This is a genomic window from Streptomyces sp. NPDC029159 (assembly GCF_055564055.1).
In genome coordinates, this window is record NZ_JBVHWT010000002.1 from 315,709 (window position 1) to 431,051 (window position 115,343).

95 protein-coding genes and 2 pseudogenes (2 of these 97 only partly in view) are annotated in these 115,343 nt (G+C 73.3%); 45 read left to right on the forward strand and 52 right to left on the reverse strand.

The features are described 5' to 3' along the window. Positions 1-279, forward strand: the 3' portion of a protein-coding gene (locus ACZ4U4_RS05610; protein ID WP_467869235.1) for a GntR family transcriptional regulator. The gene continues 81 nt to the left of window position 1, outside the view; only the last 279 of its 360 coding nucleotides appear in the window; its start codon lies off the left edge, out of view; it ends in the stop codon at positions 277-279. A 28-nt stretch (positions 280-307) separates the two neighbouring features. On the opposite strand, the gene ACZ4U4_RS05615 is transcribed toward ACZ4U4_RS05610, so the two are convergent. Beyond that, a complete protein-coding gene (locus ACZ4U4_RS05615; protein ID WP_467869237.1) occupies positions 308-814 on the reverse strand; it encodes a DinB family protein in 507 nt (168 codons plus the stop codon). 405 nt (positions 815-1,219) lie between these two features. On the opposite strand from ACZ4U4_RS05615, the gene acnA reads away from it, so the two are divergent. Continuing rightward, entirely contained in the window at positions 1,220-3,937 is a 2,718-nt protein-coding gene (gene acnA, locus ACZ4U4_RS05620) for an aconitate hydratase AcnA (protein ID WP_467869239.1), read from the forward strand. A gap of 88 nt (positions 3,938-4,025) precedes the next feature. On the opposite strand, the gene ACZ4U4_RS05625 is transcribed toward acnA, so the two are convergent. Continuing rightward, complete coding sequence (locus tag ACZ4U4_RS05625; protein WP_467869241.1) at positions 4,026-7,430, reverse strand: GH92 family glycosyl hydrolase; 3,405 nt, start codon at positions 7,428-7,430, stop codon at positions 4,026-4,028. Positions 7,431-7,852: 422 nt separating this feature from the next. On the opposite strand from ACZ4U4_RS05625, the gene ngcE reads away from it, so the two are divergent. The 9 genes from ngcE to ACZ4U4_RS05670 all read left to right on the forward strand — a co-directional run bounded on the left by ngcE (position 7,853) and on the right by ACZ4U4_RS05670 (position 20,334). Beyond that, on the forward strand, positions 7,853-9,292 hold the full coding sequence (ngcE, locus tag ACZ4U4_RS05630; protein ID WP_467869243.1) for an N-acetylglucosamine/diacetylchitobiose ABC transporter substrate-binding protein: 1,440 nt from the start codon (positions 7,853-7,855) through the stop codon (positions 9,290-9,292). A gap of 58 nt (positions 9,293-9,350) precedes the next feature. Beyond that, positions 9,351-10,274, forward strand: coding sequence for a carbohydrate ABC transporter permease (locus ACZ4U4_RS05635; RefSeq protein ID WP_467869245.1), 924 nt, complete (start codon positions 9,351-9,353; stop codon positions 10,272-10,274). Then, the gene (locus ACZ4U4_RS05640) at positions 10,274-11,179 is read left to right on the forward strand and encodes a carbohydrate ABC transporter permease (RefSeq protein WP_467869247.1); all 906 of its coding nucleotides are present in this window, start codon (positions 10,274-10,276) and stop codon (positions 11,177-11,179) included. The genes ACZ4U4_RS05635 and ACZ4U4_RS05640 overlap by 1 nt, the downstream gene beginning before the upstream one ends. Before the next feature lie 296 nt (positions 11,180-11,475). Further along, positions 11,476-12,675: an ROK family transcriptional regulator gene (locus tag ACZ4U4_RS05645; protein WP_467869249.1), complete on the forward strand. Its 1,200-nt coding sequence runs from the start codon at positions 11,476-11,478 to the stop codon at positions 12,673-12,675. A 171-nt stretch (positions 12,676-12,846) separates the two neighbouring features. Beyond that, positions 12,847-13,941 (forward strand): substrate-binding domain-containing protein, encoded by a 1,095-nt coding sequence (locus tag ACZ4U4_RS05650; RefSeq protein WP_467869251.1) that lies wholly within the window; start codon positions 12,847-12,849, stop codon positions 13,939-13,941. Between the two features lie 204 nt (positions 13,942-14,145). Then, positions 14,146-14,946 (forward strand): ATP-binding cassette domain-containing protein, encoded by an 801-nt coding sequence (locus ACZ4U4_RS05655; protein ID WP_467869253.1) that lies wholly within the window; start codon positions 14,146-14,148, stop codon positions 14,944-14,946. Further along, positions 14,943-16,235: a sugar ABC transporter permease gene (locus tag ACZ4U4_RS05660; protein WP_467869255.1), complete on the forward strand. Its 1,293-nt coding sequence runs from the start codon at positions 14,943-14,945 to the stop codon at positions 16,233-16,235. The genes ACZ4U4_RS05655 and ACZ4U4_RS05660 overlap by 4 nt, the downstream gene beginning before the upstream one ends. Positions 16,236-16,437: 202 nt before the next feature. Beyond that, positions 16,438-18,438, forward strand: a complete 2,001-nt coding sequence (dxs, locus tag ACZ4U4_RS05665) for a 1-deoxy-D-xylulose-5-phosphate synthase (protein WP_467869257.1) — start codon at positions 16,438-16,440, stop codon at positions 18,436-18,438. A gap of 357 nt (positions 18,439-18,795) precedes the next feature. Then, positions 18,796-20,334 carry an amino acid permease gene (locus ACZ4U4_RS05670; protein WP_467869259.1) on the forward strand — a complete coding sequence of 513 codons (1,539 nt, stop codon included), beginning with the start codon at positions 18,796-18,798 and terminating at the stop codon, positions 20,332-20,334. 49 nt (positions 20,335-20,383) lie between these two features. Here ACZ4U4_RS05670 and ACZ4U4_RS05675 read toward each other — a convergent pair whose 3' ends face one another. The 3 genes from ACZ4U4_RS05675 to ACZ4U4_RS05685 form a co-directional block, all read right to left on the reverse strand. After that, positions 20,384-20,800 (reverse strand): PIN domain-containing protein, encoded by a 417-nt coding sequence (locus tag ACZ4U4_RS05675; RefSeq protein ID WP_467869261.1) that lies wholly within the window; start codon positions 20,798-20,800, stop codon positions 20,384-20,386. Positions 20,801-20,892: 92 nt separating this feature from the next. Next, the gene (locus tag ACZ4U4_RS05680) at positions 20,893-23,031 is read right to left on the reverse strand and encodes a 3-hydroxyacyl-CoA dehydrogenase NAD-binding domain-containing protein (protein WP_467869263.1); all 2,139 of its coding nucleotides are present in this window, start codon (positions 23,029-23,031) and stop codon (positions 20,893-20,895) included. Continuing rightward, entirely contained in the window at positions 23,028-24,269 is a 1,242-nt protein-coding gene (locus tag ACZ4U4_RS05685) for a thiolase family protein (protein ID WP_391641245.1), read from the reverse strand. The genes ACZ4U4_RS05680 and ACZ4U4_RS05685 overlap by 4 nt, the downstream gene beginning before the upstream one ends. Before the next feature lie 187 nt (positions 24,270-24,456). Between ACZ4U4_RS05685 and ACZ4U4_RS05690 the strand changes: the two genes are divergently transcribed. Beyond that, on the forward strand, positions 24,457-25,167 hold the full coding sequence (locus tag ACZ4U4_RS05690) for a PepSY domain-containing protein (protein WP_467869265.1): 711 nt from the start codon (positions 24,457-24,459) through the stop codon (positions 25,165-25,167). Positions 25,168-25,249: 82 nt separating this feature from the next. Here the strand turns inward: ACZ4U4_RS05690 and ACZ4U4_RS05695 are convergent, their stop codons facing one another. From ACZ4U4_RS05695 to ACZ4U4_RS05705, 3 genes are all read right to left on the reverse strand, one after another. Next, entirely contained in the window at positions 25,250-26,524 is a 1,275-nt protein-coding gene (locus tag ACZ4U4_RS05695) for an HRDC domain-containing protein (protein WP_467869267.1), read from the reverse strand. Between the two features lie 77 nt (positions 26,525-26,601). Continuing rightward, complete coding sequence (locus ACZ4U4_RS05700; RefSeq protein WP_030279967.1) at positions 26,602-27,264, reverse strand: response regulator transcription factor; 663 nt, start codon at positions 27,262-27,264, stop codon at positions 26,602-26,604. Between the two features lie 313 nt (positions 27,265-27,577). Further along, positions 27,578-28,225, reverse strand: a complete 648-nt coding sequence (locus tag ACZ4U4_RS05705) for a DUF3000 domain-containing protein (RefSeq protein WP_467869269.1) — start codon at positions 28,223-28,225, stop codon at positions 27,578-27,580. A gap of 102 nt (positions 28,226-28,327) precedes the next feature. Between ACZ4U4_RS05705 and hemE the strand changes: the two genes are divergently transcribed. Then, positions 28,328-29,395, forward strand: coding sequence for a uroporphyrinogen decarboxylase (hemE, locus tag ACZ4U4_RS05710; RefSeq protein ID WP_467869271.1), 1,068 nt, complete (start codon positions 28,328-28,330; stop codon positions 29,393-29,395). Positions 29,396-29,420: 25 nt separating this feature from the next. Here hemE and ACZ4U4_RS05715 read toward each other — a convergent pair whose 3' ends face one another. Together ACZ4U4_RS05715 and ACZ4U4_RS05720 are read right to left on the reverse strand one after the other, a co-directional pair. Beyond that, entirely contained in the window at positions 29,421-30,800 is a 1,380-nt protein-coding gene (locus tag ACZ4U4_RS05715; RefSeq protein WP_467869273.1) for an FAD-dependent oxidoreductase, read from the reverse strand. Positions 30,801-30,946: 146 nt separating this feature from the next. Next, positions 30,947-32,143 carry a thiolase family protein gene (locus ACZ4U4_RS05720; RefSeq protein ID WP_467869275.1) on the reverse strand — a complete coding sequence of 399 codons (1,197 nt, stop codon included), beginning with the start codon at positions 32,141-32,143 and terminating at the stop codon, positions 30,947-30,949. Positions 32,144-32,332: 189 nt separating this feature from the next. On the opposite strand from ACZ4U4_RS05720, the gene hemG reads away from it, so the two are divergent. Both hemG and hemQ read left to right on the forward strand, forming a co-directional pair. Beyond that, a complete protein-coding gene (gene hemG, locus ACZ4U4_RS05725) occupies positions 32,333-33,790 on the forward strand; it encodes a protoporphyrinogen oxidase (protein WP_467869277.1) in 1,458 nt (485 codons plus the stop codon). 11 nt (positions 33,791-33,801) lie between these two features. Next, positions 33,802-34,530 carry a hydrogen peroxide-dependent heme synthase gene (gene hemQ, locus ACZ4U4_RS05730; RefSeq protein ID WP_467869279.1) on the forward strand — a complete coding sequence of 243 codons (729 nt, stop codon included), beginning with the start codon at positions 33,802-33,804 and terminating at the stop codon, positions 34,528-34,530. An 82-nt stretch (positions 34,531-34,612) separates the two neighbouring features. Here the strand turns inward: hemQ and ACZ4U4_RS05735 are convergent, their stop codons facing one another. The 6 genes and pseudogenes from ACZ4U4_RS05735 to ACZ4U4_RS05760 form a co-directional block, all read right to left on the reverse strand. Continuing rightward, positions 34,613-36,319, reverse strand: coding sequence for an alpha/beta hydrolase (locus ACZ4U4_RS05735; RefSeq protein ID WP_467869281.1), 1,707 nt, complete (start codon positions 36,317-36,319; stop codon positions 34,613-34,615). 121 nt (positions 36,320-36,440) lie between these two features. Then, complete coding sequence (locus tag ACZ4U4_RS05740; RefSeq protein WP_467869283.1) at positions 36,441-37,211, reverse strand: TIGR04222 domain-containing membrane protein; 771 nt, start codon at positions 37,209-37,211, stop codon at positions 36,441-36,443. A gap of 129 nt (positions 37,212-37,340) precedes the next feature. After that, the gene (locus ACZ4U4_RS05745; RefSeq protein WP_467869285.1) at positions 37,341-38,378 is read right to left on the reverse strand and encodes a TIGR04222 domain-containing membrane protein; all 1,038 of its coding nucleotides are present in this window, start codon (positions 38,376-38,378) and stop codon (positions 37,341-37,343) included. Between the two features lie 5 nt (positions 38,379-38,383). Continuing rightward, positions 38,384-39,788: pseudogene (locus tag ACZ4U4_RS05750) on the reverse strand (MbnB/TglH/ChrH family RiPP precursor modification enzyme). A 146-nt stretch (positions 39,789-39,934) separates the two neighbouring features. After that, positions 39,935-40,597, reverse strand: a complete 663-nt coding sequence (locus ACZ4U4_RS05755) for a LysE family translocator (RefSeq protein WP_467869287.1) — start codon at positions 40,595-40,597, stop codon at positions 39,935-39,937. 95 nt (positions 40,598-40,692) lie between these two features. Beyond that, positions 40,693-41,448, reverse strand: a complete 756-nt coding sequence (locus ACZ4U4_RS05760) for a peptidyl-tRNA hydrolase (protein ID WP_467869289.1) — start codon at positions 41,446-41,448, stop codon at positions 40,693-40,695. A gap of 150 nt (positions 41,449-41,598) precedes the next feature. Here ACZ4U4_RS05760 and ACZ4U4_RS05765 point away from each other — a divergent pair, with 150 nt between their 5' ends. Then, positions 41,599-42,618, forward strand: a complete 1,020-nt coding sequence (locus ACZ4U4_RS05765) for an ABC transporter ATP-binding protein (protein WP_467869291.1) — start codon at positions 41,599-41,601, stop codon at positions 42,616-42,618. Then, a complete protein-coding gene (locus tag ACZ4U4_RS05770; RefSeq protein WP_467869293.1) occupies positions 42,615-43,283 on the forward strand; it encodes an ABC transporter in 669 nt (222 codons plus the stop codon). The genes ACZ4U4_RS05765 and ACZ4U4_RS05770 overlap by 4 nt, the downstream gene beginning before the upstream one ends. Before the next feature lie 49 nt (positions 43,284-43,332). Here the strand turns inward: ACZ4U4_RS05770 and zapE are convergent, their stop codons facing one another. Continuing rightward, on the reverse strand, positions 43,333-44,448 hold the full coding sequence (zapE, locus tag ACZ4U4_RS05775; protein ID WP_467869295.1) for a cell division protein ZapE: 1,116 nt from the start codon (positions 44,446-44,448) through the stop codon (positions 43,333-43,335). Positions 44,449-44,516: 68 nt separating this feature from the next. On the opposite strand from zapE, the gene ACZ4U4_RS05780 reads away from it, so the two are divergent. Beyond that, complete coding sequence (locus ACZ4U4_RS05780) at positions 44,517-45,341, forward strand: dihydrofolate reductase family protein (protein WP_467869297.1); 825 nt, start codon at positions 44,517-44,519, stop codon at positions 45,339-45,341. A 164-nt stretch (positions 45,342-45,505) separates the two neighbouring features. Further along, on the forward strand, positions 45,506-45,979 hold the full coding sequence (locus ACZ4U4_RS05785; RefSeq protein WP_467869299.1) for an indole-3-glycerol phosphate synthase: 474 nt from the start codon (positions 45,506-45,508) through the stop codon (positions 45,977-45,979). Here ACZ4U4_RS05785 and ACZ4U4_RS05790 read toward each other — a convergent pair. Both ACZ4U4_RS05790 and ACZ4U4_RS05795 read right to left on the reverse strand, forming a co-directional pair. Further along, positions 45,930-46,637 carry an ABC transporter ATP-binding protein gene (locus ACZ4U4_RS05790; protein ID WP_467869301.1) on the reverse strand — a complete coding sequence of 236 codons (708 nt, stop codon included), beginning with the start codon at positions 46,635-46,637 and terminating at the stop codon, positions 45,930-45,932. The genes ACZ4U4_RS05785 and ACZ4U4_RS05790 overlap by 50 nt on opposite strands. Beyond that, positions 46,634-47,698, reverse strand: a complete 1,065-nt coding sequence (locus tag ACZ4U4_RS05795; protein WP_467869303.1) for an ABC transporter permease — start codon at positions 47,696-47,698, stop codon at positions 46,634-46,636. The genes ACZ4U4_RS05790 and ACZ4U4_RS05795 overlap by 4 nt, the downstream gene beginning before the upstream one ends. A gap of 240 nt (positions 47,699-47,938) precedes the next feature. On the opposite strand from ACZ4U4_RS05795, the gene ACZ4U4_RS05800 reads away from it, so the two are divergent. The 5 genes from ACZ4U4_RS05800 (at position 47,939) to ACZ4U4_RS05820 (ending at position 55,454) form a co-directional block, all read left to right on the forward strand. Further along, positions 47,939-49,084 carry a sensor histidine kinase gene (locus ACZ4U4_RS05800; protein ID WP_467869785.1) on the forward strand — a complete coding sequence of 382 codons (1,146 nt, stop codon included), beginning with the start codon at positions 47,939-47,941 and terminating at the stop codon, positions 49,082-49,084. Beyond that, positions 49,081-49,719 carry a response regulator gene (locus ACZ4U4_RS05805; protein ID WP_467869305.1) on the forward strand — a complete coding sequence of 213 codons (639 nt, stop codon included), beginning with the start codon at positions 49,081-49,083 and terminating at the stop codon, positions 49,717-49,719. Before ACZ4U4_RS05800 ends, ACZ4U4_RS05805 begins: the two co-directional genes overlap by 4 nt. A 102-nt stretch (positions 49,720-49,821) precedes the next feature. Then, positions 49,822-51,222 carry a UDP-N-acetylmuramate--L-alanine ligase gene (gene murC, locus ACZ4U4_RS05810; protein ID WP_467869307.1) on the forward strand — a complete coding sequence of 467 codons (1,401 nt, stop codon included), beginning with the start codon at positions 49,822-49,824 and terminating at the stop codon, positions 51,220-51,222. A 14-nt stretch (positions 51,223-51,236) separates the two neighbouring features. Next, positions 51,237-51,644 carry a peptide-methionine (R)-S-oxide reductase MsrB gene (gene msrB, locus ACZ4U4_RS05815; RefSeq protein WP_467869309.1) on the forward strand — a complete coding sequence of 136 codons (408 nt, stop codon included), beginning with the start codon at positions 51,237-51,239 and terminating at the stop codon, positions 51,642-51,644. A 384-nt stretch (positions 51,645-52,028) separates the two neighbouring features. Beyond that, complete coding sequence (locus tag ACZ4U4_RS05820; RefSeq protein WP_467869311.1) at positions 52,029-55,454, forward strand: DEAD/DEAH box helicase; 3,426 nt, start codon at positions 52,029-52,031, stop codon at positions 55,452-55,454. A gap of 56 nt (positions 55,455-55,510) precedes the next feature. On the opposite strand, the gene ACZ4U4_RS05825 is transcribed toward ACZ4U4_RS05820, so the two are convergent. The 3 genes from ACZ4U4_RS05825 to ACZ4U4_RS05835 all read right to left on the reverse strand — a co-directional run bounded on the left by ACZ4U4_RS05825 (position 55,511) and on the right by ACZ4U4_RS05835 (position 58,804). Continuing rightward, on the reverse strand, positions 55,511-56,170 hold the full coding sequence (locus ACZ4U4_RS05825) for a 4'-phosphopantetheinyl transferase family protein (protein ID WP_467869313.1): 660 nt from the start codon (positions 56,168-56,170) through the stop codon (positions 55,511-55,513). Further along, positions 56,167-57,102 (reverse strand): metallophosphoesterase family protein, encoded by a 936-nt coding sequence (locus tag ACZ4U4_RS05830; RefSeq protein WP_467869315.1) that lies wholly within the window; start codon positions 57,100-57,102, stop codon positions 56,167-56,169. The genes ACZ4U4_RS05825 and ACZ4U4_RS05830 overlap by 4 nt, the downstream gene beginning before the upstream one ends. 172 nt (positions 57,103-57,274) lie before the next feature. After that, positions 57,275-58,804, reverse strand: coding sequence for a PucR family transcriptional regulator (locus tag ACZ4U4_RS05835; protein WP_467869317.1), 1,530 nt, complete (start codon positions 58,802-58,804; stop codon positions 57,275-57,277). 285 nt (positions 58,805-59,089) lie between these two features. On the opposite strand from ACZ4U4_RS05835, the gene ACZ4U4_RS05840 reads away from it, so the two are divergent. Beyond that, entirely contained in the window at positions 59,090-59,635 is a 546-nt protein-coding gene (locus ACZ4U4_RS05840; protein WP_467869319.1) for an FHA domain-containing protein, read from the forward strand. A 226-nt stretch (positions 59,636-59,861) separates the two neighbouring features. Here ACZ4U4_RS05840 and glgX read toward each other — a convergent pair whose 3' ends face one another. After that, positions 59,862-62,015, reverse strand: coding sequence for a glycogen debranching protein GlgX (glgX, locus tag ACZ4U4_RS05845; RefSeq protein WP_467869321.1), 2,154 nt, complete (start codon positions 62,013-62,015; stop codon positions 59,862-59,864). A 618-nt stretch (positions 62,016-62,633) separates the two neighbouring features. Here glgX and ACZ4U4_RS05850 point away from each other — a divergent pair. Together ACZ4U4_RS05850 and ACZ4U4_RS05855 are read left to right on the forward strand one after the other, a co-directional pair. Then, positions 62,634-63,881: an SAV2148 family HEPN domain-containing protein gene (locus ACZ4U4_RS05850; RefSeq protein WP_467869323.1), complete on the forward strand. Its 1,248-nt coding sequence runs from the start codon at positions 62,634-62,636 to the stop codon at positions 63,879-63,881. 173 nt (positions 63,882-64,054) lie between these two features. Continuing rightward, on the forward strand, positions 64,055-64,777 hold the full coding sequence (locus ACZ4U4_RS05855) for an exonuclease domain-containing protein (RefSeq protein WP_467869325.1): 723 nt from the start codon (positions 64,055-64,057) through the stop codon (positions 64,775-64,777). 27 nt (positions 64,778-64,804) lie between these two features. Here ACZ4U4_RS05855 and ACZ4U4_RS05860 read toward each other — a convergent pair whose 3' ends face one another. Beyond that, on the reverse strand, positions 64,805-65,695 hold the full coding sequence (locus ACZ4U4_RS05860) for an aminoglycoside phosphotransferase family protein (RefSeq protein WP_467869327.1): 891 nt from the start codon (positions 65,693-65,695) through the stop codon (positions 64,805-64,807). A 629-nt stretch (positions 65,696-66,324) separates the two neighbouring features. On the opposite strand from ACZ4U4_RS05860, the gene ACZ4U4_RS05865 reads away from it, so the two are divergent. Together ACZ4U4_RS05865 and ACZ4U4_RS05870 are read left to right on the forward strand one after the other, a co-directional pair. Next, positions 66,325-67,542, forward strand: coding sequence for a S8 family peptidase (locus tag ACZ4U4_RS05865; RefSeq protein WP_467869329.1), 1,218 nt, complete (start codon positions 66,325-66,327; stop codon positions 67,540-67,542). Between the two features lie 265 nt (positions 67,543-67,807). Beyond that, positions 67,808-68,593: pseudogene (locus ACZ4U4_RS05870) on the forward strand (glycosyltransferase family 2 protein); the annotation flags it as partial. Positions 68,594-68,885: 292 nt separating this feature from the next. Here ACZ4U4_RS05870 and ACZ4U4_RS05875 read toward each other — a convergent pair. From ACZ4U4_RS05875 to ACZ4U4_RS05935, 13 genes are all read right to left on the reverse strand, one after another. Next, positions 68,886-69,659 carry a sirohydrochlorin chelatase gene (locus ACZ4U4_RS05875; RefSeq protein ID WP_467869331.1) on the reverse strand — a complete coding sequence of 258 codons (774 nt, stop codon included), beginning with the start codon at positions 69,657-69,659 and terminating at the stop codon, positions 68,886-68,888. Positions 69,660-69,662: 3 nt separating this feature from the next. Beyond that, positions 69,663-70,658: an ABC transporter permease gene (locus tag ACZ4U4_RS05880; RefSeq protein ID WP_467869333.1), complete on the reverse strand. Its 996-nt coding sequence runs from the start codon at positions 70,656-70,658 to the stop codon at positions 69,663-69,665. Then, on the reverse strand, positions 70,645-71,475 hold the full coding sequence (locus tag ACZ4U4_RS05885; protein WP_467869335.1) for an ABC transporter ATP-binding protein: 831 nt from the start codon (positions 71,473-71,475) through the stop codon (positions 70,645-70,647). The genes ACZ4U4_RS05880 and ACZ4U4_RS05885 overlap by 14 nt, the downstream gene beginning before the upstream one ends. 34 nt (positions 71,476-71,509) lie before the next feature. Continuing rightward, entirely contained in the window at positions 71,510-72,619 is a 1,110-nt protein-coding gene (locus ACZ4U4_RS05890; RefSeq protein ID WP_467869337.1) for an aliphatic sulfonate ABC transporter substrate-binding protein, read from the reverse strand. A 214-nt stretch (positions 72,620-72,833) separates the two neighbouring features. Next, on the reverse strand, positions 72,834-74,162 hold the full coding sequence (locus ACZ4U4_RS05895; protein ID WP_467869339.1) for a sulfate adenylyltransferase subunit 1: 1,329 nt from the start codon (positions 74,160-74,162) through the stop codon (positions 72,834-72,836). A 2-nt stretch (positions 74,163-74,164) separates the two neighbouring features. Next, positions 74,165-75,109, reverse strand: coding sequence for a sulfate adenylyltransferase subunit CysD (gene cysD, locus ACZ4U4_RS05900; RefSeq protein WP_467869341.1), 945 nt, complete (start codon positions 75,107-75,109; stop codon positions 74,165-74,167). 77 nt (positions 75,110-75,186) lie between these two features. After that, the gene (gene cysC, locus ACZ4U4_RS05905) at positions 75,187-75,720 is read right to left on the reverse strand and encodes an adenylyl-sulfate kinase (RefSeq protein WP_467869343.1); all 534 of its coding nucleotides are present in this window, start codon (positions 75,718-75,720) and stop codon (positions 75,187-75,189) included. A 47-nt stretch (positions 75,721-75,767) separates the two neighbouring features. After that, positions 75,768-76,460, reverse strand: a complete 693-nt coding sequence (locus tag ACZ4U4_RS05910) for a phosphoadenylyl-sulfate reductase (RefSeq protein WP_467869345.1) — start codon at positions 76,458-76,460, stop codon at positions 75,768-75,770. Then, positions 76,457-76,663 carry a hypothetical protein gene (locus tag ACZ4U4_RS05915; RefSeq protein ID WP_467869347.1) on the reverse strand — a complete coding sequence of 69 codons (207 nt, stop codon included), beginning with the start codon at positions 76,661-76,663 and terminating at the stop codon, positions 76,457-76,459. Before ACZ4U4_RS05915 ends, ACZ4U4_RS05910 begins: the two co-directional genes overlap by 4 nt. Further along, positions 76,660-78,357 carry a nitrite/sulfite reductase gene (locus ACZ4U4_RS05920; RefSeq protein ID WP_467869349.1) on the reverse strand — a complete coding sequence of 566 codons (1,698 nt, stop codon included), beginning with the start codon at positions 78,355-78,357 and terminating at the stop codon, positions 76,660-76,662. Before ACZ4U4_RS05920 ends, ACZ4U4_RS05915 begins: the two co-directional genes overlap by 4 nt. Positions 78,358-78,830: 473 nt before the next feature. Beyond that, on the reverse strand, positions 78,831-79,445 hold the full coding sequence (locus ACZ4U4_RS05925; protein WP_467869351.1) for a GNAT family N-acetyltransferase: 615 nt from the start codon (positions 79,443-79,445) through the stop codon (positions 78,831-78,833). A 12-nt stretch (positions 79,446-79,457) separates the two neighbouring features. After that, entirely contained in the window at positions 79,458-80,141 is a 684-nt protein-coding gene (locus ACZ4U4_RS05930; RefSeq protein WP_467869353.1) for a class F sortase, read from the reverse strand. A 301-nt stretch (positions 80,142-80,442) separates the two neighbouring features. Next, the gene (locus tag ACZ4U4_RS05935; RefSeq protein WP_467869355.1) at positions 80,443-80,832 is read right to left on the reverse strand and encodes a VOC family protein; all 390 of its coding nucleotides are present in this window, start codon (positions 80,830-80,832) and stop codon (positions 80,443-80,445) included. Positions 80,833-81,010: 178 nt separating this feature from the next. Between ACZ4U4_RS05935 and ACZ4U4_RS05940 the strand changes: the two genes are divergently transcribed. Next, the gene (locus ACZ4U4_RS05940; protein ID WP_467869357.1) at positions 81,011-81,907 is read left to right on the forward strand and encodes a LysR family transcriptional regulator; all 897 of its coding nucleotides are present in this window, start codon (positions 81,011-81,013) and stop codon (positions 81,905-81,907) included. A gap of 121 nt (positions 81,908-82,028) precedes the next feature. On the opposite strand, the gene ACZ4U4_RS05945 is transcribed toward ACZ4U4_RS05940, so the two are convergent. Then, on the reverse strand, positions 82,029-83,306 hold the full coding sequence (locus ACZ4U4_RS05945) for a helix-turn-helix domain-containing protein (RefSeq protein WP_467869359.1): 1,278 nt from the start codon (positions 83,304-83,306) through the stop codon (positions 82,029-82,031). 340 nt (positions 83,307-83,646) lie between these two features. On the opposite strand from ACZ4U4_RS05945, the gene ACZ4U4_RS05950 reads away from it, so the two are divergent. Next, complete coding sequence (locus tag ACZ4U4_RS05950; RefSeq protein ID WP_467869361.1) at positions 83,647-84,069, forward strand: hypothetical protein; 423 nt, start codon at positions 83,647-83,649, stop codon at positions 84,067-84,069. A 62-nt stretch (positions 84,070-84,131) separates the two neighbouring features. Then, positions 84,132-85,289 (forward strand): YihY/virulence factor BrkB family protein, encoded by a 1,158-nt coding sequence (locus tag ACZ4U4_RS05955; RefSeq protein ID WP_467869363.1) that lies wholly within the window; start codon positions 84,132-84,134, stop codon positions 85,287-85,289. A 3-nt stretch (positions 85,290-85,292) separates the two neighbouring features. On the opposite strand, the gene ACZ4U4_RS05960 is transcribed toward ACZ4U4_RS05955, so the two are convergent. The 4 genes from ACZ4U4_RS05960 to ACZ4U4_RS05975 form a co-directional block, all read right to left on the reverse strand. Continuing rightward, the gene (locus tag ACZ4U4_RS05960) at positions 85,293-86,330 is read right to left on the reverse strand and encodes a PP2C family protein-serine/threonine phosphatase (protein ID WP_467869787.1); all 1,038 of its coding nucleotides are present in this window, start codon (positions 86,328-86,330) and stop codon (positions 85,293-85,295) included. Between the two features lie 203 nt (positions 86,331-86,533). Continuing rightward, positions 86,534-86,785: a hypothetical protein gene (locus ACZ4U4_RS05965; RefSeq protein ID WP_467869365.1), complete on the reverse strand. Its 252-nt coding sequence runs from the start codon at positions 86,783-86,785 to the stop codon at positions 86,534-86,536. Positions 86,786-87,033: 248 nt separating this feature from the next. Then, entirely contained in the window at positions 87,034-87,624 is a 591-nt protein-coding gene (locus ACZ4U4_RS05970) for a hypothetical protein (RefSeq protein ID WP_467869367.1), read from the reverse strand. Positions 87,625-87,734: 110 nt separating this feature from the next. Further along, on the reverse strand, positions 87,735-88,472 hold the full coding sequence (locus tag ACZ4U4_RS05975; protein ID WP_467869369.1) for a hypothetical protein: 738 nt from the start codon (positions 88,470-88,472) through the stop codon (positions 87,735-87,737). Positions 88,473-88,759: 287 nt separating this feature from the next. Between ACZ4U4_RS05975 and ACZ4U4_RS05980 the strand changes: the two genes are divergently transcribed. Then, positions 88,760-90,331, forward strand: coding sequence for an FMN-binding glutamate synthase family protein (locus ACZ4U4_RS05980; protein WP_467869789.1), 1,572 nt, complete (start codon positions 88,760-88,762; stop codon positions 90,329-90,331). A 66-nt stretch (positions 90,332-90,397) separates the two neighbouring features. Here the strand turns inward: ACZ4U4_RS05980 and ACZ4U4_RS05985 are convergent, their stop codons facing one another. Beyond that, positions 90,398-91,588: a serine hydrolase domain-containing protein gene (locus tag ACZ4U4_RS05985; protein WP_467869371.1), complete on the reverse strand. Its 1,191-nt coding sequence runs from the start codon at positions 91,586-91,588 to the stop codon at positions 90,398-90,400. Positions 91,589-91,844: 256 nt separating this feature from the next. Between ACZ4U4_RS05985 and ACZ4U4_RS05990 the strand changes: the two genes are divergently transcribed. The 5 genes from ACZ4U4_RS05990 to ACZ4U4_RS06010 all read left to right on the forward strand — a co-directional run bounded on the left by ACZ4U4_RS05990 (position 91,845) and on the right by ACZ4U4_RS06010 (position 96,929). Further along, positions 91,845-92,240 carry a hypothetical protein gene (locus ACZ4U4_RS05990; RefSeq protein ID WP_467869791.1) on the forward strand — a complete coding sequence of 132 codons (396 nt, stop codon included), beginning with the start codon at positions 91,845-91,847 and terminating at the stop codon, positions 92,238-92,240. Between the two features lie 265 nt (positions 92,241-92,505). Beyond that, the gene (locus tag ACZ4U4_RS05995) at positions 92,506-93,147 is read left to right on the forward strand and encodes a 2Fe-2S iron-sulfur cluster-binding protein (RefSeq protein WP_467869373.1); all 642 of its coding nucleotides are present in this window, start codon (positions 92,506-92,508) and stop codon (positions 93,145-93,147) included. Beyond that, a complete protein-coding gene (locus tag ACZ4U4_RS06000) occupies positions 93,144-94,133 on the forward strand; it encodes an FAD binding domain-containing protein (RefSeq protein WP_467869375.1) in 990 nt (329 codons plus the stop codon). Before ACZ4U4_RS05995 ends, ACZ4U4_RS06000 begins: the two co-directional genes overlap by 4 nt. Positions 94,134-94,192: 59 nt before the next feature. Next, on the forward strand, positions 94,193-96,316 hold the full coding sequence (locus tag ACZ4U4_RS06005; RefSeq protein ID WP_467869377.1) for a xanthine dehydrogenase family protein molybdopterin-binding subunit: 2,124 nt from the start codon (positions 94,193-94,195) through the stop codon (positions 96,314-96,316). 121 nt (positions 96,317-96,437) lie between these two features. Then, positions 96,438-96,929 carry an ATP-binding protein gene (locus ACZ4U4_RS06010; RefSeq protein WP_467869379.1) on the forward strand — a complete coding sequence of 164 codons (492 nt, stop codon included), beginning with the start codon at positions 96,438-96,440 and terminating at the stop codon, positions 96,927-96,929. Between the two features lie 31 nt (positions 96,930-96,960). On the opposite strand, the gene hutG is transcribed toward ACZ4U4_RS06010, so the two are convergent. Next, positions 96,961-97,926: a formimidoylglutamase gene (hutG, locus tag ACZ4U4_RS06015; RefSeq protein WP_467869381.1), complete on the reverse strand. Its 966-nt coding sequence runs from the start codon at positions 97,924-97,926 to the stop codon at positions 96,961-96,963. Between the two features lie 190 nt (positions 97,927-98,116). Here hutG and hutC point away from each other — a divergent pair, with 190 nt between their 5' ends. Then, positions 98,117-98,899 carry a histidine utilization repressor gene (hutC, locus tag ACZ4U4_RS06020; RefSeq protein ID WP_467869383.1) on the forward strand — a complete coding sequence of 261 codons (783 nt, stop codon included), beginning with the start codon at positions 98,117-98,119 and terminating at the stop codon, positions 98,897-98,899. A gap of 43 nt (positions 98,900-98,942) precedes the next feature. Here the strand turns inward: hutC and ACZ4U4_RS06025 are convergent, their stop codons facing one another. Next, on the reverse strand, positions 98,943-99,755 hold the full coding sequence (locus ACZ4U4_RS06025; protein WP_467869385.1) for an IclR family transcriptional regulator: 813 nt from the start codon (positions 99,753-99,755) through the stop codon (positions 98,943-98,945). Between the two features lie 142 nt (positions 99,756-99,897). Between ACZ4U4_RS06025 and ACZ4U4_RS06030 the strand changes: the two genes are divergently transcribed. Next, positions 99,898-101,379, forward strand: a complete 1,482-nt coding sequence (locus ACZ4U4_RS06030; protein ID WP_467869387.1) for an amino acid permease — start codon at positions 99,898-99,900, stop codon at positions 101,377-101,379. A 253-nt stretch (positions 101,380-101,632) separates the two neighbouring features. On the opposite strand, the gene hutU is transcribed toward ACZ4U4_RS06030, so the two are convergent. Together hutU and hutH are read right to left on the reverse strand one after the other, a co-directional pair. Further along, positions 101,633-103,300 (reverse strand): urocanate hydratase, encoded by a 1,668-nt coding sequence (gene hutU, locus ACZ4U4_RS06035; protein WP_467869389.1) that lies wholly within the window; start codon positions 103,298-103,300, stop codon positions 101,633-101,635. Between the two features lie 65 nt (positions 103,301-103,365). Beyond that, positions 103,366-104,904 (reverse strand): histidine ammonia-lyase, encoded by a 1,539-nt coding sequence (gene hutH, locus ACZ4U4_RS06040; protein WP_467869391.1) that lies wholly within the window; start codon positions 104,902-104,904, stop codon positions 103,366-103,368. Positions 104,905-105,027: 123 nt separating this feature from the next. Between hutH and ACZ4U4_RS06045 the strand changes: the two genes are divergently transcribed. Beyond that, complete coding sequence (locus ACZ4U4_RS06045; RefSeq protein ID WP_030280119.1) at positions 105,028-105,795, forward strand: IclR family transcriptional regulator; 768 nt, start codon at positions 105,028-105,030, stop codon at positions 105,793-105,795. A gap of 421 nt (positions 105,796-106,216) precedes the next feature. Here ACZ4U4_RS06045 and ACZ4U4_RS06050 read toward each other — a convergent pair whose 3' ends face one another. From ACZ4U4_RS06050 to ACZ4U4_RS06065, 4 genes are all read right to left on the reverse strand, one after another. Next, positions 106,217-106,624, reverse strand: a complete 408-nt coding sequence (locus tag ACZ4U4_RS06050) for an SH3 domain-containing protein (protein WP_467869393.1) — start codon at positions 106,622-106,624, stop codon at positions 106,217-106,219. A gap of 220 nt (positions 106,625-106,844) precedes the next feature. After that, on the reverse strand, positions 106,845-107,033 hold the full coding sequence (locus tag ACZ4U4_RS06055; RefSeq protein ID WP_467869395.1) for a hypothetical protein: 189 nt from the start codon (positions 107,031-107,033) through the stop codon (positions 106,845-106,847). A 133-nt stretch (positions 107,034-107,166) separates the two neighbouring features. Further along, positions 107,167-108,078, reverse strand: coding sequence for a DUF6777 domain-containing protein (locus ACZ4U4_RS06060; protein WP_467869397.1), 912 nt, complete (start codon positions 108,076-108,078; stop codon positions 107,167-107,169). A 180-nt stretch (positions 108,079-108,258) separates the two neighbouring features. After that, positions 108,259-108,645, reverse strand: coding sequence for a nuclear transport factor 2 family protein (locus ACZ4U4_RS06065; RefSeq protein WP_467869399.1), 387 nt, complete (start codon positions 108,643-108,645; stop codon positions 108,259-108,261). 98 nt (positions 108,646-108,743) lie between these two features. On the opposite strand from ACZ4U4_RS06065, the gene ACZ4U4_RS06070 reads away from it, so the two are divergent. From ACZ4U4_RS06070 to ACZ4U4_RS06085, 4 genes are all read left to right on the forward strand, one after another. Further along, positions 108,744-109,340, forward strand: a complete 597-nt coding sequence (locus ACZ4U4_RS06070; RefSeq protein WP_467869401.1) for a TetR/AcrR family transcriptional regulator — start codon at positions 108,744-108,746, stop codon at positions 109,338-109,340. Between the two features lie 149 nt (positions 109,341-109,489). After that, the gene (locus ACZ4U4_RS06075; RefSeq protein ID WP_467869403.1) at positions 109,490-110,275 is read left to right on the forward strand and encodes an SDR family NAD(P)-dependent oxidoreductase; all 786 of its coding nucleotides are present in this window, start codon (positions 109,490-109,492) and stop codon (positions 110,273-110,275) included. Between the two features lie 660 nt (positions 110,276-110,935). Further along, the gene (locus ACZ4U4_RS06080; protein WP_467869406.1) at positions 110,936-113,341 is read left to right on the forward strand and encodes a glycosyltransferase; all 2,406 of its coding nucleotides are present in this window, start codon (positions 110,936-110,938) and stop codon (positions 113,339-113,341) included. Next, the gene (locus ACZ4U4_RS06085) at positions 113,338-114,537 is read left to right on the forward strand and encodes an acyltransferase family protein (protein WP_467869408.1); all 1,200 of its coding nucleotides are present in this window, start codon (positions 113,338-113,340) and stop codon (positions 114,535-114,537) included. Before ACZ4U4_RS06080 ends, ACZ4U4_RS06085 begins: the two co-directional genes overlap by 4 nt. A 48-nt stretch (positions 114,538-114,585) precedes the next feature. Here the strand turns inward: ACZ4U4_RS06085 and ACZ4U4_RS06090 are convergent, their stop codons facing one another. Next, positions 114,586-115,343, reverse strand: partial view of an MFS transporter gene (locus tag ACZ4U4_RS06090; protein WP_467869410.1) — the 3' portion only. The gene runs 481 nt beyond the window's last position; only the last 758 of its 1,239 coding nucleotides appear in the window; the start codon falls outside the window, past its right edge — the gene reads right to left on this strand; it ends in the stop codon at positions 114,586-114,588.

Genomic DNA, 115,343 nt, shown 5'->3' on the forward strand with positions numbered 1-115,343 from the left:
GGCTCGGTCCGCGCGGGCGAGCGCCTGCCCGCCGGCCGGGCGCTGGCCGCCTCGCTCGGCGTCAACGTCCACACCGTCCTCCGCGGCTACCAGCGCCTCAAGGAGGAGGGGCTGATCGAACTCCGCCGTGGCCGCGGCGCGGTGGTCACCGGCGCCGCGTCCCCGGCCCGTGCGCGCCTGGGTGAGGCGGCCGACCGCCTCATCGCCGAGGCGCGGCAGCTCGGGCTGACCGACGACGAGATCGTCGGCGTGGTGCGCCAGGGGCTGTCTCCGCGCTGACCTGCCCGTATGACGACGGGCCCCGGGGTCAGGCCCCGGTGGTCCCGTCCACGGCCTCACGCAGGAAGTCGGCGTGGCCGTTGTGCCGCGCGTACTCGTGGATCAGATGCAGCATCACCGTCCGCAGTGACACGTCCTCGCCCCACTGGGCCGCGTGGTACGCGGTGTCGAGGGACGGCGCCGCCGCCTCGATGCGGCGGGCGTGCGCCACCTCCGCCTCCCAGGCGGCGAACGCCTCGGCCCGCGTCGCACCCCGCGCGTCGTACGCCGCCTGGTAGTCGCCCTCCGGCGACCAGAGCAGCGGGACGTCCTCGCCGCCCACCACCCGCCGGAACCACGCCCGCTCCACCTCGGCCAGATGCCGCACCAGCCCGAGCAGTGAGAGCGCCGAGGGCGGGCTGGCCCGGCGGCGCAGCTGGTCGTCCGTCAGGCCCGCGCACTTCATGACGAGCGTGGCGCGGTGGAAGTCCAGGTACGCGCGGAGCGTCTCCCGCTCGCCGCCGGTGCGCGGCGGATCGATCCGTTCGACGGTCATGGGTGCCCCCGTTCCCGGCCCGGCCCCGGCGCACCGCGGGCGCGGCGCCCGGCCGGGCAGCGGGCCGAACCTACCGCCCGTGCCGCGCCGCTGTCCCGCGGATCTGCGCCACGGCGGGCGGCCTCGGGGCCCGACCCGAACAGCCCCGTCTGCGCGCGCCCGCCCGGCCGCGGGCCTTACGTTCGTGGTCGCGGCGGGCGGCGCGATGCGGTAACAGGCCCGCCGGGGCATGACCAGGCCGCGGCGATGTACTAGAGTTATCTCGACATCGAGATATCTGCCCAAGGCGTACCGCCGCCGCGCCAGTAAGGCGTGCCTAACTAAGGCTTACCTTACCGGATCGGTGCGGACCTGCGACGGCAGGATGCGGTGGTACGCGCGAATTCATGCATGAAGGAGACTGTCGTGTCGGCGAACAGCTTCGACGCCCGCAGCACGCTGCAGGTGGGCGACGAGTCGTACGAGATCTTCCGGCTGGACAAGGTGGAGGGCTCCGCCCGTCTGCCCTACAGCCTGAAGGTGCTGCTGGAGAACCTGCTCCGCACCGAGGACGGCGCGAACATCACCGCCGACCACATCCGGGCGCTGGGCGGATGGGACTCCCAGGCCCAGCCCAGCCAGGAGATCCAGTTCACGCCGGCCCGCGTGATCATGCAGGACTTCACCGGCGTCCCCTGCGTCGTCGACCTCGCCACCATGCGTGAGGCCGTCAAGGAGCTCGGCGGCGACCCGGCGAAGATCAACCCGCTGGCCCCGGCCGAGCTGGTCATCGACCACTCCGTCATCGCCGACAAGTTCGGCACCAACGACGCCTTCGCCCAGAACGTCGAGCTGGAGTACGGCCGCAACCGCGAGCGCTACCAGTTCCTGCGCTGGGGCCAGACCGCCTTCGACGAGTTCAAGGTCGTCCCCCCGGGCACCGGCATCGTCCACCAGGTCAACATCGAGAAGCTGGCCCGGACGGTCATGGTCCGAGGCGGCCAGGCATACCCCGACACCCTGGTCGGCACCGACTCGCACACCACGATGGTCAACGGCCTGGGCGTCCTGGGCTGGGGCGTCGGCGGCATCGAGGCCGAGGCCGCGATGCTCGGCCAGCCGGTCTCGATGCTCATCCCGCGCGTCGTCGGCTTCAAGCTGACCGGCGAGCTGCCCGCCGGCACCACCGCCACCGACCTCGTGCTGACCATCACCGAGATGCTCCGCAAGCACGGCGTGGTCGGCAAGTTCGTCGAGTTCTACGGCGAGGGCGTCGCCGCCACCTCGCTCGCCAACCGCGCCACCATCGGCAACATGTCGCCGGAGTTCGGCTCCACCGCCGCGATCTTCCCGATCGACGACGAGACCCTGAACTACCTGCGCCTGACCGGCCGTGACGCCCAGCAGGTCGCGCTCGTCGAGGCGTACGCCAAGGAGCAGGGCCTCTGGCTCGACCCGGCCGCCGAGCCCGACTTCTCCGAGAAGCTGGAGCTCGACCTCTCCACGGTCGTCCCGTCGATCGCCGGCCCGAAGCGCCCGCAGGACCGCATCGTCCTCGCCAACGCCGCGCAGCAGTTCGCCACCGACGTGCGCAACTACGTCTCCGTGGACGAGGAGGCCGGCAAGGAGTCCTTCCCGGCGTCCGACGCCCCGGCCGTCTCCCCGAACGGCGTGCCGTCCAACCCGGTCACCGTCACCGCCCCCGACGGCTCGACCTACCAGATCGACCACGGTGCGGTGACGGTCGCGGCCATCACCTCCTGCACCAACACCTCGAACCCGTACGTCATGGTCGCCGCCGCGCTGGTCGCGAAGAAGGCCGTGGAGAAGGGCCTGACCCGCAAGCCGTGGGTCAAGACCACCCTCGCCCCGGGCTCGAAGGTCGTCACCGACTACTTCGACAAGGCCGGTCTGACGCCGTACCTCGACAAGGTCGGCTTCAACCTCGTCGGCTACGGCTGCACCACCTGCATCGGCAACTCCGGCCCGCTGCCGGAGGAGGTCTCCAAGGCCGTCAACGACCACGACCTCGCGGTCACCTCGGTCCTCTCCGGCAACCGGAACTTCGAGGGCCGGATCAACCCCGACGTCAAGATGAACTACCTGGCGTCCCCGCCGCTGGTCGTCGCGTACGCGCTGGCCGGTTCGATGAAGATCAACATCACCGAGGAGGCGCTCGGCACCGACCAGGACGGCAAGCCGGTCTTCCTCAAGGACATCTGGCCGTCCGAGGCCGAGGTCAACGACGTCGTGGCGAACGCCATCGGCGAGGACATGTTCAACAAGTCCTACGAGGATGTCTTCGCGGGCGACGCCCAGTGGCAGGCCCTGCCGATCCCGACCGGCAACACCTTCGAGTGGGACGGCGAGTCGACCTACGTCCGTAAGCCCCCGTACTTCGAGGGCATGGCCATGGAGCCGTCGCCGGTCGGCGACATCGCGGGCGCCCGCGTCCTCGCCAAGCTGGGCGACTCGGTCACCACCGACCACATCTCGCCCGCCGGTGCCATCAAGGCCGACACCCCGGCCGGCAAGTACCTCACCGAGCACGGTGTGGAGCGCCGCGACTTCAACAGCTACGGCTCGCGCCGCGGTAACCACGAGATCATGATCCGTGGCACCTTCGCCAACATCCGCCTGCGCAACCAGATCGCGCCGGGCACCGAGGGCGGCTTCACCCGCGACTTCACGCAGGAGGGCGCGCCGGTCTCGTTCATCTACGACGCGTCGCAGAACTACCAGGCCGCCGGCATTCCGCTGGTCATCCTGGCCGGCAAGGAGTACGGCTCCGGCTCCTCCCGCGACTGGGCCGCCAAGGGCACCGCGCTCCTCGGCGTCAAGGCCGTCATCGCCGAGTCGTACGAGCGCATCCACCGCTCGAACCTCATCGGTATGGGCGTCCTGCCGCTCCAGTTCCCCGAGGGCGCGTCCGCCGAGTCGCTGGGCCTGACCGGCGAGGAGACCTTCTCGGTCACCGGCGTCACCGAGCTGAACGACGGCACCACCCCGCGCACCGTCAAGGTCACCACCGACTCCGGCGTGGAGTTCGACGCGGTCGTCCGCATCGACACCCCCGGTGAGGCGGACTACTACCGCAACGGCGGCATCCTGCAGTACGTCCTGCGCTCGCTGATCAACAGCTGATCCTGGGCGCCCCGGCCGCCTGACGGCCGGAACGTCTGAAGGGCCGCACCCCGCCCGAGCGGGGTGCGGCCCTTCGGCGTGTCCGCGGCTACCCCAGCAACTCCACCTCCGCCAGCGTCCCCGTGCCCTCCGGGACGAGGCGGTAGTGCGCGTACCGCGCGGGGGACGGGACGGTGAACGGCCGGGTCTGGTGGTCCCAGCGGAAGGTCTCGGCGGTGCGGTGGTCGAGGGGCTTCCAGTGGGTGCCGTCCGTGGAGCCCTCCAGGGTCCAGCCCTTGGGGGCCGTGGTGTGGTCGGCCGAGGTGAGGGTGTAGGTGCTGACCCGGGTGGCCTGGGGCAGGTCGATGCGGGTGGGGGTGAGTGGCGCCGCCGTGGCGGAGGTGTTGTCGAAGAGCGGGCCGGCGGACGGGTCGGTGACGTCCGCGGGCGGGCCGGGCACCTTGTCGTCGTGGGTGAGGGAGGTCGGGGCGGCGTTCTCGCCGGTGCCCCAGGCGGAGGGGCGGTCGCCCATGGTGAAGTCCAGGGTGGCGCCGCGGGCGAGCAGGGCGTGCGGCAGCGCGGTGGACGTCCACGGCTCGCCGTTGACCCGCAGGCCCTGGACGTAGACGTTCCGGGCGCTGTTGCGCGGGGCGTTGACCACCAGGTCGCGGCCGTTCTCCAGGTGCACGGTGGCCTTGGTGAAGAGCGGGGAGCCGACCGCGTACTCGCCCTCGCCCATCACGAGCGGGTAGAAGCCGAGGGCGCCGAAGACGTACCAGGCGGACATCTCGCCGTTGTCCTCGTCGCCCGGGTAGCCCTGGCCGATGTCGCTGCCGACGTAGAGCCGGGACAGCACCTCGCGGACCTTCGCCTGGGTCTTCCAGGGCTGTCCGGCCGCGTCGTAGAGGTAGGCGATGTGGTGCGAGGGCTGGTTGCTGTGGCCGTACATGCCCATGCGGGTGTCGCGCGCCTCGGTCATCTCGTGGATGACGTCGCCGTAGGAACCGGCGAACTCCTTCGTCCCCGTCTCCGGCGTCGCGAAGTACGCGTCGAGCTTCTTCGCGAGGCCCGCCCGGCCGCCGTAGAGGTTGGCCAGGCCGCGGGTGTCCTGCGGGGCGGGGAAGGCGTACGTCCAGGCGTTGGTCTCGGTGTAGTCGTGGCCCCAGACGCGCGGGTCGAACTTCTCCGGCGGCAACCGCCAGGAACCCTGCGCATTGCGGCCCTGGAAGAAGCCGACCGCGGGGTCGAAGAGGCGGACGTAGTTCCGGGCCCGGCCGAGGAAGTAGGCGGACTCCTCCTTGTAGCGCGGCTTGTGGGTCTTCGCGTACAGCGCCTGTCCCATGCGGGCGATGCCGAAGTCGTTGAGATAGCCCTCCAGCGCCCAGGACAGGCCCTCGCGGGTGTCGGTCGAGGTGTAGCCGAGGAACGGTGCGGTGGTCATGCCCTTGCGGCCCACCCCGGACTGCGGCGGCGCCACCGTCGCGTTCTTCACCGCCGCGTCGTACGCGGCCTCGGCGTCGAAGCGCACGCCCTTGAGGTAGGCATCGGCGAACGCCACGTCCGAGCTGGTGCCCGTCATCAGGTCCGCGTAGCCGGGCGATGACCAGCGCGAGGTCCAGCCGCCGTCCTTGTACTGCTGGACGAAGCCGTCGACCAGTTTCCCGGCCCGGCCGGGGGTGAGCAGGGCGTAGGCGGGCCAGGCGGTGCGGTAGGTGTCCCAGAAGCCGTTGTTGACGTGGACCGAGCCGTCGACGATCTTCGCGCCGGTGTGCGTGGGAGTGTCCTCGCCGGTCGGCGGGGAGAACGGGCTGGCGTAACGGACGCGCGAACCGACCTGCTCGGAGCCGGAGTTGGGGTAGAGGTACATCCGGTAGAGGTTGGAGTAGAGCGTGGTCAGCTGATCGCCGGTCGCGCCTTCGACCTCGACGCGGCCCAGCAGGTCGTCCCACTGGGCCTGCGCCCGGCGCTCGGTGGTGGTGAACGGCGTCCCGGCGGGGATCTCCCGGTCGAGGTTGGCCTTCGCCTGGGCGGTGCCGATCAGGGAGGTGGCGAGCCGCAGCGTCACCGTCCGGTCCTTGCCGGGCGCGAACCGCAGATAACCGGTGACGTCCTTACCGCCGCCCCCGTCGAGCCGCCCGCCCCCGGTGACCGGCGCGTCGAACGTCCCGTGGACGAAGAGACGGGTGGCGCCGGTGGACAGCCCGCTCTTGACGTCGGAGTAGCCGCTGATCACACCGTGCTCGGGGTCGAGCGTGAGGCCGCCCTTGTTGTTGACGTTGTCGAATATCAGGTTCGCGTCGTCGCCGGGGAAGGTGAAGCGCATCTGGGCGGCGTGGTCGGTGGGGGCGATCTCCGCCTTGAGGCCGTTGTCGAAGGTGACGCCGTAGTAGTGCGGCCGGGCCGTCTCGTTCTCGTGGTGGAACGGCAGCGCGCGGGCGGTGCGCGAGGCGTCCGGGGTGCCCGCCGCGGTGGACGGCATGACCTGGAACGTCTGCCGGTCGCCCATCCACGGGCTGGGCTCATGGCTGGCGGCGAACGCCTGGAGGGTGGGGAGGTTGTCGGCGTTGTTCCTGCGGGCGTACTCGTAGAGCCAGTCCGTGGAGCCCGCGTCGGTCACCGGCGTCCAGAAGGTGAAGCCGTTCGGGACGGCGGTCGCCGGGAAGGTGTTGCCGCGCGAGAAGCTGCCGCTGGAGAGGGTGCCGCGGGTGGTCCGCACGTAATCGGAGAGGTGGGCGCGCGGCTTCTCGGGCGCCTGCCGCCCGAGGGTGAGGTCGTCGATCCAGCCGCGGAACGCCGGGGCCTTGTGCGGGGCGCGCGGGGCGTCGTACGCGACGAGGATCCGGGCGACGGTCTTCCCGGCGGCGACCGCGCCGATGCGGGCGGTGCGCGCGTTCCACTGGTTGACGTAGAGCATCCGCGCACCGGCCTGACCGCGCGGTGTCAGGGGCGCCCCGTACTGGTCGGTGGCGCCCAGCTCGCTGAGGTAACTGCCGTCGGTGAAGGCGAGATCCACCGCGACATGGGTGGCCGGGTACTCCGGATCCGCCGTCGCCATCTGCGGAAAGACCTTGTACGAGAGCGTGGTGTCCGCGGTGACGGGCGTGTGGACGGCGAAGACCTTGTTGTACGCGTAGCCGCGGCCCGACGCGGTGTGGGTGCCGGCGTACTCCAGGGCGTGCCGGCCGGAGAAACCGGCGCCGTTCTTGGACGTCGGGGTGGACTCGGGCCCGGTGCCGATGCGGGTGGCCATGCCCGGGGCGGCGGGGCCGGAGGGCGGGGTGACGCCGTCCGTCCGGGGGTGTCCTTCGGGGTCCCGGTCGGCGGTGTCGGTCCAGCCGGGCGCCGGTTGCCCCGGCTCGAAGGAGGAGCGGAACTCCCCGGCGGCGGGCGGGGGTTGGTGCGGGACGGCCTGGGCCGCCGGGCCGAAGGCGGTGACGGTGAGCAGCGCCGCCGCCACCAGCGCGGTGGGGCGGGCGAGCCTCCGTAGCGGGGTGTGTCGGTGTCCGATCCGCACGCGAACCCTCTCAACGTGGTTGACATCGTTGTCAGTTGGAGCGAGTAGAGACAAGTAAGGAGGGCGGTCCGGTGGGTGTCAAGGGTGGGGGAGAAGGCGTGCGGGCCGGGGTGCGTGCCGTGGTGCGGCAGGGTGCGCGCCGGGGTGCGCCCGGCCGGTTCGACCAGGTCTCAACTCGGGAAAGAGAGTAAGGAACAGCGCATTCGATCTTGCCCCGTCACCCGAAAGTGGACTATACCTGTCGGCGTCCGAACGGTCCGTCAACGGCCGTGGATCCGGGGGGAAATGCGGGCGGTCGAATGTGCCCGCAGTTTCCCGGCAGACCCGGCGCACATCCCGTACCACTCAGCTCCATCTGACGACCTGCGGTGCCGGGGATTTTCGTGCACCGCCTGAGTCCTGAAGAAGGCGAGGACTTGAGCATGGGATCCACCTCGGAATTCAACCGGCGCGATCTGGTCAAGCGGGCGGCGGCCATGGGAATCGTCGCGCTTCCCGCGATGAGTTTCCTCTCCGCCTGCGCCAGCTCCGGTGGTGGCGCAGGCGACAAGGCGGCGAAGGGCACCAAGTCGGCGAAGAATCCGCTCGCCGTCAACGACAGCGCAGGTCTGGACGTCGTGATCTTCGACGGCGGCTTCGGCGACGCCTATGCGAAGAGTGCGCTGGCGGAGTACACCAAAGCCTTTCCGAAGGCCGCCGGAAAGGCCAAGCTGACCTCCACCCAGAAGATCCAGTCGACGCTGCAGCCGCGTTTCAACGGTGGCAACCCGCCGGACCTCGTCGACAACTCCGGCGCCGAGCAGATGGATTTCGGCACCCTCGTCAGCAAGGATCAGCTGGCCGACCTCAACGCCCTTCTCGACGCCCCGTCGATCGACGACCCGGCCAAGAAGGTCCGCGACACGCTGCGCCCCGGTGTCGTCGAAATGGGACAGTTCGGCGGCAAGGAAACCTGGATTCTCTACTACGCGTACACCGTCTACGGCGTGTGGTATTCGAGAGGTAATCTCGCGAAACTCGACGCGGAGTATCCAGAGACCTGGGACGATATGCTCGCGCTCTGCGCGAAGGCCAAGAAGAAGGGGATAGCCGGGTGGACGTACCCGGGTAAGTACCCCTACTACTTCCCGTTCTCCCTCTACCCCTTCATCGGCAAGATCGGTGGGCCGGAGGTGCTGCGGCGGATCGACAACCTGGAGCCGAACGCCTGGCACGACCCGGCGGTCAAGGCGGCGTTCGAGGCGTACTACGAGCTGTACCGCAAGGGCTACATCCTCAAGGGCTCGCCCGGTCTCGACCACCTCCAGTCGCAGACCGCCTGGGCCGAGGGGAAGGCGCTCTTCATCCCCAACGGCTCCTGGGTGGAGAACGAGTCCGCCAAGCAGATCGCCCGGGACCCGCACTTCCAGCTCGCGGTCGGCGCCCCGTCCAGCCTCTCCGCCGCGGACAAGATGCCCTTCGGCACCCTCTGGGCGTCCGGCGGCGAGCCGTACATCGTCCCGAAGGAGGCGCACAACGCCGAGGGCGGCATGGAGCTGCTGCGCGTCATGCTCGGCAGGAAGGCGGCGCAGAACTTCATCAAGCAGGTCTCCTCGCTGACCTCGCTGAACGGCGGCACGGACGGCGTCCAGCTGCCGCCGGGGCTCGCCTCCGCACAGTCGGTGCTGGAAAAGGCGGGGAACAACGTCCTCAACCCCCGGCTCCAGGACTGGTACGTCGCGCTGCAGAAGGAAAAGATCGGCGTCGGCGCCATCGGCGAAATGATGGCCGGCCGGATGACGCCCGACGAGGCGATCAAAAAGATCCAGAAGTACGCGGACGACACCCGCGCCGACTCCAGCGTCACCAAGTACAAGCGCTGACCCATGAGGGGAGCGAGCCACCGGCACCATCCGCAGCGCAAGAACGGGACCGGCAGTCATGCAGCACGGTAAATACCGTTTCATCGCGGGATTCCTGATCGTTCCGCTGGTGATTTACGCGGTCTTCGTGATCTCACCTTTCGTACAGGCCATCTACTACTCCCTCACGGACTGGACGGGCCTGAGCCCGAACCTGCGGATGGTCGGCTTCGACAACTACATACGCCTCTTCCATGACTCCGTCTTCTGGGCCGCGGTGGGAAACAGCGTGACGCTGTTGCTGCTGCTTCCCGTGGTCACGCTCAGTCTCGGACTGTTCTTCGCCTTCATGCTCAATGTCGGTGGCCGCCGCCGGAAGAAGGCGGTCATCGGCGGGGTGCGCGGATCCGGCGTCTACAAGATCATTTACTTCTTCCCGCAGGTACTCTCCGTCCCGATCGTCGCGCTGCTCTTCCAATTCGCGTACAACCCGGAGAGCGGCGCCCTGAACGCCTTTCTCGGCGCCATCGGTCTCGACGGAGTACAGCCGAACTGGCTGGGCGACCCGCAACTCGCGCTGTGGTGCGTCATGGGCGCGATGGTGTGGGCCAATGTCGGCTTCTACGTGGTGCTGTTCTCGGCCGGGATGAGTTCGATCCCCAAGGATTTCTACGAGGCCGCGCTGCTGGACGGTGCGAACCGCGTGAACACGTTCTTCCGCATCACCCTGCCGCTGCTGTGGGACACCGTGCAGACCGGCTGGATCTACATGGGAATTCTCGCCCTGGACGTCTCCGCCTTCGCGTTCGTGCAGATCATGAGCGTCGGCCCGGGCGGCCCCGACTATTCGACCGAGGTCCTGCCGCTCTACGTCTACCAGCGGACCTTCCGCGACGGTCAGGCCGGATACGCGACCGCCATCGGCGTCTCCCTGCTGATCGTGACCCTCGTCTTCTCCGCCGTCGTGATGCGGCTGGGACGGCGCGAGCGACTGGAGTTCTGATGAGTGCGCAGACCGAGCCCGCCGCCCGCCACGCCGCGCCGAAGGGCGGGCCGGGCCGCGCGGGGCGCCGCGGTGGCGAGGGCGGTGTGCTGAACGTCTTCTCCCACGGCGTCCTGGTGATCTGGGGCCTGCTCGTCACCATGCCGCTGCTGTGGGCGGTGGTCTCCTCCTTCAAGGACGACGCGGAGATCTTCAGCTCGCCCTGGAGCCTGCCCTCGGTGCTGCACCCGGACAACTGGGTGCGCGCCTGGGAGAAGGCGAACATGAGCGAGTACTTCCTCAACTCGCTGATCGTGGTGGGCGGTTCGCTGATCGGCACGATGGTGCTCGGCTCGATGGCGGCCTATGTGCTGGCCCGCTTCGACTTCCCCGGCAACCGCTTCCTCTACTTCCTCTTCGTCGGCGGTATGGGCTTCCCGGTGATCCTGGCGCTGGTGCCGCTCTTCTTCGTCATGAAGAACATGGCGCTGCTGGACACCTACCAGGGGCTGATAGGCGTCTACATCGCGTATTCGCTGCCGTTCACGGTCTTCTTCCTCAGCGGGTTCTTCAAGACGCTGCCGACCTCGGTGGCGGAGGCGGCGCTCATCGACGGCGCCTCCCACACCCGGACGTTCTTCCAGGTCATGCTGCCGATGGCGAAGCCGGGCCTGATCAGCGTCGGCATCTTCAACTTCCTGGGGCAGTGGAACCAGTACCTGCTGCCGACGGTGCTCAACGTCGGCGACCCGCACAAGAAGATGCTCACCCAGGGACTGGTCGCGCTCGCGGTCAGCCAGGGGTACAAGGGCGACTGGTCCGGGCTCTTCGCCGGGCTGACCATCGCGATGCTGCCGGTGCTCGCGGCGTACATCATCTTCCAGCGGCAGGTGGTCGCCGGTCTCACCGCCGGTGCGCTCAAGTAGCCGCCGGGGCTGCGAGGGCCCCGCGCCGCCTTCCCGGGGCGCGGGGCTTTCGGCTGCCCGGAGCGCCCGGCGCGGCAGGCCCTCCGGCGCCCTCGCCGGCGTGCTCCGGGGCGTCGGTCCGCTCCGGCGCGGGCGCCCGTCCTGCCCCTGCCACCTCCGGTCGAGGACTTGACGGGAGGTGATCCGTACGGCTCAGCTTAGATTCACATGTTGGAGACAAGCCGGGCCCCGCTGGTGTGGTCCGGCCGGGTGGGCGGTCGTCGTGCCGTACGCCTCAGGCGGGAGTGGATGAGCCGATGGAGACTCCGGGGTCGCAGTCCTCGCTGCACCGGGCCAATCTGGAGCGGGTCGTGCGCGCGGTACGCATGGCGGGCTCACTCACCCAGGCGGAGATCGCCCGGAGCACGGGGCTGTCCGCGGCGACCGTCTCGAACATCGTTCGTGAGTTGAAGGACGGCGGCACCGTCGAGGTGACGCCCACCTCCGCCGGGGGGCGCCGGGCCCGCAGCGTGTCCCTCTCCGGCGACGCCGGCATCGTCGTCGGCATCGATTTCGGCCACTCCCATCTGCGGGTCGCGGTCGGCAACCTCGCCCACCAGGTGCTCGCCGAGGACGCCGAGCCGATCGACGTGGACGCCTCCGCCGCCGAGGGGCTGGGCCGCGCCGAGCGGCTGGTCGCCCGGCTCGTCGAGGCGACCGGCATCGCCCCGGACAAGGTCATCGGCGTCGGGCTCGGCGTGCCGGGCCCCATCGACGTCGAATCGGGCACCCTCGGCTCCACCGCGATCCTGCCGGGCTGGACGGGCACCAACCCGGGCGCCGAGCTGTCCGGGCGCCTCGGCGTCCCCGTCCACGTCGACAACGACGCCAACCTCGGCGCCCTGGGCGAGCTGGTCTGGGGCAGCGGGCGGGGCGCCGCCGACCTGGCGTACATCAAGGTGGCCAGCGGGGTCGGCGCCGGGCTGGTCATCGGCGGGCGGATCTACCGCGGGCCGGGCGGCACGGCGGGCGAGATCGGCCACATCACGCTCGACGAGTCCGGGCCGGTCTGCCGCTGCGGCAACCGCGGCTGCCTGGAGACGTTCACCGCCGCCCGCTACGTCCTGCCGCTGCTCCAGCCGAGCCACGGACCGGATCTGACGATGGCGCGCGTGGTGGAGCTGGCCCGCGAGGGCGACCCCGGGTGCCGCCGGGTCATCGCGGACGTGGGCCGCCACGTGGGCAGCGGCGTCGCCAACCTCTGCAATCTGCTCAACCCGAGCCGGGTGGTGCTCGGCGGCGATCTCGCGGAGGCGGGGGAGCTGGTGCTCGGGCCGATCCGGGAGTCGGTGTCGCGGTACGCGATCCCCAGCGCGGCACGGCAGTTGGGCATCGTGCCCGGCACGCTGGGCGGCCGCGCGGAGGTGCTCGGGGCGCTCGCGCTGGTGCTCAGCGAGATGGGCGACGCCACCCTGCTCGACGGCGCGCAGGCCGTCCACGGCGCGGCGTCCGCCTGACAAGTCCCGGTGCACGGCCGGTGGCTGAGCTGCGTCTGACTTCAGGCACCTAACGTATGGCACCGTTGTCATCTCGTTAAGGATTTACTCCTTGACGGCCCGCCAGCGGCCGAGTTGACTTCCAGCCACCTCGGCCGCAAGGACGCGGCCTCGTCAGGGAGGCAAGCTCACATGAATGTCTGGACGCGTCGCGCCGTCATAGGCACCGCCGCCGTTTCGATGGCCCTCTCGGTGGCCGCCTGCGGCAAGGCGGGCGGCGACGGCAAGGCCGCGGGTGGGGACGGCAAGACCATCGGCCTGCTGCTGCCGGAGAACAAGACCACCCGTTACGAGACCTTCGACCGGCCGCTCATGGAGGCGAAGATCAAGGCGCTCTGCGCCGACTGCGAGGTCAAGTACAACAACGCGGCGCAGGAGACCGAGACCCAGAAGAAGCAGTTCGACGCGCTGATCACGCAGGGCGTCAAGGTGATCATCCTGGACCCGGTCGATTACAAGGCCACCAAGTCCTGGGTCAACCAGGCGGCCAAGAAGGGCGTCAAGGTCGTCGCGTACGACCGGCTCGCCGAGGGCGAGATCTCCGCGTACGTCTCCTACGACAACGAGAAGATCGGCCGCCTCCAGGGCGAGGCGCTGGTCAAGGCGCTCGGCAGCGACGCGAAGAACAGCAACGTCGTGATGATCAACGGCTCGCCGACCGACGCCAACGCCCCCTTCTTCAAGAAGGGCGCGCACACCGTCCTCGACAAGCAGGTCAAGAAGATCGTCTACGAGCAGGACATCCCGGACTGGTCCTCGGACGAGGCCAACAAGAAGATGAGCGCGGCCATCGACTCGCTCGGCAAGGACGGCTTCCAGGGCGTCTACGCCGCCAACGACGGCGAGGCGGGCGGCGTGATCACCGCCCTCAAGCAGCAGGGCGTCAAGGTCCCGGTCGGCGGCCAGGACTCCGAACTGGCGGGTCTGCAGCGCGTCCTCAAGGGCGACCAGGGGTTCACCATCTACAAGCAGATCAAGCCGCAGGCGGACGCCACCGCCGAGATCGCGGTGCAGCTCCTCAAGGGCGAGAAGATCGACGCGCTGGCGCCGACCAAGGTCGACAGCCTCAGCGGCGACGTCAAGGGCATCCCGGCGAAGCTCTACGACGCCCAGGTCGTGACCAAGGACAACGTCAAGGACACGATCATCAAGGACAAGGTCTACAAGGCGAGCCAGCTCTGCACCGCCGATGTGAAGGCGGCGTGCGAGAAGGCCGGCATCAAGTAGCCCGTCCGGTCCGCCCGGGGCGCGGGCGGCGGTACCGGCCGCCGGACCCGCGGCCCGGGCGGCCGCCGCACCGGCCCCGGGCCGCCCCGCGTCCCGGCCCCGCGCCGCAGGGCTCGTACCCCGGCGCCCCGCCGCACCCCACCCCCCTCGCACAACCCGGTGCCCCGCACCACCGTCCCGCCCCCTGTGAAGGCGGCGAAGGAGATGATGTCCGTGTCCGCTACGCCCGTGCTGGCGTTGCGCAAGGTCTCCAAGCGGTTCGGCGCCGTCCAGGCGCTCACCGACGTCACGCTGGAGATCCACCCCGGTGAGGTGGTCGCCCTGGTCGGCGACAACGGCGCCGGCAAGTCCACCCTCGTCAAGACGATCTCGGGCGTGCACCCGGTCGACGACGGCACCATCGAGTGGGAGGGCGCGCCGGTCCGCATCGCCAAGCCGCACGACGCCCAGGAGCTGGGCGTCGCCACCGTCTACCAGGACCTCGCGCTCTGCGACAACCTCGACGTCGTCGCCAATCTCTACCTCGGCAACGAGCTGCGTGGCGCGGGCGTCCTGGACGAGATCGCGATGGAGAAGCGGGCCAAGGAGCTGCTGGACACCCTGTCCATCCGCATCCCCAGCGTCCGCATCCCGGTCGCGGCGCTCTCCGGCGGTCAGCGGCAGGTCGTGGCCATCGCCCGCGCCCTGATCGGCGAGCCGAAGGTCGTCATCCTCGACGAGCCGACCGCCGCGCTCGGCGTCGAGCAGACCGCACAGGTCCTCGACCTCGTGGAGCGGCTGCGCGAGCGGAACCTCGGCACCATCCTCATCAGCCACAACATGGCCGATGTGCAGGCCGTCGCCGACCGGGTCGCGGTGCTCCGCCTGGGCCGCAACAACGGCGTCTTCGACGTCGCCGACACCTCGCACGAAGAGATCATCGCGGCCATCACCGGCGCCTCGGACAACGCCGTCACCCGCCGCAGGGCCCGTACCGAGCAGGGCAGGAAGGAGGAGGCGCGATGAGTGACCTCACCAAGAAGACGACGGACACCACCGAGCCGGACGGCGGCGCGGCGCCCGCCGCCCCGGCCGTCGACCCCCGCCTCCTCGTCCGTGAGAAGGGCTTCGCCGGGTATCTGGACGAGTTCGCCCGCCGGCTGCGCGGCGGTGAGCTGGGGTCGCTGCCGGTCGTCGTCGGGCTGATCGTCATCGCCGTCGTCTTCCAGCTGAAGAACAGCTCCTTCCTCTCCGCCGACAGCCTCGCCAACATCGGCGTCTACACCTCCGGCCTCGGCATCATGGCCGTCGGCATCGTCTTCGTGCTGCTGCTCGGCGAGATCGACCTCTCCGTCGGCTCGGTCGCCGGGGTCGGCGCGGCGGTGTGGGCGGTGCTGAGCGTCACCCACGGCGTCAGCGACTGGCTCGCCGTCCTCCTCGCCGTCGTGGCGGGCGCCGCCATCGGCACCCTGCACGGCTTCTTCTTCGCCAAGGTCGGCGTCCCCGCGTTCGTCGTCACGCTCGCCGGATTCCTCGGCTGGAGCGGGCTGCAGATCTGGCTGATGGGCAAGGAGGGCTCCATCAACACGCCCTCGGGCAGCGTGGTGGAGAACCTCACCGGCTACTACTTCGAGGACAAGGCCGCCGCCTACGGCCTCGCGCTCGTCGCCGTCCTGGCGTACGCCGGATCGCTGCTGTGGGAGGCGCGCCGCCGCCGGGCCGCGGCGCTGCCGTCCCGCCCGGCGAGCGAGATCGCGCTGCGCACCGGCGTCGTCGCGGTCCTCGCCTTCGCCGTCGCCTACGTCCTGAACGAACCGGCCGGCGCCCGCGGGCTGCCGCTGGCCCTGGTGCTCTTCCTCGCCGTCCTCGTCCTCGCCGACTTCGTGGTGCGCCGCACCTCCTACGGCCGGCAGATCTTCGCGGTCGGCGGCAACGCGGAGGCGGCCCGCCGCGCCGGTATCGACGTCAACCGGATCCGCATCACGGTCTTCGCGGTCTCCGGCATGCTGGCGGCCTTCGGCGGTCTCTTCATCGCCAGCCTCTCCGGCGGCGCCACCAAGAACCTCGGCGCCGGGAACACCCTGATGAATGTGATCGCCGCGGCGGTCATCGGCGGCACCAGCCTCTTCGGCGGCCGCGGCAAGATCTGGTCGGCGCTGCTCGGCATGCTCGTGATCCAGTCGATTCAGCAGGGGCTGAACCTCCTCGGCATGGCCAGCGAGATCCAGTACATGATCACCGGTGCGGTGCTGCTCGCAGCGGTCGTCATCGACTCGCTCTCCCGCCGGACGCAGAAGACCGCCGGACGCACCTGAGCCCGGCCCGTACCCGCGTGCGGCGGCCCCCACCAGCACCTTCCGGTGGGGGCCGCCGCATGTGCGGCGGGCGGCCGAATCCCACGGGTCACCCGAGTGACATACATCGCGAGGCCCGAAGGTCGCGGCGGACACCGGAACATTAGACTCGGCTGATCAGCAACCTCGACCAGTTTCGAAGCACGACAAGCAGGGAGGCACAGTGCAGAAGGTGCCGCGCGAAGCGCGCCAGGCCGGGGCGGTGGCCGGAGACGGACGGGAGTTGCTGACCCGTATCGAAGGTCCACGCGACCTGGACCGGCTCACCCCGCAGCAGCTCGGACAGCTCGCCGGGGAGATCCGTACCTTCCTCGTCGACGCCGTCGCCCGGACCGGCGGCCACCTCGGCCCCAACCTCGGTGTGGTCGAGCTGACCATCGCCCTGCACCGGGTCTTCGACTCCCCGAAGGACCGCGTCCTCTTCGACACCGGACACCAGTCCTACGTCCACAAGCTGCTCACCGGCCGCCAGGACTTCGGCCGGCTGCGCGCCAAGGGCGGCCTGTCCGGCTACCCCTCGCGCGCCGAGTCCGAGCACGACGTCATCGAGAACAGCCACGCCTCGACGGTCCTGGGCTGGGCCGACGGTCTGGCCAAGGCCAACCAGGTGCGCGGCAAGGACGACCATGTCGTCGCGGTGATCGGCGACGGCGCGCTGACCGGCGGTATGGCCTGGGAGGCGCTCAACAACATCGCGGTCGCCAAGGACCGCCCGCTGGTCATCGTCGTCAACGACAACGAGCGCTCCTACGCGCCGACCATCGGCGGCCTCGCCGACCACCTCGCCACGCTGCGCACCACCGACGGCTACGAGAAGTTCCTCGCCCGCGGCAAGGACCTGCTGGAGCGCACCCCGGTCGTCGGCAAGCCGCTCTACGAGACGCTGCACGGCGCCAAGAAGGGCCTCAAGGACTTCATCGCCCCGCAGGGGATGTTCGAGGACCTGGGCCTGAAGTACGTCGGCCCGATCGACGGCCACGACCTGGAGGCGCTGGAGTCGGCGCTGACGCGCGCCAAGCGCTTCGGCGGCCCCGTCATCGTCCACTGCCTGACGGAGAAGGGCCGCGGCTACAAGCCCGCCGAGCAGGACGAGGCGGACCGTTTCCACGGCATCGGTGTCATCCACCCGGACACCGGGCTGCCGGTCGCCGCGTCCGGCGCCGACTGGACCTCCGTCTTCGGCGAGGAGATGGTCAAGCTCGGCCACGAGCGCGCGGACATCGTCGCGATCACCGCCGCGATGCTCCAGCCCGTCGGCCTGAAGAAGTTCGCCGCCGCCTTCCCCGACCGGATCTACGACGTCGGCATCGCCGAGCAGCACGGCGCGGTCTCCGCCGCCGGTCTGGCCACCGGCGGGCTGCACCCGGTCTTCGCGCTGTACGCCACGTTCCTCAACCGCGCCTTCGACCAGGTGCTGATGGACGTCGCGCTGCACAAGTGCGGCGTCACCTTCGTCCTGGACCGCTCCGGTGTCACCGGCTCCGACGGCGCCTCCCACAACGGCATGTGGGACATGTCACTGCTCCAGGTCGTGCCCGGCCTGCGGCTCGCCGCGCCGCGCGACGCCGACCAGGTCCGCGCGCAGCTGCGGGAGGCCGTCGAGGTCGATGACGCGCCGACGGTGGTGCGCTACTCCAAGGGCGCGGTCGGCCCGGCCGTCGAGGCGGTCGGCACGGTCGGCGGCATGGATGTGCTGCGCGCCCCGGTGGCGGTCGCCGGGCGCCCCGACGTGCTGCTGGTCTCGGTCGGCGCGCTCGCCCCGATGTGCCTGGAGATCGCCGCCCTCCTCGACAAGCAGGGCATCTCCTCCACCGTCGTCGACCCGCGCTGGGTCAAGCCGGTCGACCCGGAGCTGCCCGGCCTCGCCGCCGAGCACCGCGTCGTGGTCACCGTCGAGGACAACATCCGCACCGGCGGCGTCGGCGCGGCCGTGGCGCAGGCGCTGCGGGACGCGGGCGTGGACCTCCCGCTGCGCGACTTCGGCATCCCCGAGCGCTTCCTCGACCACGCCTCCCGCAAGGAGGTCATGGCCGAGATCGGGCTGACCGCGCCGGACATCGCCCGGCAGGTCACCGGCCTGGTGGCCAAGCTGGACGGCCGGTTCGAGGGCGCGTCGGCGAGCGCCGCGGGCTCCCCGCGTCCGGCGGAGGTCGCGGGCGACTGACGCCCCTCGCGCTAGGCCCTGTCGTCACACTCCCGCCTGCCTCGCGGCGTCTGGCACGCACGCTCGCCGCGTTGTCGGGATCGTCCCGGTACACCCAGTACCGGGACGACCCTCCGCCTTGCGATCGCACGCACCAGACGCCGCGCGGCCGCCCTCCGGGCGACGACGGGAGTGTGACGACAGGACCTACGGGCCGGTCGGCCACCTCCGGGTGCGCCGACCGGCCCATCCGTTTGCCCGCCGCCACGCTCCATAGGGTGAATCGCCGCCGCCCGGGGCCCGCCACCCCTGACGATTTGTCTGCGTTGCAGAGAATCTGCCAGTTCAGGTGAGGGTCGTCCAGGCGGAGGTTCGTCCATGAGCACACAGCAGGGCCCAGGAGCCCGGACACGCCGCGACCGCGGAGTGTTCCGGACCAAGAGCGTCGAGCAGTCCATCCAGGACACCGAGGAGCCGGAGCACGCGCTCAAGAAGTCCCTGTCCGCGCTGGACCTGACGGTCTTCGGCGTCGGTGTCGTCATCGGCACCGGCATCTTCGTCCTCACCGGCAAGATCGCGAAGGAGCAGGCGGGCCCGGCGGTCGCCCTCTCCTTCGTCGTCGCCGGCGTGGTCTGCGCCCTCGCCGCGCTCTGCTACGCGGAGTTCGCCTCCACCGTCCCGGTCGCCGGCTCCGCGTACACCTTCTCCTACGCCTCGCTCGGCGAGTTCCCCGCCTGGATCATCGGCTGGGACCTGGTCCTGGAGCTGGCGCTGGGGTGTGCGGTGGTCGCGGTCGGCTGGTCCGGCTACATCCGCTCGCTGCTGGACTCGGCGGGCTGGCATCTGCCGCCCGTGCTCTCCGGCACCCAGGGCGGCGCGTTCGGCTTCGACCTGCTGGCCTGCGTCCTGGTCCTGGTGCTGACCGTCATCCTCGTCCTCGGCATGAAGCTGTCGTCGCGGGTGACGAACGTGATCGTGGGGATCAAGGTGACGGTGGTGCTGCTCGTCGTCATCGCCGGGGCGTTCTTCATCACCGGTGCGAACTACCACCCGTTCCTGCCGCCCACCCGCCCGCACGTGGGGCAGAGCGGTTACGCCGCCCCGCTCTCCCAGCTCCTGTTCGGCTTCACCCCGTCCAACTTCGGCGTCATGGGCATCTTCGCCGCCGCCGCGGTCGTCTTCTTCGCCTTCATCGGCTTCGACATCGTCGCCACCGCCGCCGAGGAGACCCGCCACCCGCAGCGCGACGTGCCCCGCGGCATCCTCGGCTCCCTCGCCATCTGCACCCTCCTCTACGTCGCGGTGTCGATCGTGGTCACCGGCATGCAGAAGTACACCGAGCTGTCGACCGACGCCCCGCTCGCCGACGCCTTCAAGGCGGTCGGTCACCCCGTCTACGCCGGGATCATCGGCTTCGGCGCGGCGGTCGGTCTCACCTCGGTCTGCATGATCCTGCTGCTGGGGCAGAGCCGGGTGTTCTTCGCGATGAGCCGCGACGGGCTGCTGCCGCAGTTCTTCTCCCGGGTGCACCCCACGTTCGGCACGCCCTACCGCTCCACGCTGCTGCTGGGCCTGGTCGTCGCCGTCGTCGCCGGGTTCACCTCGATCAACGAACTCGCCGAACTGGTCAACATCGGCACGCTCTTCGCCTTCGTCGTGGTCGCCCTTGGCGTGGTCCTGCTCCGCCGCTCCCGCCCGGACCTGCCCCGCGCCTTCCGCACCCCGCTGGTCCCGCTGGTCCCCGTGCTGTCGGTGCTCGCCTCGCTCTGGCTGATGCTCAACCTGCCCGCCGAGACCTGGCTCCGCTTCGCCGCCTGGATGGTCGTCGGGTTCGTCGTCTACGTCACCTACGGCCGGACGCACAGCCGTCTGGAGGGCCGCCGGGCGGCTGAGAAAGGCGCGGTGGGCGGCGGCTGACGGCGCAACCGTCCTCCGCGCCCATGGCGCCCGGAGCGCCGGGCCGCCCTCAGCCGTCCGCCGCGGCTCCCGGACGGCGGCCGCCGCCCCGGGCGTCGCGGACCGCGCGCGGGCCCGTCACCCGTGCGCCCAGCGCCTCGACGCGGGCCCGCAGCCCGCGGTCGGCGGTCACCACCAGGCAGTCCCGCCCGGCGCCCTCGGCCGCCACCAGCTCCACGATCCGGTCGTCGCCGCTGCCGGGCGCGGACTCCACCCGCACCCCGTCGACGGACGCCACCTCCCGGGCCGCGCCCTCGACCACCAACACCAGCTCCACCGGCGGTTCGGCGTACCCGGGCAGGCCCGCGGCGCCGCGCGTGGCCAGTCCGTCCCGCAGCCGCTCCGCGGCGCCGCGCCGATCGCGCCACCAGCCGTCCGGGACCGACCCGACGACGTTCGCCGCATCGACGATGACCAAGGAATCCATGGCTCCAGCCTGTCATGCGCCGGACGGACGGCAGCACGACGGCGCGGGCCGGCTCCGCCGAGCCGACCCGCGCCGCTGCGTTGCCAGGTGCCTTACGCGGGCACGCTCGCCAGGCCCGGGGCCAGGAACTTCTTGCCCGTCACCCGCTCGGAGACGCCCGCGCGGTCCAGGTACGGCGTGATGCCGCCCAGGTGGAAGGGCCAGCCGGCGCCGGTGATCAGGCACAGGTCGATGTCCTGCGCCTCGGCGACGACGTCCTCGTCCAGCATCAGGCCGATCTCCTGCGCCACGGCGTCCAGCACGCGGTCGCGGACCTGCTCCTCGGTCAGCACCGAGTCGCCCTGCTTCAGCAGCGCGGCGACCTCCGGGTCCAGCTCCGGCTTGTAGCCGTTCTCGGCGGAGTAGACGTAGAAGCCGCGCTTGCCGGCCTCGACGACGGCCTTGAGGTTCGGCGAGACGGTGAACCGCTCGGGGAACGCGCCGTGCAGCGTCTCGGAGACGTGCAGGCCGATCGCCGGGCCGACCAGCTCCAGCAGGACCAGCGGCGACATCGGCAGCCCCAGGGGCTCGACGGCCTTCTCCGCCACGGCGACGGGCGTGCCCTCGTCGATGACGTTCTGGATCTCGCCCATGAAGCGGGTCAGGATGCGGTTGACGACGAACGCCGGGGCGTCCTTCACCAGCACCGCGGTCTTCTTCAGCGACTTGGCGACGGCGAAGGCGGTGGCCAGCGACGCGTCGTCGGTCTTCTCCGCGCGGACGATCTCCAGCAGCGGCAGGATCGCGACCGGGTTGAAGAAGTGGAAGCCCACGACCCGCTCGGGGTTCTTCAGCTTCGACGCCATCTCGGTGACCGACAGCGAGGAGGTGTTGGTCGCCAGGATCGCGTGCGCCGGGACGACCGCCTCGACCTCGGCGAACACCTGCTGCTTGACGCCCATCTCCTCGAAGACGGCCTCGATGACGAAGTCCGCGTCGCCGAAGGCGGCGGCCTTGTCGAGGTGACCGCTGACCAGGCCCTTGAGGCGGTTCGCCTTGTCCTGGTTGACACGGCCCTTGAGCAGCAGCTTGTCGATCTCGCCGTGGACGTACGCGACGCCCTTGTCGATCCGGGCCTGGTCGATGTCGGTGAGGACGACCGGGACCTCCAGACGGCGCGCGAAGAGCAGCGCCAGCTGGGAGGCCATCAGACCGGCGCCGACGACACCGACCTTGGTGACCGGGCGGGCCAGCTTCTTGTCCGGCGCGCCGGCGGGCCGCTTGGCGCGCTTCTGCACCAGGTTGAACGCGTAGAGGCCGGAGCGGAGTTCGCCGCCCATGATGAGGTCGGCGAGTGCCTGGTCCTCGGCGTCGAAGCCCTGCTGACGGTCGCCGTTCTTGGCGGCGGCGATGATGTCCAGCGCGCGGTAGGCGGCCGGGGCGGCGCCGTGCACCTTGCCGTCGGCGATCGCCCGGCCGCGGGCGACGGCCTCGTCCCAGGCGGCACCGCGGTCCAGCTCGGGGCGGGCGACCTCGGTCTCACCGGTCAGCACCGAGGCGGTCCAGATCAGCGACTGCTCCAGGAAGTCCGCGCCCTCGAACAGCGCGTCCGCGATGCCCAGGTCGAAGATCTGCTCACCCTTGAGCTGCTTGTTCTGGTTGAGCGAGTTCTCGATGATGACCGAGACGGCGCGCTCGGGGCCGATGAGGTTCGGCAGCAGCACACAGCCGCCCCAGCCCGGTACGAGACCGAGGAAGACCTCGGGCAGCGAGAACGCCGGCACGGCCTTCGAGACGGTGCGGTAGCTGCAGTGCAGACCGACCTCGACGCCGCCGCCCATCGCCGCGCCGTTGTAGTACGCGAACGTCGGCACGGCCAGGCCCGACAGCCGCTTGAAGACGTCGTGGCCGCCCTTGCCGATGGCCAGCGCGTCCTCGTGGCGCTTCAGCAGCTCGACGCCCTTGAGGTCGGCGCCGACGGCGAAGATGAACGGCTTGCCGGTGATGCCGACACCGACGATCTCGCCGTCCGCCGCCTCCTTCTCGACCTGGTCGATCGCGGCGTTGAGGTTGCCCAGCGACTGCGGGCCGAAGGTGGTCGGCTTGGTGTGGTCCAGGCCGTTGTCCAGCGTGATGAGCGCGAAGCGGCCCGCGCCCTTCGGCAGGTCGAGGTGGCGCACGTGCGCCTGGGTCACGACCTCGTCGGGGAAGAGTTCGGCCGCGCCCTTCAGAAGCTCTGCGGTGTTGGTCACTTGTTCCCCTCGCTGCATCGATTAGTCGCTCCGCTCCAGTGCGGGTTCTCCCAGATCACGGTGCCACCCATGCCGAAGCCGACGCACATGGTGGTGATGCCGTAGCGGACGTGCGGCTGCTCCTCGAACTGACGGGCCAGCTGCGTCATCAGCCGGACGCCGGAGGAGGCCAGCGGGTGGCCGAACGCGATGGCGCCGCCGTACTGGTTGACGCGCGGGTCGTCGTCGGCGATGCCGTAGTGGTCGAGCAGCGAGAGCACCTGGACGGCGAACGCCTCGTTGATCTCGAAGAGGCCGATGTCGTCGATGGTCAGACCGGCCTTGGCCAGTGCCTTCTCCGTCGCCGGGACCGGGCCGATGCCCATGACCTCCGGCTCCACGCCCGCGAAGGCGAAGTCGACCAGCCGCATCTTGACGGGCAGGCCCAGCTCGCGCGCCACGTCCTCGGCGGCGATCAGCGAGGCGGTCGCGCCGTCGTTGAGACCGGCGGCGTTGCCCGCGGTCACCCGGCCGTGCGGACGGAACGGCGTCTTCAGCCCGGCGAGGTTCTCCAGCGTGGTGCCCGGGCGCATCGGCTCGTCGGCGGTGGCCAGACCCCAACCGGTCTCGCCCGCCTCGGCGTTGGTGCGGCGCACCGAGATCGGCACCAGGTCGGCCTGGATCTGGCCGTTGGCGTACGCCTTCGCGGCCTTCTCCTGGCTGCGGACGGCGTAGGCGTCGGCGCGCTCCTTGGTCAGGTGCGGCAGCCGGTCGTGGAGGTTCTCCGCCGTCATGCCCATGAACAGCGCCGACTGGTCGACCAGCTTCTCGCTGACGAACCGCGGGTTGGGGTCGACGCCCTCACCCATGGGGTGGCGTCCCATGTGCTCGACGCCACCGGCGACGGCGATGTCGTATGCACCGAAGGAGACGCCACCGGCGATGCTGGTGACGGCGGTCATCGCACCGGCGCACATACGGTCGATGGAGAAGCCGGGCACCGACTGCGGCAGGCCCGCCAGGATGCCGGCGGTGCGGCCCAGGGTCAGGCCCTGGTCGCCGATCTGCGTGGTCGCCGCGAGCGCGACCTCGTCGATCTTCGCGGGGTCCAGGTCCGGGTTGCGGCGCAGCAGCTCCCGGATGCACTTGACGACCAGGTCGTCGGCGCGGGTCTCGTGGTAGATGCCCTTCGGGCCCGCCTTGCCGAACGGGGTGCGGACGCCGTCGACGAAGACGACGTCCCTAGCGGTACGAGGCACGTTGGCTCTCCTCCAGGTGCGGGATGGCACTGCTGCGGGGCGCCCCCGGAGGGACGCATCACACCGACATGCTACTTACGGGTAACCATGCTGCACAGCCCCCTCGCCCGGAGCGGTGAAGGTCACATCGTGCGGGTTGCGGTGGCGTGGAGGTGTGATCAACCGAAGGCGCACATAAAGTGCCCTTATGGACACAAAGCGTAAGGATCTGGTGGTGCGCGGTCGGCGGCGTCCCGTGGGGCCCCGCACGCTGGGAGCGGTGTGCGCGGTCGCCGCCGCCGGTGCGCTCCTCGCGGGCTGCGGCAGCGGCGGCAAGAGCGTGAGCGGCGCGCCGGACGGTGGCGAGGTGGCGTCCCCGGCGGCGGCCACCTCCCCGGGCGGCTCCCCGAACGCCTCACCCGGCCGGAATCTGACCAAGGCGCAGAGCGAGCGCAAGGAACTCTTCGCGAAGACCAAGGCCGACTACGAGCACGTGCTGACCGCCGCGGCGGGTGCCGTGCCGCACAGCAAACCCGTCTCCACCGAGCTGAAGGGGGGCGACGGCGGCAACCCCGTGTGGGAGACGGTGGTGGCGACGTCCGACGGCACCGCCCACGCCCTCCGCGTCGACGCGGTCACCGGAAAGGCCGGCCACCCGGTCACCGAGCGGCAGAAGGCCGAGGACCGCAAGGCGCTGGCGACGCGGCTGCGGGACGCCACGGTCACCGCGCCGATGGCGGCGAAGACCGCGATGGCGAAGAAGAGCGGCAAGGTCGCGGGGGTCGAGCTGGAGAACGCCGACCACGGCAAGCCGGTCTGGAAGGTGGACGTCGTCTCGCCCTCCGACTGGAAGAAGACGACCTTCGACGTCGACGCCAAGGACAACAAGATCCTGAAGGAACACGCCGACCAGGACTGACGCCTGCGCTCCGGCCGCGCGGCCGGAGCGGTCACACCGCACCCCGGCGGCCGTCATCGGCCCGCCGGGGTGCGGTGCGCCGTCAGTCGCTGTGCTGCGCCAGTGCCTGGGCGAGCAGCGGCGTGACCAGCTGGACCTGCCAGGCGCGTGCGCCGTACCCGGCCAGGGCGGCGGCGACCGCGTCCCCGGTCGGCTCGGCGGGCGGCTCCCAGCACACCCGGCGCACCGTGTCCGGCGTGATCAGGTTCTCCTGCGGGAGGTTCAGCTCCTCCGCCAGCGCGGTCACCGCGGCGCGTGCCGCCGAGAGCCGGGCCGCGGCCACCGGGTCCTTGTCCGCCCAGGCGCGGGGCGGCGGCGGGCCGTTGAGCGGCGCGCCGGGCTGCGGCAGCTCGCTGTCGGGCAGCGCCCGCGCCCGGTCCACGGCCGCCTGCCACTGCTCCAGCTGACGGCGGCCCATACGGTGCCCGAAGCCGGGCAGTGCGGCCAGGGCGTGGGCGTTCGGCGGCAGATGCAGCGCCGCCTCCACGATCGCGGAGTCGCCGAGCACCTTGCCCGGGGAGACGTCGCGTTTCTGGGCGACCCGGTCGCGCGCCGTCCACAGTTCGCGGACGACGGCCATCTGCCGGCGGCGGCGCACCTTGTGCATCCCGGAGGTGCGGCGCCAGGGATCCTTGCGCGGCGGGGCCGGGGGAGCGGCGGCGATGGCGGCGAACTCCTGCCGGGCCCACTCCAGCTTCCCCTGCTGCTCCAGCTCCTCCTCCAGCGCATCGCGCAGATCGACCAGCAGCTCGACGTCGAGCGCGGCGTAGCGCAGCCACGGGTCGGGGAGCGGACGGGTCGACCAGTCGACGGCGGAGTGGCCCTTCTCCAGCGCGAAGCCGAGGACGTTCTCGACCATCGCGCCCAGGCCCACCCGCGCGAAACCGGCGAGACGGCCCGCCAGCTCGGTGTCGAACAGCCGGGTCGGCACCATCCCTATGTCGCGCAGGCACGGCAGGTCCTGGGTGGCGGCGTGCAGCACCCACTCGGTGTCGGCGACGGCCGTGCCCAGCGTGCCGAGGTCCGGGCAGCCGACCGGGTCGATCAGGACGCTGCCGGCGCCCTGGCGGCGCAACTGGACGAGGTAGGCGCGCTGGCCGTAGCGGTAGCCCGAGGCGCGCTCGGCGTCGACGGCGAGGGGGCCGGTGCCCGCCGCGAGGGCGGCGACGACCTCGGCGAGGGCGTCACCGCTGGCGGTCACCGGGGGGATGCCCTCACGGGGCTCCAACAGGGGTTCCGGCGCCGGTCGGGAATCCGGAGGCGAGTCTCCGGCTGCTCGCAGTGGAGTGTCTGCTGCGGTCTTTTGGGCGTCGGTCACCGGTCAAGGGTATCTGTGTATGCGCATCGCCCGTCGAGGGGAACGTTCCCTCGGCGGGCGATGTGTCGGGGTGCAGGTCAGTGGATGATGCCGGTGCGCAGCGCCACGGCCACCATTCCGGCCCGGTCGCCGGTGCCGAGCTTGCGGGCGATCCGGGCGAGGTGGCTCTTGACGGTCAGGGCGGACAGCCCCATCGACACGCCGATCGCCTTGTTGGACTGGCCCTCCGCCACCAGCCGCAGCACCTCGACCTCCCGGCCCGACAGCTCGCGGTAGCCGCCGGGGTGGCCCGGGGCGCCCGGCGGGCGGCGCTGCATCCGGGCGGCGTGGGCGCCGATCGGCGCGGCCCCCGGGCGGCCCGGCAGGCCGAGGTTGGTGCGGGTGCCGGTGACGACATAGCCCTTGACGCCGCCCGCGAGGGCGTTGCGTACCGCGCCGATGTCGTCGGCGGCGGAGAGTGCGAGGCCGTTGGGCCAGCCCGCGGCGCGGGTCTCGGACAGCAGCGTCAGGCCGGAGCCGTCGGGCAGATGGACGTCGGCAACGCAGATGTCGCGTGGGTTGCCGACCCGGGGGCGGGCCTCCGCGATCGACGACGCCTCGATCACGTCCCGTACTCCGAGGGCCCACAGGTGGCGGGTGACGGTGGAGCGGACGCGAGGGTCGGCCACGACGACCATGGCCGTCGGCTTGTTCGGGCGGTAGGCGACCAGGCTCGAAGGTTGCTCGAGGAGAACAGACACCGGGCCTCCTGGGGGAGTGGCGGGACGGTTGCGACCGGCTACAAGGGGCGAGCCGGGACGTTCCGTATCTGAAGGGTCACTGACCTCTTCGGCAGTAATCCGAGGGGACTTTAGGTATCGATCACGATTTAGTTAGTGTCAATTCGGACAAATCGGATGCGTGAGCGATCATGCGTGAACATCGGGGTGATCAGCGGTGCGCCTGTTCCCGCACACCACTCGTGAGGACGGCGCCGATCGTGCGGTACGGACCGGACGAGGGCGCCGCACCGTCGTGGTGCGACGCCCTCGCTCGGGGGCCGTGGGACAGCCCCTAGGCCCCCCGGCGCTGGGGCAGCGGCACCACACCGCCGCGCGGGCCGGGCTCCTGCGGCGCCGGGGGCAACCCGGCCACCTGGCACAGCAGATCGCACCAGGCCGCCAGGTGCGCGCCCGCGTCGGGTACGCCGCCGGGGCCCTCGGCCGGGGTCCACGACGCGCGGATCTCGATCTGGGTGGCCGGCTCCCGCGCCGCCAGACCGCCGAAGTGATGCGACGCGGCCCGGGTCACCGTCCCGCTCGCCTCGCCGTACCGCACCCCGCGGGCGTCCAGCGCGCCCGTCAGCCACGACCAGGAGACCTCGGGCAGCAGCGGATCGGCGCCCATCTCCGGCTCCAGCTCCGCGCGGGCCAGCGTCACCACCCGGAACGTGCCCTGCCACGCCTCGTGCCCGGCGGGGTGGTGCAGCAGCACCAGCCGCCCGTCCGCCAGATCCGCGTCCTCGCCGTCCGCCCCCGCGCCCCGCTCGACCACCGTGGCCTCCAGCGCGGCGGCGTACGGTGCGAGCCGTTTCGGCGCCGGTACCACATCCAGCTCGATCTCGGGGCGCAGCCGGGCCGCGCGGAGCGACTCGACCGCTCGTCGGAAGGGGATCGGGGTCTCGTCCGCGCTGTCCGAGAGGTGTTCGTACGCCGCAGCCATGCCCGGAAGAGTAGGCGCAAGTGGCGCCGCGGAGGGGGAGGACACCCGGTGCGCGCGTCGCCCGTTCGGAGGTGTCCGGCGCCGCATGCGAAGATTCCGTCCGTGAGCGTCAACGACCGCCCGACGGGCCAGCAGCAGACCGGAACGTACGACTCGGCCTTCCTCAGGGCCTGCCGGCGCGAGCCGGTGCCGCACACCCCTGTGTGGTTCATGCGGCAGGCCGGGCGCTCGCTGCCCGAGTACCACAAGGTCCGCGAGGGCATCGCGATGCTCGACTCCTGCACCCGGCCCGAGCTGGTCACGGAGATCACCCTCCAGCCGGTGCGCCGTCACCACGTCGACGCCGCCGTCTACTTCAGCGACATCGTCGTGCCGCTGAAGGCCATCGGCATCGACCTCGACATCAAGCCGGGCGTCGGCCCCGTCGTCGAGAACCCGATCCGCACCCGCGCCGACCTGGACCGGCTGCGCCCGCTGGAGCCCGGTGACGTCGCGTACGTCACCGAGGCCGTGCGGATGCTCGTCCAGGAGCTGGGGTCCACGCCGCTCATCGGCTTCGCCGGTGCGCCGTTCACGCTCGCCAGCTACCTGGTCGAGGGCGGCCCGTCGCGCAACCACGAGCGCACCAAGGCGCTGATGTACGGCGACCCGGAGCTCTGGGCCGACCTGCTGGACCGCCTCGCCGTGATCACCACCGCCTTCCTCACCGTGCAGATCGAGGCCGGGGCGAGTGCCGTGCAGCTCTTCGACTCCTGGGTCGGCGCGCTCTCGCCCGCCGACTACCGCCGCTCGGTGATGCCCGCCTCCGCGAAGGTCTTCGAGGCGGTCGCGCACCACGGCGTGCCGCGGATCCACTTCGGCGCCGGCACCGGCGAGCTGCTGGGCCTGCTCGGCGAGGCCGGGGCGGACGTCGTCGGCGTCGACTGGCGGGTCCCGCTGGACGAGGCGGCCCGCCGGGTCGGCCCCGGCAAGGCGCTCCAGGGCAACCTCGACCCGGCCGTGCTCTTCGCCCCGCGCCAGGCGGTGGAGGCCAAGGCGCGCGAGGTGCTGGACGCCGCCGCCGGTCTGGAGGGCCACATCTTCAACCTCGGCCACGGCGTGCTGCCCACCACCGACCCGGACGCGCTGACCCGCCTCACCGAGTACGTCCACACGCAGACCGCGCGCTGAGCCGCCGCGCCCGGCCGCCGGGGCCTCACATCCCGGCGGCCCGGACCGCCGCCGTGGCCTTGCGGGACGCGACCAGCACCGGATCCCAGACCGGGGAGAACGGCGGCGCGTAGCCCAGATCGAGCATGGTCAGCTGCTCCACCGTCATCCCGGCGGTCAGCGCGACCGCCGCGATGTCCACCCGCTTCCCGGCGCCCTCCCGGCCGACGATCTGCACGCCCAGCAGCCGCCCGGTACGCCGCTCGGCGAGCATCTTCACATGCATCGGCCGGGCGCCGGGGTAGTAACCGGCGTGCTGGGTCGACTCGATGGTCACCGTCACGAACTCCAGCCCCTCGGCGCGGGCCTGGTGCTCCAGCAGGCCGGTGCGGGCGATCTCCAGATCGCAGACCTTGCTGACGGCCGTGCCGACCACCCCGGGGAAGGTGGCGTAGCCGCCCGCGACGTTGGCGCCGATGACCTGGCCGTGCTTGTTGGCATGGGTGCCGAGCGGGAGGTGGCGGGTGTGGCCCGACACCAGGTCGAGGACCTCCACGCAGTCACCGCCGGCCCAGACGTTCTCCTGGCCGCGCACCCGCATCGACAGATCCGTCAGCAGCCCGCCGGACGCCCCGAGGGGCAACCCGGCGGCCTCGGCCAGCGCCGTCTCCGGGCGGACGCCCATCCCCAGCACCACGACGTCCGCCGGATACTCCGCGTCCTCGGTGGCCACCGCGCGGGCGCGCCCCTCCCCGTCGGTCAGCACGGCGGTGGCGCCGGCGCCGCGCACCGTCTCGATGCCCAGGCCGCACATGGCTTCGTGGACCCGCGCGCCCATGTCCGGGTCGAGCGTGGACATCGGCTGCTCGCCCCTGTGCAGCACCGTGACCGCGAAGCCGCGCTGGATCAGCGCCTCGGCCATCTCCACCCCGATGTACCCGGCGCCGATGACCACGGCGCGGCGGCCCGGGGCGGCGGCGAGCGTGTCGATCAGGGCGCGGCCGTCGTCGAGGGTCTGCACCCCGTGCACCCCGCGCGCCTCGATACCGGGCAGCGGGGGCCGCAGCGGCCGGGCGCCGGTGGCCAGCACCAGCTTGTCGAACTCCGTCCAGCTCTCCCGCCCGCCGTCGTCCAGCGCCCGCGCCCGTACCCGGCCGCGCGCCAGATCCAGCTCGGTGACCTCGGTGCGCATCCGCAGATCGATGGCGCGCGCCCGGTGCTCCTCGGGTGTTCGGGCGATCAGCGCGGCGGGGCCGTCGACCGTGCCGCCGACCCAGTACGGGATGCCGCACGCGGAGTACGACGTGAAGTGGCTGCGCTCGAACGCGGTGATGGCCAGCTCGCCGGGGCCTTTCAGCCGCCGGGCCTGCGAGGCGGCCGCCATGCCCGCCGCGTCACCGCCGATCACCACGAGCCGTTCCGTCATGGAAGCCCCTCACGCCGTGCCCTGCCCGCGCGCAACGCCCGCACGGGCCCACCTGAGCCAGGCTACGGCCCGGCACCGACAACGGCGGGGGAGCGCGGCCGGGACCGTCACGAGGACCCCGCGTGGCCCGGTTCGCCGGAGCGCCCTCACCGCTCCAGGACGAGCGCCAGCCCCTGCCCCACCCCGATGCACAGGGCCGCCAGGCCCGTACCGGAGCCGCGGGCCGCGAGCTGATGGGCCACCGCACCGGCCAGCCGTGCGCCCGACGCCCCCAGCGGGTGGCCGATCGAGAGGGCGCCGCCGCGCGGGTTGACGAGCGTGGGGTCCAGCTCCGGCCAGCGGCCGATGCACCCCAGGGCCTGCGCGGCGAACGCCTCGTTCAGCTCGAAGACCGCCAGGTCGCCGAAGCCGCGTCCGGCGCGCTCCAGCGCCCGCCGCACCGCGCCGACCGGGCCGAGCCCGTAGAACTGCGGCTCCACACCCGTCACCGCGCTCGCGCCGATCCGGGCCAGCGGCTCCCGGCCGGTGGCCCGCAGCCCCTCCTCGTCGGCGAGGAGCAGCGCCGCCGCACCGTCGTTGAGCGGCGCGGAGTTCCCGGCGGTGACCGTTCCGCCGGTGCGGCGGAACGCCGGCTTCAGCCGGGACAGCGCCTCCAGCGAGGACGCCTCCCGGATCGTCTCGTCCCGCTCCAGCTCCACCCCGGGCAGCGGCACCACCTCCGCGTCGTACTGCCCCTCGCGCCAGGCGCGGCTCGCCTTCTGATGGCTGGCCAGCGCGTACACGTCCTGCTGCTCGCGGGTGATTCCGTGCAGGTCGGCGATCTTCTCCGCGCCCTCACCCAGCGCGACCGTCCACTCCGGCCGCATCCCCGGGTTGACCATCCGCCAGCCCAGCGTCGTGGAGAACAGCTCCTGATGGCCCGTCGGGAAGCCGCGGTCCGGTTTGGCGAGGACGTACGGCGCCCGGCTCATCGACTCCACCCCGCCCGCCACCGCCACGTGCGCATCGCCGTGCGCGATGGCCCGGGCCGCCTGGACGACGGCCTCCAGCCCGGAACCGCACAGCCGGTTGACCGTCACGCCGGGCACCGTGTCGGGCAGCCCGGCCAGCAGCACCGCCATCCGCGCGACGTTGCGGTTGTCCTCCCCGGCGCCGTTCGCGTCGCCCAGGACGACGTCGTCGATGAGCGCCGGATCCAGCTCCGGGCTGCGCGCCACCAGTGCCCCCAGGACATGGGCGGCGAGATCGTCGGGGCGGACGCCCGCCAGCGCCCCGCCGTATCTGCCGACCGGGGTCCGTACGGCGTCGACGACGTAGACGTCCCGTGCGCGGTGCTCGGTCATCAAGGCTGTCCTCGCTGTGTGGGGCTGCCGGGGAGCCGGGGACCGGGCCGTCCGGGCGCGCGAGCGCGCGGGGCGGCTGCGGCGCGGGCGGGCGCCGGGCCGCCGCCCGCCCGAGTCTTTGCCGGGCCCCGGGCGCTGTCAACGCGGTCCTCGGCCAACGTCCGCGGAACGCTCTGAGAGAGTGGGGGCATGAGCGCAGCGCACACCAGTACGGGCCGGGCAGCCGGCCGCCATGTGGTCGTCATCGGCGGCGGGATCGCCGGCCTCGCCGCGGCGCACCGCCTCCTCGAAGGCGGCGCCACCGTGACCCTCCTGGAGGCGTCCGGACGGCTCGGCGGCAAGCTGCGGGCCGGGGAGATCGCCGGTGTCCCCGTGGATCTGGGCGCCGAGTCGATGCTGGCCCGGCGGCCCGAGGGCGTGGACCTGGCCCGCGCCGTCGGCCTCGGCGACCGCCTCCAGCCGCCCGCCACCGCCTCCGCCACCCTCTGGACGCGCGGGGCGCTGCGCCCCATGCCCAAGGGCCATGTCATGGGCGTCCCCGGCGACCTCGCCCCGCTCGCCGCCTCCGGCGTCATCTCGGCGGCGGGCCTCGACCGCATCGCCGCCGACGAGACCCTGGAGCGCACCGATGTCGGCGAGGACGTCGCGGTCGGCGAGTACGTCGCCGAGCGGCTCGGCCGCGAGGTCGTCGACCGGCTCGTCGAACCGCTGCTCGGCGGCGTCTACGCGGGCGACGCCTACCGCATCTCGATGCGCGCCGCCGTCCCGCAGCTCTTCGAGGCGGCCCGTGCCGAGCGGTCGCTGATCGCCGGGGTCCGCGGGATCCAGGCGCGCGCCGCCGAGGCGGCCCGGGACCTCCCCGCCGACCGGCCGGTCTTCATGGGCATCGACGGCGGCATCGGCACGCTGCCCGGCGCCGTCGCGGACGCGGTGCGCGCCGCCGGTGGCGAGATCGCGCTGCACACCCCGGTCCGCGCGCTGCGCCGCCGCGGCGCCGACGGCTGGTCGGTGGCGGCGGGCGAGCGCACGATCGAGGCCGACGCGGTGATCCTGGCGGCGCCCGCCGGGCCCGCGGCGCGGCTGCTGCGGGACGACTGCCCGGCGGCCGCCACCGAGCTGGACACCGTCGAGTCCGCCTCGATGGCGCTGATCACGATGGCCTTCCGCCGCGCCGATGTGGCGGGGATGCCGGAGGGCAGCGGCTTCCTCGTCCCGCCCGTGGACGGCCACCGCATCAAGGCGTCGACGTTCGCCGGCCGCAAATGGGGCTGGATCGCCGACGCCGACCCGGAGCTGTTCGTGCTGCGCACCTCCGTCGGCCGCTACGGCGACGACGCCCTGCTGGGCCGCGACGACGCCGAACTGGTGGAGATCTCGCTCGCCGACCTCGGCGCGGCCGTCGGCCTCGCCGCCCGCCCCGTGGCTTCCACCGTCACCCGCTGGGAGGGCGGTCTGCCGCAGTACTTCGTCGGCCACCCGGACCGCGTCGCCCGGATCCGCGCGGCGCTCCCCGGGGCGCTGCGGGTGTGCGGTGCGGCCTACGACGGCGTCGGTATCCCGGCGTGCATCGGGTCGGCGCGGCGGGCCGCCGACGAGATCCTCGCCGGCCTGGAGACCCGGGCGCCGGACTTCTCCGGAGGCGAGTGAGAATGGACGGTATGACAGACGCTTCCACCCCCGCCGCGGACCGGGCGCAGAACGCCGGCAAGAAGGCGAAGGACCTCAACGACACCATCCGCTACACCCTGTGGTCGGTCTTCCGGCTGCGGGACGTCCTCCCCGAGGACCGCGGCGGATGCGCCGACGAGGTCGAGGAGCTGTTCACCCAGCTCGCCGCCAAGGACGTCGTGGTCCGCGGCACCTACGACGTCTCCGGTCTGCGCGCCGACGCCGACGTGATGATCTGGTGGCACTCGGAGAGTGCGGACGCCCTCCAGGAGGCGTTCAACCTCTTCCGCCGCACCCGCCTGGGCCGCGCCCTCACCCCGGTGTGGTCCAACATGGCGCTGCACCGCCCCGCGGAGTTCAACAAGTCGCACATCCCGGCGTTCCTCGCCGACGAGCGCCCCCGCGACTACGTCAGCGTCTACCCGTTCGTCCGCTCCTACGAGTGGTACCTCCTCCCCGACGACGAGCGCCGCAAGATGCTCGCCGACCACGGCAAGATGGCCCGCGGCTTCCCGGACGTCCGCGCCAACACCGTGCCGTCGTTCTCGCTCGGCGACTACGAGTGGATCCTGGCGTTCGAGGCGGACGACCTGTACCGCATCGTCGACCTGATGCGTCACCTGCGCGGCTCCGAGGCACGGCGGCACGTCCGCGAAGAGGTGCCGTTCTACACCGGCCGCCGCAAGCCGGTCGCCGAACTGGTCGCCGGTCTGGCCTGATCCGGCCGCGTACGGTCCGTGCACCACGACGACGGCGGGCCGCCCCACCCCGGGGCGGCCCGCCGTCGTCGTGCCCGGTGGATCACAGGGGGCTGGTCGCGCCCCTCCCGGCCTTCTTGGCGGCGGGCTTCGCGTCCTGTGGCTTCGGCTCGGCCCGCGGGGCGCAGTACACCCGGTGCCCGGGGACGGTGCCGTGCAGCAGATACGCCTCCACATGCGCGTTCACACAGGAGTTGGGGCCGTAGGCGATGCCGTGGGTGCCGGCGCCGTTCTCGGTGACCAGCGACGAGCCCGGCAGCCGCTCCTGGAGCGCCAGGGCGCCCGGGTAGGGCGTCGCGCCGTCGCGCTCGGCGGCCAGCAGCAGGACCGGCGGCAGCGCACCGGGCGCGGTGCGGACGTCGACCGGGCCGTGGTGCCCGGGCAGCGCCTGCGCCGCGCGGGCGGCCGCCGCGTACCGGGCGGCCTCACCCACCTCGTCCGTCCCGGGGACGCCGGCCGCGGCGCGGTCCTCGGCCCGGCCGGTCGCGGCGGTCAGTCCGGCGCGGGCCGACTGCGCGGCGTCCGGCCAGAAGGCGCACGGCAGGTTCATCCAGACGTTGTCCCAGGTCTCGAACGGTGCGCGCCGCGCCACCTCGGCGTTGTCCCGCTCCCAGGTGCGCAGGTCGTGTGGCCAGGCCGCGTCGTTGCAGGAGACCGCGGTGTAGACCGCGTTGCTGTTCTCGTCGGCGACCGCGTCCTCGGGATCGGGCGCCGCCTGGTCCCGCAGCGGCTTGTCGTCGCCGTGCAGATACGCCGACAGGGCCTGGGCCCGGCGCGGCCAGTAGATGTCGTTGTAGCCGGTGCGCAGGAACGCCGACTGGAGCTGCGCGGGCCCGACCGTGCCGCCCGCCGGGTGGCTCCGCAGCCGGGTGAGCGCGGTGTCGTACGCCTGCTGCACCGCCTGCTCCGTGGTGCCCAGGTGGTAGGCGTCCTGGTGGCGGGCGACCCAGCGCAGCCAGTCGCGCCAGCGGCCCTGGAACGCGACGTTCTGGGCGAGGTTGTTGCGGTACCAGATCTGCCGCGGGTCCGGGTCGACGACGCTGTCGAAGATCATCCGGCGGACGTGCCCGGGGTAGAACGTGGCGTACAGCGCGCCGAAGTACGTGCCGTAGGAGGCGCCCATGAACGTCAGCTTCCGCTCGCCGAGCGCGGCGCGCAGCATGTCGAGGTCGCGGGCGTTGTTGACGGAGTTGTAGAACGGCAGGTCGGCGCCGGCGTTCCGGGCGCAGCCGCGGGCGTACGCCTCGGCCTGCGCGCTCTTCTCGCGCTTGAAGGCGGCGGTGGGGTGCACCTGGCTGTCGGTCGGGGCCTTCGCGAACTCCTTCGGGTCCTGGCAGGACAGCGGCGCCGACCGGCCGACGCCGCGCGGGGCGTAGCCGACGAAGTCGTAGGCGCGGGCGGTGCGGCGCCACTTGGGCAGCGCGCCGTAGAGCGGGAAGTCCATGCTGGAGCCGCCCGGACCGCCCGGATTGAAGATCAGGGCACCCTGCCGCTCCTTGGGCGCGGTGGCCCGGATCCGGCTGACGGTCAGCTTGATCTGCTTGCCCTGGGGACGCCCGTAGTCGAGCGGCACGGTCAGCGCGGCGCACTCGACGTCCGACGGCAGATGCTCGACCGGGGCGCAGCGCCCGAAGGTGAGGGGGCGCGCGAGGGGCGCGGCGGGCGCGCGGGTGGCGCCGTCCGCCGGGGAGGTGGCGAGGGCGCCCAGGAGGAGTGACCCGATGGTTCCGTACAACGCGAGTGCTCTCACGAACCGTCCCTTCGTCGTGCCCGGCACGGAGACGGCCCGCGCGCGGCCGCAAACGTGCATACGGAAGGGATGGTTGGCGCGGCGATCGGTGAAGTAAAGCACCGGGCCCCGGTGTTGCCCGCTATACCCCGGATGAGTGGAGGGCCGAGCGCAGCGACGGGTCGGCCAGCGCCCGCGGACCGTGCAGCGCCAGGGCGGTCAGCGCGTCCCCGGAGGCCGGGCGGCCGGCCCCGGTGGCGCGGCGCAGCCGGCCCGCGCCCGCCGCCGTCGTCCAGCGCGCGGCCGGGCGGTACTCGGCGCGCGCCATCGCCCACGTACCGGCCGTGAGGACGAACGGCAGGGCGAACCAGCCGAGCAGCGGCCCGAGGGCGCGCTCCGGCGGCGCCTGCCAGACCGCCGCGGCGGCGGCCGCCAGCACGACGAGCGTGGCGGCCCGCACCTGCCGCAGCGCCTCGCCGAGACCGCCGTACGGGTCGGTCCGCGGGGCGAGACCGGCGGCCGTCAGGCGCTCCGTCAGGGACCGCAGCGCCTCCGTGGTGGCGAGGCCGTCGCGGATGGCCGGTATGCGGCGCTGCCCGTCGGAGCCGATGGCGGCGAGGACCGCGCACTCGACGGCGTCCCGGCCGACCGGGTCGACGACCGTGGCCCAGCCGGTGTGCGCCAGCAGGAGGCGGCGCTGCTGCGCCATCGACACCAGGGTGACGTCGGCGACCCGGTCCGGCCCGCCGGCCAGGAACGCCGTCTCGTACAGCGTCGGTCCGCACGGCGGCCCGGTCTCCGCGACGGCCGGCGGGTGAGGTGGCTGCGGCGGCAGGGCGCGGGCGGTGCGGCAGACGCGGAGGCAGGCGACGGCGGCGGCGAGCACGGCGACGGCGAGGAAGAGAAGCCCCATGGCGCAATTTCTACGGGAACGCCTGTCCGGCCGCCATGGCATATCTCAGGATATGGGAACGGGGCGGGCGGCCCGGGGCATGGCCGGAACCAGCCCCTCGGACCCGGCGCCCGCCCCTGTGGTCGGCGCTCAACCGCCGCACGAGGATCCGCAGGAGGACCCGCCGCCGCTGCACGACGACCCGCCGCCGCAGGAGGAGCCGCACGAGGAACCCCCGTGGTGCGAGCCGCCGCAGGACGAGCCCCCGCCGTGGTGCGAGCCGCCGCACGAGGAACCGCCGCCGTGGTGGTGCGAGCCACCGCAGCTCGACCCGCCGCCGGACGTCCCGCACCAGGCGGCCTGGGAGGACTGGTCGGCCCAGGTGCTGCCGCCGTCGGACGACGACGCGCCGTTCACGGCCATCGCGGTCTGCGCCTGGGCCAGCTGCTCCCGCAGCAGTTCGTCGGTGAGCAGCGTGGCGCTGCCGATCGCCACCAGGAGCGCCGCCGGAACCGCCACGTTCGCGACCGTGAGCGGATGGTGGGTGGCCCGGGCCGCCCGCAGCGCGAGCCGGCCCGCCTCCGTCAGCCGCCGCCCGCCGCTCTGCCGGCAGATCCCGCCGACGACCAACGCCACGACCACCGCGGGCACGATCGCCACCACGGTGGGCACCTCGACCGGATCCGCGTCGAGGTGGCCGGCGACGGTGAGCAGCAGGGTGCAGAGGAGCAGCACCACGGAGCCCGCCATCTGGAAACCGGCCCACCCCCGGGCGAGCCGCCCGCGCGCCGGACGCCGCATCAGCCCGCGCTCGGCGAGCCGGTCGCCGATCGCCTGGACCGCGGGGTCGGTCATCGCGCGGCGCCGCACCTCGGCCAACGCGCCACCGGGCGTCGCCGCCGCGGCAGCGAGCACGGCCGCCTCCACGGCGTCGCGCGGGTCGTTGCGGAGCACGGTCAGCACACCGGGCTCGCCGACCGCCGCCCGGCCGTCCTCGTGCAGCGCGGCGACGGCGGCGTCCACCACACGGGCGGGACCGCCACCCAGGAACGCGATCTCCCACACGTCGTGGGTGGGCGCGTCCACCAGCCGGATCCGCTTCTCCGGCCGCCGCCCGCGGACGGTGGCCACGATGAGGCCCGCCGAGGACAGCGCCACCACCCCGTACACCCAGGGAATGAAGGACACCGCGGTCACCTCCGGTACGAGGCGGACCGGACGGCCCGCAGAAGTCGGGAGAACAAGGGGGAGCGGGTGAGCCGGGCCAGTGGCCCGGTGCGGGGCGGCCGGGGGCCTGCCCGGTCCTGCCACCACCGGGTGAGCCGGGCCCGTGCCGCGGCGTCGTCCGGCCGCCCCTGCGCCAGCAGATGGGCGGCGAAGTCCAGGGCGTCGCGCCGGTGGCCGCCGGTCAGCGGGCGGCCGCGGGCGTAGGCGAGGAACGCCGGGCGATAGCCCGCCCCCAGGATCTCGGGCAGCTCGGGCGCGATCTTCGCGATCACCGTGGCCCGCTTGGCGACCAGCGCCCGCCGCTGCACCTCCAGCCGTACGGGATCGAACCCCTCGGGCACCGGCGCCCCGGCGACCAGCGCCGCCAGCAGCTCTTCCTGGGCACCGGCCAGGCGGGCACGGGCGGCCTCGGTGGCGTCCGGGGCGGCCGTGGGCCGGGGGGCGTGCGCCGTTCCGCGGGCGCCCGGTGCGGACGCCTGGGCGCCCCGGGCGTCCGCCGTCCGTATCGGGCCGCGGTCCGGTCCACCGTCAGGCCGCCGCGTCATGCCGGGCCCCCTCCAGCACCGCACGGATCGCGGTCAGTTCCCCGGTCAGCTCACCGGGCTCGGGGAAGTCCTCGTCGCGCTCCAGCAGCACCCCGGGCGGCACCGTCCGCGCGCACAGCTCCGCGAGGACGTCCAAGACCGGACGGGTCACCGGATGGGCGTGGCTGTCGTGCCACACGCCGTCGCGCTCCACGCCGCCCGCGACGTGCACATAGGCGAGCGCCTCCAGCGGCAGCGCGTCCAGGACGGTGGCGGGATCCTCACCCCGGTTGACGTGGTTGGTGTGCAGATTGGCGACATCGACGAGGAGCCGCACACCGGTCCGCTCGACCAGCTCGGTGAGGAACTGCCCCTCGGTCAGCTCCTCATCGGGCCAGGAGAGGAGCGCCGCGATGTTCTCCAGCGCCAGCGGCACCGGCAGCGCGTCCTGGGCGATCCGTACGTTGGCGCAGAGCACGTCGAGCGCGTCGCGGGTGCGCGGCACCGGCAGCAGATGGCCCGCCTCCAGCAGGGGCGGACCGGCCGCCCGGCCCCCGGCGCGGACGAATGCGATGTGCTCGGTGACCAGCGGCGCGTCCAGCGCCACCGCGCGCTCCGCGAGCGCCGCCAGCCGCCCCGGGTCGGGCCGGTCGGCGCCGCCCAGCCCCAGCGACACCCCGTGCGGGACCACCGTCAGCCCCCGTGCGCGTATCTCCTGGAGCGCCGGCGGCAGATGGCCGGGGCAGAGGTTCTCGGCCACCACCTCGACCCAGTCCAGGCCGTCGAACCCGGCGATCTCCGCGGCGATCTCCGGCCGCCAGCCGATGCCTGTTCCCAGGCGTTCCATGTGCTCCCCCTTGCACTGCTGTACTTACCGTTACTTCGCCCCGGCGCCGCCCGCCGAACCCTGCGCGCACCGGTTTCAGAGCCGGATTTGAGCTTCCCCCGTGCTGCCCTTGCCGCGGTGACCGGCGCTGCGGGCCGTAGGGGGTGTCAGCGCGCCGCCTCGAACCCGGCGGCCGCCCCCAGGGCCAGCAGCACCCCGCCGGTGGCCTGATCCAGCCGCTTCCGTACCCGGGGACGCTGGAAGAAGGCACGCGCCCGGTGGACGGCGCAGGCGAGGGTGCCCAGCCACACCACGCCCAGCACGGCGTGCACCGCCACCAGCAGCAGCGTGGTGGCCACCACTGGTGCGCCGTGCGGGATGAACTGCGGCAGCAGCGACAGGTAGACGACGCCGACCTTGGGGTTGAGGACGTTGGTCAGCAGTCCGGTCCGGAACGCCCGCAGGGGCGAGATCCCGTCCGCCCCCGCGCCGTCCGCCGTCCCCTCGGCGGTGGCCGGGGCCGCCTCGCCGGGGGCGGTGCGGTGGCGCCGCGCGGTCCGCAGGGCCTGGACGCCCAGCCACATCAGATACAGCGCCCCGGCCACCCGCAGCGCGCCGTACGCCGCCTCGGAGGCGGACAGCATCGCCGTCAGCCCGACCGCCCCGGCCAGCCCCCAGACGAAGCACCCGGCGGCGATCCCGAAGGCACTGCACAGCGCGGCCCGCCGCCCCGAACCGAGCGCGGTGCGCAGCACGACGGCGAAGTCGGGCCCGGGCGAGATGGTCAGCAGCGCGGCGACGGCGGTGAAGCCGAGGAGAGACGTGAACACGCCACAAAGGTACGGGTCGGGTTCCGGCCACCGGCAGGGGCCCCGGGCTTCCGTACACCTTGGCTGCGCCAGGCGCGGCGACCTGCCGCCGCCCTCTACGGGCGCCGCCCCCCGGGCAGCGGGCAGAACCGCTCGCCGCCCTCCGCCACCACGGTCGGCCCGGGGGCGATCTCGGTGAAGCCCGCGTCATGGACCACCGGGAGCCCGCTGCGGGTCAGCCCGTCCCAGGTGTCCGCCGGCGCGGTCCGTACCGACAGCGGGAAACCGGCGTCCCGCCAGGCCGCGCGCTCCGGTGCGGACAGCTCCCACCAGGCCAGCTGTGCGCCGTGCCCGGCCTGCGCCATGGTCTTGCCCGCCGACATCGTCACGCCCGGGTTGAGCCACAGCACCGGATTCCCCGAGGCCGGCGCGGACGGCGGCTCCGGGTCGTCCAGTTCGGTGCCGGAGACCTGGAGGCGGGCCAGGTCCTTGGGCCAGCCGTCGAGCGGGACCGGGGGATGGACACGGACCTCGGCCCGGTCGCCGGTCACCGTGATCCCCGGCAGCGCCTCGGCCCGCCGCCACTCGGCGCCGCGCGCGCGGCGCACCACCTTGCGGATCCGGGCGTCCTGCCAGTCCCGGACGGCCGCGGCCCACTCGCCGTCGCCGTTGGCGCGGGCGTCGGAGAGCAGCACCAGCACGGCGCGGGCGGCCGTCTCCAGGGCGTCGGTGCGCGCCGGGGGATCGGTCCGCTCGATGCGGACGACGAGCGGCAGGACGAACTGCGGTGAGGCGTCCCGCTCCGCCGCGCTCCTCAGGTGCGCCCCGACCGCGGTCGAGGAGGCGGAGTCATGGGCTTCGGTGCTGGTCATCCGCCCAGTGTGCCAGCCGCTCCGACGCCGTCCGCGTGCCGATCGGTGCGGCCTTGAAGGCCCTCCCTGGGGCGGCGAGGTCCGGGGAACGGTCCCGCGGCCGTCGCCGTTGGCACGGTGAGGACGGGGACGGAACGACGAGGGGGAGAGATGCGACTGGACGGCGTCGGCCGGAGGTACGGAGTGCGCGGGCCGTGGGTGGTGCGCGGGGTGGACCTCGATCTGCCGGAGCGCGCGCTCGTACGGATCGAGGGGGCCAACGGCAGCGGGAAGTCCACCCTGCTGCGGCTGTGCGCCGGGATCGACCGGCCCACCACGGGCCGGATCCGCGGCCGCCCCCGCACCGCGTACGTCCCCGAACGCTTCCCGCCCGCACTGCCGTTCACGGCTCTCGGGTACCTCACCCACCTGGGCCGGGTGCACGGACTGCGCGGCCCGGCGGCGGCCCGGGCGGCCGGGGTGTGGCTGGAGCGGTTCGGCGCCGCCGGGCACGCCGGTACGCCGCTGTCCGCACTGTCGAAGGGCACCAGCCAGAAGGTGGCGGTCGCCCAGGCGCTGCTCGCCGCACCGGAGCTGCTCGTCCTGGACGAGGCGTGGACGGGCCTGGACGCCGCGGCCCGCGGTGAGTTGGACCGCGCGGTCGCCGAGCGGGTCGCCGACGGCGCGACGGTCCTCTTCGTCGACCACGACCCCCGGCGGCTGGCCGGTGCGGCCGACGCCTGCCACCGCATCGTCGACGGACGGCTGCGCCCCGCGCCGCCCTCGGCCGCAGCGGCCCGCACCGTGGTGGCCGGGCCCCGGGTGACGGTCCGCGCCGAGTCGCCCGGCGCCGGAGCGGAGCTGCCCGAGGGGCTGCCGGGGCGGCCCGTGACCGTGCGGGAGCCGGACGGTACGGCCCGGCTGACGGTCCCCGCCGCGTACTCCGACGCGCTGCTGCGGGCCCTGCTGACGGCCCGTCCGCCCTGGCACATCCGGACGGTGACGGCGCCGGCGGAGCGGCCACCGGGCGGCGACGCCGTACCCGGTGCGGGGGAGCCGGGCGGAGGGGCGGCAGTTCCGGGCACCGCTCCGGTCGGCCCCGACTCCCTGGAGGCGACCGGTCCGGCCGGGACAGGCCCCGCCTCCCCGGCCGTTGCCCCTCCGGCAGGCGCGGAAGGAGGCCCCCGGTGATCGCCCTGATCCGCTACCAGGCGGCCCTGCTGATCGGCTCGCACCGCTGGCTGCCGCCGATGCTGCTGTACGCCGGGTTCCTTGTCGTCGGCATCGGGACGGGCAGTCCGGTGCTCGACGCCTTCGCGTTCGCCGCGGCGGCGCTGCTGCCGCTGACGGTCTGGCTGACCCGGGTCTGTGTGACCAACGAACCGCCCGCCGCCCGTAGTTGTGTCACGGCCGCGGCGGGCCCGGCGCGGGCGCACCTCGCGGCGGTGGTGACGGCGGCCCTCGCCACGCTGCCGCCCGCGCTCGCGGGGACGGCGTTCGTCGCGCTCTTCTCCGACCCCCGCTCCAACGACCAGCAGGTCACCGTGGCGCTGCTGCCGGCGACGGCCTGCGGGCTGGCGGCCGCCGTGGTCTGTCTGCTGCTGGGCACCGCGGTCGGGGCGGTGTGCAACCGCCCGGTGCTGCACGGCACCGCCTGGCCGGTCTGCGCCGGTCTGCTCGGCTGCGTCCTGCTGGTCCTCCCGGCCCTCTCACCCGCCAGTGCGGTGGTGCGGGGCCTGGTGGCGGGCTCGGTGAGCGGCACGGCCGTGATGCCGTGGCTGCCGCTCGCCGCCGCGATACCGATATCCGCCGCGGTGGTGGCCGCCGTCTGCCACCTCGCCGCCCGCCGGGGCTGACGGCCGGCACGGCGCACCGGCGGGGCGGGCCGCCCCGCCGGTGGGTGCGCTAGGCGCCGGTGACCAGCGGACCCGCGTCGCGGGCCAGGGCGGTGAGGCGGGAGATCGCGCGGAAGTACTTCTTGCGGTAGCCGCCGCGCAGCATCTCCTCGCTGAACAGCTCGTCGAACGCCTTGCCGGAGGTGATCACGGGCACCTCACGGTCGTAGAGCCGGTCGGCGAGGACCACCAGACGCAGCGCGGTCGACTGGTCCGGCACGGCCTGCACATCGGTGAGGCAGACCGCCTCGATGCCGTCGCACATCGCGCCGTAGCGGCTCGGGTGCACCTTCGACAGATGCTCCAGAAGAGAGGGGAAGTCGTCGAGCGAGGCGCCCGGCGTGCGGTACGCGGTGCGGGTGACGGTCTCGTCGTCATACGGGGCGGGCGCCTCGGGCAGACCGCGGTGGCGGTAGTCCTCGCCGTCGATGCGCAGCGGCCGGAAGTGGGCGCTCAGGCCCTGGATCTCACGGAGGAAGTCGGCGGCGGCGAAGCGGCCCTCGCCGAGCTTGCCGGGCAGCGTGTTGGAGGTCGCGGCCAGCGCCACACCGGACTCCACCAGTCGGGACAGCAGGCTGGAGACCAGCACCGTGTCGCCGGGGTCGTCCAGCTCGAACTCGTCGATGCACAGCAGGCGGTGGCCGCCGAGGGTGCGGACGGTCTCCTGGAAGCCGAGCGCGCCGACCAGGTTGGTCAGCTCGACGAAGGTGCCGAACGCCTTGCGCTCGGGCGGGGCGTCGGTGGCGTGCCACAGGGAGGCCAGCAGATGGGTCTTGCCGACGCCGTAGCCGCCGTCCAGGTAGACGCCGCGCGGGCCCTTGGGGGCGGCGGGCTTCTTCGCGAACCAGCGGCGTCTGCCGCCGTTGGCCGAGGCGCCGCCGCCGATGCTCGCGGCGAAGGTGCTGAGCACCGTCACGGCCTCGGCCTGGCTGGGCTGCTTCGGGTCCGGGATGTAGGTGTCGAAGCGGGCGCCCTGGAAGCGCGGCGGCGGCACCATCTCGGCGACCAGCCGGTCGGCGGGGACGTGCGGGGCGCGGGAGGTCAGCGCGGCGGGCGCGGCGTCGGCGCCGTCCGGCGATGCGGCTATCGGCGCGGACGGAGAGGACGAGGGCTGGGAAGACGACACAGCGCTCCAGCCTAGCCGCTCCGTGGTGGGTCGAGGGCCGCCGGGCGAGCCATGTCACACTGCGGCCCATGCGACGCCTGTACCCCCTCCCCGCCCCTGCCCCCGCCCTCCCGGACCCGGCCGCGGCGCCGCCCGGCCCGGACGCCGTCACCGACCGCGAGTGGGCGCTCGACGAGCTGGCGGACGCCTATGCGTACCCGGCCGAGGACGATCCGCTGCGCGCCGGGCGGCCGGGCTGGCTGCGCGCCAACATGGTGGCGTCGCTGGACGGGGCGGCGCACCACGAGGGCCGTTCGCAGCCGCTCTCCGGCACCGCCGACATGCGGATCTTCGGGGTGCTGCGGGCGCTCGCCGATGCGGTGGTGGTCGGCGCCGAAACGGTTCGTCAGGAGGGGTACCGGCCGGCCCGCGCCCGGGAGGCGTTCGCCGCGCGCCGGGCCGCCGCCGGACAGGGCCCGGCCCCCGCCGTCGCCGTGGTGACCGCCGGGCTGGGCCTGGACTTCACCCTGCCGCTGTTCACCGGGTCGCTGGTGCCCACCCTCGTCGTCACCGGCGCCGGGGCCCCGGCCGAGCGGGTGGCCGCGGCACGGGCGGCCGGGGTGGAGGTGCTGTTCGCGGGCGAGGGGCAGGGCGTCGACCCCGCGCGGGTCCCGGCGGTGCTGGCCGCGCGGGGCCACCGGCGGCTGCTGACCGAGGGCGGGCCGTCGCTGCTGGGGCAGTTCGCCGCCGCCGGGGTGCTGGACGAGATGTGTCTGTCGCTGGCGCCGGTCGTCGCGGTGGGCGACGCGCCGCGGATCACGGTCGGCCCGTCGGTCGCCGTTCCGGAGCGGTTCGCCCTGGCGTCCGTCCTGGAGGAGGCCGGGTTCTTGTTCACCCGATACCGTCGAAGCTGACAATCAGCGGAATTACCCGTTCCGCTTAGCTTCCTTTGGGCACACTTAGAGCCAACGGAACCCCCGTGTGACGGCGGGGGCAGGATGGTTTCTGTGGGGTGCCGCGGCATGCCGTGCCCCGGAAGAAGAGAAGAAGGGCGTCCGTCGTGTTCACGAGCGTATTGATGATCGAGAAGCCTCTGACGCCCGCCGACGTCGATTTCGTCACCACGCTGCACGGCGACGACCCGGTCTCCTTCGTCGTCCTCATGCAGCCGCGCGGTGCGCAGGACCTGCTGCTGCGGGCCATCGACGACGTCGCCCTGGGCGAGTTCGACGACGCGGTGCGCGAGGGTGAGGAGCCGGAGGGCGACGCGGCGGACGCACCGGCCGAACGCGCGTTGGCGCACACCCTCGCGGCGCTGCGCGCCACCGGCGCCGAGGCCACCGGGCAGGTCGCCGAGCGGCATCCGCTGGACCGGCTGCGCGAGATCGTCGACGAGACGGGCGCGGACGAGGTGATCGTGCTGACCACCCCCCACTTCGTGGAGGAGTTCTTCCACCGCGACTGGGCCTCCCGCGCCCGCCACAAGGTCGGCGTACCGGTCCTCAAACTGTTCTCGCACGCCCCGGAGGAGCCACCCCAGCCGCAGGAGTGAGCCGCCCGTCCGCCACCTCGACGACCGCATCGACCGCCGTCAGATGCGACCGGTCGTGCGTGACCAGCACCGTCGCCGTGCCGCGCCGGTGGGTGAGCGTGGTCAGCAGCTCCAGCACCGCCGCGCCGCGCGCATGGTCGAGGGCGCTGGTCGGCTCGTCCACCAGCAGCACGGCCGGGTCGTTCATCAGCGCCCGCGCGATGTTGACGCGCTGACGCTGACCGCCGGAGAGCTGGTGCGGCCGCTTGTCCGCCACACCGTCCAGCCCGACGGCGGCCAGCAGCTCCCGCGCCCGCTGCCGCGCGGCGCGGGCCGGGCGGCCGTCGAGGTGGGCCATGACCTGGAGCTGTTCGGCGGCGGTCAGCGACGGCAGCAGGTTCGGCTGCTGGAAGACGGTGCCGACGGTGGTGCGGCGCAGCGCCGTCAGCGCGGCGCGGCCCAGCCCGGTGGTGTCGCGCCCGGCGAGCACCACCCGGCCGCTGTCCGGCGTGATCAGCGTCGCGGCCACCGCCAGCAGACTGGACTTGCCCGAGCCCGACGGCCCGATCACCGCCGTCAGGGACCCGGCCGGAACGGTCAGCGAGACGCGGTCCAGCGCGGTCAGCCGGGTGTCGCCGTCCGGGTAGGTCAGCGTGACATCGGTCAGTTCGAGGCTCATCGGGCACTTCCCAGGGCGGTCAGCGGGTCCACGGACGTGATGCGGCGGATGGCGAGGGCGGCGCCGGCGGCACCCAGCGCGATCATGATCAGCGCGGGGACCAGCACGGTCGACGGCGTGAGGACGAACGGCACCGCGGTGCCGACGACCGCGCCCAGCCCGGCGACGAGGGCGGCGCCCACCCCCGTACCGAGCACCAGCAGCACGACCGCCTGGCCGAGCGCGTCCTTCAGCAGCCGCCCGGTGGAAGCGCCGAGCGCCTTGAGCACCGCCACGTCGCCGCTGCGCTGGATCGTCCAGACGGTGAAGAACGCGCCGATGACCAGCGCCGAGATGACGAACAGGAACCCGCGCATCAGCTGCAGCGAGCCGTTCTCGGCGGTGTACGAGCCGATGCCCGCCAGCGCCCCGGCCGACGTCACCGTCGTGGTGCCGAGCCGTGCGTCGGCGGCGGCCAGATCGGCGCCGGACGCGGTCAGCGCCACCACCGTCGCCCCGTCCCCGCCGCCGGGCAGCGCCCGCCACTCGTCCAGCGCCGTCCAGACCACCGGGGTGTGGCTGTACATCGCGGCGCCCGACACGGCGCCGACCGTCACGGTGCGGCCCCCGAGGGTGAGCCGGTCGCCGCGGGCGAGGCCCAGTTCGTCGGCGGCCTTCTGCGACAGCACGGCGCGCCCGGCCACCGGCGCGCCCTCGGGCACGAGCGCCGATCCGGGCCCGACCCCGAACACCGACACGGCGGCGGTGTGCCGCCCCGCCTCGGCCTTGGTGGTGGCGATGCCCAGCGGTTCGGCGCGCGCCACGCCCGGCACCGCGGACCAGGCGTCCACGGTCTTCCGCGACAGCCGGGAGTCGGTGAACGAGACCGCGCCGCCGTCGGCGGGCTTCGAGAACACCAGGTGATCGGCGGGGAGCGCAGTGATCGCCGAGGTGTTCTCCCGGCCCAGGCCCGCCGTCAGCCCCGACAACAGACCGACCAGCACCGTGATGAGCACGATGACCGTGCCCATCAGGGCGAACCGGCCCCTCGCGAATCTCAGATCCCTCCAGGCGACGAACACGGCCCCATCCCTCTTGTTCCACGGTGGCCGGGCCCACTGCCCGGCGGATGGCTCCACCGTCCCGCCCCGGGGCGGGACGGGGCATCGCGCCCGGGAGCGGTTCCCCCGGATCGAAAGGTGCGGCGGCCGCTCAACCTTTCGATGGATGCCGCTCCCCGGCGCGGTGCCTAACCTGGAGAAACCGTGACCGACCTCGCCCTGACCCCCGCCGTGCGGGTGCTGCGCAGCTGCCTGCACCTGATGGTGGCGGCGCTGCTCGCGCTCGCCGCCGCCCGCGCCGTCGTCGGCGGCGACCCGCACACCCCCGCCGTCGTCGCCGTCTCCGCCGTCCTTCTCGGCTGCTACGTCGCGGGCCCGCTGCTGCCCGGCGTCCGCCCGCGCAGCGGCGGCGCGGCCCTGTGGCTGACGCTCCTCGCGGCCGTCTGGACCGTGCTGCTGGCGCTCACCCAGGACGGCGTCTGGCTCGCCTTCCCGCTCTACTTCGTCCAGCTGCACCTGCTGGCGCCGCGCTGGGCACTGCCCGCCGTCGCCGTCACCACGGTCGTCGCCGTCGCCGGGTTCGCCCGTCACACGGGGACGCTGGGCGTCGGCACGGTCATCGGGCCGGTGCTGGGCGCCGCCGTCGCGGTCGCCGTCGTCCTCGGCTACCAGGCCCTCTACCGGGAGAGCGAACAGCGCCGCCGGATCGTCGAGGAGCTGACCGCCACCCGCAGCGAACTGGCCGCCGCCGAGCACGCCGCCGGGGTGCTGGCCGAACGCGAACGCCTGGCCCGGGAGATCCACGACACGCTGGCGCAGGGTCTGTCCAGCATCCAGCTGCTGCTGCGGGCCGCCGAACGCGCCCTGCCGTCCCGCCCCGAGGCCGCACTGGGCCACGTCGTGCACGCCCGCGCCACCGCCGTCGACAACCTCGCCGAGGCCCGCCGCTTCGTCCGCGAACTGAGCCCGCCCGACCTGGAGGCCGGCTCGCTGCCCGCCGCCCTGGAGCGGCTCTGCGCCACCACCGCCCGCGCCTCCGGCCTCGCCGTGCACTGCCACCTCTCCGGCACCCCCGCCGAACTCCCCACCCCGCACGAGGTCGCCCTGCTGCGCATCGCCCAGTCCGCGCTGGCCAACACCGTCCGGCACGCCGGGGCCCGCCGCGCCGAGCTGACCTTGAGCTACATGGACACCGAGGTCGCCCTGGACGTCGTCGACGACGGCACCGGCTTCGACCCCGGCGCCCCGCCGCCCGCCGCCGACGGCACCGGCTTCGGCCTCGCCGCCATGCGGGCGCGCGCCCGCGCCCTGCACGGCGCCCTCGCCGTCGAATCCGCCCCCGGCGAGGGCACCGCCGTCGCCGTCACCCTCCCCCTGCCACCCGCACCCGCAGAGGCCGCCCCGTGACCGACCCCGCCCCGATCCGGCTGCTGCTCGCCGACGACCACCCCGTCGTACGGGCCGGACTGCGCGCCGTCCTGGAGACCGAACCGGGCTTCGCGGTCGTTGCCGACGTCCCCACCGCCGAGGAGGCCGTCACCCTCGCCGCGCTGCCGGGCATCGACGTCGTCCTGATGGACCTCCGCTTCGGCGGCGAGATGCGCGGCTCCCAGGCGACCGCCGCCATCACCGCCCGCCCCGGCGCACCCCGCGTCCTCGTGCTGACCACCTACGACACCGACGCCGACATCCTCGCCGCCATCGAGGCGGGCGCCACCGGCTACCTCCTCAAGGACGCCCCGCCCGAGGAGCTGGCCGCCGCCGTCCGCGCCGCGGCGGCCGGGAAGTCGGCCCTCGCCCCGACCGTCGCGCTGCGCCTGATGGACCGGATGCGCGACCCCGCCGTCGCCCTGTCGCGCCGCGAGACGGAGGTGCTCCAGCTCGTCGCGGACGGCCTGTCCAACGCCGAGGTCAGCAAGCGCCTCTTCCTCAGCCAGGCCACCGTCAAATCCCACCTGGTGCACATCTACGCCAAGCTCGGCGTCGACTCCCGTACGGCGGCGGTGGCGGCCGCCACGGCGCGCGGGCTGATCCGCCGCTGAGCCCGCCCGCCGCCGTGGCGCGGAGCGGCCGGGCACGCGTTGTCGGAGGTGGGTGCGAGAATCGACCGCAGCACGAGAGCCGCGACGATCAGGGAGTCACCCATGGCAGCCGCCATCCCAGCCTCGATGGACCGACCGCACTTCATCGGCATCGGCGGAGCCGGTATGTCGGGCATCGCCAAGATCCTCGCGCAGCGCGGCGCCCGCGTCGCGGGCAGTGACGCCAAGGAGTCCGCGACCGCCGCCGCCCTCCGCGAGCTGGGCGCCACCGTCCACATCGGCCACGCCGCCGAGCATCTCGCCGCGGACGCCACCGCCGTCGTCGTCTCCTCCGCGATCCGCGACGACAACCCCGAGCTGGCCGCCGCCCGGGAGCGTGGTATCCCGGTGGTGCACCGCTCCGACGCGCTGGCCGCCCTGATGGACGGCGTCCGCCCGATCGCCGTCGCCGGCACCCACGGCAAGACGACGACCACCTCCATGCTCGCCGTCTCCCTGACCTCGCTCGGCCTCAAGCCGTCGTACGCCATCGGCGGCGATCTCGACGCCCCCGGCTCCAACGCCGAGCACGGCACCGGCGAGATCTTCGTCGCCGAGGCCGACGAGAGCGACCGCAGCTTCCACAAGTACGCGCCCGAGGTCGCCATCGTCCTCAACGTCGAGCTGGACCACCACGCCAACTACGCCTCGATGGACGAGATCTACGAGTCCTTCGAGACCTTCGCCGGCCGCATCCGCCCCGGCGGCACGCTGGTGATCTCCGCGGACCACCCCGGCGCCCGTGAGCTGACCGCGAAGATCGCCGGGAAGTTCGACATCCAGGTCGTCACCTACGGCGAGTCCAAGGACGCCGACGTCCGCATCCTGAAGATCAACCCGCGCGGTCTGACCAGCGACGTCAGCGTCTCCCTGGCCACCGGCCGGATCCTGACCTTCACCGTCTCCGTCCCCGGCAGCCACTACGCCCACAACGCCGTCGCCGCCCTCGCCGCCGGTATCGCCCTGGGCCTGCCGCCGCACAACCTCGCCTCCGCGCTCGGCACGTACACCGGTGTCAAGCGCCGCCTCCAGCTCAAGGGCGAGGCGGCCGGCGTGCAGGTCATCGACTCCTACGCGCACCACCCCACCGAGGTGACCGCCGACCTGGAGGCCATCCGCGGCGCTGCCGCCGAGGACGCCCGCGTGCTGGTCGTCTTCCAGCCGCACCTCTTCTCCCGCACCCAGGAGCTGGGCAAGGAGATGGGCCAGGCGCTCGCCCTCGCCGACGCCTCCGTCGTCCTCGACATCTACCCGGCCCGTGAGGACCCGATCCCCGGCATCACCAGCGCCCTGATCGTCGACGCCGCGCGCGCCGCCGGTGCCGACGTCACCGCCGTCGCCGACCGCACCGCCGTCCCGGACGCCGTCGCCGGAATGGCGAAGGCCGGTGACCTTGTTCTCACCATGGGCGCGGGCGACGTCACCGACCTCGGCCCCGCGATCCTGTCCCGCCTGGCCGGCTGAGCTGAGGAGACCCCATGCCGTACGAGATCGACAAACCCGATGAACAGTGGCGCGCCGAGCTGAGCCCCGGCGAGTACCAGGTGCTGCGGCAGGCGGGCACCGAGCCCGCCTTCGTCGGCGAGTACACCGACACCACCACCGAGGGCGTCTACTCCTGCCGCGGCTGCGGCGCCGAGCTGTTCCGCTCCGACACCAAGTTCGCCAGCCACTGCGGCTGGCCGTCCTTCTACGACCCGAAGGACTCCACAGCGGTCGAGCTGATCGAGGACCGCTCCCACGGCATGGTCCGCACCGAGGTCCGCTGCGCGAAGTGCGGCTCCCACCTGGGGCATGTCTTCGAGGGCGAGGGGTACGCCACCCCGACCGACCAGCGGTACTGCATCAACTCCATCTCGCTGCGGCTGACGCCCGACGCGGGGTGACGGGCCACTCAGGAACAGGGCGTCGTCACGCAGGAGCGAACCTCGTGGGGCGGCGCCCTACCGGCGCTTGGCGGAACGGGACCGGCGATGATGTCCTTCCCCAAGTGTTCCTTGATCAGGTAGACGGGGACACCGCCGGATCGGACACCACGGCGTCACGCAGCAGCTGCCCGAGTTGATCGGCCTTGTGCTCCACCCCGATCGTGCGGTCGATGGCGAGCTGTACCTGGTGGGCGACGTACCCCTGTTTCCCTTCACGCTCTCGGCGATTCGATCTTGTGCGGTGGGGAGAGCGTGTGAACCAGCTGTTCTGGTGGTCCGGTCTGCTCGACCGTGGCTAGGCTGATCAGCTCGGTACGGTGCGGGCGGAGGGGGCTGATCCTGGTGGCGGCGGTGTCCGGAGAGCGGCGGCGCAGGGCGGATGTGGTGCGCTTCTGGCGAGCGGTCGAACTGTTCAGCCCGCAGAAGGCCCCAGCCGTCAAACCGGCCGATCAGGTGTTCGCCGTCAGACAGGACCGGCCGCTGCCGTGGGAGGACGGCGCGCGGCTGCCGAGGCTTCGCCCGAAGCACACCTGGCAGCACACCGTCTACTGCGGGGTGTTCGCCATCGAGCGGGTACGGGATGTGCTCGACGAAGTCTTCCCCGACTCGGCGGGCGAGGACCGCGACGGCAGGATCAGCGGCGACAGTGCCCTCATGTCGTTCACCGTCAACCAGGACGGCCTGCTTCTGAAGGACTCGGTCTTCTTCTCGGCCTGTGCCTGGGCGGTCGGGCGTACCCGGTCGCCGGGGCCGTCCGACGCGCGCTGGCTGGACGGGTTCGCCGAGGACGCCGAGGCGTGTGAGCGACAGATGCTGGACCTGGGGGACGGAAAGCTCGATGTACAGGGCGGTCGCTCCGGTCCCGGAGGGCTCCTGGCAGTCGCCGGGAAGCTGGTCGCCGACGCGATGACCGGCGGAGTGGTCTCAGGTCTTGGTGACCTCGTGCGCGGTGCAGTGGGTGAGGCGGTCCAAGGAGTGGTGGGCAAGGCAGCGCAGTCAGCTGCCGGCAAGGCCACCGAGACGTTGGCGCAGGGGACGATCGACGCCGTACGCGAGCACGGGAGCGACGACGGTACGGCCCCGGGAGGAGAGGCGGACTCCGGGCAGCGGATGCCGGACAATCTCGGCACCCGCCCGCTGGCCTTCGAGGACATAGCCGCCTTCACCGCATGGCTGGCCGGACAATTCGGGGTGACCGCCGATCTGGTACCCGATGCCGCCCGGGTGAAGAGCGTTCAGGTGCGTGAAGACCGGGACGGCGAGACCGTGGCGCAGGACTTCCTCAACAGCTTCATCGCGGACGACCTGGAGCGGGTGGCGGCTGAGCTGACGCAGGGCAGCACCGGGCCTGCCCTGGAGGCATACCTGACGGAAACCCCGGGGATCGACACCGGACGGCGCCAGGACGTACGCGAGCGGCCGGAAAAGGTGTGGGAAGGCGTGGCCCCGGAGCACATTCCGTTGGGCAGGTGGCCCTCTGCCACCGACCGGTCCCTGGTACTCAGCCAGCAGTTCGCGGTGAACAAGCTCCTTGCCGCACTGGACGGCAGCGGCGGCGTCTTCTCCGTGAACGGACCGCCGGGCACCGGCAAGACGACCATGCTGCGCGACGTCATTGCCGCACTGATCACCCGAAGAGCTTGCGCACTGGCCGAACTGCCCACACCGCAGCATGCCTTCGGCAAGAGTCACAGCTGGCGTAACGAGCAGTTCTCCCGGACCGTCCGGGAGCTGAAACCGCAGCTGGCAGGCTACGAGATGGTGGTCGCCTCGGCCAACAACGGAGCGGTGCAGAACATCACCGACGAGATCCCCTCCCTGGGCGCAATCGCCTCGCAGTGGAGGGGCGAAGCTGCGTATCTGTCCGAGCAGGCGTCGCTGATGCTGGGCGGAGCCGATGCGTGGGGTGCTGTCGCGGCACGCCTGGGCAATCGTAAGAACCGGGGTGAATTCACCGAGAGCTTCTGGTGGGGCAACCTGCGGGAGAAGGCCCCACGAGGCGGGACGAAGCGCACCCGTACGGACCTGGGGCTGTTCCACGTGCTGAGCGGACGGAGCGGGCAGCCCACGGAGCCGGTCGACTGGGCAGAGGCCGTACGCCGCTTCAAGACCGCACGCCGGACGGTGGAGCAGATGCGGGACGAGCGCCAACGGGTGGCGCAGGCCCTACGGGACCTTGCCGGGGCACGAGCGGATCTGGCCGAGAGGGTCGGGGGTCTCGCACCGGCGGTCGAAGCGCTGCGTTCCTTGCGTCGGAGGGCCGCTGCGGCCTTGAGCGAGATGGAGCGTCTGCAAGAGGCTGAGCAGGAAGCCCGGGAGCGTCAGTACGATCACCGGTCTCTTCAACCGGGCGTGCTGCAAAGCCTGTTCACCGGTGGCCGCGCCAATCGGACCTGGCAGGACGAGTACGAACGCCTCACCGGGCTCGTCGAACAGGCAGCCGGGGCCGTCACGGTGGCGCGAGCGCGGCTCGACGGGGCTCGGCGCGAGGCGGACGCCGCCCAGCGCCTGATCGAGACGGTACGTGCTCGGCAGGCCCGGGTGGATACGCTGGAGCAGACCGTGCGGACGGCAGGTGAGCGCTGGGGCGCGCACGTTCCCGATCCGGCGGACTTCACCCCGGAAGCCGACCGGGAGACCGTTGAACGCCGTGAGAAGTCCGCCCCCTGGGCCGACGAGGAGTTCGCCGCTGCCCGCACCCGGCTGTTTCTCGAAGCGCTGCGTCTGCACCGGGCCTTCTTGAGCGCCGCGGGTGACGTCATGCTCAAGAATCTCCATGCGGCCATGGACGTCGTCGGCGGTGACGCACCGAAAGACTTGAAGCCGGCAGCCGTAAGGGCCGCATGGCAGAACCTCTTTCTCACCGTGCCGGTCGTCTCCACCACCTTCGCCTCGTACGACCGGCTCTTCGCCGGCCTCGGCAGGGAGGACCTCGGCTGGCTGTTCGTGGACGAGGCCGGGCAGGCATCTCCCCAGATGCCGGTGGGGGCGCTCTGGCGCAGCCGCCGGGCGGTCCTGGTGGGCGATCCGCTGCAGCTGGAGCCGGTCGTCGTCCTCCCGTGGACGGCCCAGCAGCGGCTGCGGGAGCACCATCATGTGACACAGGAGTGGGTACCTTCGTGGACGTCCGCCCAGCAGGTGGCGGACAGGTTGGGATGTTGGGGCACGATGTTGCCCGCTCAGCTCCCCGATGGATCGACGCAGGCATGGGTCGGCTCGCCGCTGCGCGTCCACCGGCGCTGTGACGACCCGATGTTCACCGTCAGTAATGAGATCGCCTACGGCGGACTCATGGTGCACGGCGTCGGCGACAGAGGCGAGTTCGGCCCGCTACCGCGGAGTTTCTGGTGGGACGTGCGCTCCCAGGAAGCGAGTGGCAAATGGGTGCCGGCCGAGGGGAGCGCGCTCGTCGATGCCGTGAGCCGCCTCTTCGACGAAGGGCTGCCGCGGGACGAGCTGTATGTCATCAGCCCCTTCCGCGAGGTCGCGGCGCACGCGGCGGACGTCCTCCGGGATCTGGTCCCGTACGAACGCGTCGGTACGGTGCACACCGCACAGGGCAAGGAAGCGGACGTCGTCGTCATCATCCTGGGGACACACCCTGACGCGGCCGGCTCCCGACGCTGGGCCGCTGCCAAGCCCAACCTCCTCAACGTCGCGGTCAGCCGGGCCAAGCGCCGCCTGATCGTGATCGGCGATTACGAATCGTGGCGTGGGCTGCGTCACTTCTCGGCCCTTGCGCCTCAGCTTCGACGTTTCACCCGGTAGACGGTGGTTGGCCCCAAGCCGGCCGGGGCACGCGCATCGCGCGCCCCGGCCCGCTCTCAGCGCTCCACCGTCACCGCCGTCACCACCAGACCGTCGGCGACCAGCCAGCCCCCGTGGAAGGTGGTGAGCTGCTGGCCGTCGATCTGAGGGCCCTCGACCAGCAGCCGGGCGGTGAACGACGCGTCCGTGGGGTCGAGGGTGAGGACGGCGTCCTCGAAGCCCAGCCAGCGGCCGGTGAGCGGATACCACGCCTTGTAGACGCTCTCCTTGGCGCTGAAGATCAGCCGGTCCCAGTGGATCTCCGGCTGGGCCGCCTGCAGCGCGGGCAGCGCGGCGCGCTCCTCGGGCAGGGTGATGAGGCCGAGGACGCCGGGGTCGCGGACGGGTTCGTTGGGCTCCGCGTCCAGGCCGACGGAGCGGACGTCGGTGGCGCGGGCGACGGCGGCGGCGCGGTAGCCGGTGCAGTGCGTCATCGCGCCGACCAGCCCCTCCGGCCACCGGGGCGCCCGGTCGGCCCCGGGCACCAGCGGCGCCGGCGGGATGCCGAACGTCGCGAGCGCCGCGCGGGCACAGGACCGTACGGTGCCGAACTCCCGCTGCCGGGAGGGGACGGCGCGGGCCACGGCCGCCCGCTCCTCGGGGAACATCTCGTCCAGCGGCCGGTCCTCGAACGCCTCGGCGGTCGCGATCGGCGGCGGCAGCAGCTTCTCGATCATGCCGGGACCCCGGCGGTCACGGGCGGCAGGATCTGCACCGGGCGCCCCGGCTCCTTCGCGCGCGGGCGCCATTCGCGCGGATAGCCCAGCGACACCTCCTGGTGCGGGATGCCGTCGCAGGTCAGCAGGCGCGGGATGTGCAGATGGCCGTAGACGACGGTCCGGGCGCGGAAGCGGCGCGGCCAGTCGTCGGTGGCCGCGCTGCCGCACCACAGGGAGAACTCCGGGTAGCGCAGCGGCCGCAACGGCTCGCGGACCAGCGGGAAGTGGTTGACGAGGACGGTGGGCAGCTCCTCGGGGATCTCCTTGAGCCGCGCCTCGGTGAGGGCGAGCCGCTCCCGGCACCAGGCGTCGCGGCTCGGGTGCGGATCCGGGTGCAGCAGGTACTCGTCGGTGCAGATCACGCCCGCCTCCTGGGCGGTGGCGAGCGCGGAATCCTTGTCGTGGGTGCCCGGCGGCCGGAACGTGTAGTCGTAGAGGAGGAAGAGCGGCGCGATGACGGCGGGGCCGCCGTCGCCCTCCCAGACGGGGTACGGGTCCTCGGGGGTGAGGACGCCCAACTCGCGGCAGATGGCCACCAGATGCTCGTAGCGGGCGACGCCGCGCAGCTGTACCGGGTCGTCGGGCGGGGTCCACAGCTCGTGGTTGCCGGGGACCCACACCACCTGGGCGAAGCGGTCGCGGAGCAGTGTGAGGGCCCAGCGGATGTCGGCGATCTGCTCGCCGATGTCCCCGGCGACCAGCAGCCAGTCGGCGTCCGACTCCGGCCGTAGCCGGTCGACGATCTCGCGGTTCTCGTCGTACCGGACGTGCAGGTCGCTGACGGCGACGAGCTTCCCGGGCCGGTCGCCCGGCGTGCCGGGGCCGTCGGCGGGCCGGGGACGGTCGGGGGCGTGGGGCAGTGGGCCCGTGGCGCGGATCTCGTAAGTCACCCGCGCAGTAAAGACCGTGGGGGAGGGGGGAGGGAAGGGGCCCCCGGTGCGGCCGGGGCGCGTCGGCCCGGACCGGCGGAGCGCCGCCGGGGCCGGTCGGGCGGTGTTCCGGGGCCGGTGCGGTCGTCCTGGGGCGGGATGGTTTCCCGACGTTCCCGGGGAACGGGTACCCCTACGGGGCGGTGCCCCGGCGGATGCGGGTGGCGAGCCAGAGGTCGAAGCGGTCGTCCGGGTCGTCGAGGTGGCGTCCGGTGAGGGCCATGGCCTTGTCGAGGCGGTTGCGGACGGTGTGGCGGTGGACGCCGAGGCGGCGGCTGGTGGCGTCCCAGGCGCCGCCGGTCTCCAGCCACGCGGTGAGCGTCGCCACCAGCTCCGCGCCGTGGTCGTCGAGGTCGAGCGGGCCCAGCACGGTGTCGGCGTAGCCGAGCAGCGTCGGCCGGTCGCCGAGGCCCAGCAGCAGGCGGCTGGTGCCGGAGCTGCGGGCCTCGGCCGGTTCGCCGGTGGCCCGGCTGACACCGAGCAGCCCGGTGGCCTGACGCAGCGACACCCGGGCGGACACCGGTGCGGTGGCCGGTCCGATACCGGCGGGACGGCCCGGTGCGAACCGCCCCAGCACCTCGCGGACGTCGCACTCCTCCGCGGCCACCGCCTCCACCACCCCACCGCGGACCCGCACCAGGCCACCGGGCAGGGCCAGCGCCAGATCGGCGGCGAGGTCCCGGGCGGCCGCCGCCTGCGCCGCGCCGTCCGACCCGCCGGGCGCCTCGACCGCGACGCCCCGCACCCGCCCGGCCGTCAGACCCGCCGAAACCAGCAGGTCACCGGCGCGTTCGGCGGTCGGCCCATCGTCGGCGAGGAGCTCGGACAGCAGCGCCGAGCGGCGGCGGCGCTCCGGCTCGTCCCGCAGGTGGCGGCGCTCCAGCTCCAGGGAGAGCAGCGAGACGAGGCCGGGGACGACGGCGCGGGCGGCGCCGTCCGGGCGGCCGGTGAGCAGCAGCAGCCCGCGCAGCCGCCGGGCGCCGAGCGGCTGCACCTCCAGGTGGTGGCCGCCGGCCGCGCTGGTCGCGCTGGTGCGCAGCCCTTGGGCGGCGACCCGGTCGACGAGGTCACGGGCCGCGTCCGGGGGCGGTACGTCGTCCCCGGGGGCCGCGCCGCTCGCCAGGGGGCGGCCCAACGGGTCGAGGACGGTGGCGCCCACCCCGGTGGCGGCGGTCCACTCGCGCAGCACGGACGGCAGCCCGCCGCCGACCGCCGCGGCGGTCAGCCGCCGCTGGGTGGCGAACGACCGGTGCAGCGCCGCACGCCGCTCGTCGGCCCGGGCCGCGAAGACCGCCTTGGTGACGGCGATGAACGGGACCTCGTCCGGGACGGTCAGCAGCGGCAGCCCGGCCTCCCGCGCGGCGTCGACCAGCGGCCGGGGCGCCTCCTGGTACGGCAGGTCGTGCCCGAGGCCGAGCGCCAGGCAGGCGGCGCCGCCCCCGGCGACGTCGCGTACGTACTCCCGGCAGCCGTCCGTGTCGTCCGGCAGCAGCAGCCCGATGGTCATCAGCAACTCGCCGCCCTGCAGCCACTTTCCGGGCCGCAGCAGGTCGGAGACCGTCGCGGCCTCGACGGCGCGCTCCCGCAGCGGCGGCGGGACGTCGTAACCGGCGGACAGCGCGAGGTCCGTCCGGGCCAGCAGGTCGGCGATACGCAGGGGCATGGGGACAGTTTCCGTCACCGCCGACGGTGTGGGGGCGCGCGGGCCTCCACGCGCGCCGCCGCCCGCCGGGCCGCGCCCCGGCGCGTCGGCCGCCGCGTGCGCCGCCGGGCCCGGCGGATGCGCGGTACCGGGCTGCCCGCGGGGGCCGTACCGGGGCGGGCACGGCAACCCCGTACGCCCGGTCGCCGTGGTGCGGACCTGGTACGACGTCAGGTCCGTGCCCCGGGGCGGCCGGAACGGCTACCTCGCCTGGACAGCGGGTCACCCGCCCCGGAGAATCAGCGCATGACTTCGCTCGACTTCCCCGCCCGACCGGCGCGCCCGTCGGACGCGGACCGGGAACGTGCGCTGCATCTGCTACGCGAGGGCGCCGCGGAGGGACGGCTGTCGCAGGACACCTTTCTGCGCCGGCTCGAACTGGTTCTCACCGCGCAGCAACACTCCGAACTCTCCCTGGCCACCGCCGATCTGGAGAGCCGCGGCAAGGTACAGGGCGCGCTGTTGCGGGGGGTGGGCCGGGTGTCGGCGTTCCACCTGCGGATCCGCCGCGCCTGGCGCACGGAGCGGCTGCCGAAGCTGATGCTCCCGGTGCCGGGGCCGATCCCGCTGAGCATAGGGCGGGCGCCCGGCGCCGGTCTGCGGCTCAACCACGAGACGGTCTCCCGCAACCACGCCGAACTCCGCAGCGAGGGCAACGGCTGGATGCTGCGCGACCTCGGCTCGACCAACGGCACCTGCGTCAACGGCCTCCGGGTGGTCGGCGAGGTCCCGGTGGGTCCCGGCGACCACATCAGCTTCGGGAACATGGATTACGTCCTGACGGAGCGGTGACGGGCGCGGCCCGGGGCCACCGGCGGGAGCGGCCGGGCCGCGGGGGGCAGGGTCGGCCGGCGCGCGGCGATCGGACGGACGACAAGGCGGCCCGGGCGCTGTTGGTGCCGGAGGGCGCCTTCGCGCTGATGCGCCGTCGCCTGGCCGACGGCGGTGGCGAGGAGGATCTTGACGGGCGTGATCGACCTGCTGGTGCACTGACCGGCCGCGCGGACCGCCCCGGGCCCTACGCGGGCCCCACCGGCCCGTACGGCTCGGTGGGCCGCTGCAGCACCACCAGGCTGCGCCCGGTCAGCGTCAGGCGGTCGCCGGCCTTCACCACGGCCCCGGCGCCGTCCGTGCCGTCCGCGGCGAGCGGCTGCGCGGTGTCGACCACCACCTGCCACTGCCGCCCGTGGCACGGCGGAACGGTGAACTCCTGGTCCTCGGGGTGTGCGTGGAAGAGCAGCAGGAACGAGTCGTCCGTGATCGGTTCGCCCCGGGGGCCCGGCTCCGAGATCGCCCGGCCGTTGAGGAAAACCATCAGGGACCTTGCCTGTGCGGACTCCCAGTCGTCCGGCCCCATCTCCGTCCCGTCGGCGGTGAACCACGCGATGTCCGACAGCGCGTCCTCGGCCCCCGGGACCGGCCGTCCCTGGAGGAAGCGCCGCCGCCGGAACACCGGGTGCTCGCGCCGCAGCCGCACCAGACGCCGTACGAACGCCGGCAGCTCACGCTCCCCGGTGTCCTCCGGCGCCGGCCAGCGCACCCAGGAGACCTCGTTGTCCTGGCAGTACGCGTTGTTGTTGCCGCCCTGGCTGCGGCCGAACTCGTCGCCGTGGGACAGCATCGGCACCCCCTGGGACAGCATCAGGGTGGCGAGGAAGTTCCGCATCTGGCGCGCCCGCAGCGTCCGGATGCCGGGGTCGTCCGTCGGGCCCTCGGCGCCGCAGTTCCACGACCGGTTGAACCGCTCCCCGTCGCGGTTGTCCTCGCCGTTGGCCTCGTTGTGCTTCTCGTCGTACGCCACCAGGTCGTGCAGGGTGAAGCCGTCGTGGCAGGTCACGAAGTTCACCGAGGCGATCGGGCGGCGTCCGTCGCCCTGGTAGAGGTCCGAGGAGCCGGTCAGCCGGGAGGCGAACTCCGCCAGTGTGCGCGGCTCGCCCCGCCACAGGTCGCGCACCGTGTCGCGGTACTTGCCGTTCCACTCCGTCCACAGCGGCGGGAAGTTGCCCACCTGATAGCCGCCCTCGCCGAGGTCCCAGGGCTCCGCGATCAGCTTGACCTGGCTGACCACCGGGTCCTGGTGCACCAGGTCGAAGAAGGACGACAACCGGTCCACCTCGTGGAACTGCCGTGCCAGCGTCGCCGCCAGATCGAACCGGAAGCCGTCGACGTGCATCTCCTGCACCCAGTAGCGCAGCGAGTCCATCACCAGCTGCAGGACGTGCGGGCTCCGCATCAGCAGGGAGTTCCCGGTGCCGGTGGTGTCCGTGTAGTGCCGACGGTCCTCGGCGAGCCGGTAGTACGAGGCGTTGTCCAGCCCCCGGAAGGAGAGCGTGGGGCCCAGGTGGTTGCCCTCGGCGGTGTGGTTGTAGACGACGTCGAGGATCACCTCGATGCCCGCACGGTGCAGCGCCCGTACCGCCGACTTGAACTCCAGCACCTGCTGCCCCCGGTCGCCCCAGGACGCGTAGGCGTTGTGCGGGGCGAAGAAACCGATGGTGTTGTAGCCCCAGTAGTTGGCGAGCCCGGCGTCGGCCAGCCGGTGGTCGTGGACGAACTGGTGCACCGGCATCAGCTCCAGCGCGGTCACCCCCAGCCGCGTCAGATGCCCGATGACCGCCGGATGCGCCAGCGCCGCGTAGGTGCCGCGCAGCTCCTCGGGGAGGTCCGGGTGGCGCATGGTGAGGCCCTTGACGTGCGCCTCGTAGAGCACCGTCTCGTGGTACGCGGTGCGCGGCGGCCGGTCGTCGCCCCAGTCGAAGTACGGGTTGACCACCACCGACGCCATGGTGTGCGGCGCCGAGTCCAGGTCGTTGCGGGATTCGGGGCGGCCGTGGTGGTAGCCGTAGACGGCCTCGTGCCAGTCGATCCGGCCGCTCAGGGCGCGCGCGTAGGGGTCCAGGAGGAGCTTGGCGGGGTTGCAGCGGTGGCCGCGTGCCGGGTCGTGGGGGCCGTGCACCCGGAAGCCGTAGCGCTGGCCCGGCATCACCCCGGGGAGGTAGGCGTGGCGGACGAACGCGTCCCTCTCCCGCAGTTCGACGGCGGTCTGTGTCCCGTCCTCGTGGAGCAGGCACAGCTCGATGCGCCGGGCGGCCTCGGAGAAGACCGCGAAGTTGGTGCCGGCGCCGTCGTAGGTGGCGCCCAGCGGATACGTCTGTCCCGGCCAGACCTGCATGCGTCGGCTTCCACCTTCTCGTCGGGGGCTGCGGTCGCTCCACGACACACGTCCGCGGACCGCATCGATCCTTCCCCGGCCCGCCCCGCAGAGCTGGTACATCCCCCGACTTTCCCCGGAAAGCGGGCATTTTCGAGCCTAGTGGGACCTTTCTGTCGTGTCGTCACCGCCTGCGGCCGGTGACCAGCTCCCGTACGCCAGATGCGGTAGCGGCTAGCTCATCCAGAGGGAGTCCACCAGTCATGGCCCGGCCAATCACCCGGCGCCCGGGCGTTCGAGCCCCGCGCGTCCCGGCATCGCCGCGCGCCCGCACGCGCCCTTGCGTCAGCCGTCCCGGATCCTGCACCGAGGGTGCGGACCTGCGGTGGACAAGGCCCGCGACAGCCTCCGGGACGACGACTCCCGGGCGACGCCGGGTCCGCGCCCCGGGGTCGCACCACGGGCTCCCGGTGGCGATACGGCTATGAATCCGCTCACGTCCCCCCCGCATTTCGGGGCGCAACGGCCACCTCTGACATGGGGAGTTGACGGACGGGTCGCCCCATCCTGCTGCACCGTTCCCCGCGCCGCAGTAGTCTGCCTTGATCGTTGGCACGGAGGTTCGGAAGGTGGTGGCAGGTGAGCGGCGGGCTGGAGTTGCCCCCTGGTGACGAGGGTCACGAGGGCCATGAGGGCGGCTCCGTCGACGCGCCGCCCGGCGCGGTGTCGCTGGCGCGGCCACTGGAAATCGGCGCGGAACTCGACTGGGGCGCCGAAGCCTGGAGCGAGGTGCGCACCCGCGCCCGCCGGGCCGGTCGCGCCTACATCTGGCTGAATCTTGTCGAGCAGCGGCTGCGCGCCGTGGTCTCCGCGGTGCTGCGCCCCATCTACGAGCCGGTGCACGGCGACGAATGGGTGATCGCCGCCGCCGGACCGGCCGGACAGGAGTGGGTCCAGCGTGCGGTGGCCGTCCGGGAGGTCAGCCGCCGCAAGGGCTACCTCCTCGACCCCGCCGACGACAACATCGTCAGCTTCCTGACCCTGCCGCAGCTGCGGGAGCTGATGGTCCAGCACTGGCCCTGCTTCGAGCCGTACTTCGACGACCGCCGCGACGTCGAGCTGGGCCTCGACGAGCTGGAGGTGGCCCGCAACATCGTCTCCCGCAACCGCGCCCTGTCGGAGACCGTCCTCGCCCAGGCGGAGCGCGCCTCCGCCCGGCTGCTGGACCTCCTGGGCTCCGGCAGCGGCACCCGCACTTCCGGACGGCTGCCCATCGACGCCGTCGAGGACCTGGTGGGCGACCGCTACGCCGATGTCGTCGGCGTCCACGCGGACCGGGTGCGGCTCCAGCGGCAGCTGCCCGCCGAGGACCTGTTCGGCGGCGCCCGCCGCCTCGACGCGGTCGGCATCGGGCTCAACCTCCTCGTGCAGAACTACTCCGGCCGCCGCCTGGTCCACCTCGCCGAGTCGGGCTGCCGGATCCGGCTGCTCTTCCTCAACCCCGCGAGCAGCGCGGTCCGCCGCCGGGAGCGCGAGATCGGGCTGAAGAAGGGCGAGATGAGCCGCTCCATCGAGATGAACATCCTGCACATGCGGCGGGTACGGGCACGCCTGCGCGACCCGGGGGCGTTCGAGATCCAGGTCTTCGACGAGACCCCGCGGTTCACCGCCTACCTCGTCGACGGGGACGGGCCCGACGGGCTGGCCGTCGTCCAGAGCTATCTGCGCCGCAGCCGCGGCATGGAATCGCCCGTGCTGGTGCTGCGCGGCGGCGGCCGGGACGTGGTCCGCCAGGGTGGCGCGGGCCGGGAGGGCGAGGCCGGGCTCTTCGAGACCTACCGCGAGGAGTTCGAGAGCGAGTGGGCGGACTCCCGGCCGGTGTCCTGACCTGGGATGGAGCCGGTCCGGGTGCCGCGCTCCGGACGGGGCCCGCCGCGCCCCGCACCCGCAGCCCACCGCCCGCTTCGTCCCCTTCCGTTCGCGGGCGCCGGTCGCGTTGTCAGTGGCGCGTGCGAGAGTGGCGGAGCAACGGGGGACGCACCACCGAAGGAGGCCCCGCCATGAGCTGGCATCAGGACCTGTTGGCCGGTTTCGACCTGGAGACCACGGGCACCGACATCGAGCGGGACCGCATCGTGACCGCCGCGCTGATCCGCCTGGACGGCGACGGCACGACCGTGGTCCGGCAGACGTGGCTGATCGACCCGGGCGTCCCGGTGCCCGAGGAGGCCGCCGCGATCCACGGCATGTCCACCGCCTACGTCCGCGAGCACGGCACCCCGCCGAGAACCGCCGTGGAGGAGATCACCGAGGCCCTGGCCGAGGCCCTGGGCGCCGGGATACCCCTGGTGGTGATGAACGCCCGGTACGACCTCTCGCTCCTGGACCGGGAGTGCCGCCGCCACGGCGTGCGGCCCCTGACCGAGCGCCTGGGCCGCGCTCCCTCCCCGGTCATCGACCCGCTGGTCCTGGACCGCCACGTCGACCGCTACCGCAAGGGTAAGCGCGCCCTCCAGGCCCTCTGCGGCCACTACGGTGTGCCGCTCGACGGTGCGCACGAGGCGGGCGCCGACGCCGTCGCCGCGGCCGGTGTCGCCCGGCGGATAGGCGAGCGGTATCCGGCCGTCGCCTTGCCGTCCCCGGAGGCGCTGCACACGCTCCAGGAGGGTGCGGCGGCCGAGCAGGCCGCCGACTTCCAGGCGTATCTGCGGCGTTCGGGCAAGCCGGAGGCGTATGTCGAGGGCGCCTGGCCGCTCATCCCGCACCAGGCATCCCGCGACTGACCCGCCCGCCGCCGCCCTGGCCCATCGTCAGAACGGATACCACCGCACGGTCGTGTCCTTCTCGCGCAGCGAGGCGATGCGCCGGGCGAACTCCGTACGTGCCGCCGGATTGCCCGGTGCGTGCTGGGAGACCCAGGCGCAGCTGGCGGTCTCCCGGGAGCCGCGCAGCACCGCGCACCCCTCCCAGTCCCGTACGTCCCAGCCGTAGACGGAGACGAAGGTGTCGTACGCCTCGGCGGCCAGCCCGTAGCGGTCGCGGCTGAGGGCCAGCACCACGAGGTCGTGCTCGCGCAGATCGGAGGAGAAGGTCTCCAGGTCGACCAGGACCGGCCCGTCGGGCCCGACATGGACGTTGCGGAGCAGGGCGTCACCGTGGATGGGGCCGCGCGGCAGATGCGGCTCCAGCGCCGTCGCGGCGAGCGCGAAGGCGTCCCGGCGGCCGCGCAGATACTCCGCGTCCTGCGGTGAGACGGCGTCCCCGGCCAGCCGCAGCCACCGCTCGACGCCGCCCAGCAGTTCCCGCCGCGGCAGGGTGAACGGCGGCTCCGGCAGCGCGTGCACCAGCCGCAGCAGCGCCGCGAGGTCGGCGGGCTCGGCGGGCCGGACGGTGTCCGGCAGCCGCTCCCAGTACGTCACGGGGTGACCGTCGGCGAGCTGTGCCTGCGGTTCGGCGGCGCGGACGGCGGGGATGCCGGCGTCCTCCAGCCAGCGGGCCACGGCCAGCTCCCGCTCGGCACGTTCGAGGAGTTCGGCGCTGCGGCCGACCCGGATGACCGGCCCGCGCGCGCCGAGCGCGAAGACGGCGTTCTCGCCGAGCGACAGCAGCCGCGCGTCGGCCGCGGCGTCGGGCCGCCCGGCGGCCGCCAGCGCGGCGCGGGCGCGGGCCTCGGTGAAGGCGCCGGGGCGCGGTTCGTTCATGGTGATTCCTCCTGCCGGGCGTGACGTGCCCAGTTTCGCAGGTGCGGGCGCCGGGCCCGGCGGGCAGGCCGGGGACGGCGAGGGGCGGATCCCGGACGGAGCCGGCACCGGGTCGGCACGGAGCCGCACGCAGCCGGGTGCGGCGGCGCGCTCGGTGGCGGACCAGGGGCTCGCGAGGGGGGAGCGGCTTCCGGTCACCGAACCTGCATGCCGTCCTCCGCAGGCAACGCCATCGCGACACAGCCGAGGAAACGGGCGGGACGCACGACGGCCTGACGCCGCGACGCCTGACGGTCATTCCGCCCGTCGGGCCATCAGCTACGGCGCGGCACGGACCTCGTACGTCAACAGGCCCTCGGTAGCGGCCACTCCACGGTCTGTAACCGCAGATTGCCGAAATGTAAACGCTATTGAGGCTCGAATATTCAACTACCCGCTTCTTTTGGTCCACTTGTGACCGATTTTGTCTTTATGCAGGGTTGTTGTTTATCTCACAAGGGGCGGCTGGCCTTGAATTGGACTCGTCAATCCGACAGGGTTTCGATCCGGCCCGGTGCAGGACTTCCTGTCGAACCGGGCCATTGCGCAACGCTTTCCCCCCACACCACGAACGAGGAGAAACCCTCGCTATGGCTCACAAGCGTTCCAGCAAGAAGCGGCTCGTCACAGCAATCACCGCTGCCGTAGCCGCCACTGGTATCGCCGCCGTCACCGCGGTCACCGCCGGTGCGACGCCCGCCGAAGGCAAGATTTACGGTGCCGAGGCCAAGGGTGCCGTCAACGGCAGCTACATCGTCATGATGAAGAAGTCGATAGGCAGCGCCTCGGTGTCCGCCACCGCCCACAACGACCTCGCTTCCAAGTACGGCGGCAAGGTCAAGCGGAACTACACCGCCGCCCTCAACGGCTTCTCGGCCACCGGCCTGAGCGCCGACGAGGCCAAGCGCCTCGCCGCCGACCCGGCCGTCGACAAGGTCGTCCAGAACAAGAAGTTCCACATCGACGCCACCCAGGACAACCCGCCGTCGTGGGGCCTGGACCGCATCGACCAGGAGGACACCCAGGGCGACAAGAAGTACACCTACCCCGACTCCGCGGGTGAGGGTGCGACCGCCTACGTCATCGACACCGGCGTGCGCATCTCGCACAAGGACTTCGGCGGCCGTGCCTCCTACGGCTTCGACGCGGTCGACGGCGACAACGACGCCAACGACGGCAACGGCCACGGCACGCACGTCGCGGGCACCATCGCCGGCACCGACCACGGTGTCGCCAAGAAGGCCAAGATCGTCGCCGTCCGCGTGCTGGACGACCAGGGCTCCGGCACCACCGAGCAGGTCGTCGCCGGTATCGACTGGGTGACCAAGAACCACAAGGGCCCCTCGGTCGCCAACATGTCGCTCGGCGGCGGCGCCGACGAGGCGCTCGACGCGGCCGTCAAGAAGGCCATCGCCTCCGGTGTGACCTTCGCCGTCGCGGCGGGCAACGAGTCGGCCGACGCCTCGCAGGGCTCCCCGGCGCGGGTGAAGGAGGCCATCACGGTCGCCTCCAGCACCAACAAGGACGAGCAGTCCGACTTCTCCAACTACGGCAGCGTCGTCGACCTCTACGCCCCCGGCTCCGACATCACCTCGGACTGGAACACCGACGACAACGCCACCAACACCATCTCCGGCACCTCCATGGCCACCCCGCACGTCGTGGGTGCGGCCGCGGTCTACCTCGGCGCCCACCCGGACGCCAAGCCGGACGCGGTCGCCAAGGCCCTCACGGACGGCGCCACGGCGGACAAGATCTCGAACCCGAGCGAGGGCACGCCCAACAAGCTGCTGAAGGTCGTCGAGTAACCGACTTCCCCCAGCACCACACGCCGGCCGTCGCGCTCGCCCCCACGGGGCGCGGCGGCCGGCGTCGTTGCGTCGAAGTGCCGTGCGGAAACGCGGAGTTATCCACAGGAGGATGCCTCCGGAAAACGCGACGGGCGTCCTCTCACTACCGTCTGTCGCATGCACGGAGGACTGCCGTTCATCGGCATCAGCACACTCGTCTACGGCCTCATCGGGCTGCTCACGCTCGTGGCCGGCGCACTTCGCACCGCAGGGGGAGTTCGGCATGCACACCATCACCGTCATCGTTCCCGCACACAACGAGGAGGAGGGGCTGCCCGCCACGCTGGAGTCACTGGCGCGGCAGACGGTGCCACCTGACCGCGTCCTCGTCGTCGACGACGCCTCCACCGACCGCACGGGCGAGGTGGCCGCCGCACACGGCGGCACCGTGCTGCGCCCGCCGCGGAACCTCGGCAGCAAGGCCCGGGCGCAGAATTACGCGCTGCCGCACTGCACCACCGATCTGGTGCTCGCCGTCGACGCCGACACCGTCCTCGCGCCCGACTACATCGAGACGGTGCTGCCGGTCTTCGACGACCCGGCCGTCACCGTCGCCGCCGGCACGGTACGCACCCGCCACACCCGCACGATCTGGGAACGCGGCCGCTCCACCGAGTACCTCTTCGGCTTCCACTGGCACCGGCCCATCCAGGCCCGCGCCAACAGCCCCATGGTCTGCTCCGGTTGCTGCTCCGTCTTCCGCCGCGCGGACCTGGTGGCCTTCGGCGGCTTTCCCGAGCGCACCATCGTGGAGGACATGGACTACACGTGGAGCCAGCAGATCGCCGGGCGCACGGCGGTCTACGTCTCCGATGCGGTGGCCCTCGCCGCAGATCCGGAAGACCTCACCTATCTGCGCAAACAGGTCTGGCGGTGGATGGCGGGCTTCTGCCAGAACGTCCGGCTCCACCTCGGCGCGCTGATCCGGCACAAACCGCTGCTCGCGCTCTGGGTGACGCTCGCCGTCTTCGAGATCGTCACCGCCCCGCTGTGGTGGGCGACCCCGTTCGCGCTGGCGGCCCTCACCGACCGGCCGCTGCCGGCCACCCTCGGCTGGTGGGCCGGGACCGATCTGCTCCTGACCGCACCGCCCCTCCTCTACGCCGCCCGGCGCCGCGGACTGCGGACCCTCGCCGTGCTGCGGGATCTGCCCTGCGTCTACGCCACCAAGGCGGTCAACCTCGTCTACGCCTGGAAAGCCCTCGTCGTCGAACTGCTCCTGGTACCGCTCGGTCTGTCGAAGGGCCTGACGGTCTACGAGAAGGGGCGGGCCGACACCCCGCCGCCCGCCGCCCGCCCGCTCAGGCGACCAGAACCGGCCGCTCCCGTCGCCCGGCCCGGGCGGTGGCCGATGCGTCGTAACGCCGCAGCAGCAGTCGAGCCAGCTCCGGGGCGGGGCCGAGTACCGGTGCCAGTACATCGGCCCGTGCCTCCCGGGCGCCCCGGGCGATGCGGTCCGGCAGGAAGCCGGGCGCGATGACGTACGGGGCGACGGCGACGCGTGCGGCGCCCTCGGACCGCAGGGCCCGCACGGCGTCGGCCGTGCGGGGCAGAGATGCGGAGGCGAACGCAGGCCGCACGGCACACCAACCAGCGGTGCGCCGCCACTCCCGCGCGGTTTCAGCGATCACTGCGATCGCCTCCGGGTCACTGGAGCCCGCCGCGGCCAGGACGATCCCGGTCGAGCGGCGGTCGCCGGGCCGCAGCCCGGCCTCGGCCAGCCGCCGCTCCAACGCGGCGGTCAGCAAGGAGGAAGGGCCGAGCACCTCGGCCTGGTGGACGGTCAGCCGGGGCAGGCGCGCGGTGGCCTCGCGCAGCGCCGCCGGGATGTCCGACTTCGCGTGGAAGGCGCGGGTGAGCAGCAGCGGTACCGCCACCACCTCCCGCGTTCCCTCGGCGGCGAGCCGTTCCAGTACGCGGGGTACGGCCGGTGCGTTGAAGTCGAGATACCCGGCCTCCACGCGCAGCCCCGGCCGCAGCGCCCGTACCCGTGCGCAGAGCGCGGAGACGGTGGCCGCGTGCCGCGGGTCGCGGCTGCCGTGGGCGACGACGAGAAGGGTGGGGGAGGTGTCCATGGTTCAGCTCTTCACCAGAAGTCCGCGGCTGCGCAGCACCCGCCGTTCGAGCGGTGCGAAGACCAGCAGCTCGATACCGATACCGACGACGAGGATCAGCAGGATCGCGGAGAGCACCCAGGGCATGTCCTGGAACTCCCGGCCCTGCTCCAGGAGCTGGCCGAGGCCGGTGCCCAGGTCGGGGGCGTTGACGATGAGTTCGGCGGCCATCAGGGAGCGCCAGGAGAACGCCCAGCCCTGCTTGAGTCCGGCGATGTAGCCGGGGAGCGCGGCCGGCAGCAGGACGTGCCGCACCCCGGCCACACCGGTCGCGCCGATGGTGCGGCCCGCCCGCAGGTAGAGAGGGGAGATCTGGTCGACCCCGGCCACCAGACCGTTGGCGATCGACGGGACGGCGCCGAGCAGCACCACCGCGTAGATGGTGGCGTCGCTCAGGCCGAACCAGATGATCGCGGCCGGGACCCACGCCACCGACGGCAGCGACTGCAGCCCGCTGAGGATCGGACCGATCGCGGCCCGCACCGCCTTGACGCGGGTGACGACGAGTCCGAGCGCGGTGCCGAGCACCACCGAGGCGAGGAAGCCGAGCGCACCGCGGGACAGGCTGGTCCACACATAGCCCAGCAACGTGCCCTCCAGCCACTTCTCCTGGAGGGAGCGGGCCACCTCGACGGGGCTCGGCAGCAGATAGTGCGGCTTGACCTCGAAGTGGTAGGCGAGCTGCCACAGCACCAGCACGATGACGACGGCGATGACGGGAGGGAGCGCCTTCGATGCGAGCGTACGCAGCCAGGGTTGCCGGGCGGCGACGGAGGATTCCAGGGCGTCGAGCCCGGCCTCCAGGCCCGCCAGATCGGTGCCGTTCCGGTCCGCGCCACCGTCGGCCGGTGTGGCCGCCGCGGCGTCGGCGGTGGCGGACGCGGCCGGGGTGCCCGTGGCGTCCGATGCGTCGCCCGGCGTGTTCCCCGCGGGGCCGGTGGTGGTCTCAGTGCTGGCCATGGCGGCGGATCTCCCCACGCAGCTGTTCGGTGATCTCGACGGAGAGGTCGGCGACGGCGGCGTCCTCGATGCGGCGCGGCTGGTCGATGCCGACCTGCCACTCCCGGGCCACCCGGCCGGGGCGGGAGGAGAGCAGCACGACGCGCTCGGCGAGCCGTACCGCCTCGCGGACGTTGTGGGTGACGAAGAGCACCGACAGACCGCCGGAGCCCGATGCGGTGCCGTTCGCGGTGTGCCAGATGCGGGTCAGTTCGTCGTGCAGCACATCGCGGGTGATGGCGTCCAGCGCGGCGAACGGTTCGTCCATCAGCAGCAGCCTGCTGTCCTGGGCGAGGGCCCGCGCCATCGCGACGCGCTGGCGCATACCGCCGGAGAGTTCGTGGATGCGCTTGCCGTACGCGCCCTTGAGGCGGACGAGTTCGAGGAGCCGTTCGGCCTCCTCGCGGCGCTCCGCGCGCGACACCCCGCGCAGCCGCAGCGCCAGTTCGACGTTGCGTCCGGCGGTCAGCCAGGGGAAGAGGGCGTGTTCCTGGAACATCAGCGCGGGGCGGCCGCCGGGCGTCTCGATGGAGCCGGACGTCGGCGCGTCGAGCCCGGCCACCAGGTTCAGCAGCGTGGACTTGCCGCAGCCCGAGGCGCCGAGCAGGCAGACGAATTCGCCGGGTGCGACATCGATGCTGATGTCGTCGAGCACGTGCTGGCGGGCGCCGGGGCGGCCGAAGGACTTCGAGACATGGTCGATGCGCGCGGCGTACGGGGCCGCCGGGCCCGCGTCCGCCGTGGTGGCCGGCCGCTTGGTGAGGGTGGTGGTCGTCATCAAGGTCACCTCCTGGAGTGCTGCGGGGCGGGCGTCAGTCGTTGCCGAGACCGGCGGCGTCGACGGGCTTCTTGCCCTCGGCCTTGAGGACCTTGTTCAGCAGCCGCAGGTCGTAGATGCCCCGGAGGTCCGGCTTCTGCAGCAGACCGGCCTTGACGGCGTGGTCCGCCTCCAGCTGGAGCGTGGCGGCCAGCGGGTCGTCGGTGACGTCGGTGTTCTTGAAGGCCGGGCCGATGATGTCGGCGGGCAGCGCCTTGCCGGAGATCTGCGGGTCGGCGAGCTTGTCGTTGAGCGCCTTGACCGCCTCGGCGGGGTGCGAGCGGATCCAGGCGTTGGTCCGCACCGAGGCGCGCAGCACCGCCTCGACGGCCTTGGGGTGCTCGGCCAGGAACTTCTGCGAGACGATCATGTTCGTGATGACGAACTTGCCGTCCTTCCACAGGTCCTTCTCGTCCAGCAGCGTCTTGCCGCCGACGCTGACGAGCTTGGCGGCGGTCAGCTCGGGCACCCATGCGGCGTCGATGGCGCCCTGCTGGAAGGCGGTCGGCGTCACCTTGTTCTCGGTGCGCTGGACGGTGACATCGCCCTTGCCGGTGGTGGCGTCGACGCGGTAGCCCTTCTCCGCCAGGTAGTTGAGCAGCGCCACGTCCTGGGTGTTGCCCAGCTGCGGGGTGGCGATCTTCTTGCCCTTGAGGTCGTCGAGGCTCTTGATCTTCTTGGGGTTGACGACGAGCGAGACGCCGCCGGAGGCCGAGCCGCCGATGATCTTCAGGCTCTTGCCGTGGGACTTGGCGTAGCCGTTGATCGCGGGGGAGGGGCCGATCCAGCCGATGTCGATGGCGCCGGAGTTGAGTGCCTCGATCTCGGCGGGGCCCGCGTTGAAGACCGAGGACTTCACCGCCGTGCCGCCCAGCTCCTTCTGGAACAGCCCCTGCTGGAGGCCGATCAGCGGGGTGGCGTGGGTGACGTTCCCGAAGAAGCCGATCTTGACGGTGTCCAGGCCGTCGGTCTTCGGTCCTTTGGCGGCGGCCTGAGCCGCCGGGTCCTTCTTCGCCTCGGAGCCGTAGCCGCAGGCGCTGACCGCCCCGAGCAGCAGCAGGGCGAGGGCGGCAGCCGCCGGATGGCGGGGTCGAACGGCAGGCACGGGAGGCGTTCCTCTCGTAGGGCCGGGGCAGTACGCGCCCCTCTAGGGCGCGCCCGGCGGTGCGGTGGGTCTTCGTACGGGCGTGAGCGGGCAGGCGGAGTGGTGCGTCGTCAGCTCACACATCGGCCGACTCCGCCCTGCCCGCTGCCGAGGGCGCCGCTGCCGATGCGGCCGCCCTCCTTCGCGAAGGTCGAGAACACGTCCTGGTGCACGGTCAGAAGTCCCAGCCCTCGTCGTCGGCCGCGGCTTCCTCGGCCGTCTGCGCCGCGAAGGCGGTGCCCGCCATGCCCGCGGTCAGCGTGGTGCCGTCCGACGGGTCGATCAGCAGGAAGGAGCCGGTGCGGCGGGAGTCGGCGTAGGCGTCCAGGGCCAGCGGTTCGGCGGTACGGAGGCGGACCCGGCCGATGTCGTTCGCCGCCAGTTCGCCGGGGGCCGGGTGCTGGGAGAGGTCGTCCAGCGTCAGCCGCGACGGGATCTCCTTGACGATCGCCTTGACGGTACGGGTGGTGTGCTTGAGCAGCACCCGCTGACCGGCGGTGAGCGGACGGTCGGCGACATGGCAGACCGTCGCCTCGACGTCCTGGGTGACGGCCGGTGCGCCCGCCGCGGGGGCGAGCAGGTCGCCGCGGGAGATGTCGAGGTCGTCGGCGAGGGTGACGGTGACCGACTGCGGTGCCCAGGCGGCCTCGACGGCCCGGCCGAGCAGGTCGATGCCGGTGACGGTGGAGGTGCGGCCGGACGGCAGCACGCTCACCGTGTCACCGACGCGCAGCACGCCGGAGGCCATCTGACCTGCGTAGCCGCGGTAGTCGGGATGGTCGGCGGTCTGCGGGCGGATGACGTACTGCACCGGGAAGCGGACCGGGTCGTCGGCCGGGTCGGTGTCGACGGGCACGGTCTCCAGGTGCTCCAGGACGGTCGGACCGCCGTACCAGTCCATGTGCGCCGACGGGGACACCACGTTGTCACCGGCGAGCGCGGAGATCGGGATGGCGGTGACCTCCGGGACGCCCAGCGACGCGGCGTACGCGGTGAACTCCTCGGCGATGGCGGCGAAGACCGGCTCGGCGTAGTCGACCAGATCCATCTTGTTGACGGCCAGCACGACGTGCGGGACGCGCAGCAGGGCGGCGACGGCGGCGTGCCGGCGGGTCTGCTCGACCACGCCGTTGCGGGCGTCGACGAGGACGACGGCCAGTTCGGCGGTGGAGGCGCCGGTGACCATGTTGCGGGTGTACTGCACATGCCCGGGGGTGTCGGCCAGGATGAAGCGGCGCCGCGGGGTGGCGAAGTAGCGGTAGGCGACATCGATGGTGATGCCCTGCTCGCGCTCGGCGCGCAGCCCGTCGGTCAGCAGCGCCAGATCGGGCGCCTCCTGACCGCGGCCCAGCGAGGCCCGCTCGACGGCTTCGAGCTGGTCGGCGAGGACCGATTTGGAGTCGTGCAGCAACCGTCCGACCAGCGTGGACTTGCCGTCGTCGACGCTTCCGGCGGTGGCGAACCGCAGCAGCGAGGCGGTTTCGTGCTCAACAACAGTGCTCATGGCTAGAAGTACCCCTCGCGCTTGCGGTCCTCCATGGCGGCCTCGGACATCTTGTCGTCGGCCCGCGTCGCGCCCCGCTCGGTGAGGCGGGAGGCGGCGATCTCGGCGATGACCGCCTCGATGGTGGCGGCGTCGGAGTCGACGGCGCCGGTGCAGGACATGTCGCCGACGGTGCGGTAGCGCACCGTCCGCGTCTCCAGGCACTCGCCGTCCTTGAGGCCGCCCCATCCGCCGGGCGAGAGCCACATGCCGTTGCGGGAGAAGACCTCCCGCTCGTGCGCGTAGTAGATGGCGGGCAGTTCGATCTTCTCGCGGCCGATGTACTGCCACACGTCCAGCTCGGTCCAGTTGGACAGCGGGAAGACGCGGACATGTTCGCCGGGGGAGTGGCGGCCGTTGTAGAGCTGCCACAGCTCGGGGCGCTGCCGGCGCGGGTCCCAGCCGCCGAACTCGTCGCGCAGCGAGAAGACCCGCTCCTTGGCGCGGGCCTTCTCCTCGTCGCGCCGGCCACCGCCGAAGACCGCGTCGAAGCGGCCCTGGGCGATGCCGTCGAGCAGTGGCACGGTCTGCAGCGGGTTGCGCAGTCCGTCGGGGCGTTCGCGCAGCTCACCGCGGTCGATGTAGTCCTGGACGGCGGCGATGTGCAGCCGCAGCCGGTGTTCGGCGACCACCCGGTCGCGGTAGTCGATGACCTCGGGGAAGTTGTGCCCGGTGTCCACGTGCAGCAGGGCGAACGGCACCGGCGCGGGGGCGAACGCCTTCAGCGCCAGGTGCAGCATGACGATGGAGTCCTTGCCGCCGGAGAAGAGGATCACCGGCCGCTCGAACTCGCCCGCCACCTCGCGGAAGATGTGGACCGCCTCCGACTCCAGGGCGTCCAGGTGCGACAGCGCGTACGGGCCGGTGTCGCCGGTGCTCCCGGCGGCAGCGGTGGTGGTCGTGGTCATGCTGCCCCTTTCGTCGGGCTGTCCTTCGCCGTGCGTCCCGGCCCGGGGCGGCGGCGCCACGGCGGGCTCGGGGGCGCTCACACCAGGCCCCGTTCGGTGAGCAGCGCGTGCAGCGCGGCCGCGGACTCCGGCACGGTCTGGGTGTGCGAGGCGATCCGCAGATCGGGCGCCTCGGGCTGCTCGTACGGGTCGTCGACGCCGGTCAGCCCGGAGATCTCACCGGCCGCCTGCTTGGCGTAGAGCCCCTTGACGTCCCGCTCGGAGCAGACCTCGACGGGGGTGGCGACGTGCACCTCCAGATACGGGGTGCCCTCGGCCCGGTGGCGTTCGCGGACCGCCGCGCGGGAGCCGGCGTACGGGGCGATGACCGGTACCAGCGTGGTGACGCCGTTGCGGGCGAGGAGTTCGGCGACGAAGCCGATCCGCTGGACGTTGGTGTCGCGGTCGGCGCGGGTGAAGCCGAGGCCGGCGGAGAGGAAGGTGCGGATCTCGTCGCCGTCGAGGACCTCGACCCGGCGGCCCTCGGTGCGCAGCCGGTCGGCGAGGGCACGGGCGATGGTGGTCTTGCCGGCGCTCGGCAGGCCCGTCAGCCACACGGTGGCGCCGGTCATGGGTATCTCCTCAACTTCCGCTGCGGCGGGCGCGGTTGGTGGGTTCGTCATCCGTGCAGTCCGCACTCGGTCTTGTTGCTGCCGGCCCAGCGCCCGGCCCGCGCGTCCTCACCGGCGAGGACCCGGCGGGTGCACGGGGCGCAGCCGACGGAGGCGTAGCCGTCCTGGAGCAGCGGGTTGGTGAGCACGCCGTGCTCGGCGACGTACGCGTCGACGTCCGCCTGTGTCCAGCGGGCGATCGGCGAGACCTTCACCTTGCCGCGGCGGGCGTCCCAGCCGACGACGGGGGTGTGGGCGCGGGTCGGCGACTCGTCGCGGCGCAGCCCGGTGGCCCAGGCGTCGTACCCGGCGAGCCCTTCTTCCAGCGGCTCGACCTTCCGCAGCGCGCAGCACAGGTCCGGGTCGCGGTCGTGCAGCTTCGGCCCGTGCTCGGCGTCCTGCTCGGCCACCGTCCGCCGGGGCGTGAGGGTGAGGACGTTGACGTCCAGCACCGCGGCGACGGCGTCGCGGGTGCCGAGGGTCTCGGGGAAGTGGTAGCCGGTGTCGAGGAAGACGACGTCCACACCGGGCGCGACGCGCGAGGCGAGGTGGGCGACGACCGCGTCCTCCATCGAGGAGGTGACGCAGAAGCGCGGCCCGAAGGTCTCGGCCGCCCACCGGAGGATGTCGAGCGGATCGGCCTCCTCCAGTTCGCGGCCCGCGCGCTCGGCCAGTTGCGGGAGTTCGGACGCGGTGGTCACGGGGCACCTCCGGCGGAGCCGTCGGACGGGGACGGGGCGGTGAGCCCCTGCGAGAGCAGGCCGAGGAACTTCAGCCGGAAGGCGCGGTTGCAGGCGCGGCACTCCCAGGCGGCACCGGTGCCCCGCTCCGAGGGCGTCTCGGAGGGGCGCAGGTCCTCGTCACCGCAGTACGGGCAGTGGAACGGCGCGGCGCGTTCGCTCACTTCAGCGCACCCTCTTCCGCACGGCCCACCCACTGGGCGAACCGCTCGCCCTCGGTGCGCTGCTCGGTGAAGGCGGTGAGCACCCGCTCGATGTAGTCGGGGAGTTCGGCGGCGGTGACCTTCAGCCCGCGCACCTTGCGGCCGAAGCCCGCCTCCAGACCGAGCGCGCCGCCCAGGTGCACCTGGTAGCCCTCGACCTGCTCGCCGTTGCCGTCCAGCATCAGCTGGCCCTTGAGGCCGATGTCCGCGACCTGGATACGGGCGCAGGCGTTGGGGCAGCCGTTGAGGTTGATGGTGACCGGCTCGTCGAAGTCCGGCAGGCGGCGCTCCAGTTCGTCGATGAGGGACGCGCCGCGGCCCTTGGTCTCGACGATGGCGAGTTTGCAGAACTCGATACCGGTGCAGGCCATCGTCCCGCGGCGGAACGGTGACGGCGTCACCCGCAGGTCCAGCGCCTCCAGGGCGGCGACCAGCGAGTCGACGCGGTCTTCGGTGACGTCGAGGACGAGCATCTTCTGTTCGGCGGTGGTGCGTACCCGGCCCGAGCCGTGGGCCGCGGCCACCTCGGCGATCTTGGTGAGGGTGGTGCCGTCCACCCGGCCGACGCGCGGGGCGAAGCCGACGTAGAACCGGCCGTCCTTCTGGCGGTGCACCCCGACGTGGTCGCGCCAGCGCTGCGCGGGCTCGGCGGGGGCCGGACCGTCGTGCAGCTTGCGGCCCAGGTACTCGTCCTCCAGGACCTGGCGGAACTTCTCCGGGCCCCAGTCGGCGACGAGGAACTTCAGCCGGGCGCGGGTGCGCAGCCGGCGGTAGCCGTGGTCGCGGAAGATCGTGAGGACGCCCTCGTGGACCTCGGCCGCCTCCTCCGCCGAGACCCAGGCGCCGAGCCGTACGCCGAGCTTGGGGTTGGTGGAGAGCCCGCCGCCGACCCAGACGTCGAAGCCGGGGCCCAGCTCCGGGTGGACGACGCCGACCAGCGAGATGTCGTTGATCTCGTGGGCGACGTCCAGCAGCGGGGAGCCGGAGACCGCGGTCTTGAACTTCCGGGGGAGGTTGGAGAATGCGGGGTTGCCGACGATCCGGCGGTGGATCTCCTCGATGACCGGCGTGCCGTCGATGATCTCGTCCTCGGCGATCCCGGCGACCGGCGAGCCGAGGATGGCGCGCGGGGTGTCGCCGCACGCCTCGGTGGTGGACAGGCCCACGCCCTCCAGGCGGCGCCAGATCTCCGGGACGTCCTCGATGCGGATCCAGTGGAACTGGACGTTCTGCCGGTCGGTGATGTCGGCGGTGCCGCGCGCGAACTCCTGGGAGACCTCGCCGATGACCCGCAGCTGATCGGTGGTCAGCCGTCCGCCGTCGATGCGGACCCGCAGCATGAAGAACTCGTCGTCCAGCTCCTCCGGCTCCAGCACCGCGGTCTTGCCGCCGTCGATCCCGGGGCGGCGCTGGGTGTAGAGGCCCCACCAACGCATCCGCCCGCGCAGGTCGTTGGGGTCGATGGAGTCGAAACCGCGCCGGGCGTAGATCGTCTCAATGCGTGTCCGCACATTGAGACCGTCGTCGTCCTTCTTGAACTGCTCGTTGCCGTTGAGCGGGGTGAAGTGACCGGCGGCCCACTGACCCTCGCCGCGGTGGCGTCCGGCCTTGCGGCGGGTCGTGGCAGCTGCGGGGCGTTCCGGGGTGGCGGCCATGGGTGTACGTCCTTCGGGGCGACTCAAGGGAGGCGGGAGGGCACGGGAAAACCCGCGGTGACCTGCGCGGACACGCGGTGGAGCGGCGCGCGGCGGCGCGTCGTGAAAGGGGGAGGGGAGAAGGTCTCGGGGCGTCCGCGACGATGGGGACGGCGGGTGCGGGGAAGTGCGGTGGGGCCGGCGGTGCTGCCGGGGCGATGGCCCCTGGCCGATGCAGCGTCAGCGCGCCGGACAGATCGCGCTGGAAAGGCGGCCGAGGTCGACGTGGAGTCGGCTCACCAACGCAATTCCTGTTCGAGACATGACCGCAGCGTGGCACGCCGTTCTCGCGACAGTCCACCATTGTCCGAAATTTGGACAACGTAGTCCCGGATCGCGAGATGCTGTGGTCTTGGTCACGTGGTCATCGTGCCTTACGGAGGCGCCGTACCGGGGCACGCGGACGGCGGCGCGCCCCGGTACGCGGCGGCCCGTCACACCGGACGGGGCGCGCCCTCCCAGGCGGGCAGCGTGGTGTCCCCGGCGCCCGGCCACGGCCCCGGCGTCTCGGCCACGGCCTCCTGCTCGACCGTGGTGTCGTACAGCCGGAACCCCCGCCGCTCGTAGTTGCGCAGCGCATGGCGCCCGTCCTTGCTGCAGGTGTGCACCCACACCCGCCGCGTCGGCGGCCGCCCCTCGTACCGCTCGCCCAGATCCCACGCCCGCGCGGTGCCGAACGACAGCAGATGGCCGCCGACGCCCTGCCCCCGGAACGCCGGTACCAGCCCGAAGTAGGCGATCTCGGTGACACCGTCGACCGTCCCGTCCAGCTCGATGAAGCCCGCCGGCGTCCCGTGCACGTACGCCACCCAGGTCTCCACGCCCGGCTGCGACAGGTACTCCGCCCACCGCGCGTACGGCCACCCCAGCCGGTCGATCCACAGGATGTCGCCGCCGACGGCGGAGTAGAGGAACCGGCTGAACTCCGGCAGCGGGCGCTCGGCCCGGACGATACGGACGCCTTGCGCGGCGGGCGGCTCGGCGGCGGGCGCCAGATCGCCCGGCGCGGTCTGTTCGAGATACCAGGTGGTGACGGTGCGGCTGCTCATGGCGGCAGCCAATCACGGCGCCCCGGCCGCCGGATGCCCGCCCCGGGGGGTGACGAGCCGGGCGAAGACGACGACGTTGCCGGCGTACCCGGAGCCCGCGTGGTAGCTGCCGCCGCAGGTCAGCAGCCGCAGTTCGGGGCGGCCCGTCGAACCGTAGACCTGCTCGGCGGGGAAGCGGTCCTTGGCGAAGGTCCGCACGGAGTAGACGGCGAAGACCGCGCGGCGGCCGTCGCGGCGGCGCACCTCGACGGTGGCGCCCCGCTTCAGCCCGCCCAGACCGTAGAAGACCGCGGGGCCGGTGTAGCTGTCGACGTGCCCGACGAGGACGGCGGTGCCGCGTTCGCCGGGGGTCGGGGCGTCCCGGTACCAGCCGGTGACGCGGGTGTCGGCGGAGGGCGGCGCCTCGATCGCCCCGTGCGCGTCCAGCCCGCGGGCGATCACCGGGGCGGACACCTGGAGCGCCGGGATCACCACCCGGTCGGGGACGGACCGCGGTAACGGCGGTGCGGCCGGAGCGGGGGCGGCGGGCGCGGCGTGGGTGGGGCCGGGCCGCGGCGGGCCGCCCGGCCGGTCCGGCAGCCCCGTACGGATCAGGAAGATCCCCGTCAGCGCGAGCAGCGCCAGCGCACCCCAGGGCCGCTGCCGCCGGGCCGCCGGCTCCGGGCGCCGCTCCGGCCACCCCGCCATCAGGCTCATCGCACTCCCTCCACCACCCGCCCCGCGTCGCGCGCCTCCGCTCCCGGCACCGTAGGCGCGCGAGGCGGGGCGGGCGATCGGGGAGGGGCGATCGGGGGAGGGGGCACCCCGGGGCGGCGGGGTTTTCTTCAGGGAGGGTTCCTGCGCGTGGGGTTCGGCTGGGCGGGTTTCCTTCAGGAAGGGTTCCTGTGCGTGAAGCAGGCGCCAGGCCAGGCGCCGGCCTCGCGCCTCCCTCAGGAACCCTTCCTGAGGGATACAGGAAGGGTTCCTGAGGGACACCTGACGGGGCGCCATGGCGAACTCAGGCGTCCTGCGGGTACCAGCGCAGCTCCACGGTGTTGCCGTCCGGGTCCTGTACGTAGACGGAGACGGCGGTGCCCCGGGCGCCGTAGCGTTCGTCGGGGCCGTCCAGCACGGTGAAGACGCCGGAATCGATGACCTGCTGCCAGTCGAGCGGTTCGACCACCAGGCAGATGTGGTCGACGTTGGAGCCCTGCGGCCGCTCGTCGGACGCCTCCACGAGGTCGATGATCGTGGTCGGGCTCACCCGCACGGACGGGAAGGGTGCCGTGCCGGCCCGCCACTCCGCCACCCGCACCGGCTCCAGCCCCAGCGGGCCGGTGTAGAAGTCGAGCGAGCGCTCGATGTCGGCGACGTTGAGGACGAGATGGTCGAAAGCGATCACGCGCACAGCTGTCTCCACTGGGTCGGGGCGCCCGGGCGCCGGTAGGGGACGGCGGCCCCGCACTCACCGGTCCGGGCCGCGGACCGGCCGCTGTGGCCGCCGTCGCCTTCAGCATCGGTGAGCAGGCATCCATCGGTCCAACACATGCTGGTCATCGGTATCCATCGTGTTCGATCATGGGTCGATGGACCTCCAGCAGATGCGTTACGTCATCGCGGTGGCGGAGACCGGGGGCTTCACCCGCGCCGCCGAGCGATGCCATGTCGTCCAGTCCGCGCTCAGCCACCAGGTGGCTCGGTTGGAGAAGGAACTGGGGGCCCGGCTGTTCGAGCGGACCAGTCGTCGGGTGCGGCTGACCGCGGCCGGCGAGGCGTTCCTGCCAGCCGCCCGCCGGGCTCTGGAAGCGGCCGAACGGGCCCGCGCGGACGTGGCGGCGGCCACCGGCGAGATACGGGGCACGCTGACCGTGGGGTCGATCCCCGCCGTGGCGTCGGTGGATCTCCCGGCGGTGCTGCGGGACTACCGCCTGCGCCACCCGCGGGTGCGGATCAGCCTGCGGGCCGGCTCCAGCGAGCAGCTCGTCGAGCGGGTGCGCGACGGACAGCTGGACGTGGCGCTCCTCGGCGTACAGCCCGGATTTCTGCCGCAGGGCGTCCACGACCGGGAACTCGCCCATACGCAGCACGTCGCCGTGGTCGCCCCGGACCATCCCCTGGCCACACGGGGCGAGGTGGACATCCGCCGCCTTGCCGAGGAGGTGTTCGTGGACTTCGCCGACGGCAGCGCCGCCCGCGCCCAGTCGGACCGGGCGTTCGCGGCGCTGGGGCTGCGGCGCGAGGTCGCCTTCGAGGTGTCCGGGGTCGAACTCATGGCCCCCATGGTCCGTCACGGGCTGGGCATCGCCCTGCTGCCCGCGATGTTCGCCGCCGAACTCCACGGCCTGCGGACCGTACCGGTCACGAGTGGGCCCGTACGGGTGGAGCGCCTGATCTGGGGCCGGTTCCCGCCCTCGCCCGCCGCCTCCGCCTTCCTCACGCTGCTGGGCGCCGGCCCACCGCCCGCCCCGGCGGACGGGCCCTGAAAGCGCTTGACGGAAGGGTTCGAGGCGGTGGGACCGCTTCGGACGGCTCGCTTCGGACCGCTGATCCGAAGCGGCCCCCATCAGCTCCGAAGCGGCCCCCATCACCCCGGAGACCGTTTCGTCAGGAGTTCCGATCCCCCCGGGCCGCCCGTACCCCCGGAGCCACCGAGTGCGGCAGCAACTGCCCCGGGTCCGTGGGCAGCCGCAGCTCCGGGACGATGCCGTCGGCGAAGCGGTACGGGCGGTGGGCCAGCAGCCCGGCGAGGTGGCGGCGGAGGCGGGAGAGCTCCGCGCGGACGGTGACCGTGCGGCCGCCGTCGCCGAAGAGGTCCCGGGCCAGCTCCGCGGCGGTCCGCCCCGCGGGGTGGGTGGCCAGCAGGAACAGCAGCTCGGCGTGGCGGGGGCTCAGCTCGTGCGTCCAGTTGCCCGCCGGACCGCTGACGGTGAGCGCGGCGCGGCCGGGCTCGGCGAGGTCGAGCAGCGCCCGGCGCGGCTGCGGCGCCCGCTCCCCGCCGATGCGGATCAGCCAGCCGCCCGGCAGCGGCTCCAGCGCGCACCGGCCGTGCCGCGGCAGCCACAGCGGCCCCGGCTCCGGCGCCTTCGGCAGCGCCACCCGGTCCGGCGGCGCCAGCCCCACCGCCCCCGCGACCCAGCCGTCCGGGTCGACGGCCAGCGCCCGCCCGCCGATCCGTGCCAGCACCGGCGCCGCCGTGGACCGCAGCCGCTCCACCGACGCGTGGTGACGCTCCCGCAGCTCCCCCTCGGCCAGCTTCGCCACGGCCGACACCAGCGCGAGCGTCGCCGGATGGAACCCGTGCGCGGGCCCGCTGACGTCGAGGGTGCCCAGCAGCCGCCCGTCGCGCGGATCGTGCAGCGGTGCGGCGGCGCACGTCCACTGGTGGTGCGAGCGGACGAAGTGCTCCGCGCTGTGCACCAGGACGGGGCGCCGGGCCACCAGCGCGGTGCCGATGGCGTTGGTGCCGACGACCGGCTCCGTCCAGTCCGCGCCCTTGTCGAAGCCGTGCCGGTCGGCCATCCGCCGGATCGGCGCGCTCCCCTCCAGCCACAGGACCAGCCCGTCGGCGTCGGTGACGACCATGATCTGCTGCGCGGCCTTGGCGGCGGGCAGCAGCGCCTCGTGCAGCACCGGCAGCACCGCGGACAGCGGCGAGGTGGCCTTGCGGTGCTCCAACTCGGCGACGTTCAGCGGACGTTCGCGCCGGTCGCGGTCGGGGTCCACCCCGCAGCCGCGGACCCGGCGCCAGGACGCGTCGATGACGGCCCGCGGCGCCTCGGTGCCGTCGCCGGAGAGCGTCGCCTCCCGGAGCGCGGCGAGGCGGCGCGCGGTGGCGCGGGTGTCGGGGGCGCCCGCGTCGCCGTCGGTCGTTCTCTCGCTCACGCAACTCTCCGTGGTGCCGGTCCTCCCGTCCGGGCCGTGGTGCCGCCGGACGGCTGACGACCTGCGGAGCAGGCCGCAACGGGAGAGCCCATTGCACCGACCGGTGCAACGGAGCGCAACCATTGTGACCTCCGATGTTCCCGGGGAACGTGTTTCCGGCGGCCGGTGGGACACCGTCCCCGAACGGCGTGGCGCGGCGGGTGCGGGACCGTTGCAGAAACGTCACGCCACTCCGCGCGGCGAGGCGTTGCGGACACGCCCGAGGGCCGCGGAACGGGAAGGGCCGCGCCGGACGCCGGCGCGGTGGGGCCACACCCGCCGGTGCGGGAGGGAGATCGCCATGAACGTTGCCGGCCACGCCGCGGCCCCGTGCGTCGTGGTGCTCGGCGCCGACGGCCCGCTGCGCGCGGCGCGCGCCGACCGGCTGGCCGCCCACTACCGCGTCCCGCGCCGCGCCGCCGCCGACATCCCGGCGGCGCCGCACCCGCCGGCCGCCGGTTACGTCGTCGACGCCACGCCCGCCCTGCTCGCCCGCTTCACCGCGGCGGGCGGCCCGCCCCCGGCGCTGGCCTGCGCCGATCTGATGGTGCATCTGCGGACGGTGGCCGGCGGCGTCGGCGCCGCCCACCGCGCGATCCACTACTACGAGGCCCGGGGCGTGCTCGTCGGCTTCCGGCCCGACGTCCCGGACGAGGAGTTGTACGTGGTCATCGAGGCGGCGCTGCGCGAACGCCGCGGCGGGCCGCCCGGCGTCCGGACCTGAGAGCGGGCGGGACCCGCCAGGGCTCCACGGCCGTGCGTCCACCGCCCGGATACGGTGGGCGGGTGCAGCCGGAGAACGAACCGACCGAGCGGCCCGAGGGCCGTCTGACCAGGGCCAGGGTCCTGTACCGCAATGTCTCCAAGCGGCGGCTCGGCTGGCTTCTCCTCAAGGACGTCGTCCACAGCTGCATGACGTACCGGGTCACCGGACTCGCCGCCGAGGCGGCCTTCTTCTGCCTGCTGTCGCTGCCCCCGCTGCTCCTCGGCCTCATCGGTCTGCTCGGCTACATGGAGCCGTGGATCGGCCGGGACACCATCGACGGCGTCCGCGAGCAGATCCTCCACGCCTCCTCCGCCGTCCTCTCCCACCAGGGCGTCAACGAGATCGCCCGGCCGCTGCTCGACGACATCTTCACCGGCCGCCGCCCGGACGTCATCTCCCTCGGCTTCGCCCTCGCCCTGTGGTCCGGCTCGCGCGCGGTGAACGTCTTCGTCGACACCATCACGATCATGTACGGGCTGGACGGCCGCCGCGGCATGGTCCGCACCCGGCTGCTGGCGTTCCTGCTCTACCTCGTCGCGCTGCTCGTCGGCGTCGTCGCGCTGCCGCTGATGGTGGTGGGCCCGGACACCCTGGTGCAGTGGCTCCCGGCGGGCGCGGACGTCATCCGGGCGCTGTACTGGCCGGTCGTCCTGCTGCTGTCGGTGGCCTTCCTCACCACGCTCTACCACGTGTCGGTGCCGGTCCGCTCGCCCTGGCCGGAGGACATCCCGGGCGCGGTGGTGGCCCTCGCGATGTGGGTGCTGGGCAGCTTCCTGCTGCGGATCTACCTCACCGCGACGGTCGAGGGCCCGACGATCTACGGGTCGCTGGCGGCGCCGGTCGCGGTGCTGCTGTGGATCGGCGTCTCGGCGTTCGCGGTCCTCGTCGGCGCCGCGATGAACGCCGCCATCGACCGCGTCTGGCCCTCGGTGGCCACGGCCGCGGCCCGCGCCGAGAAGGAACGCCGGGCGGCGGAGGCGGCCGCGGCACAGGGGGCCACCGCCGAGGGCCACGCCGATGACGAGGACGATGACGATGACGACGATGACGGGGCGGACGATCCGGACGAGCCGCTGCCGCCCGCCGAGTACCCGGAGCGGTGGGCGCGCTTCCTGCCGCCCGAGGAGATCCGCGGCCGGCTGCCGCGCCGTCACCACCGGCGCCCGCGCCGCCGCTGACCGTCAGCGGTCCCGGCCGGGCGCCTCCCGGTAGCGGACCAGCAGCATCGCCGCATCGTCGTGGAGCGGCCCCTCGGCGTGCGCGACGACATCCTCACGGACCGCCCGCAACGCCTCCTCCGGGTCGTCCTCCTTCAGCAGCCTCGCGCGCGCGTCGAGCGGATAGAACCGGCCCCCGCCGTCCCGCGCCTCGGTGACCCCGTCGGTGTAGAAGAGCAGCTGGTCCCCGGCGACGAACGGCACCGTGTGCGGTTTGGGACCCTCCCCGCCGCCGTACGCCGCCAGCCCCAGCGGCAGCGCACGCTCGGGCGGCGCGGCGAAGTCCACCCCGCCCCCGGCGCGCACCACCAGCGGCGCCGGGTGGCCGAAGTTCAGCAGCGTCGCGGACGGCCCGTCGCCGATCTCCGCGAGCACCGCCGTCACGAACCGTTCGCCGCCCAGATGACGGCCGAGTGCCCGCTCCAACCGTGCGCCGACCGCGGTCAGATCCGTCTCGTCGTGCGCCGCCTCCCGGAAAGCGCCCAGCACCACCGCGGCGCTCTCCACCGCCTCCAGCCCCTTGCCCTGGACGTCGCCGACGATGATCCGTACGCCGCCGGGCGAGGTCACCACCTCGTACAGATCGCCGCCGATCCGCGCCTCGGCCACCGCCGAGGTGTACGAGACGGCGATCCGCAGCGGTCCGGCGCCGCGCGGGACCGGCCGCAGCAGGACCCGCTGGGCGACCTCCGCGATGGAGCGGACGTTCGCCAGCTCCGCCTCGCGCCGCTGGCGCATCACCGCGGCCACCACACCGGCGATCGTCACCCCGGCCACCGACAGCAGCGCGGGCAGCCCCCGGCGCCCCTCGAACAGCCCGTCGTACAGCCCCAGCCCCAGGCAGAGCAGGAACGCGGCCGAGCCGACCACGGCGGTACGGCGCCAGCCGCCGACCAGACCGGCGAAGGCCGGCCCCAGCGAGATGAGGGGAAGGAACCCGACCCCGGGCCCGGCGGTCACGTCGACCGTGGTGACCACGGCCATCACGCCGTAGGGGAGCATGGCGAGCACGCGGGCGCTCAGGGGTTGCTTCGGGTGGTCCACGGCCAACGGGTGCTCCGGCGGTTCGAGGGTTGGGACGGGCGGCGTCGGCCCGGCCCGGCCCACCCCACCGGAGCTGAGCATAAACACCGGTCGGCGGGCGAATTACCTCGAATGCCCGCCGTTACCGGATTGCAGCGGCCGCGCCCGCCCTCCTTCGCAGGTCAGGGCAGGAACATCCGGGCCGATTCCACCCGCCCGGGACGCAGGATGCGGAGGGGGCCGAGATTGCACGCGGGGCACTCGGTCCGGGACAGCGGGGAGGGGACGCGGACCCCTCCGGAGTAGTACACGGCGCGACGCCGGCCGGAGAGGTCGGTGGTGTGCCGGATCTCGTAGCGCTCTTCCCATCCGTGCCCGCAGTGCAGACAGACGAACGAGTACGCCTCGTGAACGGTCTCGGCCTCGCGGTCCATGTCCACCCACATCCTTCCGTGGCCCCACGGTCCGAACGGCGGGGCCCATCGGTGGCATACCAGGCAACCTGTGCCTTATCCGTCCATTATGGCGCGGTGGGGGCGGAGAGGGTAAATGCCGGAGGGGCGCTCCTGCGGGTAGGGGCGCGTGGGCGGTGCGTAGCGGGGGCGTGCTGCCGGACGACGGCCGGGCCACCCCGGGGGCCGCCGCCGTCGGGCCCTGACGGCGGCGGCCCGCCCGGTGGGTCTCAGCCCTCGACGGGGTTGAAAGTGCTGATGGCGTCCCCGCTGATGGTGCAGTCGGTGCTGTTGTAGTGGTCGGTGAAGGTGCCGGTGAGGCCGGTGTGCGCGTCGTACCTCTGCTCCAGGGGCAGGTCCTTGTGCAGCCGGAACCGCAGCTGCATGTGGACCGACTCGCGGGGCTTCAGCGCCTTCGGGCCGGGGATGGGACCGGCGGCGTCGCCGTCGGCCGTGCGCAGGGTCTTCCAGGCATGGTGCGCGGTGTCCCAGTACTGCAGGTCGGCGTACGGGCTCAGGTCGATCTCGCCCTCGTTGTAGACGTAACTCCTCACACTGCCGCTGAGTGCGAACGGCTTCAGCACCTTCGCCGAGATGTTGGTGACGGTGGCGGTGTAGGCCACCCAGTCACCGCCGGTGGCGACCGTCCGGGGTATGCCGTGCGTGCGGGTCGCGAAGAGTTCTTCGTACGGCTTTCCGACCTCGCCGCAGGTCGGGAGCTTCTCGGCGGGAGCCGCCTGGGAGGCGGGCGCGGCGGCCAGCATCAGGGGGAACAGGGCGGCCGTCGCGGCCGGGACGGACAGGGCGCGGCGCAGTTTCATGGAGATCTCTTTCCTGGTCTTCGGACTCGTGGAGCCTGTTGCGGCCGGTGCCGTGGGGCGTCGGTGCGGTGGGTCCTCGGGGTGTCGGGTGTGGGGAGCGGCGGTGGGGCTTACGCGGCGGTGTCCGTGGTGTCCGGACCTGCCGTGCCCTTCCGGCGGCGCATGCCGATGGCTGTGCCCGCGCCGACCGCCAGCGCGGCGCCGCCGGCGAGAGTGAGCGGGAGCGCGGACGCGGCGCTCCCGCCCGCCTCGCCGTTCGCGGGCTTCGCGCCCACGGGGAGGATGGTGAAGTCGTACCAGGCTTCCTTGGCCGAGCCGCAGGAGCCGTCGTCGTTGCGGTAGTCGCCCGCGGCGAGCGCGTATCCGGTGCCGGGCTTGGCGGTCTTGACCGCGTGGGTGCGCAGTTCGAGCGTGAGGGTGCGGTGCGGAGCGAGGGCGAAGGAGCCGAACAGGTCCTCGGGCTCGGCGTCGTGGAAGGTCTTCCACTTCCCCGTCTTGGCGTCGTGGTACTCGGTCTCCAGCTCCATGGAGGGCCGGTCGACGTTCTCGGAGGAGGACACCTGCAGGAAGGGCTGGACCTTCGCCAGGGGCTGGGCGGTGGTGTTGGTGAGCGTCATGGAGAAGGTGCTCCAGGCGCCGCCCGCGGCCAGTTCGTGCGGCAGCCCCTTGACGGCCGCCTGTAAGTGGTCGGACTCGAAGGCGCAGGACTGACCTGCACCGTCGGAGTCTCCGGCGGTCCCGGTGTCGGACACCCGCTCCGCCGCGAAGGCGGCGGGTGCGGCCACGACGGTGGCGGGCCCTAACACGGCAGCCGCTGCGGCGGCCGTCAGGGCGCGGCGAATCTTCATCCGGCAGACCTTTCGTTTCCCAAGTGCCGCCTGGGCGGCACAGGTTGACGTGCGTCATGGTCAGGTCGTGCACGACTCATGGTGTGCGGGAGTGCGTATGACAGACATGCGCACTTGTGCACACCTGCGCCCTGTATATGACCACTCGCACCGGGAAACGGTTCCACGCCCGGGTCACCATCGCGTACCACCGCCGGTCCTCAGGCGGGTGAAGCCGGGGGAAAGGCTGAGCGGCGCTGCACCGTCCGCCGCCCGGAACGCGGTTAACTCGGCGGGTGTCCAGACTGATGAGCGTCGCCCTGTCCGTACTGGCCGCGCTGGTGTGCGGGACCCTGGCTCTGGTGTCCTCGCCCTGGTGGTGGGTGCCGACCGGGCTGCTCCTGCCGCTCGCGCTGCTCGGGGTCGGGGATCTCGTGCAGCGCAGGCACTCGGTGCTGCGCAACTACCCGCTGCTGGGACATCTGCGCTATCTGCTGGAGTACATCCGCCCGGAGATGCAGCAGTACTTCATCGAGCGGAACTACGACGGCCGTCCCTTCGACCGCGATGTCCGCAGCATCGTCTACCAGCGCGCCAAAGGCACCGAGGCCGAGGAGGCGTTCGGCACCGAACGCGACGTCTACCGCGCCGGATACGAATTCCTCGTCCCGTCGATGGCACCGAAGCCCGTACCGCAGGAGAAGCCGGTGGTACGGATCGGGGGGCCGGACTGCACCCGCCCCTACGACATGGCCCTGCTCAACGTCTCCGCGATGAGCTTCGGCTCGCTCTCCTCGAACGCGATCCTCGCGCTCAACCGGGGCGCCGCACAGGGCGGGTTCGCGCATGACACCGGCGAGGGCGGGCTGTCGGAACACCATCTGCGGTACGGCGCTGACCTGGTCTGGGAGATCGGCACCGGCTACTTCGGCTGCCGCACCCCGGACGGCGGCTTCGACGAGCGGCAGTTCGCCGAGAACGCGGCGCACGAGCAGGTCAAGTGCGTCTCGCTGAAGCTGTCGCAGGGCGCCAAACCCGGTATCGGCGGAGTGCTGCCCGGCGGCAAGGTGAACGCCGAGATCGCCCGGGCGCGCGGCGTCCCCGAAGGCCGCACCGTCATCTCGCCGCCCTACCACCGGGTCTTCGGCACACCCCGCGAACTCGTCCGCTTCCTCGCCCGGATGCGGGAGTTGGCGGACGGCAGGCCCACCGGATTCAAGCTCTGCGTCGGCTCCCGGCGGGAATTCCTCGCGGTCTGCAAGGCCATGCGGGAGGAGAACGTCACCCCCGACTTCGTCATCGTGGACGGCGCCGAGGGCGGCACCGGCGCGGCCCCGCTGGAATACGCCGACAACCTGGGAACCCCGCTCACCGAAGGGCTGATCACCGTCCACAACGCCCTGGTCGGCACCGGGCTGCGCGACCGCATCCGGATCGGCGCGAGCGGCAAGGTCGCCACCGGCGCCGACCTCGTCAAACGGCTGCTCCAGGGCGCCGACTACACCAACGCGGCCCGCGCCATGATGTTCGCCCTCGGGTGCATCCAGGCCCAGCGCTGCCACACCAACACCTGCCCCGTCGGCGTCACCACCCAGGACCCGCTGCGCACCCGGGCGCTCGACGTGGCCGACAAGTCCGCGCGGGTCCGCCGCTACCAGGAGGCCACGGTACGCAGCGCCCTGCAGATCATGGCCTCCATGGGCGTACGGAGCCCCGCTGAACTCACCCCGGACCAACTGCGCCGCCGGCTGGACCCGCGCACCGTCCTGTCGTACGGGGAGCTGTACACCTGGCTGGAGCCCGGCCAGCTGCTGACCGCGCCGCCGTCCGCATGGCGCCGCGACTGGGAGACGGCGGACCCGGACAGCTTCGGGGGCTGACCGGGAACCGGCGCTGCGGCCGAGCCCCCGCCGCGCCCCCGGCCCGCGTACGGTGCGGCGCCCCGCTCACCCCGCCCGCCCCACCGCCTCGTAGACCGCCGCCACCAGCGCCGTATGGCGCGGGTCGTCCCCGGTGGTGCCGCCTCCGTAGCGGTTCATCACATAGGCGTAGGCGAGGCCGTTCTCCGGGTCGGTGAAGGCGTAGGAGCCGCCGGCGCCGCCGTGGCCGAAGGCGCGGGGGTTCGGGCCGGCGCGGCCCTCGGTGTTGAGGGCGTAGCCGAGGCCCCAGCGGACGTCGGTGCCGGGGGGCGCCAGGGGGCCCATCGCGAGGTCCGGTTCGCCGGGGCGGCCCTGGGGGCGGCGCAGGGCGGCCAGGGTGCCGGGGCCGACGAGGGCGCCGCCGCCCAGCGCGGCGTAGACCGTGGCCAGGCCGTGGGCGGAGGCGTGGACGTTGCCCGCCGGGATCTCCGCGGTGCGGTGGGCGGGGCTGTTGACGTCGCCGGTGGGCACGGAGAGCAGGCTCAGGGCCGCGGCGGCCAGCGGGTGGGCGCCGAGCGAGGTCAGGGGCGGGCGCGGGAAGCCCGGGTGGCGCTCGGCGAGGAGCCGTGCGTCGAGTTGGCCGACCATGTCGGCGCAGTGCGGGTGCTCGGCCGGCGGGGTGCCGAGGAGGACCCGGGCGCCGAGCGGTGCGGCGATCTCCGTACGGAGGAACGCCCCCGCCGTGCGGCCGGTGATCCGGCGGACCACCTCGGCGACCAGATAGCCGAACGTCACCGCGTGGTAGCCCTGGGCGGTGCCCGGCTCCCACCACGGCTCCGTGGCGGCGAGCGCCGCGCAGACCCGGTCGTGGTCGTACGCGGCGGGCAGCGGCAGCGGGGTGCGCGGGGCGATCAGCCCGGCGCGGTGGCTCAGCAACCAGCGCACCGGCAGCGCGCCCTTGCCGCCCCGGGCGAACTCCGGCCAGTACCGGGCCACCGGCGCATCGAGGTCCAGCTCGCCGCGGTCCACCAGGAGATGGGCGCAGAGCGCGGTCATCCCCTTCGAGGTGGAGTAGACGTTGACGAGGGTGTCCCGCTCCCAGCGGCGGGTGCGGGCGGCGTCCGCGTACCCGCCCCACAGGTCGACGACCGGAGCGCCGTCCCGCAGCACGGTGACGGCCGCGCCGAGGTCGCCGTGGGCGGTGAAGTTCCGCTCGAAGGCGGTGCGGACGCCCTCGAAGCCCGGCGCGCAGCGGCCGCCGAGCGGTGGCCGGACCATGGTGCCTCCCGGGCGGGGTGCGGGCGGTGCGGATGTCGCGGGGTGCGCGGGCCACCGGCTGCCGTTCCGTGCCCGGCGGGCCGCCCGTACCAGGTGTCCCCGGGGTGCCGCGGAATGAACCCGTCCGCCGCGCGGGCCGGGCGGCTCCGGTCGCATGTGCCCGGCGCGCGGGCGAGCCTGGAGATGTCGCCCCTTGAGAGGAAGGCCCACCGTGAACAGCGCGCAGCAGGCGAACCAGCCGGGACAGCCGGGCCCGGTGCAGGGCAGCGAGGGCCCGCCGCGGCCGGCGGCGGCGTACCACCCGGAGGCCGAGGTCGTCGTCGAGGTCACCGACTGCCCGACGGAGGACGCGCACGCCGTCTTCAGCGCGCTGCGCACCTCCTTCGCGTGCGACCGGGCGCCGGACGACGTACCGCGCGCCGTCGCCGGTCCGCACCCCACCGTGTGGACCTCGACGTTCGACGTCACCGACGTGCTGGCGGAGCCCCGCCCGCGGCGGCTGACCGCGCCCGTCTCCATCAGCCTCCAGGGCGGCTACTGGGCCGTCGCCCGGCTGCGGGACAGCCTCCGCCCCGCCTTCGCCGTACGGGTCACCGGCACCGTCGCCGGCGATCAGGAACAGGAGGTCCAGCTCCGGCTGGAGAACCGCTGACCGTCACCTGGACGGCACCGGACCGGCCGGGCGAGGCCGCTCGCCGCACGGCCGCGCCGACGCGCGGGCGGCCACCGCGCCTGATAGGCAGAGAGCACCCGCCACCGGCGGACGCGGCCCGCACCGGGCAGGGACGTCCGGCCCGGTGCGGGCGGCAGCAGCGGTCCGCCTCCCGGCCGCAGAGCCCCGCCGAACCGTCCCGCAGCCGCACCCCACCCGCCGCGTGCGCCCGCGCACCGCGGCGCCCAGTCCGAAAGGCGAGCGCGTGGAGCCCACCGCACCCCCTGCCGACGCCGCGGGACCGCCGCCCGGAGCCACCCGCTCCACGGTCACCCTGCACGTCAACGGCGTACCGCACCGGCTGACCCTCGACCACCGCACCACCGCCCTGGACGCGCTCCGCAACCACCTCGGGCTGACCGGCACGAAGAAGGGCTGCGACCACGGGCAGTGCGGCGCCTGCACCGTCCTCGTCGACGGCTGGCGCGCCAACAGCTGTCTGCTGCTCGCCGTCACGCTGGACGGCAGCGCCCTGACCACCGTCGAGGGGCTCGCCGACGCCGAGGGGCTGCACCCGCTCCAGGGCGCCTTCGTCGAACGGGACGCGTTCCAGTGCGGCTACTGCACACCCGGCCAGCTCTGTTCGGCGGCCGGGATGCTCCAGGAGGCGGCCGACGGACACCCCTCCCACGTCACACCGGACACCGCGCAGCCGGGCGCCCCGGTGGAGCTGACCGCCGAGGAGATCCGGGAGCGGATGAGCGGCAACCTCTGCCGGTGCGGCGCCTATCCGCGCATCGTCGAGGCGATCGGCGACGCCACCGCGCACCCGGCCGCCCCGCCCGTCCCGCACACCGTCCACGGCCTCGGCGCCGTCTCCGTCAACGGCGGGAGGGCGGCGTCGTGAAACCCTTCGCCTATCTGCGCCCGGCCACCGTCGAGGAGGCGGTACGCGCCCGGGCCACGCACCGCGGGTCCGCGTTCCTCGGCGGCGGCACCAACCTCGTCGACCTGATGAAGCTCGGGGTGTCCGCCCCCGATCTCCTCATCGACGTCGGGCGGCTGCCGCTGGACCGGATCGAGGAGCTGCCCGACGGCGGACTGCGCATCGGCGCGACCGTCCGCAACAGCGATCTCGCCGCCGCGCCCGCCGTCCGGGAGCGCTACCCGGTGCTCTCCCAGGCGCTGCTGGCCGGCGCCTCGGGGCAGCTGCGCAACGCCGCGACCACCGGCGGCAACCTCCTCCAGCGCACCCGCTGCCTCTACTTCCAGGACGTCTCCGCACCGTGCAACAAGCGGCAGCCGGGCAGCGGCTGCCCCGCCGTCGAGGGCGTCCACCGCGATCTCGCCGTCCTCGGGCACTCCGCGCACTGCGTCGCCACCCACCCCTCCGATCTGGCCGTCGCCCTCGCCGCACTGGACGCCGCCGTCGAGGTGACCGGCCCGGACGGCGACCGCACCGTCCCGGTCACCGCCTTCCACCGGCTGCCGGGCGACCATCCGGAGCGGGACACCGCCCTGGAGCCCGGCGAGCTGATCACCGCGGTACGGCTGCCCCCGCCGCGGCCGCTGGCCCACGGGCACTACCGCAAGGCCCGCGACCGCGCCTCGTACGCCTTCGCGCTGGTCTCCGTCGCCGCGCTGCTGGAGGTGCGCGACGGTGTGGTGCACCATGCGGCGCTCGCCTACGGCGGCCTGGCCCACCGGCCCTGGCGCGCCACCGCCGCGGAGGAGGCGCTGCGCGGCGCCCCGGCCACCGCCGACTCCTTCGGCCGCGCCGCCGACGCCGAACTGTCCGCCGCCCGCCCGCTGCGCGACAACGGCTTCAAGGTGGAACTGGCCCGGCGGCTGACCGTCTCCGTCCTGGGCCGGCTCGCCGCCCGCCACCGCTGACCCGCCGGGGCGCCCCGCCGCGCGGCGCCCCGCATCCGACGCCCTGTGAGGACGCGCCCATGAGCCACGATCCGCAGCCCGTTCGCCCGGAGGCACCCGGCCATCCGCTCGGGGCGGCCACCGCCCGCCGCGAGGGCCGCGCCAAGGTCACCGGCGCCGCCCGCTACGCCGCCGAGCACGCCCCGCCGCACCGCGTCCACGCCTGGCCGGTGCCCGCCACCGTCGTCCGCGGCCGGATCACCGCGATCGACACCGCCGACGCCCTCGCGCTGCCCGGTGTGCACGCCGTCCTCACCCACGAGAACGCGCCGCGCCTGGAGCAGCCCGAGGACCCGGCCGTCGCCGTCCTCCAGGGGCCCGCCGTCCCGCACCGCGGCTGGTACGTCGCGCTCGCCGTCGCCGACAGCCTCGAAACCGCCCGCGCCGCCGCCGAGGCCGTCCGCGTCACCTACGACGCCGAGGAGTACGACGTCACCCTCACCCCGGACCACCCCGACCTCTATCTGCCCAAGGAGGTCAACGGCGGCTACCCGGGGACGCGCGAGCGCGGCGACTTCGACGCGGCGTACGCCGGTGCGCTGGTCACCGTCGACACCACGTACACCCTGACCGCGCTGCACAACCACCCCATGGAGCCGCACGCCTCCACCGCATGGTGGAACGGCAGCCATCTCACCGTCCACGACTCCACCCAGGGCGCCACCAAGGCGCGCGACGACCTCGCCGCGCTGTTCGGCCTCGACCGCCGGGAGGTCACGGTCGTCGCCGAACACATCGGCGGCGGCTTCGGCTCCAAGGGCACCCTCCGCCCGCAGTCGGTCCTCGCCGCGATGGCCGCGAAGGTCACCGGCCGTCCCGTCACGCTCGCCCTGCCGCGCCGGGAGATGCCGGCCGTGGTGGGCCACCGGGCGCCGACCATCCAGCGGGTGCGGCTGGGCGCCGGGGCGGACGGGGTGCTCACCGCCCTGGCGCACGAGGTGGTCACCCACACCTCGACGGTCAAGGAGTTCGTCGAGCAGGCGGCGGTCCCCGCCCGGGTGATGTACACCTCGCCGCACAGCCGCACCGTGCACCGCGTGGTGGCGCTGGACGTGCCGAGCCCGTCGTGGATGCGCGCCCCGGGCGAGGCACCCGGCATGTACGCCCTGGAGTCGGCGGTGGACGAACTCGCCGTCCTCCTCGACCTCGACCCCGTCGAACTGCGGCTGCGCAACGAACCGGCGACCGAACCGGACACCGGCCGCCCGTTCAGCAGCCGGGGCCTGGCACAGGCGCTGCGGGAGGGCGCGGACCGCTTCGGCTGGCGCCCCCGCGACCCACGCCCCGGCGTACGGCGCGAGGGCGATCTGCTGCTGGGCACCGGCGTCGCCGCGGCCACCTATCCGGTGCTGATCTTCCCCTCGTCCGCCGAGGCGCTCGCCGAGCCCGACGGCGGCTTCCGCATCCGGATCAACGCCACCGACCTCGGCACCGGCGCCCGTACCGTCCTCGGACAGATCGCCGCCGAGGCGCTCGGCGCACCGGAGGAGCGGATCCGCATCGAGATCGGCCGCAGCGATCTGCCCGAGGCCTTCCTGGCCGGCGGCTCCTCCGGCACCGGCTCCTGGGGCTGGGCCGTCCACAAGGCGTGCCGCACCCTGCGCGAGGACCTGAGCAACCGGCAACAGCCGCTGCCCGAGGAGGGCCTTGCGGTCGTGGCGGACACCAGGGAGGAGATCGCCGCCGGATCGCCCTACGCCCGGCACGCGTTCGGCGCGCACTTCGCCGAGGTGCAGGTCGACACCGTCACCGGCGAGGTGCGGGTGCGCCGGATGCTCGGCATGTTCGCGGCCGGACGGATCCTCAACCCCCGTACCGCACGCTCGCAGTTCATCGGCGGGATGACGATGGGCATCGGCATGGCGCTCACCGAACACAGCACCATGGACCCCGTCGTCGGCGGCTTCGCCGAACGCGACCTGGCCTCGTACCACGTCCCGGTCTGCGCCGACGTCCACACGATCGAGGCGCACTGGCTCGACGAGGACGATCCGCACCTCAACCCGATGGGCAGCAAGGGCATCGGCGAGATCGGCATCGTCGGCGCCGCCGCGGCGGTCGGCAACGCCGTCCACCACGCCCTCGGCGTCCGCCTGCGCACCCTGCCGCTGACCCCGGACGCCGTCCTGCCGCATCTGCCGTGAGGGCGCGGCCCTTCGGTTGCGGCGGTCGGACACCCGGGCGACGATGACCTTCACCCGTCAGTGACGACGGCTCACCCTCCGTGTTCGCGCCCGGGGTGGGCCGTGTGAAGGAGCCGCGACCATGACTGCCACCGCCCACCGCCGCTACGCGGCCGAGCTACGGGTCACCGCGGAACGGGTGCCGCAGATCCGGCGCATCGTCGCCGCGCATCTGCGCCACTGGCGACTGGCGGCGGAGATACCGGCCGCCTGCCGCGGACTGGTCGCACTGCTGGCCCACGTCCGGCGGACCGCCGGGCCGGACGTGGAGTGCACCGTCGAGGTCCGCTGGAGCGGCCGCCATCTGACCGTCTCGGTCGCCGACCGCGGCCCGCGGATGGCGCGGCTGGACAGCGCACAGGGCGGCGGGTTGGCCGCCGTCGCCGCGATCGGCGACAGCTGGGGCACCTGCCCCACCGACGGCGGCAAGGTCGTGTGGTTCACCCGCCGCGTCGCCGCCGCCCGCGAGACCCCGCTGACCGCCTCGCGGCCGCCGCACTCCGTGCCCGAGGCCAAGCCCCGACCGGACGCGGCGCCCGACGCCCGGGAGCAGGGGGCGCCGGCGCCGGCCTGACGGCCCTGTGCCCGGCGGGATGGTCGGTGGCTCAGCGCCGCCGCCCCCGCGCATCCGGCGTCCCGGTGAGCGCACGGTGCACCAGCCGGGCGCCGGCACGGGCGGTACGGGCGTCGATGTCGAGATCCGGGTTCAGCTCCGCGATGTCGACCACCGCCAGCTTCCCGCTCGCCGCCACCGCCGTGACGACCCGCTCCACGACCTCCATCGGCACCCCGTACGCCGCGGGCGCGCTGACGCCCGGCGCCGCCGCCGCGGGCAGCACGTCGAGGTCGATGCTGAGGTGGACGAGGTCGCAGGCGTCGAGGAACGCCCCGGTGAACGCCTCCACCCGGTTCAGCGAGAGCAGCCCGCAGTCGGTGTCCTCCAGGTAGCTCACGCCCAGCTGGTCCGCGGTGCGGAACAGCCGCTCGGTGTTGCTCAGCCGGCTGATGCCCAGCACCCGGTAGTCGAGGCGCCGCCCCTGGCGCTCCTCGTCCCGCGCCATCTGGAGGAACGGCGTGCCGGAGCTGGGCCGCGGTGCGTCGCGCAGATCGAAGTGGGCGTCGAGGTTGAGCACCCCGAGCCGCGCCCCGGCCCGCATCGCCCGGCTCCCGGCCACCCCGAGGTAGGTGCCGTACGCCACCTCGTGGCCGCCGCCGAGGACCGCCACCGGGCCGCCCGCGTCGAGCAGCGCGGTGACCGCCTCGCCCAGCCGCCGCTGTCCGTCCTCCAGCGCGCCGTCGCCGACCACGACGTCCCCGGCGTCCACGGCGCGCAGCGGCGCGGGCAGCGCCACCGAGGCGAGGGCGGAGCGCAGCGCCCCGGGGCCGCCGGCCGCACCCGGCCGCCCCTGGTTGCGGCGGACGCCCTCGTCGCTGCGGAAGCCGACGAACGCGGCGTCCCGGGGCGCGTCCGGGCCGGTGAGCGGCGCGGTCACGTGGTGCCAGCGCAGTACGTCGTCGCCGTCCCCGTCACTCCGTCCGGTCCACGCCTGCGCCGCCACGTCCACGGTCATCGTCCGCCCTCTCCGTCTCGCCCACCGGGACTGCTCGGCCCGGTGGGCCCATGACAGCGCAGCCGCGCCGGGCGGACCAGCGCGGGCGCCGGTTCGCCTCGGATCCGAGACGGTGTGCGCAAACGCCCTAGAATCTTCTTGGCGCGGCGAGGCCCCGCGCCGACGGGCAGAAGCGGGCAGAGCGGGACGAGTGACGACGACGAGGGCGGGAAACGGCGTGGCGGCGGAGGCGACGGAGCTTGCGCGGCGGTACGCGGCGACCGCGTCCGGGGCGGCGCCCGCGTACCAGCGGGTCAAGGACCTGGTGACCGAGCAGATCATGAGCGGCCGCTGGCGCGAGGGCGACGCCCTGCCGTCGGAGAGCGGGTTCGTCCAGGCGCTGGGCCTGTCCCGGATGACGGTCAACCGCGCGCTGCGCGAGCTGGCCGCCCAGGGGCTGATCCGCCGCGTCATGGGCGTGGGCAGCTTCGTCGCGCTGCACAAGGGCAGCTCGGCACTGGTCGAGGTGCACAACATCGCCGACGAGGTGAGCGCGCGCGGCCACCGCCACCGCACCGAGGTGCGCTTCGTCCGCGAGGAGGCCGCGGGCCAGGAGACCGGCGCCCGCTTCGGCATCGGCGAGGGCACCCCGGTGTTCCACTCCCAGGTGGTCCACTTCGAGGACGACGTCCCCATCCAGCTGGAGGACCGCTACGTCAACCCGGCCTTCGCCCCCGGCTATCTGGAACAGGACTTCACCCGGCGCACCCCGTTCACCTTCCTGTCCGAGGTGGCGCCGCTGGGCAAGGGCGAGCACGTGGTGGAGGCGGTGCTGCCGTCGGCGGACGAGTGCCGGATCCTGCGGGTGGCGGCGTCCGAGCCGTGCCTGCTGATCCAGCGCCGTACGTGGTCGGGCGAGGCGCTGGTGAGCGTCGCCCGGCTGCTCCATCCCGGCTCGCGCTACCGCCTGATGGGCACCTTCGACCACCGCTGACCGGACGGGTCCCTTCCGGTCCGGTTCGGGGGTGACGGTACGGTCAGGAAGCCTGCCGGTGCGGCGCGCGGCCGGAGACGGCGGCGGTCAGCCGGGCGGCCGCGCTCAGCAGGGCGTCGCGGATCCGCTCCGCGTCGTGCGGCTGATGGTGGCGGCACCAGGTGGTGGAGAGTGCGGCGACCGGACGCCCGAGGTGGTCGAAGGCGGCCACGCCGATCGAGCGCAGGCCGGGGGCGACCAGTTCGGACTCCTCCGACCAGCCGCGGGCCCGCTCCCGGTCCAGCTCCGCGCGCAGCTCGGTCAGTGACCGCGGGCCCCGGCCGGTCCGGGTGACGAGCGCGCCGGGGCGCGGGAAGGCGGCGCGCAGCTGGGCCTCGGCGCAGTGTGCGAGCAGCGCCCGGCCGGTGGCGGTCAGATGGGCCGGCAGGCGCACGCCGACGCCGGTCACCAGCGTCCGGCCGGTGTCGTGGCGCCGGGCGGGCGGCTGCTCCTTGAGCAGGTAGACCGTCTCGGCGCCGTGCAGCACGCCCAGGTGCACGGGGTGTCCCAGCCTGCGGGCGAGGGCGCCCGCGACGGGGCGGGCGAGACGTTCGAGGGGTTCGTGGCGGTGGTGTGCCGCGCCGAGCTCCAGGGCGGCGGCACCCAGGCCGTACGCCCGCTCCTCCGGGAGATGGACGACGAAACCGCGATCGATCAGGATCGCCAGGATGTGGTAGGCGGAGGATGACGGAATTCCCAGCTCGCGGGCGAGCGTGGCGGCACGCACCGGCCCGGGACGCGTGGCGAGGTGGCCGAGGATGTCCAACGCCCGGCCGACGGCGGGCGATGCGCTCGACCCGCGCTCCTGTTCCTGCACCGGATCACCTCTTGACGTGCCTGTCTATACAGGAATATACAGGCGCTCTTGCGGTCTTGCGAGGGGCGCCGGCGGACGAAGGTTCCGGGCCGCGCGCCGTATGTCAGGGACGGACGTGCCATTCCCCGAGGAGGGGCATCCTTTGACCACCGAAACAGCGACACTGCGCAGGGGCCTGCGGTCGCGCCATATTCGTTTCATCGCGCTCGGTTCCGCCATCGGCACCGGCCTTTTCTACGGATCGTCCGAGGCGATCCAGGCGGGCGGCCCGGCCGTTCTGCTCGCTTATCTCATCGGCGGTGCCGCGGTTTTCCTGGTGCTGCGCTCGCTCGGCGAGATGGCCGTGCACAACCCTTGCGCGGGCTCCTTCGGTGAGTACGCGACCCGGTATCTGGGGTCGCTCGCCGGATTCACCACCGGCTGGACGTACGCCTTCGAAATGGTCATCGTCTGTATCGCCGACATCACCGCCCTCGGCGTCTACATGGGTTTCTGGTTCCCCGATGTACCGCGCTGGATCTGGTTGCTGGCGGCGATCCTCGTCATCGGTGTGCTCAATCTCTTCCATGTCAAGGTCTTCGGGGAGATGGAGTTCTGGCTGTCGCTGGTGAAGGTCGTCGCCATCGTCGCGATGATCATCGCCGGTGCTGTGGTGCTGGTCATCGGCTTCAAGGGGGGCGGAGGCACACATACCGGAATTTCCAACCTCTGGTCCCACGGCGGATTCTTCGCCCAGGGCGCGAATGGATTCATCCTCTCCTTCGCCGTGGTGATGTTCGCCTTCGGCGGCACCGAGATCATCGGCGTCACCGCGGGTGAGGCGGAAGACCCGAAGAAGACCATTCCGGGCGCGGTCAACTCCATTCCCGTCCGTATCGTCCTCTTCTACGTCCTGACCCTCGCGGTCATCATGTCGCTGAATTCCTGGGAGAGTGTCGGCTCCGACGGCAGCCCGTTCGTCCAGATCTTCGTCGGCCTCGGCATCAAATCCGCCGCGACCGTGCTGAACGTCGTCGTGGTGGTCGCGGCGCTCTCCGCCATCAACAGCGATATTTTCGCGGCCGGCCGCATCATGTACGGAATGGCTGAGCGCGGCCAGGCGCCGAAGGTGATGCGGAAGCTTTCCCGCAGCGGGGTGCCGGTCATGACCGTCACCATCATGATCGGTGCGCTGCTCCTGGGCGTTCTGCTCAATTACCTGATTCCCGACAAGATCTTCCTCATCATTTCCTCGATCGCGACCTTCGCGACCGTCTGGGTCTGGCTGATGATCCTGCTGACGCAGATGAAGGCGCGCCGCTCGATGAGCCCCGAGGAGGAGGCCGCGCTCGACTACCCGGCGCCGTTCTGGCCCTACGGGCAGATCATCGCGGTCGTCTTCATGGCCGCGGTGACGGTGCTGCTGGCCTTCTCCGCGAGCACCCGCGTCGCCCTGATCGTCGGCGCCGTCTGGCTCGCCCTGCTGGCCGTCGTCCACCGCGTCTGGCTCCGCCCGCGCGAGGCCGCCCGCGCGGTGCCCCCGGACGCCGCGGCCCCGGCCGGGCCCGCAGCCGCCGGGCCCGCGCCCGAGGACGCCCCGGAGGCGCAGCCCCGCACCTCCGCCGCGCCCACCGCCGCCGAGTAGCCGCACTCGGCCCCCCATCCGGGCTTTCCCAGGGCCCCGCTCCACGTGCCAGGCGTGGAGCGGGGCCTTTTGCGTGGTCGGGGGCGTGGGGCTGGGCCCTTTCCCTTGCCGGCCCCCTCCGGCGCCGGGAGCGTCGGCTCCCCTGCGCCGGGAGCGCCGACCGGAAGCCCTGGCGCACCCAGGAGACGCACGCGTAACGCCCGCACGGCGCAGAGAACCTGCACCGTGCGGGCGTCATGGACGACCGCGAGGGTCACGCCGAGGCGTCGTCCTCCCGCATCGGGACGCGGACGTGGCGCTCGGCGGCGACGGTTTCGGCGATGTCGTAACCGGCGTCGACGTGGCGGATCACGCCCATGCCCGGGTCGTTGGTGAGCACCCGGCGGACCTTCTCGCCCGCCAGCGGCGTACCGTCCGCGACGCAGACCTGGCCCGCGTGGAGCGAGCGGCCCATGCCGACGCCGCCGCCGTGGTGCAGGGAGACCCAGGACGCGCCGGAGGCGACGTTCACCATGGCGTTGAGCAGCGGCCAGTCCGCGATGGCGTCCGAACCGTCGAGCATCGCCTCGGTCTCGCGGTACGGCGAGGCGACCGAACCGCAGTCCAGGTGGTCACGGCCGATGGCCAGCGGCGCCTGGAGTTCACCGGAGGCGACCATGTCGTTGAAGCGCTCACCGGCCTTGTCGCGCTCGCCGTAGCCCAGCCAGCAGATACGGGCGGGCAGGCCCTGGAAGTGGACCCGCTCGCCGGCCATCTTGATCCAGCGGTGCAGCGACTCGTTCTCCGGGAAGAGGTCGAGGATTGCCTTGTCCGTCTTGTGGATGTCCGACGCCTCACCCGACAGCGCCGCCCAGCGGAACGGGCCCTTGCCCTCGCAGAACAGCGGACGGATGTACGCCGGGACGAAGCCGGGGAAGGCGAACGCCCGGTCGTAACCGGCCAGCTGCGCCTCGCCGCGGATCGAGTTGCCGTAGTCGAAGACCTCGGCACCGGCGTCCATGAAGCCGACCATGGCCTCGACGTGCCGGGCCATCGACTCGCGCGAGCGGGTGGTGAAGCCCGCCGGGTCCTTCGCGGCGGCGTCCTTCATGTCCTCGAAGGCGATGCCGACCGGGAGGTACGACAGCGGGTCGTGGGCCGAGGTCTGGTCGGTGACGATGTCGATCGGCGCGCCCTCGGCGAGCATCTGCGGCAGCAGCTCCGCGGCGTTGCCCAGCAGACCGATGGAGAGCGGCTTGCGCTGGTCACGGGCCTCGGTGGCCAGCTGGAGCGCATGGGCCGGGTTGTCGGCCTTCACGTCGAGGTAGCGGTGCTCGATACGGCGCTCGATGGCGCGCGGGTCGCAGTCGATGCAGATCGCGACGCCGTCGTTCATCGTCACGGCCAGCGGCTGGGCGCCGCCCATGCCGCCGAGACCGGCGGTGAGGGTGATCGTCCCGGCCAGCGTGCCGTGGAACTTCTTCGCGGCGACCGCGGCGAACGTCTCGTAGGTGCCCTGGAGGATGCCCTGGGTGCCGATGTAGATCCACGACCCGGCGGTCATCTGGCCGTACATGGTCAGGCCCAGCTGCTCCAGGCGGCGGAACTCCTCCCAGTTCGCCCAGTCGCCGACCAGGTTGGAGTTGGCGAGCAGCACCCGCGGCGCCCACTCGTGGGTCTGCATGACGCCCACCGGGCGGCCCGACTGGACGAGCATCGTCTCGTCCTGCTTGAGGGTCTTCAGCGTGCGGACCATCGCGTCGAACGAGCGCCAGTCGCGGGCGGCCTTACCGGTGCCGCCGTAGACGACCAGGTTGTCCGGGTGCTCCGCCACCTCGGGGTCCAGGTTGTTCTGCAGCATGCGCAGGGCGCCTTCCTGCTGCCAGCCCAACGTGCTCAGCTGCGTGCCACGGGTGGCCCGTACCGGTCGTGCACCGTGCATGGTGAGTCCTTTTCCGTGCGGAGGGATCGGTGTGCTTTCAGTGGGGAGAGCGGGGGAGGAGCAGGTCAGTGCAGCGGGCCGGTGACGGACTCCGCGGCGCGCAGCGCCTCGCCGGAGGCGACGTAGCGGACCGCGGCCTCGATCTCGGGGGCCAGGTAGCGGTCGGTGCCCGGGCCTTCGACGTCGCGGCGGAGCCCGGCGACGACCGCGGCGGTGGCCGGCGACGGCGTCAGCGGGGCGCGCAGGTCCAGGGCGCGGGCGGCGGTCAGCAGCTCCACGGCGATGACCCGGGTGAGCCCGTCGATGCCCTTGCGCAGCTTGCGCGCGGCGGACCAGCCCATCGACACGTGGTCCTCCTGCATGGCGCTGGAGGGGATCGAGTCGACCGACGCGGGCGCGGCGAGGCGCTTCAGCTCCGAGACGATGGCCGCCTGGGTGTACTGCGCGATCATGTGGCCGGAGTCCACGCCCGGGTCATCGGCGAGGAACGCGTTCAGCCCGTGGTTGCGCGCCACGTCCAGGAAGCGGTCGGTGCGGCGCTCGGCGACCGAGGCGACATCGGCGACCGAGATGGCGAGGAAGTCGAGGACCGCGGCGACCGGCGCACCGTGGAAGTTGCCGTTGCTCGCCACCCGCCCGTCGGGCGTCACGACCGGGTTGTCGACGGCGCTCGCCAGCTCCCGCGAGGCGACCAGCGCGGCGTGCGCGGCGGTGTCCCGGGCGGCGCCGTGCACCTGCGGCGAACAGCGCAGCGAGTACGCGTCCTGCACCCGGGTGCACTCCGGGCCGCGGTGGCTCGCCACGATCGCGGAGTCGGCCAGCACCGCGCGGAGGTTGGCGGCGCTGTCGGCCTGCCCCGGGTGCGGGCGCAGCGCCTGGAGGTCGGCGGCGAACACCGCGTCGGTGCCGAGCTGCCCCTCGACGCTCATCGCCGCGCCGATGTCGGCGGTGGCCAGCAGCGTCCGCAGGTCGTGCAGGGCGAGGACGAGCTGGCCCAGCATGCCGTCGGTGCCGTTGATGAGGGCCAGGCCCTCCTTCTCCTGGAGCACGACGGGGGTGATCCCGGCGGCGGCCAGCGCCTCGCCGGCCGGCCGCAGCTCGCCCGTGGCGTCGCGGACCTCGCCCTCGCCCATGACGGCCAGCGCGCAGTGCGCGAGCGGCGCCAGGTCGCCGGAGCAGCCGAGCGAACCGTATTCCCGCACGACGGGCGTGATGCCCGCGTTCAGCAGCGACGCGTACGCCTGCGCCGTCTCCGGCCGGACGCCGGTGCGGCCGGTGGCGAGGGTGGACAGGCGCAGCAGCATCAGCGCGCGGATCACCTCGCGCTCCACCTCGGGGCCGGAGCCCGCGGCGTGCGAGCGGACCAGGCTGCGCTGGAGCTGGGCGCGCAGCTCGGTGGGGATGTGACGGGTGGCGAGGGCGCCGAAGCCGGTGGAGACGCCGTAGTGCGGCGTGACGTCGTCGGCCAGCGCCTCGATCACCTTGCGGCTCTGGCCGATCTCCTGCTGGGCCGCGGCCGAGATCTCCACGGGGGCACCGTGGCGGGCGACGGAAACGACATCGTCGGCGCTGAGCGGGCCGACGTCAACGAGAACGTGGTTCATGCCTCCATGAAGCACCGGGCGACAAGGGTTCCGCCATGTCCGCCACAGCTCTTGTGTCTGGGATCCAAGACATTTGCCCGCCGCCGGGGAGTCTCGGCACCGAGACGGCGGTAGCGTCACCGCATGTCCATCGTGCCCGCGGCGGCCCAGGTCCTGGCCGTACTGCGCTATCTCGCCCGGCAGGTCGGCCCGGTCCAGGCCGCCGCCATCAGCCGCGACGTGGGGCTGCCCCGCTCCACGACGTACCACCTCCTCGACACGCTCGTGCACGACGGTTTTGTGGTGCATCTGGCGGACGAGCGCCGCTACGGACTCGGCGTCAGCGCCTTCGAACTCGGCTCCGGCTACAGCCGCCAGGCGCCGCTGGCCCGGCTGGCCCGCGTCCCGCTCGCCGGACTCGTCGACCGCACCGGCCACAGCGCCCATCTCGCGGTGCTGCACGGCCGCGAGGTCATCTACGTCATCGAGGAACGGGCCCTGGGCCGGCCGCCGCTGGTGACCGAGGTGGGGGTGCGGCTCCCGGCCCATCTGACCGCCAGCGGCCGGGCGATGCTGGCCCGGCTGGCGCGGGCGCAGGTACGGGCGCTCTTCCCGGACCCGTCGGTCTTCGTGGAGCGCACCGGCACCGGCCCGCGGTCGCTGTCCGCGCTGCACCAACTCCTCGTCGAGGTGCGGCGGCGCGGTTACGCGACGGAGGAGGGCGAGGTCACCGCCGGGTTCTCGTCGGTGGCGGCGCCGGTCCTCGACCACGGGGCCCATCCGATCGCCGGGGTGGCGACGACCTTCCCGGCGGCCGAGGTGGACGCCGCCCAGCGCGCCCGGCTGGCCGAGGAGGTCGCCCGCACCGCCCGTGACCTCACCCTGCGCGTCGGCGGCACCCCCGCCGACTGACCGCGAACACCCCTGCCCCACAGGTGCGTTGACGCAACGTTCAGCGAACGGCAACCCGCCGCGGCCAGCCTCTTGGTACGGGCCTTCGCCGATGCGCCACGGGGGAGAGGGCCCGGCCAGATCCCGGACGGCCGCGGGGGGCGGACGTACCGGGGCACGGAAGCGGGCCCGGCGGGGGGAGCGGGCCGGCGGCCGTGCGGGGGCCGCCCGCGGGGGAGGGTGGCCCGGTGTCCGGGGCGGCACCCGGGAGCCCGGTCCCGGGTGCCGCCCCGGATGCGCGAGGCCCGGCACCACGGGGTGCCGGGCCGATGGGTGCGTCCCGGGGGGGGGCGCACCCGGGGGCGTGTCCGCGCGGGCGCCGCGCCCCGGGGGGACGGCGCGGCGCCCGCGGACACGCACCGGGGCGACCGTGCGGGAGCGGTCAGCCCCGGGCGTCGTGGTGTGCGACGCCGTCCGCGGTCCGGGAGTGCTGCACGTCCTTGCAGAACGGCACCGGGCCGGTGTTGGCGACGTACTTGGCGGACACCCAGCTCGCGCGGTCGCGCAGCTGGTACCAGACGTCGTTCCCGCCGACGTTCTGGGCACGGACCTTGCAGCGCAGCCCGACCTGCGCGCCCTGGCGCTGGTAGCCGGTGGCGGGGGCGTCCGTGCTCGGGTACTGGCGCTCCTTCATGCCGGTGGCCGAGAGGACCTTGCCGTACGGCTGCACGGCGGCCGCCTGGGCCGGGGCCGCGGCGAGCACCGTGGTGGAGAGTGCGGCGGCTGCAGCCAGCGCGCCCGCTGTGGTGACGAACTTCTTGCCGCGTGCGAGGGTGCCGCTCATGGACATGGAGGTCTCCTGTTCTCGACGTGCAATGACGCCCATTGCCGCGAGGGGGACATTACGCCCGGAATGCCTCCGTGTCGGTGCCGAATCACGGGAGAAGAGCTGATCGTGTGAGCGGTGTTCGGGTGCCGTGTGTTCCCTTACGGCCCCGTACAGCGGTGCTCCGCGTCTCCCGGGGGCGCAGTGGCCCGGGAGACGCGGAGCACGTCCGTGTCGCCGCCGCTCACGGCAGATAGCGTTCGAGGGCGGCGGCCCCTTTCTCCTCGATCATGCGCCGTGCCCACTCCAGACTCTCGGGGCTCGGCTCCCGCCCCGAGGCCCTCACCAGATCCTCGGCGTCGAACGGCCGCTCGCCGCCGGTGTACAGGTCCTTCGGCCGTTCGGTGGTCGTTCCCTCGTCGTCAGCGCTCACGGATTTCCTCCTCTTCCGGCCCCCGGACACCTGCTCACCGTCCGGCCCGGCCGACGCTCACTTCGGGTCCCTCCATCATGCTGCCGCCGCCCCCGGTCCGCACGGCGTCCGGCCGGGGCCCGGCGGGCGGCGCTCACGGCGCCGTGCGGTCGGCGTTCCCGGTGGTCCCGGCCGGCCGGACGAACTGGCGCCCGGTGGTGGGATCGACCAGCACGAAGTCCGTCACCTCCGCCGACGTCTGCCGTACCGCGATGGTGCGCTCCGGGTCGTACCCCGGCCAGGCCCGGCCCTCGGCGGGCGGCGCCTTCTTCAGCTCGATCGGCGGGGTCAGCGGATTGCCGCCCGCGCAGCGCACCCGCGGCACGCCGTGCCCGTCGACGAGGACGGCGGTCCCGGCCTGCATCACCGCCTGGTAGTCGGTGGCCTCGCCGTCGCGGAAGCCGTGGGCGGTGATCCGGGTGTCGTAGCGCAGCTCGACGGGGGTGAGGGCGCGCACCGCCTGCGGGACGGAGGAGTCCTCGATGCCCTCGCTGTCGGCGAACGCGGCGGTCCGCCGCCGGTCGGCCGACAGGTACCGGATCAGCTGGCCGGTGTCGCAGGAGGCCGTGGTGCGCCTGCCGCCGTAGAGGCCGTGCAGCGATCCGGGCAGGTCACGGACGGTCTGCGGGCGGCGCGGGGCGGCGTGCGGCGACGGCGGACCGGTGCGGTGGGCCACCGACGCGGTGAACGGGTCGGGGCCCGGGTCGTGCAGCGGCAGCGGCAGCAGACCGGTGCGGGCCTCGGCCGCGGCGGGCGCGCCCTGGTACGGCCGGGTGAGGAAGCCGGTCAGGAGCAGCCCGGCCGCGAGGATCCCGGCGGGCAGCGCGAGCTTCGCGGTCCGGCGCCACCAGGGGGCGGGGCCGGTCGGCCGGACCGGGCGTCCGGTCGCGGCCGGATACCCCTCGGGCGGGCGCCCGGCCGGGGGGCGGCCGGGCGGCTCCCCGGGGCCCTGGGCGTCGTCCGGGTCCGGGGGCCCGTGCTCGGGCGGGGGTGGTGTCGTGGTCACGGCCCTCTCCGATCGTCCGGTGGGCGGGCGGCGGGGCGGGGCGACCACGGGGGGCACCTGCCCCCTTCGCCGGTGTCCGTCCCTTTCGTCCCCGCGGACCATTGTCTGCCCGGCGCCGCCACGCGCCGCAAGCCGGGCGGCGGGCCGGGAGGCGGGGACGTACCGTGCGGCCCGGCGCCGTCAGACGAAGAAGGCGTTCATCCCGGGGACGTCGGAGAGGTAGGTCTCGATTCGCGCGATCCGCCCGTCGCGGAGCGTGCAGACCGTGGCCAGGTGCTCGTCCAGCACGGCGTCCTCGCGGCGCGCGGTGTTGTGCAGGGAGAGCGCCACGTTCTCCCGGCTGACCAGGACGTGCTGCAGCGCGAAGTCGAGGCCGTACGAGGCGATCAGCCGGGCGCGGTCCACCACGGCGTCGGCGCCGGTGGCGGTGCCGGAGACGGTGTTGTCGCCGGGCAGGGTCCAGGTGGCGTCGGGGTGCAGCAGGGCCCGGATGCCGTCCCAGTCACGGGTGGTGAGGGCCTGGTGGAAGCGGTGCCCGAGGGCGAGGGCGGCTTCGTCGGTGGACATGGCGATCCTTTCGTCGCTCTAAAGCAGAGATCTCTGCTTTAGAGCGACTGTAAGCATGCCTGCCGCTAACGCACAAGTCTCTGCTTTAGCATGGTGGGGTGAACGCTGACGCCTCGATGAAACGGCCCGGCGGCCGCAGCGGCCGCGTCCGTGCCGCCGTGCACGACGCCGCGGTCGCGCTGGTGGCCGAGCACGGCGCCGACCGGGTCACCCTCCCCGCCGTGGCCCGCCGCGCCGGGGTCAACTCCAGTACGCTCTACCGGCGTTGGGGCTCCGTCGCCGCACTCCTCGCCGATGTCGCCGGACACCGCGACGACGCCGGCGCGCCCCCGCTCACCGGCGATCTCCGCACCGACCTGGAGCGCCGCGCGAGCTGGACCCTGACGGAGCTGTCCCGGCCCGGCGGCATCGCCTTCTTCCGCGCCGAGGTCGCCCCCGGCATCGACGAACGCCACGCCGGGCTGCGGGAATGCCTGGACCGCGTCAGCGCACGCTTCCGCCCCGCCCTCGACGCGGCACGGGAGCGCGGCGAGGCGCCCCCGTCCCTGGAGCGGGTCCTGGACCGGATCGTCGCGCCGCTCTACTTCCGGGTCGTCTTCTCGCTGCCCGGTACGGATGACGTATACGTCCGCGCTCTCGTCGCAGAGTTGCTGGCCGGGCCTCCGGTGCAGGGGGTGTCTTCCCGGTCTTCGTAAGGCATCGGTGTCCGGATACCGCCGGTGTCGACCACCCGCCGTCCCGCACGATCGAGCCGTACCGCGGAGGAAGCCTCGGAGGCCCTGAGAAGGACGCCAACGCGGCAGCCACCGCTCGGACGTGAACGCGAGACAAGGTGATGACGACGATGACGATGAACGCGACGGCCCTGACATCCGCCCCTGCCCCCGGCGTCCGCCCGCTGACCGGCAAGACGGCCCTGGTGACCGGCGGCAGCCGGGGCATCGGTGCGGCGATCGCGGTGCGGTTGGCGGCCGACGGTGCCGCGGTCGCGCTGACCTACCGGAACCGCGACGACCTGGCCGAACGGGTCGTCAAGGAGATCGAGCGGGCCGGCGGCCGGGCCTGGGCGGTCCGGGCCGACAGCACGGATCCGGAGGCGGTGCGGGCCTCGGTCGTCGCCGTGGCCGAGCGGTTCGGGCGGCTGGACATACTCGTCAACAACGCCGGCGTGGGCGTGATCGCTCCCTTCGGCGGGATCCCGCTCGCCGACGTGGACCGGGTGCTGATGACCAACGTCCGGGCTCCGTTCCTGGCCACGCAGATCGCCGCCGCCCACCTCCCCGAGGGCGGCCGGATCATCTCGATCGGCAGCTGTATGGCCGAGCGGGTGGCGTTCCCCGGCGGTTCCCTCTACGCCACCGCCAAGGCCGCGCTCATCGGCCTGACCAAGGCCCTGGCCCGGGAACTCGGGCCGCGCGGGATCACCGTCAACCTCGTCCACCCAGGTCCCGTCGACACCGATATGAACCCCGCGGACGGCGAGAGTGCGCAATTCCAGGCCGGGTTGACCGCACTCGGCCGCTACGGGGAGCCGGCGGATGTGGCGGCGACGGTGGCCCACCTGGCGGGCGACGGCGGCCGGTACATCACGGGCGCCGCGATAGCGGTGGACGGCGGGTTCGCCGCCTGACTGCCGGCCGCGGGCGTCCTGGTGACGGCGTCCGGCCACGGTCCACCGGTGGAAAACCAGGTCGCAGGCGACGGCGCCCCCGGGGCGCCGATCCCGCCAACACCCCGACGTCACAAGAGCGTTACGTGGATGACGGTGGCGCGTCACAGTGGTCCGTGAGGCTGGCGGTGCCGAGGGGCCCGCAGGGGTGCCCGGCGTCTCACATCCGGTCCTCCCCCCACGATCCGATCAGGATGGGACCTGCACATGCGAACTCCGCCGAGCCGCGCCCGCGCGCGGCGTGCCGCGGTGCGCGGGCGCCCCACGCCCCGCCGTACCGTGCCCCGATGGCGTCACCGCGACGCCGAGATTGTCATGTATTCAACAGTCAGGCCGGGTGTGGTGCGACACCCGGCCGCCTGCCGCACCGCACCGCGCCACCGGACGAGAACCCGCGGGTGAGACCCGCCTCACCGGCCCGGCGCCCCGCGGCTCCGTCCGCATGCGCCGCGCCACCCCGTGAACGCGCGTCAGCAACACGGCAGTTGACCCGGACCGGGCCGCCCGCCGGACCGCCGGCGCGTCGTCGACGTGGCCCCGCGACCCGGACGCCCCGCCGAGGACGCCGCCCCGGTCCCGCACCGGCCCGGCCCCGACCGTGGCAAGAAAGGACCCCCACCGGTGCTCACTTCGCACCCCGCACCCGCCTCCCCGCCCGCGGCCGGCGCCCCCGCGCCCCCGCCCGACGCCCCCCGGGCCGTGGCGCCACCGGACGCCCCCACCCACCACACCACCGGCCACGTCCTCCTCGTCGGCGCCCCCGGGCCGCGCCGCGACCGGCTCACCCGCACCCTGACCGCCACCGGCCACACCGTCCGCCACGCCCCGCCCGGCGGCCTCGCCCACCACGTCGGCCAGGCACCGCCGGACGCCGTCGTCGCCCTCGACCCGGGCGAGGGCGCCGCGCCGCCCGGCGACGGCCCCGCCCCGGCCCCGCGCCCCGCACTCGACCTCGTCCGCGAACTCCGCACCGCCCCCGCGGGCCGCGCCCTGCCGCTGATCGTGGTCGGTGCCGCGGACGTCGCCGCCGTGCTGCGCCACGGCGCCGACGACTGCGTCCCCGAAGCCTCGGCCCCGGCCGAACTCGCCGCCCGTATCGAGGCGAAGCTGCGCCGCGTCCCCGTCCCCGTCGAAAACCTCCTCCTCGACCCGCGCACCGGCCTCTACTCGCACCGCCACTTCCGCGCCGAACTCGACCGCGAACTGCGGCGCCCCGAGTCCGGCCGCAGCGGCGGCGCGCTCGCCGTCGTCGCCGTCGCCGAGATGGCCGCCCTGGAGACCCGGCTCGGCCCGCGCGTGCGCCGCGAGGTCGCCGAACGCCTCGCCGGGGTCGCCGAACGGCTCGGCGCCGCCTGCGACCGCTTCGGCTGGGACGAGGACGGACAGCTGCTGATGCTGCTGCCCGGCGTCGACGAGGACACCGCCCGCCGCGCACTGGAGCGCTTCGCCACCACCGTCGCCGGGACCCGCTTCGTCGTCGCCGACGAACACGTCCGCCTCACCCCGGCCATCGGCTGGCTGCCGCTCACCGCCTGCCCCGACGCCGACCGGGGCCCGCGCCGCGCCGCCGACGCCGCCACCGAGGCGCTGCGCCACCGCGATCTGCGGCCCGTACGCCACGCCGCCTGGATGCGCGGCGCCGAGCACCGCCGCCCCCGCCGCACCCTCGGCTCGCTGCTGCGCCCGCCGCTCTCCGCCCTCTCCCCGGCGCTCTCCCTGCTCCTCGGTGTCGGCGTCCCGTACGTCCTCTACCGGCAGACCCATGCGCTCGGCTGGGAGCTGGGCTCCGCGATGTACTGGGTGGTCGTCGCCGGTCTGGTGCTGTCCGCGCTGCTCATCGTCGTCGAATGCCTCTTCTCGCTGGACGCCCCCGCACGGCCGGCGGAGCCCGGCGCGCCCTACCCGCCGGCCAGCGCCGTCATCGCCGCGTATCTGCCCAACGAGGCGGCGACGCTGGTCGAGACCGTCGAGTCGTTCCTGCGTCTGGAGTACCCGGGCGAGCTGGAGATCGTCCTCGCGTACAACACCCCGCATCCGCTGCCGGTCGAGGACACCCTGCGGGAGATCGCCCGGCGCGACCCCCGGCTGGTGCTGCTGCCCGTCGCCGGGTCCACCTCCAAGGCGCAGAACGTCAACGCCGCGGTGACGCGGGTGCGCGGCGAGTTCGTCGGCATCTTCGACGCCGACCACCACCCGGCACCCACCGCCTTCCGCGACGCCTGGCACTGGCTCTCCAACGGCTACGACGTCGTGCAGGGACACTGCGTGATCCGCAACGGCGACAGCTCCCGGATCGCCCGGCTCGTCGCGGTGGAGTTCGAGGCGATCTACGCGGTCAGCCACCCCGGACGCGCCCGCCTCTACGGCTTCGGGCTCTTCGGGGGCTCCAACGGCTTCTGGCGCACCGATCTGCTGGCCCGCACCCGGATGCACGGCTCGATGCTCACCGAGGACATCGACGCCACCCTCCGCGCGCTGGGCGAAGGCGCCCGCTTCGCCGTCGACCGCACCCTGATCTCCCGCGAACTGGCGCCCACCACCACGACCGCCCTGTGGAACCAGCGCAGCCGCTGGGCGCAGGGCTGGCTCCAGGTCACCCTCAAGCACCTGTGGCGGGCGCTGCGTTCCCCCGTCTTCACCGCCCGCCAGAAGCTCGGCCTGTTCGTCCTGCTCGGCTGGCGCGAGGTGCAGCCCTGGCTGACCCTCCAGATCCTGCCGGTGCTGCTGTACGCCTGCTGGCGCGCGGGCGGCCCCACCCACCTGGACTGGGCGGTGCCGGTCGGCGTCCTCGCCACGCTGCTGACGCTCTCCGCGGGGCCGGTGCAGGCGCTCTTCGCCCGGCGGCTCGCGGTGCCGGAGATCCGCCGCCGCACCCCGTGGTTCTGGTTCTACTTCGCCGCCTCGACCGTCCTCTACAGCCACTTCAAGAACATCGTGGCCCGCCAGTCGCACCTCAAGGAGGCGCTGGGCGACCGCCGGTGGCGGGTCACCCCGCGCGCCGTCTCCCGGGCGGTGGCCCGCCGATGACCACCACCGCCACCGCCGCCACCGGGCGTCCCCGCACCTCCGACCTCGACGGGCTGCGCGGACTCGCGGCGCTGAGCACCGTCCTCTTCCACGTCTGGCAGCAGTACTGGCGCTACGACGCGGCCGGCAGCCACCCGCCGATCGACCAGCCGCTGGTCGGCGCGGCCCTGTCGTTCGAGGTCATCGACCTGTTCTTCGTGATGTCCGCGTACCTGCTGACCCTCTCGTACGCCCGCGCCGCCATCGACGGGGGCGCCACCCGCACCGCCCGGGTCTTCCTCTTCCGCCGCGCCGTGCGGATCCTGCCGCTGTACGTCCTCGCCGTCTGCACCGTCTGGGCCACCCGCAACCCCGACCTGCCCGGCGACTGGCGGGACCTGGCCGAACACCTCACCTTCACGCACCTCTTCGACCAGCAGCGGATCTTCTACACGCTCGGCCCCAGCTGGTCGCTGTCCCTGGAGGTCTGCTTCTACCTGGTGCTGGTCGTCCTCGGGCCGCTCGCCGTCCGCGCCTGCCGTCCGCTGCGGCGGCGCGGCGCCCGGATCGCGGTGTGCGCGGCGGGCTGCGCGGCGCTGTACGCCCTGCCGTGGGTCTGGATCGCCGTCGCCCACCACGGGCTCGGCATTCCGCACACCGACTGGGTGGTGTACTTCGGCCCGGCGGCGCGGTTCGGCGGGTTCGCCGCCGGGATGGGGCTCGCGGTGCTGACCACGGCGCTGGGGGAGCGGGGCCGCCCGCGCCGCGCCGTCGCCCTGCCGCTGACGGCCGCGGTCCTCGCCGCGCTCTACGCCCTCTCACTGCTCTCCGCCCCGGAGAACGCGGCCTTCACCTACTACCACCCGCTGGCCTCCGCACTCTGGGCGGTACTGCTCTTCGCCACCCTGCGCATCCGCCGACGCACCGTCTGGAACCGTTTCCTGACGGCCCGTTGGCTCACCACGCTCGGGCTGTGCAGCTACAGCCTCTTCCTCTGGCACGAGCCGGTCATGCTCCAACTGCACCGCGCCGGACTGCTCCCGGCCCAGCAGGCGGGCTTCCCGCTCGCCGTGCTGATCGTCCTCGCGGCGGCGCTGCCCGTCGCCTGGCTCAGCTACTGGCTCCTGGAGTACCCGGCGGGCCTCCTCGGCCGCCTCAAGGACGGCCGGGGCCGCCCCCGCGAGTTCTACCCGGAGGCGCCTCGCGCGGCGGCGTGACGCCCGCGCGCCGCCGGAGCCCGACGCGTACGGGCTCCGGCGGCGCCCTCACCGGTCCGCGGCACCGACCGGCAACACCCCGACCAGCAGCCCGGCGAGCGCCGCGGCGCAGCCGGTCGCCACCACCGCGGGCCAGCCGCCCGCCGTCCAGGCCAGCGCACCGCAGAGCGACCCGGCCGCGATGCCGAGGAACCGCAGCGTGAAGTAGAGGGTGTTGAGGCGGTTGTGTTCCGCCGCGTCGAGGCGGAACAGCACCGTCTGGGTCGCCGCCTGCCCGCCCCACACCCCCACGTCCAGCACGATCACGCCCGCGATCACCCACCACAGCGAACCGGTCCCCGGCAGCAGCACCAGCCACCCGACGACCACCAGACCGGTCAGCGCCGCCGTCGCCCCGCGCCGCCCCCACCGCTCCGCCAGCCGCCCCGCGGACGGCGACGCCGCCGCGCTCGCCGCCGCCACCAGCCCGAACAGCCCGATGCGCGCCGGGTCGAGCCCGTGGCCGTCCGCCAGCAGGAACGTCAGCGTCGTCCAGAACGCGCCGAACGCCACCCCCACCAGCGCACCCGACACCGTCACCACCCGCACCACCGGCCGCCACCACAGCCGGGGGAGCGAGGCGAGCGTGGCCCGGTAGCCGGTCCCTGTGGCGGGCGCGGCCGCCGGGAGCTGCGGCAGCGCCCGCCGCAACACCGCCATCAGCCCCAGCGTCAGCAGACACGAGACGGCGTACACCGTCCGCCACCCCGCCAGCTCCGCCAGCGCCCCGGCGTACGCACGCGAGGCCAGCACCCCGACGAGCAGCC

Coding starts and splice junctions, on each gene's coding strand:
- ACZ4U4_RS05615 (WP_467869237.1), bottom strand. CDS start 814: ATGACCGTCGAACGGATCGATCCGCCGCGCACCGGCGGCGAGCGGGAG.
- ngcE (WP_467869243.1), top strand. CDS start 7,853: ATGGGATCCACCTCGGAATTCAACCGGCGCGATCTGGTCAAGCGGGCG.
- ACZ4U4_RS05635 (WP_467869245.1), top strand. CDS start 9,351: ATGCAGCACGGTAAATACCGTTTCATCGCGGGATTCCTGATCGTTCCG.
- ACZ4U4_RS05640 (WP_467869247.1), top strand. CDS start 10,274: ATGAGTGCGCAGACCGAGCCCGCCGCCCGCCACGCCGCGCCGAAGGGC.
- ACZ4U4_RS05645 (WP_467869249.1), top strand. CDS start 11,476: ATGGAGACTCCGGGGTCGCAGTCCTCGCTGCACCGGGCCAATCTGGAG.
- ACZ4U4_RS05650 (WP_467869251.1), top strand. CDS start 12,847: ATGAATGTCTGGACGCGTCGCGCCGTCATAGGCACCGCCGCCGTTTCG.
- ACZ4U4_RS05655 (WP_467869253.1), top strand. CDS start 14,146: ATGATGTCCGTGTCCGCTACGCCCGTGCTGGCGTTGCGCAAGGTCTCC.
- ACZ4U4_RS05660 (WP_467869255.1), top strand. CDS start 14,943: ATGAGTGACCTCACCAAGAAGACGACGGACACCACCGAGCCGGACGGC.
- ACZ4U4_RS05670 (WP_467869259.1), top strand. CDS start 18,796: ATGAGCACACAGCAGGGCCCAGGAGCCCGGACACGCCGCGACCGCGGA.
- ACZ4U4_RS05675 (WP_467869261.1), bottom strand. CDS start 20,800: ATGGATTCCTTGGTCATCGTCGATGCGGCGAACGTCGTCGGGTCGGTC.
- ACZ4U4_RS05690 (WP_467869265.1), top strand. CDS start 24,457: ATGGACACAAAGCGTAAGGATCTGGTGGTGCGCGGTCGGCGGCGTCCC.
- ACZ4U4_RS05705 (WP_467869269.1), bottom strand. CDS start 28,225: ATGGCTGCGGCGTACGAACACCTCTCGGACAGCGCGGACGAGACCCCG.
- ACZ4U4_RS05715 (WP_467869273.1), bottom strand. CDS start 30,800: ATGACGGAACGGCTCGTGGTGATCGGCGGTGACGCGGCGGGCATGGCG.
- ACZ4U4_RS05720 (WP_467869275.1), bottom strand. CDS start 32,143: ATGACCGAGCACCGCGCACGGGACGTCTACGTCGTCGACGCCGTACGG.
- hemG (WP_467869277.1), top strand. CDS start 32,333: ATGAGCGCAGCGCACACCAGTACGGGCCGGGCAGCCGGCCGCCATGTG.
- hemQ (WP_467869279.1), top strand. CDS start 33,802: ATGACAGACGCTTCCACCCCCGCCGCGGACCGGGCGCAGAACGCCGGC.
- ACZ4U4_RS05740 (WP_467869283.1), bottom strand. CDS start 37,211: ATGGGGCTTCTCTTCCTCGCCGTCGCCGTGCTCGCCGCCGCCGTCGCC.
- ACZ4U4_RS05760 (WP_467869289.1), bottom strand. CDS start 41,448: ATGACCAGCACCGAAGCCCATGACTCCGCCTCCTCGACCGCGGTCGGG.
- ACZ4U4_RS05765 (WP_467869291.1), top strand. CDS start 41,599: ATGCGACTGGACGGCGTCGGCCGGAGGTACGGAGTGCGCGGGCCGTGG.
- ACZ4U4_RS05780 (WP_467869297.1), top strand. CDS start 44,517: ATGCGACGCCTGTACCCCCTCCCCGCCCCTGCCCCCGCCCTCCCGGAC.
- ACZ4U4_RS05785 (WP_467869299.1), top strand. CDS start 45,506: ATGATCGAGAAGCCTCTGACGCCCGCCGACGTCGATTTCGTCACCACG.
- ACZ4U4_RS05790 (WP_467869301.1), bottom strand. CDS start 46,637: ATGAGCCTCGAACTGACCGATGTCACGCTGACCTACCCGGACGGCGAC.
- ACZ4U4_RS05800 (WP_467869785.1), top strand. CDS start 47,939: ATGGTGGCGGCGCTGCTCGCGCTCGCCGCCGCCCGCGCCGTCGTCGGC.
- murC (WP_467869307.1), top strand. CDS start 49,822: ATGGCAGCCGCCATCCCAGCCTCGATGGACCGACCGCACTTCATCGGC.
- msrB (WP_467869309.1), top strand. CDS start 51,237: ATGCCGTACGAGATCGACAAACCCGATGAACAGTGGCGCGCCGAGCTG.
- ACZ4U4_RS05825 (WP_467869313.1), bottom strand. CDS start 56,170: ATGATCGAGAAGCTGCTGCCGCCGCCGATCGCGACCGCCGAGGCGTTC.
- ACZ4U4_RS05835 (WP_467869317.1), bottom strand. CDS start 58,804: ATGCCCCTGCGTATCGCCGACCTGCTGGCCCGGACGGACCTCGCGCTG.
- ACZ4U4_RS05840 (WP_467869319.1), top strand. CDS start 59,090: ATGACTTCGCTCGACTTCCCCGCCCGACCGGCGCGCCCGTCGGACGCG.
- glgX (WP_467869321.1), bottom strand. CDS start 62,015: ATGCAGGTCTGGCCGGGACAGACGTATCCGCTGGGCGCCACCTACGAC.
- ACZ4U4_RS05855 (WP_467869325.1), top strand. CDS start 64,055: ATGAGCTGGCATCAGGACCTGTTGGCCGGTTTCGACCTGGAGACCACG.
- ACZ4U4_RS05860 (WP_467869327.1), bottom strand. CDS start 65,695: ATGAACGAACCGCGCCCCGGCGCCTTCACCGAGGCCCGCGCCCGCGCC.
- ACZ4U4_RS05865 (WP_467869329.1), top strand. CDS start 66,325: ATGGCTCACAAGCGTTCCAGCAAGAAGCGGCTCGTCACAGCAATCACC.
- ACZ4U4_RS05875 (WP_467869331.1), bottom strand. CDS start 69,659: ATGGACACCTCCCCCACCCTTCTCGTCGTCGCCCACGGCAGCCGCGAC.
- ACZ4U4_RS05880 (WP_467869333.1), bottom strand. CDS start 70,658: ATGGCCAGCACTGAGACCACCACCGGCCCCGCGGGGAACACGCCGGGC.
- ACZ4U4_RS05885 (WP_467869335.1), bottom strand. CDS start 71,475: ATGACGACCACCACCCTCACCAAGCGGCCGGCCACCACGGCGGACGCG.
- ACZ4U4_RS05895 (WP_467869339.1), bottom strand. CDS start 74,162: ATGAGCACTGTTGTTGAGCACGAAACCGCCTCGCTGCTGCGGTTCGCC.
- cysD (WP_467869341.1), bottom strand. CDS start 75,109: ATGACCACGACCACCACCGCTGCCGCCGGGAGCACCGGCGACACCGGC.
- cysC (WP_467869343.1), bottom strand. CDS start 75,720: ATGACCGGCGCCACCGTGTGGCTGACGGGCCTGCCGAGCGCCGGCAAG.
- ACZ4U4_RS05920 (WP_467869349.1), bottom strand. CDS start 78,357: ATGGCCGCCACCCCGGAACGCCCCGCAGCTGCCACGACCCGCCGCAAG.
- ACZ4U4_RS05925 (WP_467869351.1), bottom strand. CDS start 79,445: ATGAGCAGCCGCACCGTCACCACCTGGTATCTCGAACAGACCGCGCCG.
- ACZ4U4_RS05930 (WP_467869353.1), bottom strand. CDS start 80,141: ATGAGCCTGATGGCGGGGTGGCCGGAGCGGCGCCCGGAGCCGGCGGCC.
- ACZ4U4_RS05940 (WP_467869357.1), top strand. CDS start 81,011: ATGGACCTCCAGCAGATGCGTTACGTCATCGCGGTGGCGGAGACCGGG.
- ACZ4U4_RS05950 (WP_467869361.1), top strand. CDS start 83,647: ATGAACGTTGCCGGCCACGCCGCGGCCCCGTGCGTCGTGGTGCTCGGC.
- ACZ4U4_RS05960 (WP_467869787.1), bottom strand. CDS start 86,330: ATGCTCCCCTACGGCGTGATGGCCGTGGTCACCACGGTCGACGTGACC.
- ACZ4U4_RS05965 (WP_467869365.1), bottom strand. CDS start 86,785: ATGGACCGCGAGGCCGAGACCGTTCACGAGGCGTACTCGTTCGTCTGT.
- ACZ4U4_RS05970 (WP_467869367.1), bottom strand. CDS start 87,624: ATGAAACTGCGCCGCGCCCTGTCCGTCCCGGCCGCGACGGCCGCCCTG.
- ACZ4U4_RS05975 (WP_467869369.1), bottom strand. CDS start 88,472: ATGAAGATTCGCCGCGCCCTGACGGCCGCCGCAGCGGCTGCCGTGTTA.
- ACZ4U4_RS05980 (WP_467869789.1), top strand. CDS start 88,760: ATGAGCGTCGCCCTGTCCGTACTGGCCGCGCTGGTGTGCGGGACCCTG.
- ACZ4U4_RS05985 (WP_467869371.1), bottom strand. CDS start 91,588: ATGGTCCGGCCACCGCTCGGCGGCCGCTGCGCGCCGGGCTTCGAGGGC.
- ACZ4U4_RS06005 (WP_467869377.1), top strand. CDS start 94,193: ATGAGCCACGATCCGCAGCCCGTTCGCCCGGAGGCACCCGGCCATCCG.
- ACZ4U4_RS06010 (WP_467869379.1), top strand. CDS start 96,438: ATGACTGCCACCGCCCACCGCCGCTACGCGGCCGAGCTACGGGTCACC.
- hutG (WP_467869381.1), bottom strand. CDS start 97,926: ATGACCGTGGACGTGGCGGCGCAGGCGTGGACCGGACGGAGTGACGGG.
- hutU (WP_467869389.1), bottom strand. CDS start 103,300: ATGCACGGTGCACGACCGGTACGGGCCACCCGTGGCACGCAGCTGAGC.
- hutH (WP_467869391.1), bottom strand. CDS start 104,904: ATGAACCACGTTCTCGTTGACGTCGGCCCGCTCAGCGCCGACGATGTC.
- ACZ4U4_RS06045 (WP_030280119.1), top strand. CDS start 105,028: ATGTCCATCGTGCCCGCGGCGGCCCAGGTCCTGGCCGTACTGCGCTAT.
- ACZ4U4_RS06050 (WP_467869393.1), bottom strand. CDS start 106,624: ATGTCCATGAGCGGCACCCTCGCACGCGGCAAGAAGTTCGTCACCACA.
- ACZ4U4_RS06065 (WP_467869399.1), bottom strand. CDS start 108,645: ATGTCCACCGACGAAGCCGCCCTCGCCCTCGGGCACCGCTTCCACCAG.
- ACZ4U4_RS06075 (WP_467869403.1), top strand. CDS start 109,490: ATGACGATGAACGCGACGGCCCTGACATCCGCCCCTGCCCCCGGCGTC.
- ACZ4U4_RS06085 (WP_467869408.1), top strand. CDS start 113,338: ATGACCACCACCGCCACCGCCGCCACCGGGCGTCCCCGCACCTCCGAC.